Raw genomic sequence first — 115,343 nt, forward strand, 5'->3', positions numbered from 1 at the left:
AAGGCTCAACTGTTTTCGGTTTTTCGGTTTTAACTGGTACAGTTTCTTCCTCCTTTTTAACCGTTTCAACAACTTGAGGTTTTGACTCTTCTTTAGCTGGTTCCTTTTCAACAACCACTTCTTTAGGAGCTTCTACCTTTTTCTCTTCTTCCTTTGGGACCGGTGGAGTTTCATTGGATTTTTTAGAATCTAAATCGATTTTACCAACCTGCTTTGGTCCTGAAAGTGTTTTAGAGGCTTTTATGACTTCTTCTCTCTTGGCTACCTCTTTTTGTTTTTCTTCAAGTTCACGCTCGCGTTGCTCGCGCAACACTTCTTTCTCTTTTAATTTTGCTTCACCAACTTCTTTAGACGCTACTTTTTTGTTAGCATCCGTTTGAAATTCGTTTGAAAGAATTGCGTGTACCTCTTCTGATATTTTAGTATTCGGACTTTTTTCAACATCAACCCCCTTTGATTCTAAAAAATCAACGGCACGGTCAATAGAAATATTGAGTTCGCGTAATACTTTATTTAATCTAATTGTGTCAGCCATAAATTGCCTTTAAAATACTCAAATATATGTTATTCTTCAAATTCTTCTCTAAGAATTCTAATAACGTCTTTAATTGTTTCTTCTTCTAAATCGGTTCTTTTTACTAAATCGTTTACATCTTGCTCTAAAATACTTTTTGCAGTATCTAATCCAGCTTTACTAAACTCTTCAATAATCCACCCTTCTATTTCATCAGAGAACTCCCTTAACTCTACATCTTCTTCTGCTCCTTCTCTAAACACATCTATTTCATAGCCCGTTAATTGGCCTGCCAAACGAATGTTATGACCACCTCTACCAATGGCTTTACTAACTTCCTCTGGTTTTAAAATAACCTCAGCGCGTTTAGTTTCTTCATTTATTTTTATTGAAGTCACTCTTGCAGGGCTTAGCGCTCTTGTTATGTATAATTGTAAATTATTTGTATAATTAATTACATCAATATTTTCGTTCCCTAATTCACGAACAATACCATGAATTCTTGAACCTTTCATACCAACACATGCGCCCACAGGATCGATTCTATCATCATAGGAATCTACAGCCACTTTTGCTTTTTCTCCTGGTATTCTCACTACGTTTTTAATAGTAATTAACCCATCAAAAACTTCAGGTATTTCTTGTTCAAAAAGTTTTTCTAAAAAAGCAGGAGACGTTCTAGACATGATGATGGTTGGTTTTGCACCTTTTAACTCCACACTATCTACAACACCTCTTACATTATCACCTTTTCTGAAGAAATCTGAAGGGATTTGTTTTTCCTTTGGAAGCACAATTTCGTTTCCTTCATCATCCAATAAAATAACAGCTCTGTGACGAATATGATGCACTTCTGCCGTATAAATTTCACCGATTAAATCTTTAAATTGTTTAAAAACAATAGTGTTATCGTGTTCATGAATTTTAGAAATAAGGTTTTGGCGCAATGCTAAAATAGCACGTCTTCCTAAATGGATAAGCTTCACTTCTTCCGACACCTCTTCTCCTACCTCAAAATCTGGCTCAATTTTACGCGCTTCAGATAATGAAATTTCTTGGTTTGGTTCTTCAACCTCGCCATCGGCAACTACAACTCTATTTCTCCAAATTTCCAAATCACCTTTATCAGGGTTTACGATAATATCGAAATTATCGTCATCGCCATATTTCTTTTTTAAGGCACTTCTAAACACATCCTCTAAAATAGCCATTAACGTTACTCTGTCAATTAACTTATCGTCTTTGAATTCTGAAAAAGATTCAATTAACGCGATATTCTCCATAACTCCTATTGAATTAAAATTTAATCATAACTTTTGCTTCTACAATGTCTTCGTAAGCGATATTCGCTTGTTTTTTCACAGTCACTTTACCCTTTCCTACTGGTTTTGGCTCTCTAACTTTCCACTCTAATGTAATATCTGTATCGGTTGCTTTTGTAAGTACCCCTTCTATTTTCTCTGAAGTGGTTCGTACTATTAGCTCCCTTTTTAAATTCTTGTTGTACTGCCTTTTGTTTATTAAAGGCGATGTAGCTCCAGCAGACATGACTTCTAAAGAAAAATCATATTCTTCTCTATCTAGATTATGCTCAATAGCTCTACTAACAAACATACAGTCTTCAACTAAAACGCCATTGTCGCCATCAATTACAATGTTTATATGATTATCTCCTTGTATTGAGAAATCAATTAAAAACAAATCTGGTCGTTCAATTAACGCAGCATCTAATAAATCTTTAACGGTATTTTTAAACATTTTTTTTATGAAAAGAGGGGACTTTCCGTCCCCTCTTTCTTTAATTTTAGCCTTTCAACGGTGCAAATATATAATATTTTATTGATTTCTAAAGTAATATTTCATAAATTTAGGTAATTCTTACTTATGAAATTATGAAAAAAATACTTGTCCCTACCGACTTTTCTACCCAAGCTGAAAACGCTTTAAAGGTAGCCGCACAATTAGCAAAAAAGCATGATTGTGAATTATATTTATTGCATATTCTTGAAGTACCCATACATACTGTTGATGCATTAAGCACATACAACGATTTACCTGAAGCTATGTTTTTTATGAAACTTGCCCATAAAAGATTTGAAGAATTAAAGGCTAAAGATTATTTAAAAGACTTGGTAATACATGAGCATGTGGAATTTCATGAGATTTTTAAAGGCGTTTTTCATGTTTGTAAAAAAAAGCATATCGACTTGGTTATTATGGGGTCTAACGGCGCTAGCGGACTAAAAGAAATGCTGATTGGTAGTAATACAGAAAAAGTGGTACGCACCTCTGAAACTCCTGTACTGGTTATTAAAAACGAACATAAAACATTTAAGACCAAACATTTTGTATTCGCTTCTGACTTTAACGAAGAAAGTATAGAACCATTTAAAAAAGCCATTGTATTTGCCAATATGTTTAGTTCTAAAATGCATTTACTTATGGTGAACACACCCAATCATTTTATCACATCTAGCGATGCCCAAAATAGAATACAAAACTTTATTAAAGACATAAAAATGCCAAATCACACGATTAATATTTACAACGATGTGACTATTGAAACTGGCATTATGAATTTTTCGCAATCTATTGACGCTGATATTATTGGAATGAGCACTCATGGCAGACAAGGTATTTCACATTTCTTTAATGGCAGCATTAGTGAAGATTTAGTAAACCACGCGAAGCGGCCTGTAATTACTTTTAAGATATAACTATTAAGACTCCTTAAAAACAAAAACCCTAACATATCTCAGTTAGGGTTTTTTCAATTTTTGTTGGCTTACTAGGGCTCGAACCTAGACTCTTCTGGACCAAAACCAGACGTGTTGCCAGTTACACCATAAGCCAATGTGTAATTGAGCGTGCAAATTTAGTACAAAGTTTTATTTTTGCAAGCATTTTTTTGAAAAATTATTACGAACACTTAACGTTTACTTAAAAACGTACTCAATACCATATTTATTATTAAATTCGCCTCAGTAAATAAATACAACAATTTTTATGACCGATTTCAATTTTAAAAAATGGAATACCATTTTAGGATGGTTCACTTTTTTAATCGCTCTTATTACTTATAGTTTAACCGTAGAGCCTACCGTAAGTTTTTGGGATGCAGGCGAATACATATTAACTTCAGCTAAATTACAAGTAGGCCACCCACCGGGAGCACCGCTATTTCAAATGCTTGGTGCCTTCTTTTCTATGTTCGCTTTAGAGCCTTCGCAAGTTGGTTTTATGATGAATATGATGAGTGCCATATCTAGTGCTTTCACTATTTTGTTTATGTTTTGGACCATTACTTTGCTGTTAAAAAAGCTAGCTGGGAATAAAAAAGAAATAACAAAAGATAAATATTTAGCCATTTTAGGCAGTGGCGTTGTGGGTAGTTTAGCTTTTACCTTTACCGATTCATTTTGGTTTAACGCTGTTGAAACTGAAGTGTATGCCATGGCTACTTTAATTATGGCGGCTATGTTTTGGCTTGGGTTGCGTTGGGAACAAGATATGCACAAACCTAGAGGAAACCGTTGGCTTATATTAATTGCTTTTATTATTGGGCTTTCGTTTGGGGTACATTTTATGGGCTTATTAACCATTCCTGCTATTGGACTTATTTATTACTTCAAAAATTATAAAACCATTACCATTAAAAATTTCATTATTGCTAATGTGGTTTCGGTAGCTATATTATTGTTCATATTTAAATTGTTAGCGCCTAACATTCTTAAAATATTCAGTGTTTTCGAAATCTTCTTTGTCAACTCTATTGGGCTTCCTTTTAATTCAGGGTCTGTTATTGCCGGCATTTTATTAGTTGCCATCATTTACTATGTATTAAACTATACACATAAAAAAGGCATGGTTCACCTTAACACGGGTATTTTGTGCGTTACCTTTATTATTATTGGATTTTCAACATGGTTGATGCTTCCTATTCGTGCTAATGCCGATGTGGTTATTAATGAAAACAATCCGTCGAGTGCCAGAGAATTACTGGCGTATTATAATTTAGAACAGTATCCTGAAACACACTTGTTTTATGGCCCTCAGTTTACCGACCAATATGCTTATTTAGATGAAAACAATCCGTACGTAGATGATAAACCTAAATACGAAAAAGACGAAGCCAAAGGCAAGTACGTTGTAGTAAACGATTATAAAAAAGCAAAACAAAATTACAACTCCAAACACGCATCCATTCTTCCGCGTATGTGGAGTTCAGAACACGCCGAAAACTACATGATGTTTTCTGGGTTTTTAGATTTTAAGCTAAAACCCGAATATCAAATGGAAAACGAATTGCGTACAGCTATCAACAATTTCAAAAATGATGTTGCTAAAGGCAGTGTAGATTATGAAGATTACAACAACTTCTTAAAGCGCTTTAAAAGCTATATCGATATTGAAAAACCTTCATTGGCTAGCAACATCAAATACATGTTCGAATACCAATTAGGCTATATGTACTGGCGCTATTTTATGTGGAATTTTTCTGGAAGACAAGATGATATTCAAGGAAGGTATGATAACCACGGAAACTGGATAACCGGTATAAAACCATTGGACGAAAAACTTTTAGGGCTTTCGCAGGACAATTTACCAAGTGATGTAAAAAACAATAAAGGCAGAAACACCTATTATTTATTACCTTTTCTTTTAGGGCTTATAGGCTTCTTCTTTTTGTTCAATAAAGACAAAAATCTGTTTTGGGTTCTCTTGGTATTTTTCCTTTTCACAGGAATCGCTATTCAGGTTTACACTAATGTACGCCCTTTTGAACCGCGTGAACGCGATTACTCGGTAGTAGGCTCCTTTTATGTGTTTGCCATTTGGATTGGATTTGGCGTTTATGCCCTGTTTGATGCGCTCAAAAAATACGCTTCACCTAAAATTTTAGCTCCGGCAATTTCTATCATCTGTTTAATATTGGTTCCAGGTATTTTAGCCGCAAACAATTGGGACGACCACGACCGATCAGACAAATACACCGCCAGATCTATGGCAAAAATGTATTTAGATTCTTGTGCCGAAAATGGCATTTTATTCACCATTGGAGATAACGACACCTTTGCACTTTGGTACGCCCAAGAAATTGAAGGCTACAGAACCGATGTACGCGTGGTAAACACCAGCCTATTCCAAACCGACTGGTATATAGACCAAATGAAACGAAAAGCTTATGAAAGCGACCCGATTCCGTCACAACTAACCCACGACCTTTATAAATATGGCACTAACGACTATATTATTATTGAACCTGTTGTAAAAGACACGTTGCCGGTTAAAAAGTTTTTAGACTTTATTGCCAATACTGACCCAAGAACTAAATACAAGCACATATTGGAACAAAAAGGTGTGGATATTTCGCAAGTAGTAAGGCAACAAGATTTAACGGCCAGTTATTTGCCAACGGAAGTTTTAAGAATTCCTGTAAACAAAGAAAATGCTTTAAAATCTGGCATTGTAAAACCTAAAGATGCCGATAAAATTGTTCCTTACATTGATATAAAACTAACGGGAGGCGCTTTATACAAAAACAGGTTGTTGATGCTTGATATTGTTGCCAATAACGAATGGAAGCGTCCTATTTACTTTACTGGAGGAAGCTTTGGAGACGACGATTATATTTGGATGAAAGACTACCTGCAATTAGACGGTATGTGCTATAAGTTAGTACCTATCAAAACACCTGTAGATAGAGCAAACCCATTTGATATGGGACGTGTTGATAGTGATTTGATGTATGAAAAAGTAAAAAAATGGGATTGGGGCAATAGTGGTGGAGACATCTATCACGACCCTGAAACCCGTAAAAACTCTATTACTTATAGAGGCAATTTAGCACGATTAATTGAGCAGTTACTTACTGAGAAAAAATTTAAAAAAGCAGAAGAAATAGCAGATATAGCTATGACCAATATGCCCGTTGAACATTTTGGGTATTACACCCTTTTAGAACCTTACATTAGTGCTTACTATGAAGTTGGCAACAAAGAAAAAGCTCAGAAATTATTTAAAGAGGTGGCTAAAAAATACCAAGAAAATTTAACCTATTACAGCAAATTAAAAACCTCAAATCAGGAGCGTATGTTTGAAGATATTTATACCGACATTGAACGCTATAAAGGCTTGATAAATGTTTTGGTGAAATACGACCCAAAATTTGCAGAAAAAGAAGGAGATGTATTTAACAACCATTTAATGTTATTTAAACATTTTTATGGAGGACAAGGGGAGCAAGATGAAATACCTGATACACCACAAACAGATTTTGACATGCCTATTAACGATAGTAATACAGACTTAACAACGGAGTAAGGCATGACCTTAACACCTGTAAAAACACCATTAGTCGCCAAAAAGATGTTCCCAAACTATGTTTGGGACATCGCAACTGATGATAAAGTTATTTACCTCACTTTTGATGATGGTCCTACGCCCAAAATCACAAACTGGACTTTAAATACTTTAAAAGAGTACAATGCAAAGGCCACTTTTTTTTGTATTGGGAATAATATTGAAAAACACCCAGATATCTTTCAAAACATTTTAGATGATGGACATACTATTGGAAACCACACGCACAACCACATTAAAGGTTGGAAAACAAAGGCTGCAGAGTATCTTGAAAATGTTAATCTATGCGAAACTGTTATCAAAAATCAAATTTCGAGTTCATCAATCATCAATCAAAAATCGTCAATCGTAAATCTATTCCGCCCTCCTTACGGACAAATAACCCCTAAACAAGGAAAAGAACTCATTGCTTTAGATTATAAAATAATTATGTGGGATGTACTTTCTTTTGATTGGGATCAATCAGTATCTAAAGAAACCTGTTTTAACAATGTGATTTCAAAAGCTACAAACGGTAGTATAGTTGTGTTTCACGATAGTTTTAAAGCATCTAAAAACATGACATATTCTTTACCATTGTTATTGGAGTATTTCACCAAAAAGGGCTTTATCTTTGAATCTTTAAAATAACCAAGTAGAAAACAAATACTTTCTACCTTAGGGAAACACTTAACTTGGTTAATAAGGTTGAAGAATCGTTCGTTTGATTTTCTACCCAAACTTCAATATAATCATTCACATTCATAAAAACCGAACCTATTAAAGTGAAGTTGCCAATATCATTATTTACAAATCGTCTTTCAGCAGAAATTGAAGGTTGTTGAACACCGTTTTTGTAAATATAATATGCAAAAACTCTATTACCTCCTGTAGTATGGTCAACAGTACCTGTACAGATGATCTCAAAGTTTCTTGGCTTTGAACCTGTATATGTCAGTCTATTGTTTGCTGCTGTAACCCTAAATAAATTAGATTGGGTAGTAGTTCCTAAAATTTTAGTTGGTGTATTAACCGCTGTAAACGCAGTATTAGTAGCGTTTCCGTTCATATTATAATATCCTGTAGCAACATCATCACTTTCTTTAGGAATTCCAGGGCAATTAACCGACCAGTTTTTATTAAAATTAAACCCTGTAAAAGATCCACTAGTATATTTCTTGATGTATGTAGTACTTGACCCTGCAAAACTAACACCTAACATAACGCCATTAGTTACTGTTGGATTGCTGCTAACATCAATGCCAACAGCAGTTCCATTTACATCACAAAGTCCACTTGCCTTTTCAATGAGTGTGAAGGTTCCCGTATATGTTTCAAAAGTACCTGTGTTATTACCAAACCAGGCCACATTACTTAATAAAAGATTTGTTATGTTATTATAGGTTATGCCTGTAGTGTTTCCTAAAAACTGCACAACACTTAAAAAAACAACTCCAAAACCAGATATAGAACCAATAGAATTACACCCTGAAACAATACAATCCCTGAAAATTAAATTTTGTGTAGTAGCTCCTGTTAAAGAAAAAAGTGTTCCACCTGGTACTGTAAGTGTTAGGTTTTTGATATTCCCCCCTGTTGTACCTGTAAACATAGTACCACCTGATTTCACCAAAATATCTTCATTAGTATCACGCCCTGTTAAATAGGCATTATTCAAATCAATTGGTTGTGCCAATGTAATGGTTCCATTAATTTCATAAAGTGTATTGGAACTTAAAAGATATTTTGTTCCTCCACCTGCCGTAAGTTCTGCACTTAAATCAGCAGCAGATTTTATAAGTTTATAATTATTTCTAATATTGGAATCTAATTTTATCCAAACACTCGATTTGTAAAAATAGAATGCATTTTCGGTAGTATCATAAACGAATAATCCGTTAGCAGGATTAGAAATGGCTATTCTCTGAGCTGTAGTCATTCTTGGAGTTAAAACACCCTGTGTTGTTGAGGTCATGTCCAATATGGCAGAAGCATTGGGAGTAGTGGTTCCAATTCCAACTTGGGCACATAATAGGTTACTAACTAAAATGCCAAGAAATATTAGCAGGGAATTTATTTTCATTGTAAGCAGGGATTTAGGGACTGAGCTATTATTAAAAACAACCTATATAAAGGTATGGAATTTTTATAAACAAGCGTTCATTTCATCAAAAAAATCGATGAAATACACTATTGAAAATAAAAGGTAAGTTACTGATTTGAAGAACTAAACATACTTCTGAATGATACTGATAAGAGTATTGGCGTCTTGCTCACCACTTTGGCGCCATTTCATTTCGCCATCTTTATAAATAATTAATGTTGGCAGTGTTTTTACGCGCAAAGCTTCGGCAAGCTCGTTGTTTTTTTCAACGTCAATTTTAATTACTTTAGCCTTATCTCCAAGTGCCGCAGCCACATCTCTTAAAACGGCATGCATTGCAGTGGACTGGTCATTCCAATCTGTGAAAAATTCTAACAAAACAGGAATTTCTACATCAATTAGTTCCCCAAATTTTGACATACTCTATTGTTTATTAGTCAAATGTACTTATACAAACCTACGCATTTTTTCGAAAATATCAACAAACACAGTGTTTAGAATGTATTATAATAAAAATAAGGAATTACTTTGGATAATAAAAATATAAAAAACTAGGCTGTTGCTGTGCCTTTTTTAAGCTCGATTACCGTTATTTCTGGCCATATACCAACACGCCCAGGAAACGCCAAATAGCCAAAACCTCTATTTACATTTATGTATTGCCCCATTTCTTTATAAATACCTGCCCAATATTTATAGCGCCATTTTACAGGACTCCATTTAAACCAACCCGGTATTTCTATACCAAACTGCATACCGTGGGTGTGACCGCTTAGGGTTAAGTGATATTTATAGTCATCTTTAATTACAACTTTTTCCCAATGTGTTGGGTCGTGGCTCATTAGAATTTTAAAATCGTTCGCGTTTACGTTTTGTGAGGCTTTCTTTAAATCGCCCGTTTGCTTAAAACCACCTGTGCCCCAATTTTCAACACCTACTAAAGCAATGCGCTCACCATTTCTTTCAATAAATCGACTTTCATTTAACAATACATTGAAACCTATTTGCCTTTGAAGTGTTTTTAAATATTCTAAGTTTTCATGTTTGGCTTCTTTTGATTCCCAAGAAATATAATCACCGTAATCATGATTTCCTAATACCGAAAACAACCCGTCTTTAGCTTTTAACTTGTTAAACACATTCATATAGGGCAAAAGTTCATCTGCTTTGTTGTTCACCATATCGCCCGTAAATAATATCACATCACTTTCCTGCTCGTTTATTAAATTTACCGCATAGTTTATCTTTTCAATATCATCAAAACTTCCGGAATGTATATCGCTAATTTGGGTGAGTTTATAACCATCAAACGCGTCTGGCAAATCTTCAAAAGTTAATGTGTATTTAAGCACTTTATAATTGTATTTCCCTTTATAAATGCCATAGATTATGGAAGCCAACGGAATTGCCGCTATGCCCAAAGCTATTTGACTAACAAATTGGCGGCGCGATGCAAAATAATTTCCTTCGGCGGTGTTCCCCTCGGTAAAATAACGATAAATAGCTTGGGGCACCCTAAAAATATCTTCGGCAAACATCCCCAAAAAAAGAATCATTTTAGGCACTAAAATGGCTATAAAAAACCCAAAAGCATAGGCATGAGCATGGGAAAACCCATCTCTTCTATTAAATCCAAAGTAGTTAAACACAAAATTACCAACAACCAAAAAGGAAATTACCCAATATAATATATGTACCCAATTATTTTTTGAAACCGTTTTAAATGCCTGAAAAGCATATAAATCTAAAATCCCATAAATAACTAGAAAAATAATCCAACGAAGCATAATTATAAAATTAGTCCGTAAAGTTACTCATTTCACTTTTTTATTTTCTTAGGAAACTGTTAAACGTTTGATTCATTCTTTTTTATATTCAAGGTTAAAAATTTTATACTTAATAATGATCAATCACACGCCTCGAAACCGTAAATCAAAAATACTTTTCGTAGTTTTGGTTTTCTATCAAAACAAACAATATGTCCGATCAAAAACGTCTTTTTTTAGTTGATGCTTATGCTTTAATTTTCCGTGGGTATTATGCCTTTATAAAAAACCCAAGAATCAATTCAAAAGGCGTTGACACCTCTGCCATTATGGGTTTTATGAACTCGCTTTTAGATGTTATAAAACGTGAACGACCAGACCATTTAGCTGTTTGTTTTGATAAAGGTGGAAGTGCCGATAGGGTTGAAATGTTTGAAGCTTACAAAGCCAATAGAGACGAAACTCCAGAAGCCATAAAAATTGCCATCCCTTACATCCAAGATATTCTTAAAGCAATGCACATTCCTATTATGGTAAAAGAAGGTTTTGAGGCCGATGACGTTATTGGAACGCTTTCTAAACAAGCCGAAAAAGAAGGTTATAAAACCTTTATGGTAACGCCCGATAAAGATTTTGCGCAATTGGTTTCCGAAAATATTTTTATGTACCGTCCCGTTTTTGGCGGTGGTTACGAAACCTGGGGCATTGAAGAAGTTAAGAAAAAATTTGAAGTTGAAGACCCGCTGCAAGTGATTGACTTTTTAGGCATGATGGGCGATTCCAGCGACAATATTCCAGGACTTCCTGGAGTAGGCGAAAAAACAGCTAAGAAACTTTTAGCGGAATACGGCAGTATGGAAAACCTTTTGGCCAATACCCACGAACTAAAAGGTAAAATGAAAGAGAAAATTGAAGGGGCTAAAGAATTAGGGTTGCTTTCCAAAAAATTGGCGACCATCATGCTGGATGTACCCGTAACTTTCCATGCCAAGGATTTTGAATTGGACCAACCCGATTTACCCAAAGTAACCGAGATTTTTCAAGAATTGGAATTTAGACAACTGCTTGCCAATTTTGAAAAAACATTTGCGGTTGAAGCTGCATCTTCTGAAACTACTTCAGCTTCAAACACAACAGAAATAAAAGCAACACCTAAAGAAACAGTTTCGGCAGGCGCAGGACAATTTTCATTGTTTGGTGGCGATATTTCTACTTCTAAAGAAACAGAAACCGTTTCTGAATTCACCCGAAAGACAGCCGAAACAACCTCGCATTTTTACCAAAGTGTCGCCTCTGGTATGGCAACCAAACTGTTTATTAAAAACTTAATGAACCAAAAGTCGGTATGTTTTGATACGGAGACTACCGATATCAATCCACTTACGGCAGAATTGGTTGGTATCGCTTTTTCTTGGGAAGTTGGCAAAGGATTTTATTTACCTTTTCCTGAAAACAAAGATGAAGCACAAGAACTTATTGAACAATTGCGTCCGTTTTTCGAAAATGAAAGCATTCAAAAAATTGGTCAGAATTTAAAATATGATATTAAGGTTTTGGCAAAATACCATGTGGAGGTAAAAGGCAAACTGTTCGATACCATGTTGGCACATTATTTAATTAACCCCGATATGCGCCACAATATGGATGTGTTGGCAGAAACCTATTTGAATTACACACCCATTTCCATTGAAAACTTAATAGGTAAAAAAGGAAAAAACCAGTTATCGATGCGCGATGTTCCTTTAGAAAAACAAACCGAATATGCTGTTGAAGATGCTGATATTACCCTTCAACTAAAAGAACATTTTGAAAAAGAATTGGGCGAAGCCAATACCCAAAAACTGTTTGATGATATTGAAATTCCGTTGCTTCGTGTTTTGGCTGCTATGGAATTGGAAGGCATTAATTTAGATGAAAAGTTCCTAAATTCACTTTCAGAACAACTTGAAAACGACATCAAAGACTTGGAAACCAAAATATACGCCGAAGCTGGTGAAGCGTTCAATATAGCTTCCCCAAAACAACTAGGCGATATTTTGTTCGATAAATTAAAATTGGTGGATAAACCAAAGAAAACCAAAACGGGTCAATACGCCACATCGGAAGATATTTTGAGTTATTTGGCAAAAGACCACGCCATTATTCAGCATATTTTAGATTTTAGAGGTTTATCGAAACTAAAAAGCACTTATGTAGATGCTTTGCCAACCCAGGTAGAACCATCAACTGGCAGAGTGCATACCGATTATATGCAAACTGTTGCCGCCACTGGGCGACTTTCAAGCAACAACCCAAACCTTCAAAATATCCCTATTCGTACCGAACGCGGAAGACAAGTTAGAAAAGCATTCATTCCGCGAAGCGAAGACTATATTTTACTAGCTGCCGATTATTCTCAAATTGAACTGCGTATTATTGCGGCTTTAAGCAAGGAAGAAACCATGATGAACGCTTTTAAAAATGGCGAAGATATTCATGCCTCCACAGCTTCAAAAGTATTTAATGTGCCTATTGAAGAAGTTACGCGCGAACAACGTAGCAATGCAAAAACCGTAAACTTTGGGATTATTTATGGTGTTTCGGCTTTCGGGTTAAGCAATCAAACCGATTTAAGCAGAAGCGAATCCAAAGAATTGATAGATACTTATTACGCAACCTACCCAAAATTACGTAATTACATGAGCGAGTTGGTCGATTTTGCCCGCGATAATGGCTATGTGCAAACCGTTTTGGGTCGTCGTCGATATTTAAACGATATCAATTCCAGAAATGCGGTGGTTCGTGGTGCTGCCGAGCGTAATGCGGTTAACGCACCCATACAGGGTAGTGCTGCCGATATTATTAAAATAGCCATGATTAATATTTACGAGAAGCTTCAAGCAGGTAATTTCAAAACAAAAATGCTGTTGCAGGTGCATGATGAGTTGGTTTTTGATGTGTACAAACCCGAATTGGAAACCATTAAAACCCTGGTAAAAACTGAAATGGAAAACGCCTATAAATTGGACGTACCTTTAGATGTTGAGTTAGGTGTTGGAAATGATTGGTTAGAGGCACACTAATAATTTGAGCAGGATGGTATGAAGTCAGATTCCACAAAAGTTGAGGCATACATAAATACTTTTCCGGAAGACGTACAGGAAAAGCTGAATACCATCAGAAAGATCATTCTGGAGAATGCTCCTGAAGCCATTGAAAGTATTTCGTATGGCATGCCTGCATACAAAACCCATAAAAAACCTTTGGTTTATTTTGCTGGATATGCGAAACACATCGGGTTTTATGCTACTCCAACGGGACATGAAGCTTTTGCCAAAGAATTGAGTGTGTTTAAACAAGGAAAAGGCTCGGTTCAGTTTCCTATGAATGCACCATTGCCTATCGATTTAATTACGAGAATTGTTCAGTTTAGGGTTGAAGAAAATGAAGCTTTATTTAAATAAAGAATGCCATATTTTTAAACTTTAATATTTAAATATTAAACACCCTAATTTTCAACAGAATACTTCTTAAATAAAATTTCCTGTTTACTATTTGGTAATCAATCAGATTATCGTACATTTGCAAACTCTTTTTGAGAGAGAGGAATGTTTAATAAAAAATAATTAATAACGTGGACACATTAAGCTACAAAACCATTTCAGCTAACAAAGCTACTGCAGATAAGCAGTGGGTTTTAGTTGACGCTGAAGGACAGTCTTTGGGCCGTTTAGCTTCAAAAGTTGCAAAACTTTTAAGAGGTAAACACAAGCCTAGCTTCACACCACACGTTGATTGTGGTGATAACGTAATTGTTATCAACTCAGAAAAAATCAACTTAACTGGAAACAAATGGAACGATAAAACGTACATTCGTCACACAGGTTATCCAGGTGGTCAAAGAAGTTTAACTGCTACAGAATTGTTTGGAAAAGATCCAGCACGCGTAGTAGAAAAATCAGTAAAAGGAATGTTACCTAAAAACAAATTAGGTGCAGATTTATTCCGTAATTTAAACGTTGTTGTTGGTTCAGAGCACGCACATGCTGCACAAAAACCAAAAACAATTAACCTAAACGAATTCAAATAATGGACGTAATTCACAAAATTGGCCGTAGAAAAACGGCTGTTGCTCGTGTGTATGTTGCCCCAGGAAATGGGACCATCACGATTAATAAAAAAGACATAGCGGCTTACTTTACTACTGCTACTTTACAGTACAAAGTTAAGCAACCTTTGGTTATGACTAACAATGATAGCAACTTTGATATTACAGTAAACGTATTAGGTGGTGGTATCACTGGTCAAGCAGAAGCTGTTCGTTTAGCAATATCTCGTGCTATGTGCGAAGTAGATGCTGAAAACAGATTAACACTTAAACCAGAAGGTTTATTAACAAGAGATCCAAGAATGGTAGAGCGTAAGAAATTCGGTCAGAAAAAAGCTCGTAAGAAATTCCAGTTCTCTAAACGTTAATACGATTGTTGATTATTATATCAACACAATTAAAAAAATTAACTCAGTTATTGTTGTCCTAGTTATAAAAAACAGGATTTAGTTTAGCATCTAAATGAAGCCTAAAGCTTAAAAAGCCCAAAGGAACATTGCTAATTCAACAGAACGTAAACTATTACAAAATGGCAGTAGAAGTAAAAGAATTACTTGAAGCAGGTGTACACTTCGGTCACCTTACACGTAAGTGGGATCCAAACATGGCTCCTTACGTATATATGGAGCGCAACGGCATCCATATTATAAACCTTTACAAAACAGCGGCTAAAATTGATGAAGCAGGTGAAGCTCTAGCTAAAATTGCAGCATCAGGTCGTAAAATTTTATTCGTTGCAACAAAAAAACAAGCAAAAGATATCGTAGCTGAAAAAGCTGGATCTATCACAATGCCTTACATCACAGAAAGATGGCCAGGTGGTATGTTAACTAACTTTGTTACTATTAGAAAAGCCGTTAAAAAAATGGCTTCTATTGATAGAATGAAGAAAGATGGTACCTTCTTAACACTTTCTAAAAAAGAACGTTTACAAGTAGATCGTTTAAGAGCTAAGTTGGAAAAAAACTTAGGATCTATTGTAGACATGACACGTTTACCAGGTGCATTATTTGTAGTTGATATTAAACGTGAGCATATCGCTATTAAAGAAGCTCAAAAATTAAACATTCCTATTTTTGCAATGGTAGATACCAACTCTGATCCACGTCAAGTTGATTATGTAATACCTGCAAATGATGATGCTTCTAAATCTATCGATAAAGTATTATCTTATGTAACGGCGTCTATTGCTGCTGGTTTAGCAGATAGAAAGGCTGACAAAGATACAGACCAAGATGATGACAACGAAGTAGTAGCACCAACAAAAAAACGTGCTTCTAAAGCAGTTGTTACAGACGAGGAAGAATAATTAACAATTTCACAATACAAATAAGTCGTTTAATTATTTTCTTTACAGGAATATTGAACGACTTTTTTAAATTTTAAAAAAATATGGAATCTACAGTAAAAATTACAGCAGCAGACGTTAATAAATTAAGACAAGCTACTGGTGCGGGAATGATGGATTGTAAAAAAGCCTTAGTGGAAGCTGAAGGCAATTTTGACAAAGCTATTGAGGTTTTACGTAAAAAAGGACAAAAAGTTGCTGCTAACAGAGCTGACCGTGAGTCTTCTGAAGGTGCTGCTATTGCAAAAGTGAATGCTGACAATACAGTAGGTGTTGCCATCGTTTTAGGTTGCGAAACTGACTTTGTTGGTAAAAACGAAAATTTTGTTGCTTTAGCTAACCAATTGGCTGATTTAGCCTTCAACTACGACACTAAAGAAGAGCTTTTAGCTGCTGATTTTGGTGGAATGACAGTTGCAGATAAATTAATTGAGCAAACTGGTGTTATTGGTGAAAAATTAGATATCAATGCTTTTGAAAAATTAGAAGCTCCTTACGTTGGTAGCTACGTTCATATTAACAAAATTGCTGCTTTGGTAGGATTGACTGCTAATGTAAAAAATGCTGAAACTTTAGCTAAAGATGTTGCTATGCAAGTAGCTTCTATGGGAGCAAGCACATTATCTTACAAAGATTTTGACCCTGCTTTCATCGCATCTGAATTAGAAGCTAGAATTGCTGTTATTGAAAAAGACAATGAAGAATTAGCACGTTTAGGTAAAACGCTTAAAAATGTACCACAATACATTTCTATGGCGCAATTAACCCCTGAAGTGTTAGCTCAAGCTGAAGCCGATGCAAAAGCTCAATTGAAAGCTGAAGGAAAACCAGAACAAATTTGGGACAAAATTTTACCAGGTAAAATTGAGCGTTTCATTTCTGATAATACAACTTTAGACCAAGAGCAATGTTTATTAGATCAAAACTTTATTAAAGACGAGAAAATAAACGTTGCAAAATATGTGGCGTCTTATGGCGATGTTGCTGTTGCAGGTTTTAAACGTGTTGCCTTAGGGTAATATTAAACTCCTGTGAAAGCAGGAATCACGATATCAAAACCACTACTTTTCGAAAAGTAGTGGTTTTTTTTATGTGTAATAATGCCTTTAATTACAAGAACACCGTAGGTATCTTGGTTATTTACTTAGCTGATATTTGCGTTAGGGGTTGAAGCGGAAAACCCACAGCTACGCAGAAGCGAGGACTTGTAGCCCTTCGTCTGAGCTCAGGGTAAATTACAAACCCGCCCCTTTAGGGTAACGCCCAAAAATAAAATTTATTAAGGTGTACCATTATTTTGATAAATTGGACTTCGGTAAACACCAAAAATTTATGTAGTTTTGCACAACTTCAGTATAAAAATAATGAAATATAAAAGAATTCTTTTAAAACTATCTGGTGAAGCCCTAATGGGAGACCGCCAATACGGTATAGACCCAGTACGCTTAGCCGAATACGCACAGGATATTAAAACCATTACCGACATAGGTGTTGAAGTTGCCATTGTAATTGGCGGTGGCAATATTTTTAGAGGTGTTGCTGGTGCTAGTAACGGCATGGATCGTGTACAGGGAGACCACATGGGTATGCTAGCAACCGTTATTAATGGTTTAGCGCTACAAAGCGCCTTAGAAGATGCTGGTTTGCCAACTCGTTTGCAATCTGCCGTACATATAAACCAGGTAGCTGAGCCTTTTATTAGACGTAAAGCCATGCGCCACCTAGAAAAAGGACGTGTTGTTATTTTTGGTGGTGGTACTGGAAATCCTTATTTTACTACAGATTCTGCAGCCGTTTTACGTGCTATTGAAATTGAAGCCGATGTTATTTTAAAAGGAACCCGTGTAGATGGTATTTACAATACCGACCCAGAAAAAGACACCAATGCTATTAAATTCAATTTTATATCGTTTGATGATGTGTTGCGAAAAGGCTTGAAGGTAATGGATACTACGGCATTTACATTAAGCCAAGAAAATCAACTTCCTATCATCGTATTCGATATGAATAAAAAAGGAAATTTACTTAAAGTGGTTTCTGGCGAAAAAGTTGGTACCGAAGTAAACCTTTAAATTTGGCGTAATTTTTGAGTAATTGATTGAAAAAAGTTTGATATTATGAACGAAGACATACAATTTATATTAGACACCGCAAAAGAAGCTATGGATAATGCCATAAAGCATTTGGAAAAGCAATTTATTAACATTAGAGCAGGTAAAGCAAGTCCTGCTATGTTGGGAAGCGTTATGGTTAATTATTATGGTGCGCAAACACCAATAACCCAAGTTGCCAATATAAACACACCTGATGGTAGAACGATTACGGTACAACCATGGGAAAAAAACATGCTTCAAGAAATTGAAAAAGGCATTCAAATTGCAAACTTAGGTTTCAACCCAATGAACAATGGCGATACCATTATTATTAATGTACCACCACTAACCGAAGAGCGCAGACGCGATTTAGCAAAACAAGCTAAAGCCGAAGCTGAGGATGCTAAAATTGGAGTTCGATCTGCAAGGAAAGATGCTAATAACGATATTAAAAAATTAGATGAAGTATCTGAAGACCTTAAAAAGAACGCCGAGGTAGATGTGCAACATTTAACCGATAAGTACGTTAAAAAGATTGATGACCTTTTCGATAACAAAGAAAAGGAAATTATGACTGTATAATTTTAAAGCGACTGAAAAGTCGCTTTTTTTTCAAACTTTAGCTTTGCCTTGTACCTATGTTTAAATATTGTATCCTTCTGGTTTTTGCTTTTTTTGTTACAATATCCCAGGCACAGTCAGCTAATGAAACCCATGTAGAAACGATACAAGACTCCGTTAAAAAAAATCTATTTGTAAAAGGTCTTGCCAATGGCTATATACCAACCAAATACTTCAATTTCGATTTAAGATACCTAATAAAGTATAACCAATATGAAGGGGTACGAACAGGTTTAGGCGGTATTACAAATGATACCTTTTCAGAAAAAGTTCGAATAAATAGCTACACTGTTTATGGATTTAGAGACGATATGTTTAAATTTAGCGTTGGCAGCAGTTTTAAATTAAACGAAAAAACCAATACATGGATGACGCTTTCTTATACCGACGATTTACAAGAAACCGGCAGCACTAAATTTTTAACAGACAAACGGATTTTTCAATTTTTTGAACCACGTTTACTCAATATCGATTTGTTTCATAGACATATTACAAAAAGCATTGCATTCGAGCACCGAATATCAAACAACTTAAATGCAGAAACCGAATTTTCAGAAAGCTACATTAAGCCCACCTATAACTACGGTTATGTAACCAAAAACGGCGTATTAAATACGTTCAACTTAAGCATTGCCAAATTTGCGTTGCAATGGAGCCCATTTAAAAGTTTTAAAGTTTCTGAAACTGCAACAAAAGATAACGACTATCCGTTAATTACACTACAATACTCTAAAAGTTTTAACGATGTTCTTAAAAGCGATTTAAGTTTTTCGAAAGTAGATTTTAGGACCATCCACAAAATAGGGAAAAAGGATGGTAACCTTTCTGAAATTACTTTAGTAGGAGGTATTGCCAGTGGCAACATCCCGTTAACCCATCTATACCACGCCTACCCCAATAACATTAGAAAAGAAACCATTATGCAACGCTTTTCGGTGGCTGGTACCAATAGTTTTGAGACCATGTTTTTCAACGAATTTTTTTCTGATAAATTTGCTACTTTTCAATTCAAACATTATCTCAAGCCTTTTTATGTAACTGCACGTTACAAACCGCAAATGGTTTTAATTACACGGTATGCTATTGGCGATACAAAAGAACCGAAAAGACATCAAAATGTTACTTTTGGCTCACTTAAAAAGGGTTATACAGAGTCGGGTTTTGAAATCAACAAATTAATTTTCGGTTTTGGATTAAGCTTTACTTACCGCTATGGTGCCTACCATTTATCAGAGTTTGGTGATAATGTTGCTTTTAAGTTTACATTTAACTTGACTTTATGAGGTAATACCCTCATTTTTTCTACCTTTGCGCAACTTTTATTTAAGGCATGTTAAAACTTTTTACCAAGGATTTTTGGGACGTTATCGCAAGGTTAATTTTACGTAATAAAATTGGTATTCTTGTTAGTATAATTATCATTACCATTTTATTTAGCACGCAATGGAAAAATATGCGTTTTTCCAATACCGAAGCGAACCTTTTACCCGACGACCACGAAGTAAACATTACCTACAGCAACTTTTTGAAAAAATTTGGTGAAGAAGGGAACCTTGTTATTATTGGTGTAAAAGACAGCACGTTGTTAACTGTTGATAAACTAAATGCTTGGAACGAATTAGCGGATGGTTTTAAAAAATATGACGAAGTAGAAACGGTTATCTCTGTTAAAGACCTTCAAAAACTGGTAAAGGATACGCTTCATCAAAATTTCAGCTTGCAACCATTTATTAAAGACTCCATTACTTCCGTTTCTCAAATAAATGAACTTGAAGACGAGCTTTTCAATAAATACCCATTTTACGATAATTTCTTATTCAACAAGAAAACCAAAACCATAAGAACCATTATTTATCTTGACAAAGCCATTGTAAATACTTCGGCCAGAAAAGAATTTATACTTAATGAATTAATACCAAAGATTGAAGATTTTGAGATTGCTACAAATTTAGATGTTCGTGTTTCGGGCATGCCATATATTAGAACTTTAAACGCCCAATTAATAATAGATGAAATTGTTTGGTTTGTTCTAGCTGCTTTATTTGTAACCTCACTTATATTCTTTTTCTTTTTTAGGTCGTTTAGAGCTACTTTAATTTCGCTGGTGGTAGTGTGTATTGGGGTGATGTGGACTCTTGGAATTCTGGGTGCCTTAAACTACGAAATAACGGTTTTAACAGCACTTATACCTCCGTTAATTATTGTTATTGGTATTCCAAACTGCATCTTTTTAATTAATAAATACCAACACGAAGTAAAATTACATGGTAACAAAGTAAAATCGTTACAACGCGTTATTACAAAAATTGGAAATGCCACGTTAATGACCAATGTAACTACTGCTTCTGGTTTTGCAACTTTCATTTTTACCGAAAGTACCCTTTTAAAAGAATTTGGTATTGTAGCTTCATTAAGTATCCTATCCATTTTTATATTATGTTTATTAATCATTCCAATTATCTACACATTTTTACCTTACCCCAAAGATCGCCATTTAGAACACTTGAATAAGCGTTGGATTGGTGGTTTCGTAGATTGGATGGAACGCATGGTAAAACATGAACGTATTGCCATTTATTCAGTAGCCTTGGTGTTATTGATTGTTAGTATCATTGGCATTTATCAAATAAAAATTTCGGGAAGTTTGATTGAAGACATGCCCCAAGATTCGGAGTTTGTTAATGATATCCGTTTTTTTGAAGATGAGTTTAATGGTATCATGCCTTTGGAATTTATGATTGACACCAAGCGCAAACAAGGTGTTATGAAACTTTCTACCCTAAAAAGAATGGATGAATTGCAGGAAACCATTAATGAAACGCCTGAGTTATCGAAACCTATTTCGGTGGTCGATTTGGTTAAGTATTCCAAGCAAGCCTATTACAACGGTAATACCAAATTTTACCAATTACCGACTTCACAAGAAAATAGCTTTATTTTATCGTACGCCAAAAACTCAACATCAAATGTCGATTTGCTTAAGAATTTTGTGGATAGCACAGGGCAATACGCCCGTATCACAACCTTTATGAAAGATATTGGTACCGATAAAATGGAACGTATTGAAGAAAATATTCAAACAGAAATAGATAAACTTTTCCCAAAAGAACGTTATGAAGTAACCATGACCGGGAAAGCTTTGGTGTTCCAAAAAGGCACCACGTATTTGGTTAATAATTTAGCAATTTCTTTGTCGCTTGCCATTCTTTTAATCGCGCTGTTTATGGCGTATATGTTTAGGTCTGCACGTATGATTATTGTTTCACTTATACCAAACTTAATACCGCTTTTAGTAACTGCTGGGTTAATGGGTTATTTGGGTGTACCTATAAAACCTTCAACCATTTTGGTGTTCAGTATAGCTTTTGGTATTTCGGTTGATGATACCATTCACTTTCTCGCTAAATACAGACAAGAATTACAAGCCAATAACTGGAAAATTAAAACATCGGTTTACGGTGCGTTGCGCGAAACTGGGGTAAGTATGTTTTATACATCTATTGTCTTATTCTTTGGTTTTTCTGTATTCACCATCTCAAGTTTTGGTGGCACGGTCGCATTGGGGGCGTTAGTATCTGCCACATTGCTTTTTGCTATGCTATCTAATCTTTTATTACTTCCTTCGTTACTTTTATCTTTAGAACGCAGTATTGCCAATAAGGAAGTTTTGAAAGAACCTACCATAAATATTATTCCAGAGGAAGACGAAATCGATAAAGAAAATTCCAATATTTAGAAGCCAAATTCCAATCTTCAACAACTTTTGGAATTTGGTTTTTAGAATTTGAATTTTCATCTACGAAACCTTTATATTTACATTACTAAATTTTAATGCTTATGAAATTACGTACTATTTCAGAATTACTATCACAAGATTTTGTTAGTTCTGAAGTTGATATAAAAGGATGGGTTAGAACTTTTAGAGCGAACAGGTTCATCGCTTTAAATGATGGTTCTACAATTAATAACATACAATGTGTGGTCGATTTTGAAACCTTCGACGAAGCGCTTTTAAAACGCATTACCACAGGTGCTGCCATACATGTAAAAGGCGATTTGGTTGAAAGTCAAGGTAAGGGGCAAAACGTAGAAATTCAAGTAAAAGAATTGAAAGTGTTAGGCGATTCAGACCCTGAGACTTATCCAATTCAGCCAAAAAAACATTCCTTTGAATTTTTAAGGGAAAACGCCCATTTACGTACGCGAACCAATACGTTTAGTGCAGTGATGCGTTTGCGTTCTGCCTTATCGTTTGCCATTCATAAATACTTTAATGAAAACGGTTTTTACTATGTACACACCCCAATTATTACAGGAAGTGATGCCGAAGGTGCGGGCGAAATGTTTAGGGTTACAAACCTAGATGCTAAAAAACCACCATTGAATGAAGAAGGTCATGTAGATTATTCTAAAGATTTCTTCGGAAAAGAAACCAATTTAACCGTTTCTGGCCAATTGGAAGCTGAAACTTACGCCATGTCTTTAGGAAAAGTTTACACGTTTGGACCTACTTTTAGGGCTGAAAATTCAAACACATCCCGCCATTTAGCTGAATTCTGGATGATTGAACCCGAAGTAGCTTTTATGGATTTGGCTGGTAATATGGATTTAGCCGAAGATTTTATGAAATACGTGCTAAAATACATTCTAAAAAACAACCGTGAAGATTTAGAGTTTTTAGACGCCCGATTAAAAGACGAAGACAAATCAAAACCACAAAACGAGCGCAGCGAGATGGGTTTAATTGAAAAATTAAACTTTGTAACCGATAATAATTTTAAACGCGTAAGCTATACCGAAGCCATTGATATTCTTCGAGACAGCACACCAAACAAGAAAAAGAAATTCAAATATATCATTAAAGATTGGGGTACGGATTTACAAAGTGAACACGAACGCTTTTTAGTTGAAAAACACTTTAAATGCCCTGTTATTTTGTTCGATTATCCTGCAAACATTAAAGCATTTTACATGCGTTTAAATGATGATGGCAAAACCGTTCGCGCCATGGATATTCTATTCCCTGGTATAGGTGAAATTGTTGGTGGCGCCCAACGTGAAGAACGCTTAGAGGTTTTAAAACAAAAAATGGCAGCCATCAATATTCCAGAAGAAGAACTTTGGTGGTATTTAGATTTACGCAAGTTTGGTACGGCAGTACATGCCGGTTTCGGGTTAGGCTTTGAACGTTTGGTCATGTTTGCAACAGGCATGAGCAATATTAGGGACGTTATTCCGTTTCCAAGAACACCTCAAAACGCCGAATTTTAAAAAACATTAGTATCTTGGTAATAAATTAGTGAAAAAATATTTACTATTATTTTAAACCAAATCAAAATATGCTCAAACAACATTTACAATTCAAATTATCGCAAAAATTGTCGCCGCAACAAATTCAATTAATGAAATTGATACAGTTGCCTACGCAAGCTTTTGAGCAACGCTTAAAACAAGAACTAGAGGAAAATCCAGCACTTGAAGGTGGTAACGAAGAAATTGAAAGTGACTTTGATTCGGATTTTGATAATACAAATGATGACTTTGATGAAAGCGAATCAATAGGTAATGATGATATAAATGTTGACGAATATTTAAGTGATGATGAAATTCCAGATTACCGTACCCAAGCTAATAATTACAGTAGTGATGATGAGGAAAAAACGATGCCTTATGCCGCAGGAACTTCGTTTACACAACATTTAATAACTCAGCTAAACACATATAGACTAGATGACGAAGAATACGAAATCGCTGAATTTTTAGTTGGTAGCGTTGATGAAAGCGGGTACATCCGTAGGTCATTATCCGATATTATGGACGATTTAGCATTTACCCAAAGCGTTTATACCACCGAAGAAAATATTGCTAAAGTCCTTAAAATTGTACATCAATTAGACCCCGCGGGTGTTGGTGCCAGAAACTTACAGGAATGTTTAAGCATCCAATTACATAGAAAGGAAAAAACACCAGATACCGAGTTGGCCATAGATATTATTGATAATGCTTTTGAACAGTTTACCAAAAAACACTACGATAAATTAATTCAAAAGTTTGATATAACGGAAATTCAATTAAAGGATGCCATTAACGAAATTGAACACTTAAATCCAAAACCAGGAGGTTCTTATTCGGGAAACAATAGAATTGTAGAGCATGTAGTACCCGATTTTGCCATAAGAATTGTTGATGGTGAATTGGAATTGACGCTTAACGGACGAAATGCACCAGAGTTGCATGTATCTAGAGAATACAATAACATGCTTAAAGGCTATAAAGAATCGAGTGATAAATCGAAATCGCAAAAAGATGCCGTTTTGTTCATTAAACAAAAACTAGATGCCGCCAAATGGTTTATTGAAGCTATTAAACAACGCCAACAAACCCTATTTGTTACCATGAGTGCTATTATGCACTATCAAGAAGAATATTTTTTAACAGGTGATGAGCGCAACCTAAAACCCATGATTTTAAAAGATATCGCCGATGAAATTTCAATGGATGTTTCAACGGTATCTCGGGTTGCAAACAGCAAATATGTTGATACACCTTACGGAACGAAATTGATTAAAGATTTCTTTTCAGAATCAATGAAGAATGACCAAGGTGAAGATGTTTCAACAAGAGAAATAAAAAAAATATTGGAAACCGTTATTGAAGAAGAAGATAAACGAAAGCCACTAACCGATGAAACTTTAGCTGCAATTTTAAAAGAAAAGGGCTATCCTATTGCCAGACGCACCGTGGCAAAATATAGAGAGCAATTGGATATTCCTGTAGCTCGATTACGAAAAAAAATATAATGGATCGTATATTAAAAAGTATTTCGTTTATTTTTCATCCACTACTCATGCCTTTAGCCGGTGTAGGGTTTTATTTTTTGGTATCACCTAGGTTTACTCCTAAAGAAATCGTTTACGCTAAGCTATTATCTTTATCTATTCTCACCATCATTTTACCTGTTTTACTGTACTTTTTATTAAAAACCTTAGGCAGGGTTGAGTCCATGTATTTAAAGACAACCAACGAGCGTATTTTCCCTTTAGCATTAAACTGCATCATAACTCTAATAGTTTTACTACGAATTTTAACCCAAAGTCAATTTATAGAATTATACTTTTTTTTTCTAGGTATTTTAATTTCAACTATGGCATGCTTAATATTAGCTATTTTGAAGTTTAAAGCCAGTATACATATGATTGCTGTTTCAGGACTGTTTATGTTTTTTATTGTTCTAAGCATCCATTTTAGCATCAATATAAATGGAGTTCTTGCTTTAATGAGTATCATAACTGGCGCCGTAGCCACTTCCCGTTTGCACGTAAAAGCACATGACTATAAAGAATTAATCATGGGATTTTTTGTTGGCGTTATCCCTCAGCTAATCTTAGTTAATTACTGGTTAACCTAATACATATAAGCTCCTATAAAATATAAAACATCAACCCTACTTTTAGGATATTTGTATTCATATCATTACCATTTAAAACAGCATTTTTAGAAAAGATAGGATTAAGTCCATAATACAAATGTAAGTTCCAAGTATTATATCCTGCGCTGAGTGTAAGGCCGTATTGAAGTTTATTAAAATCTTCAATATTATGGTATTTAAAAGATCCTCCATCGCCTTTAAATTTCGTGGTGCTATTTACCAAATAACCCAACTTAAATCCAGCATAAATACGCCAAAAGTCATATTCTGTTGGTGTAGATGTGCGCCATCTAAACTCTATAGGAAGTTCTATTAACTGTCTATTAAACTTGTTCTTTGAATATCCACTTCCGTCATCTAAAATTGAATATGACAAATTACCATCACTATCTTTCTTAATAAATAAATTATGGTTAAATGAATTTAATGACACGCCTAAACCAACCCCAATAGCAACATCTCTAGCTTCGTTTAAAGGCATATCTTTTATAATTCCAAAGTGTAAACCACTTGAAAATCCACTTTGCTTTAACCCACTAGGCTTTTTTCCTAAAAGATTGTAGGTAATACCAATATAAAATTGGTCTTCTTTATATAAATGATCCACTGCACTTAAGCTATCTGTTTGCGAATAACAAAACTGTGCACCAAAAAAAATAAACAGTACTTTATATAAAGGTTTCATTCTTAACAGTTATAATTTGGAAATACAAACATACAATGTTTATTAAAATTGTGAAGTTATTAAAATAAAAAGGCGCTTTGAAATTTCAAAGCGCCTTTTTTATAAAATTAAGAATATAGAAATTAGTTGTTTTCAAGTACACTACCTTTTTTGGTAGTATAATTTATTTTAAGCGCATCTACCTTTCGTAATTCCTGCTTAATATCACCAATTAAACCCATGTTAGCATTTTGGTCTACTTTTAAAGCAGTAGTTAAAAACGGCACTAATTCTTCTCTTTTAGAAGCGCGTTCAGCAGCAATAAAAGCAGCTATATCTCTTACGTCAGCAAAATCATCATTAAGTTGAATTCTGGTTTCAGTACCATAATTTCTGTAATTGGCACTTGGTTTACCTGCATAAATGTACATCACCAAATCCTTTTTATCCAGCTTCTCAATCTGATCTGCATATGGTAAATTATTTTCTATTTTTAAAGTGTTCTGTCTCATAACAGTTGCCACCATAAAAAAGAACAATAACATAAATACAATATCTGGCAAAGATGCTGTTGATATTGCCGGCATCTCGCCTCCTTGTTTCTTTTTAAATTTAGCCATAATGAATGTGTTAAATTTTAATTTTGTACTTCTGAAAGTTTTTGAGGGTACTCAACTTTTATTTTCTCAAGTTGCTCCTTCAATAACGTTTTGTTTCCTGGCCAATTCACATCGTTAAGATTTGCTTCCATTTCAACAAAAGATTTACCGTATAGAGCCTGTGCTCTGATATTTCTTAAATCGTTATAAGCTGCAACCAATTCATTTTGAACTGCGATATATGTTTTATATGTCGTCTCACGCTCATTCTTTAGTGAAATAACAGCTTTATCTGGATTATCAGACAGTTCAGGATCTTTCTTTCCTTTGCAATAATCACAACTACCATCACCTCCATTGTCTAAAAACTCAGTAGCTGCCTTTCTTAAATCTTTAAGTTCCATTAACTCATCCTCAACAAGCAACTGATCTTTACCATTTAAAAGTACAGTGAAAATATTTTTTTGCTTGATAATAGGTGGTTCTGTATTATCTTCAATAGGTGGTAACTTTCTGTTTAATCCTGCATCCGTTTCAATAGTTGTAGTTACTAAGAAAAATATCAATAGTAAGAACGCAATGTCGGCCATGGAGCCTGCATTTACTTCTGGTGCTGCTCTTTTTGCCATAATTTATTTATTTAATAGTTTTTTTGCACTAGAAAGGAACGTTGCAACTATTGCAATTACCGCAAGAAAGTAAAAAGCATACAACCCTGCTCCTACGTTCTTAGATACCCCTTCAGTAATGCCTAAACCTTTATCGTTAAATTGCTTCAAGTCTAAATCTGTACCAGACGATATCATATAAGAAATTAAAATAACTGCCAAAAATAAGCCAACAGTTGTTAATGTCTTTTTAATGTTACCTGCAAATATGCCTTTAAGGACATATATAAGTATTAAAGCTATTACAATAAATAGTACTATATAGGTTACTACTAATATATTGTCTATCATGCTATCTGAATCTGTTGTCATTAGCAATAGCGCAAAAACAGCCCCAATAATACCAAGAGCAAAAGCTAAATACTTGAGTATTTTATATAAATTCATGATTATTTGTTTTTAATTATTACTTTTTATTTCTAATTAATAAGTCCATTAATGTAATAGAAGCGTCTTCCATATCATTAACAATACTATCAATCTTAGCAATAATGTAATTATAAAAAACTTGAAGAATCATTGCAACAACAAGTCCAAATACAGTTGTTAAAAGTGCTACTTTAATACCTCCAGCAACAAGTGATGGTTGCATATCTCCAGCAGCCTCAATTTTATCGAATGCTTGAATCATACCAATTACAGTTCCCATGAACCCTAACATCGGCGCTAACGCGATAAATAATGAAATCCAAGATACATTTTTCTCTAATTGCCCCATTTGAACACCTCCGTAAGCTACAACAGCTTTTTCAACAGCGTCTAAACCTTCGTCCGTTCTATCTAAACCTTGGTAATAAATAGAAGCAACAGGCCCTTTTGTGTTTCTGCAAACTTCTTTTGCAGCTTCAATACCTCCAGAAGCTAAAGCGTCTTCAACTTCTTGAGTTAATTTTTTTGTGTTTGTAGTTGAAAGGTTTAAAAAGATAATTCTCTCTATAGCAATTGCTAAACCAAGAATTAAACATAATAACACAATCCCCATAAATCCAGGACCTCCTTCAATAAATCTCTTTTTTAATTCTTGATGAAACCCAAGTTCTTCTGCTTGTGCTGCTTCAGGTTCTTGAGTCATACTTGCTACAGTTGTTGCAACTGTACTCGTGTTAGCATTTGTAGTTGCATTAACAGTTCCAAAAGCCATCATTCCAGAAATGGCAAGGATAGAAAATAATCTTTTCATGTTCTAAATCTTAATTTTATTAGTTAATTAATGTGTTAAAGATATAAAAAAAATACAATAAAAAAATAAAAATAACAGCAGAGAGGAAGGGATTCGAACCCTCGATACCCTTTTGAGGTATACACACTTTCCAGGCGTGCGCCTTCGACCACTCGGCCACCTCTCTGTATTTTGTACTGTACTTATTTATGGGTGGGCAAATAACAAAAAAAACTTCGAACGTTAAAATTTTATAAGTTAATTTTAAAACAATTCCCCTCTTATTGGTGTTTCGTAGGTTTTTTTAAACGCTTCTTTGGGAATATTTTGCCCTAACAAATACATTAGTTTACTTAAGGCAGCTTCGGTGGTTATATCTTTTCCCGAAATAACTCCTATGGTTTTCAATTGGTTACTGGTTTCATAATGCCCCATCATCACACTCCCTCCCGAACATTGCGTCACATTAATTATATGTACGCCTTTATTTATAGTTTCTTTTAAAAGATTGATAAACCATGGTGCATTGGTACAATTTCCTGCTCCGTAAGTTTCTAAAATGACTGCTTTTAGACTTGAAACACTTAAAATATTACGTAAAAATTCCTGAGAAATCCCTGGAAACAATTTAATAAGTACAATGTTGGTGTCTAAATTTTTATGAACTTTTAGTGGTTTTGATTCATCTGGCTTTAGTAAATATTCATAATTCACTTTTAAATGTACTCCCGATTCCGCCAATTCAGGATAATTTAAAGAGGCAAATGCTTTAAAATTTTCGGCATTTATTTTTGTGGTTCTATTTGCTCTGTACAATTTATATTCAAAATATAAACAAACTTCTTTTATTACCGGACATCCATTTTCTTGTAACGATGCCATTTGAATGGAAGTGATTAAATTCTCTTTAGCATCGGTTCTTAAATCGCCAATAGGTAATTGTGAACCTGTAAACACTACGGGTTTTACTAAATTTTCCAACATAAAACTTAATGCCGAAGCGGTGTAGCTCATGGTATCGCTTCCATGAAGCACAACAAAACCATCAAAATTATTGTAATTCGCTTCAATGATTTCAGCAATTTGAACCCAATATTCTGGACTCATATTACTGGAATCGATAGGTTCTTCAAAAGAAACGGTTTCAATATTACAATCGACGAGTTGCAATTCGGGTATTTTATCTAACAGGTTTTTAAAATCGAACGCGCGCAACGCACCTGTTTTAAAATCTTTTATCATACCTATGGTACCACCTGTGTAAATAAGTAATATGTTTGGTTTTGCCATTTGAATTACGATTTATGAATTACGATTCTTTTATTTACAATTTATATTCCAAACACTTCTTTAGAATTTTGAGTCGTTATTTCTGCAATTTCTTCTAAAGATATATTATATATATATGATAGTCTTTCCAATACCTTTATTATATACACACTTTCGTTTCGTTTTCCTCTATACGGTACGGGCGCTAGATAAGGAGCATCGGTTTCTAAAACAATATGTTGTAAGTTTATTTGATTTAAAAACTGATCGATTTTTCCATTTTTAAAGGTAGCAACACCTCCAATTCCCAGCTTCATATTATAGGAAATGGCTTGATGTGCTTGTTCTAAAGTTCCGGTGAAGCAATGAAAAATTCCAAATAAATCGACGCTCTTTTCGGTTTCTAAAACCTCGAATATTTCATCAAATGCTTCCCTGCAATGAATGGCAATGGGCAACTTATACTTTTTTGCCAATTGAATTTGATGTTTGAAGGCTTCTTGTTGTATTCCCAATGTGGATTTATCCCAATACAAATCAATACCAATTTCGCCAACTGCATAAAACCTACGTTTAGCCAGCATGTCTTCAACATGTTTTAGCTCTTCTTTATAATTCTCTTTTACATGGGTGGGATGCAAACCCATCATTAAAAAAATATGCTCAGGAAAATCTTGTTCCAGTTGCAACATTGAGTTAGTATAGGTTGAATCGATGGCTGGAATAAAAAAACGAGATACATTTTGGGATAAAGCACGCTTTATCATTTCATACCTATCCTCATCAAACGCTTCACTATATAAATGGGTGTGGGTATCAGTAATTATCATTTGGTAAAAATAATGAAGTATTTAAAGTATAACATAAATTTGTTGAATTTTCACGAATGCAAAAGACCTCACAGGTTTTTAAAATCTGTGAGGTCTGACATACTTTTTTAGCTTATTGGTCTCGACTGCGCTCGACCAGACTGAATCAATCTAACTTTTTAATAAGTTTTTGGGCTTGTTTATAATCTTCAGCATCTTCTGGAATGGTTTTTAAAATTTCCAAACATTCGTGATATTCTTCTTGTTTCAATTTACTTAACGCTAAATACCAAATGGCTTTATTTTTATATGCCGATTGTCCTTTGGCTATGCCCGTTAAAGTGTTTTCGGCCATTTCAAAATGATTCAATTCTATGTTAGATACAGCTCTGTAAAATTGCAATTCAGCATTGTCTTTATCTGCCACCAACAAACTTTTAAAAGCAGCTTCCGCTTTAGCAAAATCTTTAGCGTTAAAGGCATTTTCGGCCGTTTTTAATAAAGCATCTTGTTCGCCTCTTACGGTTAAACTTATGGAATCGTAGTTTGCATAATCGGCATAAGAAGGATCGGATAAATTATTAAAAAGCACAATGCCAAACAACAAAGCTATACTTGCCGCCATAGCATATTGCCAAGGTTTAAAACGCATTAATTTACTAGGTGATTCCTGCTTTTCAAAATACGTTTTTGAAATGTTTTTTAAATTATTTTGAAATACCGTAGAGGCTTCTTCATTTTCAAATTTATGTTCTAAAAAAGAGGAAAGTTCTTTGTAGGTATTAAAGCTTTCTTTGAATTTTGAATCGGTTTCTAAACGTAATTCAAAAGCATTTATATCTTCTTTAGAAAGGTTTCCTAACAGATAGTTTTCAAATAGTATATAATCTTGATCTTCCATAGCAATTAATTATTAAGTTGGTTAAATTTTGGTGACTCTTGAACCAGCTCAGTTAATTTGCCTATACATAAAGATTTCTTTTTCCGAGCATAGGCGTAAGTTACACCTAAACTTTCCGCTACTTCTTCCATCGATTTAATTTTAAAAGTAGCAGTTAACAGTTCTTTACAAGCTTTTCCCAGTTTTTGAAACATTTCGGTAAATAAGGCTTGTTTTTCGCCAAATACATCTGTTTCAAACGCTAGTTCTTGAGCGTCGTCATCTTTAAATAAAACTTCCTCATTAATTGTTACCTCTTTATTAGAAGATTTTTTTAGTTCATTTAACCATTTGCGTTTGCATAGTAAAAAAAAGTACGCATCAAAAGGGCAAGTGAGCTCTAATTTTTTTTGGCTTGCTTGGTTATATATAGTTATTAAAGTGTCTTGCACCACATCTTGGGCTTCATCGGCACTACCGCTATTCTGCTTTATATAATTAAGCACCTTCGGCACGAACTTATCATAAATAGCTTGTATAATAAAGGAGTTGTTTTTCAACAATCCATCAATATACTTCTGGTCTTCATGTATTTTTTTTTCGCTCATCAACCCTTGTATTTACTGCTAATTTAAAAAAACTTTAAAATAAAAGGGTAACAATTTTTAAATGGTTTTGATATAAGGGTGTAACAACAAAAATGTTAAACAAAATTTTATTAATCCATAAAAATTTAGAAATCATGAAAATTACAAAGAAATTTCACGAACACTTTAACAAATTTAATGACGTGAGTAAAAAATCAATTTTAATTATCGCAACAGTAGCTTTTTCAATATTAAATATAAACGCTACCAATGAAAACAAGACCCTTAACGCTTCAACTGAAGTTGTAACATTTACAAAAGAAAACATTGCTCAAGTATTTGACTGGAAAGTAGAAACAGACAAAGGTATTTATTCCGGAACATCCCTTTCACTTGAAATCGCCAAAGAAATGATTGCTTTATCTAGCTCAGGCGAAATTGTTTTAGGAACTGAAATCCAAAGCTATTTGGTTTTAAAATCTGAAACAAGCAACAGAAACTATTTCTGGGAAGTTGAAACCGAAACAGGTTTTGCTAAAGGTTATGCATCTTCTGAAGATTATGCGAATAAAATGATTGCCTTAGTAGCATCTGGTGACGCTGTTGTATCAAAAATAATCATCAGTCAACCTCAAAAATAAAAAAAATCACCAAAACAGGGTAACAAAATAGTTATCCTGTTTATATGACAATGAATAACAATTAAAACCCAATAATCATGAAAAATTTAAAACACATTTTAGGAACACTTTTAGTAACTGCTTTAGTATTTACAAGCTGTACAAAAAACGACAACGACGATTTAGTAATTCCTGCAACCGCAGAAGAATTCAACGCCATTAAAGACCAAGCTTTGGAAAGCATTACACAAAATTTTCAGTTTAATGCTGAAGATGGTTCTGCAACATTCACATCAGAAAACGGTGTAGAAATAACCATTAATGGTTCTTGTTTAATCAAAAACGGAAACGCTGTAACTGGCGCTGTAGATATCGAATTTGTTGAAATATTTAACAAAGGCACCATGCTTACCACCAACAAACCTACTATGGGAATTTTACCAAATGGCGATAAAGCTCTATTAATTTCTGGTGGTGAGTTTTTTGTAGAAGCTACACAAAATGGCGTTGCTTTAGATACTAGTTGCGACTTTCAATTAATTATCCCTGCGGCTTTAACTGGCGGTACAGATAACGATATGATTTTATGGAATGGTATTATTGATGAAGGTGGAAACCTTGCTTGGGCCGAAAACAAACGCGATGGCGCTAACGGACAAGGTGGCGTGTTTGCCGAAGGTAATAGCTATTACGCTTTTATTGGCGACTTCGGATGGTCTAACGTAGATAGATTTTATAGCGACCCAAGACCAAAAACAACCATTCTTGTAGACGTACCAGAAGGTTACGACAATACCAACTCTGCTGTATATTTATCTTACGATGGAGAAGATTCTGGTTTAGCCAATCTTGATACTTACGATCCTGTTTCAGGTTTATTCAGCGAACATTACGGACAAATTCCTATCGGATTGGAGTGTCACGTTATTTTCATCTCAGAAGATGGTGGTAATTGGAAATATGCTATAAAAGCAGCAACTATTGTAGAAAACGGCATCATCACAATAAACGAAAACGAAACCTCAGTAGTTACCGAAGCACAACTTACAACCATAATCAATGGTTTACCATAAACATCTTTCCATGTTTACAACCTACTTAAAAATCATGGTTTGCCACAATTCTTAACCTACTTTTTTTATCCCAGAGACTTCAGTTTCTGGGATTTTTTAGACCTCACAGGTTTTTAAAAACCTATGAGGTCTTCTAAAATTTAGTATAATGGTATAAAAGAATACATCATGAAAAAGTTTGTTACCATATTCATTATAGTCTGCATAATATTATCAATTATATGTGCCAATGTTTCTGTAATCTTATCAAACTTACTGCCAAAATGAATTAAAACAATTTGATAAATATCTCTTTTCGTATATTTAAAATCTATTTAAACCTTATAAACATGAACAAACGGTTTTATTTTCTATGTTTATTTTTAATTGGCGTTTACAGTTATGCCCAAAAACTAATTGTAAACGATACATTAACGCGCATTGCTACCATTAAAAACACAACCCATGGTAACGAAGTCACATTCACCCCCGAAACACCTGCTTTAAACCAAATAGCAGGCGCACCAAAAGCCTTTTACACCCATTACTGGGAATTTGGCGATGGCCATTACAGCACCCAAGAAAACCCAAAACACACTTATAAAAAACCTGGTGAGTACGAAGTAAAATTATGGGCAACCAATAATTACGATACTGGAAAACCACCAACCACCCGACCTAAAAAAATTGCCATAAGCAACATCACCACCCCTTATAATGACGTAGCTACTATGGATGAAGACTTCATACTAAAACGTAACCGCGAACCCGTTCCAGATGAAGAAATCGTAGTTATACTAAGCTATAAAAACCCAAAAGATTATACTACAAACGGTAAATTGTATCTTTTTTACAATGAACACCAATACAAAGCCAATAATTTCGAGTTAATAGAAACCAGAACCTATAACAGTGAAAAAAACACAAATGCTGAAGGCTTCGCGTTTACCAGAAATATTGATGATGATGGCAACTATTTGGTAAGTTCAAATAATGATTTCATAAACGCTCGAACTTTTGCACAAGATTCTACCGAAAAAACCAATTTGCCATTAACCATTGCAAACTCTAAAGCTTTTTATAAAAATTGGAGCCTTTTAGAATTCGATAATATACAACCTAAGGAAGAACGCAACATCTTTTTCAGTTTAAAAACCACGCCAGAAATGCTTAAAGATACCAGCGCCATCATTTCAGTACGTGGTATTTATGTGCCCGATGCCAATTACGATAATCATAAAGTAAAGGATATGGAAATGGAAATCGTAACCTCGCACGATCCTAATAAAATGTCATCAAACGGCACATTTATGAATTACCGTTTGGTACGTTTTAAAACCTTGAAATACAAAATCAAATTTCAAAATAATGGCGAGGGTCCTGCACGTACCATTCGTTTAGAAACCGATATTCCTGATATGTTGGATAAATCGACCCTAAAGGTTTTAGACATGTACCCCAAGTGCGATATTTGCCCCAAAAAAGAAGTATTGTATAGTTGTTTAGACACCACGTTTACCGATACGCAGGCTATTTTCACTTTTAAAAATATTTATCTTCCGGGTAGCGAACAAAAAAACGTAAAGGAATATGATTCTACAAAAGGGTTTGTAAAATACAGCATCAAATTTGCCAAAGATTTTCACAAACAAAAAACCAAAAGTAGAACCGCCATCATTTTTGATAAAAACGATCCGATTTTCACAAATTACTCAACCACTCGTTTTCTGCCAGGTATTTCAATTGGTGCAAAAGTTGGGGTGAATTCCTTTTCAGATTTAAACAATTCTGAAAGTTACTTTTTTGGCGTTACACTTTCTCCATACAAATCCTATCGTTGGTATTGGCAGGTAGAATTGATGAATAATTTTCATAATTACGATTCCGACACCAATGTAACTACAGAATTTGTACAAGATACCCAAGGTATTAGAACCTTACAACGTACCACAACAAGCAATTCGTTTGAAAATATCGATTGGGACGTTCCTGTTTTATTGCGTTATAATGTAAACAATTATATAGGACTTGGAGCCGGTTTACAAAACACCATTTCATTAAGTGAAAAACAAGAGCAATCGGTTTTAATCGAACAATTTGAAGGTGATACCACAGATGGCCCTGTAATTAGCACTAAAGAAGACACCAATAAGGTATCCAATTCATTTACCAATTTAAGAACAGGGTTACTATTTGAAGCTACAGCAGGTTTTTCTAGAATTGGCCCTAGTTTGGGTGCGCGTTATATTATGAATTTTGAAAAAAATTTTAACTATTGGCAATTTTACGCCATTTGGAAATTCTGAGCCTAAGGTGCTTTTGGCAACACAACCTGCAAGGTTTTAGAAACCTTGTAGGTTTAACAATACACACCAAGATTATTAAAACCTTGCAGTAATGACTAAATTATGAAAATAACCATTTTTATTCTACTTTTTTTTATCTGCGGAATTTCTTTTTCTCAAAATTTAGAAGAAGCTATTTATACCGCTGCTGAAACATTTATTAGTAATAGAAATGATACATCGTTAAAACTATTAACTCAGCAGGAAGTAACTTTTAAAAACCATGTAAAAACGAAAGACGAACAATTGGCACTCGTTTTTTTACAATGCCATAAAGGATATTATTTAGATGAACATTCAAGACTAAAAGAAGCCATTTCCACTTATGAAGATGCTTTAAAACGTTTCAACAACAACGAGCTTTCAAAACTTTCAGATTTTGATATTATTGAAAGTTGCCTAAAACCATTGGGCAATTTATATACCAAAACTGGCGATTACACCAACGCTGTTAGCACCATAAACCAATACATTTTTTTAGCAGAAAAAAGCAAGACCACAAAACACAAAATAAGTGGCGCTATCAATTTAGCTAAATTGTATCAAACCATAAACAAACACGAAACGGTATTAAAAATTATTGAAGACGCCTCGAAGCTTCATAACATAAATAAGAACCAAAAAGAATTGCTTCAAAGTATAAAAAGTAACAGTTTATTAGCTTTAAATAAATTTGACGACGTTGCTTCTTTACATCGTTCTGCCTCGTCTTCAATATTTAAAACTTATAAAAGCCAATACATTGTTGCGCTTCAAAAGAATGATTATGTAACTGCATTAAATGCATTAAAAAAAGCAAAAGAATCTATTTCTGAAGCTGATTTATCTGAAAGAGAATTAGCTAAATTTTATGTTGAAGAAGCTCAATTATACCATTTGCTTAAACAACCAAACAACGCATTAAAAAGTTTACAACGTGCTACAAATACCTTATTACCCAACCTTAAAAAAGCGGGGTTGCCTGATAAAAAAGATTTATACACAGAAAATACCTTTATAGATATTTTTGACCTATTCTCAGTTGTACAAACCCATACAGACACGGCTTTAAAAAGTTATAATTTAAGTTTCTATGTTTCAGAATTATTACAAGAAAACTGGACCTCGCAAGAAGCTAAAATTTTTAACGAAACCACCAACAGAAGCAGAAGCGAACTTTGTATTGATTTGCTTGTAAACAGCTACCAACAAACCAAAAATAAATCGCTTTTGTTTGAGGCTTTTAAATATTCCGAGAACAACAAAGCTTCGGTTTTAAAGGATATGCACAATAAAAAAATGCGTTTGCTACAGTTTCCAAACGACAGTTTGTTAATTAAAGAATTCAAACTTTTAAAAACCCAAGAATACTACACAGGTTTATTGATAAAAGAACAACTTAGCAGCAATAAAGCATCAACAGTAAACAGTTTAAGTGAAAAATTAAGCAGCATCAGCCTTCAGTTAAAATCGCTGAAATTGGCAATTTCAAAAAAATATCCCGAAGACAACCATTCGCTTTCTTTAGAAACACTTCAAAAAAAATTAAAGGAAGACCAAGCGGTTTTAGTTGAATATTTCTTCGGAAAAAACACCTTATATCAATTTGTTATTTCTGAAATAGACATTAAAGTTGAAAGCATTCATTTAACCAACACCGTAAGAAAAAGCATAGTAGATTTTATTCATTTATTTGATGATGCTTCGGTAATTAATAATAACATAAACAGCTATACACATCAAGCGTTCAATGTTTTTGAGTTGTTGAAATTCAACAATATTTCAAACTATAAAAATGTGATTATTATACCCGATGGTTTGCTAAATTTTATCCCGTTTGAAGCTTTGCTTACTGCTAAAACTAGTACAACTTCATTCTCACAAATGCCCTTTGTAGTTAAAAACCATTATGTAGTTTATAATTCTAGTGCAACGTTTTATTTAACCGAACTTAAAAAAACCAATAACAAAAGTTTACTTGGTATTTTCCCTGTGTTTGAAAATACCAATCAAAAGCTTACTTATTCTATAGATGAAGCCGAGGCTATTCAAAAAGAAATGCATTCAAATATTTTGATGAATTCCAAGGCTTCAAAAACCAACTTTCTTAAAAATGCTTCCAAATACAGTATCATACATTTGTCAACCCATGCCAGTAGTGGCGATTTTATAAACCCTGCCAATATTTCGTTTTACGATGATACCATCATTTTAAACGAATTGTACAGTTTAGATTTGAATCCTAATTTGGTTGTTTTAAGTGCCTGCGAAACGGGTATTGGAAAACTTTACAAAGGTGAAGGTGCCATGAGTATGGCTCGTGGTTTTCAGTATGCTGGCGCAGAAAATTTATTATTTAGCTTGTGGCAAATTAATGATTTATCAACCTCACAACTCATGCAATCGTTTTATGAAAACTACAACACTACTGAATCGGCATCTATAGCAAATCATCATTCAAAAGTAGAATACCTCGAAAACGAAACGATTAGCAATATAAAAAAGTCGCCATACTATTGGAGTGCCTTTGTTTATTATGGAACGCTTGAAAAAGCAACACCAGATTATACCATATTTTATATGATTTTTGGCATAGCATTAAGTTTGATTGTGTTACTTTTATTGTTGAAATATAAAAATCATGACAGAAACACTAGAGGAATTTCTTCTTAACAAAGGCTATGTACGTGTTAAGTTACGCCTAACCAAAACTAACCATTTTGAAATAAAAGCAACTTTAAATGGTATTAAAGGACGCTTTATTTTAGATACGGGTGCATCAAACTCGTGTGTAGGTTTTGAGGCTGTGGACAATTTCAATCTAAAAGTTAAAGATTCCAATATTTTGGCGGCTGGTGCTGGAGCGATTAATATGGAAACCAAAATGTCCAATAAAAACAAGGTGAAAATTGGAAAATGGGAAACAAACAAAGTGGTTTTAGTTTTATTTAACCTAACGCATGTAAACACTGCTCTAATAAATCATAAATCAAAACCTGTGGATGGTATTATTGGTGCCGATATTTTAAAAAAATCGAACGCCATTATAGACTATGAGAAGAAATATCTTTACTTAAAACTTTAATATTTATTATATTTACCTTTTCCATTAATAGCACTTTAATTCCCTTAGATGAACACTTCAATTGTAATTGCAGACGACCATCCGCTTATGCTTCGTGGACTGACCGATTTTTTAAATTCAAAAGGCTTTACCATTGTTGGAAGTGCCCAAGATGGCAATACGGCTTACAACCTAATTATAAAGCTAAAACCTGAAATTGCTATTCTAGATATTAGAATGCCACAAAGAACAGGGTTAGAAATAGCTGAAGCTTGTAAAAAAAACAATCTTCCTACTAAAGTAATACTTATCACTTTCGATAAAGAAGAAGAATTATTTGACAAAGCCAAAGAATTTAATGTGTATGGCTATATTTTAAAAGAATTTGCTATTGAAGAAATTGAAACCTGCATTGAAAATGTTATAAACAATACACCCTATTTTAGTGACGAAATCGCTTCATATTTAGACCATAATACGAATAACAAACCTGAGAAGTTAAACCTTTTAACCAAAGCAGAATTAAAAATAGTTAAACTTATTTCCAATAATAAAACAAGTCAAGATATTGCTGAAGAACTTTCAATATCCAATCGTACCGTAGATAAACACCGAAGCAATATTGTATTAAAACTAGGTTTGGACAATAAACCAACATCGCTTTCAATTTGGGCCAATGTTAATAAAGACCATTTATAAAAATACGTAGAAGTGCGTATTTTTTTTGCCATTAATTCAACTTATCTTTACAGTGCTATTAATTAGTTCTTAGGGAGAATTAAAAGAAGGCTTTAAGTGTAATGCTTAAAGCTTTCTGCATTTTATAGAACTTCCCAACTTCAAAATTTGAAAAATACGTAGAAGTGCGTATTTTTTTTCACACAACCAAAACTTATCTTTACACTGCTATTAATTAATTTTAAGGGATAATCAAAATAAATACTCTGCCTTAAAGTGTGCAGAGTTTTTATTATGATGTCGAAAAAAATTAAGGCTATGGAAAAAGACAATAGTTTTCTGGACAAATATTTCATAATAGGGTTAATTACACTAGTTGTTATTGTAATTGCTATAAATATTGTTTATTGTTTAAGTTAGTTTTTTCTTTAAAAAAGAAAAGTGCTAACACGATTTTAATGTGTTAGCACTTTTTTATTTAATTAAAGTCTTTTTAACTAAAGTTCTAAAGCTCTTTTAACATCATTATTCATTAAAAGCTCTGTAGGATTTTCTAGGGCTTCTTTTACAGCTACTAAAAATCCGACACTTTCTTTACCATCAATAATTCTGTGATCGTATGAAAGCGCCACATACATGATAGGGCGAATTTCAACCTTACCATTAACAGCTACAGGACGCTCTACAATGTTATGCATCCCTAAAATACCACTTTGAGGTGGGTTAATAATAGGCGTGGATAACATACTTCCAAAAACACCTCCGTTTGTAATAGTAAATGTTCCTCCAGTCATTTCATCAATAGTAATTTGACCATCTCTAGCACGAAGCGCTAAGCGTTTTACTTCAGATTCAACACCTCTAAAACTTAAATTTTCAGCATTTCTAATTACTGGCACCATCAATCCTTTTGGTCCTGAAACCGCAATACTGATATCATAGAAATCATAGGAAACCATTTCGTTTCCATCAATCATTGAATTTACCGCTGGATACATTTTTAATGCTCTTACTACGGCAAGTGTAAAGAAACTCATGAATCCTAAACCAACGCCGTGTTTGTTTTTAAAGGTATCCTTATACTCGTTACGTAAAGCGAAAATTGGCGACATATCTACTTCATTAAAAGTAGTTAACATAGCCGTTGTATTTTTAGCTTCTACCAAACGCTCTGCTACTTTACGACGTAACATAGACATTTTGCTTCTTGATGCACCACGGCTACCTCCTGTAGGTGTTCCCATTGAAGGTACAGCACTAATAGCATCTTCTTTAGTTACACGTCCATCTTTCCCTGTTCCAGAAATTGAAGAAGCCTCCATACCTTTTTCGGCTAAAATCTTTTTAGCAGCAGGACTTGCTGTTCCTGTAGCATATGTTTTGTTTTCGACTGCGCTAGAACTAACAGCTTCTGGTTTTGGAGCCTCTGCTTTTGGTTCTTCCTCTTTCTTTTCTTGTTTTGGTGCATCTGCACTACCTTCTGGTTTTGCAGCACTTGTATCTATTAAACATACTACAGCACCTACCGCCACAGCATCGCCTTCTTCAGCTTTAAGTGTGATAATTCCACTTGCTTCCGCAGGAAGTTCCAATGTTGCCTTATCACTATCTACCTCAGCGATAGCTTGATCTTTTTCAACATAATCGCCATCTTGAACTAACCAAGTTGCTATTTCAACTTCTTTTATAGACTCGCCTGGTGAAGGCACTTTCATTTCTAAAATCATTCTTTTTATTTTAATGTTTTTACGAGTTTTTCAACTCCAATTTTATGTTATAGGATTTCAAATACTTGGTCAATAACTCTTTGTTGTCTTCTCTTATCTCTTGTGCCAGAACCTGGAGCAGGCACTGAACTATATGGTCTTGACATAACTTCTAGTTTAACAAAATCCAAGCGTTGTGCTACATGGCTCCAAGCACCCATGTTTTTAGGTTCTTCTTGAGCCCAAATATAATTTTTCACATTTGGATACTTAGCTATTATTTGCTTAATTTTCTCTTCATGAAGCGGGAATAACTGCTCTATTCTTACCAAAGCAACACTATTGTTTTCCAATTTCTCGCGTTGCGCCAATAAATCGTAATAGAATTTACCTGTACAGAAAACCAATTTGGTTACTTGCTCTGGGTTTAAAGTATCGTCTATAACTTCTTGGAACTCTCCTGTAGCTAATTCATTTAATGACGATACCGCTTTTGGATGACGCAATAAACTTTTTGGTGTGAATACGATTAATGGTTTTCTAAAATCGCGTTTCATTTGACGACGTAACAAATGGAAAAAGTTTGCAGGCGTTGTACAATCGGCAACAATCATATTATCATCGGCACATAATTGTAAAAAACGCTCCATTCTTGCAGAAGAGTGTTCTGAACCTTGCCCTTCATAACCATGGGGCAACAATACCACAATACCATTTTGAGCTTTCCATTTATCTTCAGCAGCCGATAAATACTGGTCGAAAATAATTTGGGCCCCATTACTAAAATCACCAAACTGTGCTTCCCAAATGGTTAAGGTATTTGGGTTTGCCATGGCATAACCATAATCGAAACCAAGTACACCATATTCAGATAAAAAGGAATTGAAAATATCCATTTTACCTTTATTCTTCGGGTTGGTGTTTAATAAATTAATACGATCTTCTGAAATTTCATCACGTAAAATAGCATGACGGTGGCTAAACGTTCCACGTTCCACATCTTGACCTGAAATACGAATGCTGAAGCCTTCTTCTAATAAACTTCCGTAAGCTAAAGTTTCTGCCATACCCCAATCTAAAGTATCGGTTTCAAAAACCATAGAAGCTCTACCTTCCAAAATTCTTTCTGCTTTACGCACAAACTTAACACCTTCTGGAACTGTTGAAACCACTTTGGCAATACCTTCTAAATCGCTTTTTGGATACGTCGTGTTTTCATTTTGAAGCATCTCTTCAAGTCCTTTACGGCTAAAACCGTTCCAACGCTCAATCATAAACTCTCTTACTTTAGAAGATTTTTCGTCTTTGGATTTTTCGTAAGCTGTTTCCAAAACATTTTTAAATTCCTCGGTAATACCGTCGGTATATGCTTGATCTATTGTTTTTTCAGCAATTAATTTATCTGAATATATTTTAAACGGATTATCGTGTTTCGCTATTTGTTTGTATAATTTTGGTTGTGTAAAACGAGGTTCATCACCTTCATTATGTCCGTATTTTCTATAACCTAATAAATCTATATAAACATCTTTTTTATAACGCATTCTATAAGCTAAAGCCAATTCAACAGCATGAACAACTGCCTCTGCATCATCAGCATTTACGTGCAATACTGGAGACAATGTTACTTTAGCAACATCGGTACAATAAGTACTAGAACGAGCATCTAAATAATTAGTAGTAAACCCTATTTGGTTATTAACTACAATATGAAGTGTTCCTCCGGTTTTGTAACCATTTAGTTGACTCATTTGCGCCACTTCGTATACAATACCTTGACCTGCAATAGCAGCATCTCCATGTATGATTATTGGTAAAATTTTAGAGTCATCACCATTATAATCGGTATCTATTTTAGCACGCGTAATACCTTCGGCAACAGAAGCAACTGTTTCTAAATGCGAAGGATTCGGCACTAAGTTCATTTTGATGGTTTTTCCGTTTTGGTAGGTTTTATCTAAAGTTAAACCTAAGTGGTATTTCACATCGCCATCAAAATCCAATTCTTCAAAATCTTTACCATCAAACTCGCTAAAAAGTTCGTGAACTGGTTTTCTAAATATATTAACCAAAGTGCTTAAGCGACCACGGTGAGCCATTCCTAAAACACACTCTTTAACACCATACTTTTCACTAGAAATATATAATGTGTTACTAAGTGCTGGTATAAGCGATTCGCCACCTTCTAATGAAAATCGTTTTTGCCCAACATATTTGGTCTGTAAAAAATTCTCAAAAGTAACGGCTTGATTTAATTTAGAAAGAATATATTTTTTGGTTTCCTTATCAAAATTAGGCTGGTTGTCGTTAACATTTAACTGACTTTGCCACCAACCAATAACCTCTGGGTTGCGCAAATACATGTATTCAACCCCAATAGAACTGCAGTAAATTTTATTTAAGTGAACTAAAATTTCGCGCAACGTTTGAGCTCCAATACCTAAAACTTCACCAGCATTGAAAACGGTATCTAAATCGTTTGCGCTAAGGCCGAAATTTTCGATAGCCAATGTTGGTTCATAACTTCTACGTTCGCGAACTGGGTTTGTTTTGGTAAACAAATGCCCTCGCATTCTATAGCCATCAATAAGTTTTACTACTTGAAACTCTTTTTGAAGAGATTCTGGCATTTGGGTTGAAACACCTTCAACAATTTCGCCCTGTAATCCATAGTTTTCACTACCAAAGTCGTACCCTTGAAAAAAGGCTCTCCAACTTGGTTCTACTGAATCTGGACTTTGTAAATATTGGTCATATAAATCGGCAAAATACGATGTATGTGCTGCGTTTAAAAAGGAAAATTTATCCATTATATTTTTTAATACACTTAATTTAAGTCAAATTTCAGCAAAAATACAACTTTTAGTAAAATTAGATGTTTCTTTTTTTATATTTATAAACCAATAACAACCGTAATATTAATAAGTTAATTTTTTATGTTAATTTTTTAAATATTTCTATTTATATGAATAGATTTTATTCAATCATTAAAATTACAATACCATTTTTTTTCATTATTCTTAGTGTTTCGCACAATTTAAACGCGCAACAAAACCATGATGATTTTTGGAATTCCGTACGTTTTGGAGGCAGTGTTGGCCTAAGTTTTGGCGATGGCTTTTTTAGTGGCACATTAGCCCCAAGTGCCATTTATGAATTTAACAATCAAGTAGCCTTAGGGCTCGGATTGAATGGCACTTACAATTCGCAAAAAAACTTCTATAAATCTACTATTTTTGGAGGAAGTATCATTAGTTTATTTAGCCCTATTAACGAGATCCAACTGTCTGCCGAATTTGAAGAGCTGAATGTTAACAGAAAATGGGAAGATGATTTAGGAATAGCCGATGAAAACTATTGGTCTCCCGCTTTATTTTTAGGTGCAGGTTATAGAAACGGAAATGTTACTATTGGCATTAGATACGACCTTTTATATGACAAAAACAAAAGTATTTACGCCGATGCTTGGGCACCTTTTGTGAGATTTTATTTTTAATTCTTGTAAGCTTTATTCATTTGAAGTCTGCAAACAACAGATATTTTTTTTCATTTAATGACTTTTGTCATATTTCATACATTTCTTATTTATTAATTTTGATTTCACAAAAAAGATAAATTTATCCTCTTTAAAAACTAACTATAAGATTTTTAGAAATGAAACATTCCCATTTATTATTTGTATTCTCAGTAGCTAGTATGCTATTTTTAGCGTCATGTTTCGATAATAAAGAAACTGTTTACGATAACGCAGCCGATATTCCCGTAAACAGGGAAATGATCGCTGAATTGACATCGCCACCTCATGTACCAACACCTGTGGGTAAACGAAAAGCCAAAAAACTGATTGTGAAAATGGAAATTCTTGAAAAAGAAGGCGAAATGACCGATGGTGTTAAATATGTTTATTGGACTTTTGGTGGTACAGTACCAGGTAGTTTTATAAGAACTCGTGTGGGCGATGAAGTTGAGTTTCATTTACAAAACCATCCAAACAACAAACTTCCGCATAACATTGATTTGCATGCTGTAACTGGCCCAGGTGGTGGTGCCGAATCATCGTTTGTAGCGCCCGGACACGAAAAAACATTTTCATTTAAAACTTTAAACCCTGGTTTATACGTGTACCATTGTGCCACTGCACCAGTAGGAATGCACATTGCCAATGGGATGTACGGACTCATTTTAGTGGAGCCAGAAGGTGGTTTGTCTTTAGTTGACAAAGAATATTACATCATGCAAGGCGACTTTTATACAAAAGGCGCTAACGGAGAGCGTGGTTTACAACCTTTTGATATGCAAAAAGCAGTGGATGAAAAAGCTGATTATGTGGTGTTTAATGGCAAAGTAGGATCATTAACAGGCGATAATGCCATAACTGCTAAAGTTGGAGAAACCGTAAGATTGTTTGTTGGTAATGGTGGTCCAGGATTGGTGTCGTCTTTCCATGTTATTGGTGAAATTTTTGATAAAGTTCACGTCGAAGGTGGCGATTTAATCAATAAAAATGTACAAACTACTTTGATTCCTGCTGGTGGTGCTGCCATGATAGAATTTAAAGTAGATGTACCCGGAACATTCATTTTAGTAGACCACTCTATTTTTAGAGCCTTCAATAAAGGCGCTTTAGGGATGCTAAAAGTAGAGGGCGAAAAAGACAAAAAAATATATTCAGGCGAACTACGTGATGACATTTATTTACCCGAAGGCCCAGGTATCCAATCGATGCCAACAACAGGTGAAATTGTTGCTTCAGAAATTCCTGCAAAATCATTTGAAGAACAAATGGAATTTGGTAAACAAGCCTACATGCAAACCTGTTTTGCTTGTCACCAAGCCGAAGGACAAGGCGTGCCTAATGCATTTCCTCCTCTAGCAAAATCAGATTATTTAAATGCCGATGTTGATAGAGCTATTGGTGTTGTTCTACATGGTTTAACAGGAGAAATTACTGTTAATGGTCAGAAATACAATAGTGTCATGACACGTCAAATGCTATCTCCGGATGAGATTGCAAACGTATTGACTTACGTGTACAACAGTTGGGGTAACTCTAAAAAAGTGATAACAAAAGCTATGGTTGAGAAAGTGAAAAACAGAAAATAAATAAGAGTAAAATGAAAACCAAAGCCTTCAGACTATTCATCGCATTGTTAGTGATTCAGACATTCCTTTTTGCCCAGTCTGAAGGCATGGTTTTCATAAAGGGAAGTCGTTATATACCACTTTATGGGCGCGATTCAACCGTGGTTGAAGTAAAAGATTTTGAAATAGATGTATATCCTATTACAAATGCTGAGTATGAAAATTTTGTTAAAAAATATCCTAAATGGCAAAAATCTAAAGTCATAAAATTATTTGCAGATACCAGTTATTTATCTAATTGGAAAAATGATTTAGAACTTAAAGCTTCTGAAAAACCAAACAGTCCTATTACCTATATTTCTTGGTTTGCCGCTAAAGATTATTGTGAATGCCAAGGTAAACGGTTGCCAACGGTTGACGAGTGGGAATATGTAGCCATGGCAGACGAAACCACGAAAGATGCTCGAAAAAAACCGTCTTATAACAAACAAATTTTAGCTTGGTATGAAGCTCCCAGATTTAATGAAAATACTATTGGAGAACATCAAAAAAATGCTTGGGACGTTCACGATTTACATGGCTTAGTTTGGGAATGGACTTTAGATTTTAATTCCGTTTTAATAACTGGAGAATCTAGAAAAGATGTAGACAAAGACAGTAATTTATTCTGTGGAAGTGCCGCTGTTAATGCCACCGATTTAATGAATTATGCCGCTTTTATGCGGTACGCCATTCGAGGTAGCTTAAAAGCAAAATACTCAATGAAAAACTTAGGTTTTCGCTGTGCCAAAGACATTAATTTAAAGTAAAACCATGCAACATTTAAAATATCTTGTATTTGCATTTATAACCGTTTTAGCATTTCAAAGTTGTAAATCTGATAAAAAATCAAACGATGGAACTATTGAAGTTTATCAGTGTCCTATGCAATGCGAAGGAGATAAAACCTATAATGAAGCGGGAAGTTGTCCTGTTTGTCATATGGATTTAATAGCGGTTGAAACCAGCTATAAATTGGTTAATGACAGTACCATTTCAGAAGAATCCATTTTTAATTTAACATCTCATTGGAATACGGAAGAAGGCAAAACCATTCAGCTAAAAGAGCTTAAAGGGAAAACCTTGGTCATGGTCATGATTTACACATCATGCAAAGCAGCTTGCCCACGTTTAGTGGCCGATATGCGAAATATTGAAGCTCAAATTCCTGCTAAAAAAATAAAAAACATTCAATTTGTTATGGTAAGCATCGACCCAGAAACTGATACTACAGAGAAACTAAAAGCTTTCGCAAAAGAAAATGCTATGGATGGTGACCAATGGATGTTTTTACAGGGTTCGGTAAGTGGTGTTCGCGAATTTGCGAATGTGTTATCAGTAAAATACAAAGAAATTTCACCTATTGATTTTTCCCATTCCAACATCATTTCAGTATTCAATGCACAAGGTGAATTAGTACATCAACAAGAAGGTTTAGGCGTTGATAATAAAGAAACTATTGAAAGTATTATAAAAGTAACCCCTTAAAAAAGAGTGACTATTTCCAGAATTCATCATCAAGCTTATCTATAAAATCAGCTTCTTGGTGAATTTTTTCTATGAATTCCAACTCAGGTTCGGTGGCTATTTTTTGAATTTCCGGAAACAGAACGCGTTCTTCAAACCGAATGTGTTGTTCTAAAACTTCTTCAATTTTACTTAAAGCATTTTTTATATCTTCATCTAAAAACAATTTTTTTAACCGTCTGTGATCTGATAAAGCACGTTTAATCAAGTCATTATCTGCTTTCAAAATAGAAAAAACGTATTGTTCTTCCAATTCAAAATGAGGTATCAAATGGGTTTTAAAAAACCAATCGGCATATACCTTGATACGTTCAGGCTCGATATTTTTGCTAAAGCCAGCTCTAATTTTCCAAGACAATAATAATCCGTGGTGATGTTCTCTACTTAAAGGTTGTAAAGCTTTGTGGCGCTTCAATGGTTTTTGCGACATAATTTTTAGTTTTTAAAATATTTAAAATGAAGCATCCTATACCAAGAGGTAATAAGATGCTACTTAGGAATAGGATGAGATAATAATTGGATATCAACCCTTGTCCGAAATAAAACAAAACACCTTGAATAGCCAGAATTACTTCGGTTAATATAAACCCCAAAACAAAAGAAACTATTCCAAAAGTGAGTAATTTGGTTTGTTCTATTAAATCAGTTTGCAATAAAAATGCAAATAAAAATCCAGAAATAACCCCTAACATGGTTAAATGAATGAAGCCTATTATAAAGTTTCTGTTTTGAAAAACCATATTTGAAACCTCTGGAAATAATGAGGTTGATTGCAAAACAATTTTTAAAACAAGACACAGCAAGGCAAAACCATACATAAGTTTTACAATACTTAATTGGTTCTTTATTAACACTCCAAATACAGGTTTAACAAATTTATAAAAGTAAAATAGTAACCCAATTTGCAGTAAAACACCAAAACCATTAATCCACAACAAAGAATTATGAGGTGCTAACCAATGAACAGGCCATGCAAAAGTGAATACCGTTGAAACAATTAAGAGTTTAAAGAATAGTTGAAACTGTTTTGAGTCCTTAAGCTTTAATTTATGAAATAAAACAGCTATAACGGCTATTAAAAACCAACCATTAAACTGAAAATGTAAAAAGAATTGAATGGCTATTTGATAAAATGCTGAAGCTTGCCCAACAGTTGCAACGGCAGGACCCAAACACCAAACACCTACTGTAGAAAGCAACATAAATACCAACGAAGCTTTTAGCAAATAACTAGTTACAACCGATTCGGTCTTGTGATACTTAAAAGTTAAATATGCAAAATAATAACTGCAAAAAATATGCAAGGTTGAAAACGTAATTGAAACCACTGCATACCCTTGAAACGGAAAGCTAAATAACATACCAAAAACTGAAAATTGTGTAACCCAAAATAGCTTATTATAGACAGGTTTTTTCTCTAGAACAAAATAATGAACAATAAGTGTAAATAACATTAAATACACCCAACCCAACATAGCAATATGGGAATGGGCATGGGTTAAAAATCGATAATCCAAATCCACAGGTTGTACAAAAAAATAACGCAATGCCAACCCTAAAACTGCAGCTATAAAAAAGTTAAGTAAGCATATTAAAACATGTTTTTTAGACATTGGTAAGTTGGTTTTTATAAAAATACCCTAAAAATATAAATTCCAGAAAACGCAAAAGCAATCTTCCGGAATTTATTCACTAAATATTAGAAATTTAAAATTTGCTATTAATTAAATTGTTGTTCTAATTTTATAGCTTCAGGGAATAAAATATTGTTTTCTAAATGAATGTGTAAATGCAAATCTTTTTCAAATTCATTCAACATTGCGAAGGTTACTTTATAAGTATTGCAGGCATCGGCTGGAGGATTGTAATCATTTGTTAATTCAGCTATTTGTCTAAAGCGTTCACCTTCTGTATCATGTTCATGCATCATCATTGCAATAGGGTTTTCAACCGTTCCAAATTGTGGTGACAGGATGGAACCTGCTTCCAATTTTGCTTTCACCATTTTTTTTACAAAAGGGAAAAGAATCAATTCTTCTTTTTTCATATGGCTTGCCAATTCTCCTGCTGATGAACTGAAAAGTTCATTGATTTTAAATAATTCCGGATGACGCTCTCCATGAACTTTACATAATTTATCTAAAAACTGACGTAAAACAGGAATTTTTTCTTCCACATAACGGTGGTGTTTTTTCTCAATATATTCAGCCAATAAATCTAATGGCCAGGACTTATAATCAATAGATTGGTCTGTGTTAGAGTTTAAAACTGTTTCCAATTCTTCTAACACGGTGTTACTGTCAATGTCTTTTTTTTCACAAGCTTCTTCAACAGATCTGTTTCCGTTGCAACAGAAATCTATTTTATATTTTGCAAATACAGCCGCAGTTCTAAAATCGTCTGCAACATACTGTCCAATTTGTTTTTGTGATTCTTTGTGTATTGTTTCCATAATGATTTTTATTTCGGATAAATTTATCCTATTTATATTCAAATTTTTTTATACCTTCAAAAATGAAGCACCAGATTTTATGTTAAGTGCTAATTCTTCTAAACTTGTGTTTTCTAACATGTATTTTAATTCGTCCCTAACACCTTTAAACTTATCGTGCACAGGGCATGGGTGGTTTTCATCACACTTTTCCAAACCTAAACCACAACCGTTGTATATACTATCGCCATCAATAGCTTTTACAATTTGTGCGAGTTTAATATGTTTAATTTCGTTTTTACTAACCTCAAAACCACCATAAGCGCCTTTAACAGATTCTATAACGTTATGTCTTACTAAAGCTTGTAGAATTTTGGCAGTAAAAGCTTGTGGTGAATTAATTTCTTCAGCTATTTCTTTAGGGCTTACGCGCTTTCCTTCATACGAATTTATTGCTATGAAAATGCACGCCTTAATACCATACTCGCAAGCTTTTGAAAACATATTAATTCTAAATTTTATACAAATGTATGAAAATAATTTAACTGGGACAAGTTTATCTTAATTAAGTTATTTGTATTTATTTCTAAACCACACTTTTTGCCATTCGCGTTTTAAAATTAAAAACGAAACATCTTCAGATAGTTTAAGTACATCTTCGCCATTTAAAGCTTTAACTTCCTTTTCTGAAACATCTACAATATAAAGTAGGTTTAAATAATCGGTAAATTTTTCTTGAATGAGCTTATAAACCGTTTCGTGAAGCATCAGTTTTAGGCTTGATGGCAATACATCTTCATGAAAATCCAAATTGATATTTGCCAACAAAAAATCCTTATTAAGTTGAAGTACTAATTTTTGGTACAAGCTTAATTGATTGGCATTTTCAATTAAATCTTCAAAAGTTTTTGGTAATTGCATTATACATTTCTATTCATAAGGTTACTACCAAAGACTTTTAAAACTGTTTTTTTTTCTTCAGAAATTGACATGGTTTCCAAAACACTAAACGCTTTGTTTGTGAAATCTTCAATAGCCTTTTTAGTAGCTTCAGCAGAACCACTTTCTATAAAAATAGCTTTTACCGTTTCTATTTTTTGTTCATTATGATGAAGCGTTTCACTGAATAATTTAGAAAGCTTAGCTTTATTTTCTTCATTTGAAAATTCCAAAGCTTTAATATATAAATAGGTTTTTTTGTTTTCAATAATATCACCACCTACTTGTTTCCCAAAGGTTTTTGGGTCACCAAAGGCATCTAAATAATCGTCTTGCAATTGAAACGCAATACCTAAATTTTTACCAAATTCATAAATATTGTCCTGATCTTGTTCTGACGCGCTCGCAACAATAGCCCCCATTTTCATAGCCGCACCAACCAAAACAGCTGTTTTATATTCAATCATTTTTAAATATTCTGATACGGAAACATCATTGCGAGTCTCAAAATCTACATCGTATTGCTGTCCTTCGCAAACTTCTAAAGCTGTTTTGCTAAAAAGTTTTGCAAGTGCTTGAAAGGTGTTTGGTTCGTACTTCTCGAATAATTGATACGCCATAATTAACATAGCATCACCCGAAAGAATCCCCGTATTGATGTTCCATTTTTCGTGCACTGTTTCTTTACCTCTTCGCAATGGCGCATCGTCCATAATGTCATCATGTACCAACGAGAAATTATGAAATACTTCAATACTTAAAGCCGCATCAAGCGCTTTTGTGTACTCCATATTAAAAATTTCAGCAGTCATTAATGTTAAAACGGGTCGCAAGCGTTTACCACCTAATTGTAAAATATAATTTATGGGGTTATAAAGCGAAACTGGTTCTCGATGTGTTGTGAAGCCATTTAAAAATGAAGTGAATTCGTCTTGGTAAAATTGTACGTCTTGCATGTAACAAAAATAATGTAATTGCGTCAACTAATGCAACTACTTTATTTCCCAATATTAATAAATCGTTAAAACTTTGGAAACTTTTTTTGTTTTTAAAGTTTCCTGTTATACATTTGCAGCTAATTATGAAACATCCATAACTAAAAATTAGATACTTAATTCAATAATTTGTATGGATGTAACATGTGACAGATGAAAAAATGGATAGGACCACATGAAAGAAGATATTTTAAAAACAGCAGCCGATTTATTCTTAAACTACGGGTTTAAGAGTGTGACGATGGACGATATTGCCAATGCACTTGGCATGTCAAAAAAAACGATTTATCAATATTTTGAGAACAAAAACATACTGGTAGAAGAAACAACATTGTTTATGTTTCAATTGATTTCAAAAGGTATTGAAGAAATAAAGGCCCAAGAAAACAACCCTATTGAGGAAGTTTATGAAATAAAACAATTTTTAATGAAGCACCTTAAAGATGAAAAATCATCACCTCAGTATCAGCTTCAAAAATATTACCCAAAAATATGTGACTCGCTAAAATCTAAACAATCTTGTGTTATGGAAGATTGCGTTACCAGCAACTTACAACGCGGTATAGATTTAGGTTTATATAGAGACACCATAAACGTTGAGTTTGTATCTAAAATATATTTTAACTGCATAATGGCCTTAAAAGACAAAGAGCTTTTTCCGTTAAACAATTTTTCGATGCAAAGCCTTATGAATAATTATTTAGAATACCATTTAAGAGGTATTTGCACCCAGAAAGGTTTGGAACATTTAACCCAATATTTAAACAACAATCAATCATAAAAACATGAAACAAAAACTAATTTTACTACTTAGTTTAGTACTTTCAACAGCTATGTTTTCACAAGAAAACACACAAAGCTTTACATTGCAGGAAGCCATAAACTATGCTTTGCAAAATAACAGAACAGCTAAAAATGCATCGCGCGATATTGAAGCTGCTAAAAAGCAAAAATGGGAAACTATTGCTACCGGTTTGCCACAAATTGATGGTAATATCGATTATCAAGATTTTATAAAACAGCAAGTTCAACTTTTTCCAAGCGATTTTAGTAACCCAAACGCACCTTACGTTCCAGTAAATTTTGGTTTAAAACAAAATGTAAATGCATCTGCAACTTTAAGCCAATTAATATTTGACGGCTCTTACATTGTTGGGTTACAATCGGCAAAAGTGTTCTTAGAAATATCTAAAAACGCAAAGATTAAAACCGATTTGGAAGTTAGAAAAGCCGTTATTAATAGTTACGGGAATGTACTATTAGCTGAAGAAAGTGTTAATATCTTGCAAAAAAACAAAATAGTTTTAGAAAAAAATCTAAATGAACTTACCAAAATATATGAAAATGGTTTAGGGGAAGAGGAAAGTTTGGAGCAATTAAAAATAACGCTATCGGGTGTTGAAAGCACATTAAATAATACCATTCGTTTAAGAAAGGTAACATACCAAATGCTAAATATGACTTTAGGATTGGATATCGACAACACAACCATTTTGTCTGATAATCTAGAAACCCTAACAGTTAGAAACCTTGATCTAGACTTAATAAACACATCATTTTCTATTGAAAACACAATAGATTACCAAATAGCTGAAAATAATAAAACCGCAAAAGCCTTATTGGTAAAACTAGAGAAAAGCAGGGCGTTACCAACCCTTAGAGCCTTTTTAACAGAAGGCTACGTTTCTTATAGTAATGATTTTGACTTTATTAATAAAGACCAAAAATACTATAACTATGGGCTTTTTGGGGTAAATTTAAAAATACCCATTTTAGGATCGGGTCTTAAAAGTGCAAGAACACAACGTGCTAAAATTGATTTGGAAAAGTCAATAGACGATTTAACCGAAACAGAACAACGCTTAAAACTCCAAATTTCAGCTGCAAAAAGCGATTACCAATTTGCAGTAGAAGATTACAATAATAAAAAGCAAAACTTAAATCTTGCCGAACGTATTGAACAAAAAAACCAAACCAAATTTTTTGAAGGTATTGCTTCCAGTTTCGATTTAAGACAAGCACAAACCCAATTATACACGGCTCAACAAGAATTTTTACAAGCTATGTTGGACGTTATCAATAAAAAAGCAGAATTAGAAACCTTGTTAAATACTACTAACTAAAATATTCGTTATGAAAAAAATTATAATTTTCGTTACTATTTTAAGCATAGCATATAGTTGTGCTAATAAAGAAGCATCCAAAGTAAGCGTAGATTCGGTAATCGAAAGTGGCGACCTTACCAAAATGAAAGCTAAAAGATCCGAAGTATTGATGTCTTACGACAGTATTTCAAAGTTGCTTTCAAAATTAGAGCATGCCATTTCCAAAATCGATACAACTAAAAAACATACTCTAGTTACTGTCTATAAAGTGGCAGACACAACCTTTAAAAATTACATTTCCATTCAAGGCAATGTAAACACCTCTGAAAATATCTTGATCTATCCTGAATATCAAGGCGTATTATCTCAGGTATATGTAAAACAAGGACAAAAAGTATCTAAAGGACAAACTTTGGCAAGAATTAACGATGGTGGTTTATCTAGCCAATTAGCACAACTAGAAGCACAATCCCAATTGGCAAAAACAACTTACGACCGTCAAGAACGTTTATGGCAACAAAAAATAGGAAGCGAAATTCAATACCTTCAAGCCAAAACCTCTATGGAATCTTCACAAAGTGCTGTTAAACAACTTCGTGCACAACTTTCTAAAACTATCATAACAGCTCCGTTTTCTGGTGTTATAGACGATATTATTACCGAACAAGGTCAGGTAGTCGTTCCTGGCATGCAAGCCATAATGCGCTTGGTTAACCTCAACAACATGCATGTTAACGCCTCTATTCCAGAAAACTATATAAAAAGTGTTGTAAAAGGATCTTCAGTGAATGTTACTTTTCCGGCTCTTGGAAAAACAGTAGAAGGCAAAGTAAAAACCGTAAGTAGTTTTATCAATCCAAGTAATAGAACTTTTGAGATTGAAGTAGATGTGCCCAATGCCGATAAAACCATTAAACCTAACCTAATGGCAAACTTGGAAATTAACAACTACAGCAAGGAAAATGCGTTGGTTATTCCTTCCGATTGTATTCAAGAAAACGCTAAAGGTGAAAAACATGTGTTTTTAATAGATGAAACTGCCACCAATGCAAAAGTAGTTCAAACCAAAATAGAAACTGGCAATACACAAGGCGGCTTAATTGAAGTTTTAAGCGGTTTAGAAAAAGATACAAAAATTGTAAAAGACGGTGCGCTAACACTTAAAGATGGCGAAACTGTAACCATAAAAACCACCAACCAATAAGTTATGGAAGCAAAAAAGTATAAATATTTTGGACTATCTAACTGGTCCATAACCAACCCAATGACAGTCTTTGTTATCATAGCTATTGTACTGTTGGGCGGACTCCTGTCCTATTTAAGTTTACCACGAGAATCCTTTCCAGAAGTTATCGAATCTAAAATCTATATTAGTTCGATATTCCCTGGAAATGCTGCAGAAGATGTTGAAAAGCTCATCACAAAACCTTTGGAAGAAGAAATTGATGATATCACTGGTGTTACTAAAATTACTTCAACCTCGTTACAGGATTATTCCATCATTACCGTTGAGTTTGAAGAATCCATTACCACCGAAGAGGCTAAAGTAAAAATTAAAGATAAAATTGATGCTGTAAAAGCAGAACAAGACTGGCCTACCCTAGATGGTGGTGCCAAAGTAGAACCCAATGCTTTCGACCTCAACATTTCAGAAATGATGCCAATTGCCCAATTAAACCTTACGGGCGATTACACCTCTGAACAGTTAAAAAAATACGCTGAAGATTTACAAGATAAACTAGAAGCCTATCCAGAAATTAAGGAAGCAACCCTTTTAGGTGTTCAGGATAAAGAGGTTGAAGTTGCGGTTGATGTTTTTAAAATGACTGCCTCCGAAGTAAGTTTCAACCAAATTATTGGCGCTATTCAAAATGAAAACGTCACTATTTCAGGAGGTAATGTTATTGAAAATGGCTTACGCAGAAACATACGTGTTATTGGTGAAATAGACAATCCGCAACAGCTACAAAATATTGTTGTAAAAGAAGACAATGGCTCCGTTTACCTTCGTGATATTGCCACCATCAATTTTAGACAAAAAGATGCTTCAACTTACGCCAGAGAATACGGTCAACCTGTAGTTATGCTCAGCATCAAGAAAAAAAGTGGTGAGAATATGATTGATGCCATGCACAAAATTAAAGCGCATTTACCCATAGCGCAATCTACATATCTACCAGACGATTTAAAAATTTCCATAACTAGCGATGAGTCTTCAAGAACCGAAGATCAAGTGGCAGAACTTGAAAACTCTATCATTTTTGGAGTACTATTGGTAGTTGGTGTTTTAATGTTCTTTTTAGGGTTTAGAAATGCATTATTCGTAGGGATCGCTATTCCATTATCCATACTATTGTCATTTTTAATATTACCAATCGTTGGAGATTTTATTGGTATCAATATTACGCTTAACACCATGGTGTTATTTGCCACAGTTATGGGATTGGGTATGTTAGTAGACAACGGTATTGTGGTTGTAGAAAATGTTTACAGACTTATGGATGAAGGTGTGCCACGACTTGAAGCTGCAAAACGAGGCGTTGGCGAAATTGCATGGCCTATTATAGCTTCAACAGCTACCACATTAGCGGCCTTTTTACCACTTGGTTTTTGGCCAGGAATTATGGGTAAATTCATGATATATTTCCCCTTAACACTTTCAACCGTACTCTTTTCGTCCTTGTTTATTGCTTTAGTAATCAACTCAATGTTAACCTCAAGATTCATGAAGGTAACCGAAGAAGAAATGTCTAAAAAAGACCTTATAAAAATAAGTATAGTACTACTGGCTTTTGGAGTTCTATTAATTATTTCAGGCCTTTTAAACACTCACATTATTTTCCAAATTTTAGGGCCCATCACCTTAATTACTTCTTTAGTAATGTGTTTCATTGGATGGAAAAACAGGAGTAAAACTGCTTTGCTAAAACGTGGTTTAGGCTTATTTGCTGTCGCCTTGTTATTTACCATTCTAGGTTTTATTGGTGGCCCTAAAGCCTTAACTGGTTTCGGAAACCTGTTTGTGTTTATTGCCGCATCATTATGGTTTTTTAAATATCTATTGATTCCCGCTTCAAAGCGTTTCCAATTTAATACCTTACCAAAAATTGAACGCAAGTATCAAAACTTTTTAGAAAGCGCATTAAAAGGAAGTAACGCCTACCGCTTTGTATTCGGCACATTTGGTTTATTAATTATATCATTCATTGTGTTTGGAATGTTCACACCTAACACATTATTTTTCCCCGAAAACCAACCTAACCAAGCCATTGTTTACATTGAATATCCCGAAGGAACTGATATTGAAAAAACCAATGCTCTAACTAAAATTGTGGAACAACAGGTGTTCGATGTCTTGGATAAATATCAATATCAAAAAGACGGAAAACCTTATGATTTCATGGCCGAAACCATTATTTCTCAAGTTGGTGAAGGCGCAGGAAATCCGCAAACCGATGGTGCTTCTCAAAACGAAATGCCTAATAAAGGCAAGGTTACAGTATTGTTCAGAGAGTTTAAACATCGTTATGATGAAAACGGCAATAAAGTAAGTAGTTCCGATGTTTTAACCGAAATACGCGAAGCCGTTCAAGGGCACCCTGGGGTTAGTATTATTGCTGAAAAAGATGCCAATGGTCCACCAGTAGGTTACCCTATTAACATTGAATTAAAAGGCGATGATTACAATGAACTGTTGGATGAAGCTCAAAAAATCCAGACTTTTATAAGCGAACAAGGAATCCCAGGTATAGAAGACCTTAACTTAGATGTTAACCAAAACAAACCTGAAATGGAGGTTATTGTAAACCGCGAAAAAGCAGGAGAATTAGGTGTATCTACTGCTCAAGTTGGGCAGGCACTACGTTCAGCCATTTATGGTTTTGATGCTTCAACATACAAAGAAGGTGAAGACGATTACGACATTTTTGTAAGGTTTGATGGAGACAGTCGTTACAATGAAAGTGCGCTTTTCAATCAGAACATAACCTTTAGAGATAATACAGGTACATTAAAGAAAATTCCGTTGGCAACCTTAGTAGAAACCAAAAACATTGCAACCTTCAGTTCAATAAAACGCAAAGATTTAAAACGTGTTATTAGCATTTACTCAAATGTTTTAGAAGGCTTTAACCCAACCGAAATTGTTCAGAAGATACAAGCCTCAATGGTAAACTATAAATTACCTAGTAATATTACTTATCAGTTTACGGGCGAACAGGAAGAAATGGCTAAAAACATGGCGTTTCTTTCTAAAGCCTTGCTTATTGCTATGGCACTTATTTTATTAATTATTGTAGCACAATTTAATTCGGTTTCCAAACCTTTTATCATATTTATTGCTATTGTACTGAGTTTTATTGGTGTATTGTTTGGATTGGTTATTTTCCAAATGGACTTTGTGGTGATGATGACCATGATGGGTATTATTTCTTTGGCTGGAATTGTAGTAAATAATGCAATAGTACTTATAGACTATACCCAGTTATTGATAGATAGAAAAAAAGAAGAATTAGGAATACCTGAAGACATGTATTTAACGCGTGAACAGTATCGTGAAGCCATTATTGCTGCAGGGACTAACCGTTTAAGACCCGTTTTACTTACAGCTATAACAACCGTTTTAGGATTAATTCCGTTAGCAGTTGGTCTTAACCTAAACTTCTTTACGTTGTTTACCGAGTTTGACCCACAAATGTACATTGGTGGTGATAACAACATTTTTTGGAAGCCAATGTCCTGGACTATCATCTTTGGGCTAACCTTTGCTACCTTCTTAACTTTGGTTATTGTTCCTACACTATTCTATTTGTTAAATCGAGCAAAAATTAGATTTCACGAAAGCAAAATACAAAAAAACCTTCCGTAGACTAATGATTAAGTAATTACAGAAAGTCATCTAAAAAACTTTTTTAGGCGACTTTCTTTTTATAACCAGATTAAAAAATAGTAATGATAAATTCATACTCTACAGTATTTGATTAAATTTGCACTTCAATTTTCAACTATGTATAGAAGTCATAATTGTGGCGAACTAAATACGTCATTTATAAATAAAGAAGTTACACTTGCAGGATGGGTTCAAAAATCTAGAGATAAAGGATTTATTGTTTGGGTAGATTTACGCGACCGTTACGGTATTACGCAACTTGTTTTTGATGCAGAGCGTACTTCAAAAGCTATGTTAGAACAGGCTCAAAACTTAGGGCGCGAATTTGTTATTCAAGTAAAAGGAACGGTTATAGAACGAGCTTCCAAAAACCCGAACATGCCAACAGGCGATATTGAAATTTTGGTTTCAGAATTAAACATTTTAAACGAAGCCTTGTTGCCACCGTTCACTATTGAAGACAAAACCGATGGTGGCGAAGAATTACGTATGAAGTATCGCTATTTAGATATTCGTCGTAACCCCGTAAAAAACAGCTTGATTTTTAGACATAAAGTAACTCAAGAAGTTAGAAACTACCTTTCAAAAGAAGGTTTTATTGAAGTTGAAACGCCTTATTTAATAAAATCGACTCCTGAAGGTGCGCGCGATTTCGTAGTGCCTTCACGCATGAATGCTGGTCAGTTTTATGCACTTCCGCAATCGCCTCAAACGTTCAAACAACTCTTGATGGTTGGCGGCATGGATAAATATTTCCAAATTGTAAAGTGTTTTAGAGATGAAGATTTACGTGCTGATAGACAACCAGAATTCACACAAATAGATTGTGAAATGGCGTTTATTGAGCAAGAAGATATTTTAAATGCGTTTGAAGGATTAACGCGCCACTTACTAAAAGAAGTGAACGGTGTTGTAGTTGAAAAATTCCCAAGAATGCTATACGACGATGCGATGCGCTTATACGGAAACGACAAACCAGATATTCGTTTTGGCATGCAATTTGGCGAACTTAACGATGTGGCGCAGCACAAAGATTTTGGCGTTTTCAATAGTGCTGAATTGGTAGTTGGTATTGCTGTTCCGGGTGGAAACGCTTATACCAGAAAAGAAATAGACCAATTGATTGATTGGGTAAAACGCCCACAAATTGGTGCCTTAGGCATGGTGTATGTACGTTGTAATGACGATGGCACCTACAAATCATCCGTAGATAAATTTTATGATGAAGCCGATTTAGTTAAATGGGCAGAAGTAACTGGTGCCAAAGCTGGCGATTTAATTTGTGTGCTTTCGGGTAATACAAATAAAGTGCGCTCCCAATTAAGCGCCTTACGCATGGAATTAGCAGAACGCCTAGGACTTAGAAATCCTAAAGAATTTGCACCGCTTTGGGTGATGGATTTCCCACTTTTAGAATGGGACGAAGAAACCGAGCGTTACCATGCCATGCACCATCCATTTACATCACCTAAACCAGGACAGTTAGAACTTCTAAAAACAAACCCAGGTGAAGTAAAAGCCAATGCTTACGATTTGGTATTGAACGGAAACGAAATTGGTGGCGGTTCTATAAGAATCCACGATAAAGAAACCCAATCCCTTATGTTCGATTATTTAGGCTTTACCCCAGAAGAAGCTAAAGCACAATTTGGCTTTTTAATGGACGCTTTTCAATATGGTGCACCACCACATGGTGGGTTGGCTTTTGGATTGGATAGATTGGTAGCCATTTTGGGTGGACAGGAAACCATTCGCGACTTTATCGCATTCCCAAAAAACAATGCAGGTCGTGATGTGATGATTGATGCACCAGCACCAATTGACGATGCGCAATTAACGGAGTTAAGCCTAAAACTTAATTTAAAACAATAAAAAAGAATCCTGCAAAATGCAGGATTTTTTAGTAGATTTAAACATGCCGAAACAAACCATTTTAAAACAAGTACTCATTTGGAGAGCCAAACACATTTCTCACAGACAATTTGTATACTTTTTAAGTATTGTTATTGGTTTCACCTCGGGTGTTGGTGCGGTTATCCTAAAAAACTTAACCCACTTTTTCCAACACTTGCTAGAAGGGAATTTAATTAAATACTACCATCACGCCTTCTACTTTTTGTTTCCAATTATCGGATTAACCATTGTATATTTCATTATAAAATACGTCATTAGAAACAAGGTAAGCCATGGTATTCCTTCTACCCTTTTTGCTATTTCCAAACGAAAAGGGGTTATGAAACAATACCAAATGTTTGGTTCTATTTTAACGGCACCTCTTACGGTTGGTTTTGGTGGTTCGGTAGGGTTGGAAGGCCCTACGGTAGCTACAGGAGCCGCCATTGGCTCTAACATTTCCAGAATGTTCCACATGAACCAAACCACTCGGAATTTACTCATTGGTTGTGCCGCTGCTGGTGCCATGAGTTCAATTTTCAAAGCCCCAATTGCTGCTATTATTTTTGCTATTGAAGTTTTTAGTTTAGACTTAACAATCGCCTCCATGCTACCCCTTTTGTTAGCTTCACTTTCAGCGATTTTAACTTCTTATTTTTTCTTTGGAGACGATATTTTATTGCCCTTTAAAATTGAAGATAAGTTTGTACTTGCCGATGCGCCTTTCTATATGATTTTGGGTGTTTTTGCAGCTATAACTTCCATTTACTTCGCTCAAGTTTACGATAAGTTTCATACGTTTTTTGATAAAATAAATTCACCTATCAAACGCTTACTCATTGGTGGTCTTCTATTAGGCGTTTTAGTTTATTTTATTCCACCACTTTATGGTGAAGGTTTTGATGTTATAAATAATCTTATTGCTGGAAATCCTGAAAAAGCCTTAGAAAACAACGTATTCCAAATGGATTTAACTAACATTTGGACTATTGTTTTACTACTAGCAGGCTTAGTGTTTTTTAAAATTATAGCCAGCGCACTTACTTTTGGTGCTGGTGGCGTGGGTGGTATTTTTGCACCTACGCTTTTTATGGGCAGTATCATGGGAAACTGCATTGCTAAAATAATCAATAACTGTGGTTTGTTTAACACGCCTGTTTCCGAAAGCAATTTTACCCTAGTAGGAATGGCCGGTTTGCTCGCTGGTGTTTTACATGCGCCCCTAACTGCTATTTTCTTAATTGCCGAACTTACCAGTGGCTACGAACTTTTCATTCCGCTAATGCTTACAGCTACCATTTCATTTGGTATTACCAAATACTTTAGTTCGCACTCGGTTTATAATATGGAATTGGGCAGAAAAGGCGAACTCATTACCCACGATAAAGACCACGCGGTGTTAACCCTCATGGAAATAGACAAGGTTATTGAAAACAACTTTATAACCATAACCCCAAAAATGACTTTAGGTGATATGGTACATCAAGCGGTTGTAAAATCGAACCGAAATATTTTTCCCGTTGTTAATGAAAAGAACAACGCATTACTAGGCGTTATTTTATTGGATGATTTACGCCCCGTCATGTTCGATCAAACATTATATAACGATATTGTTGCAACCGACATTATGCAACCTGCACCCGAAATAATAGATCTTGAAAAAGATAAAATGACCGATATTATGAGAAAGTTTCAAGATAGTAGTGCTTGGAATTTACCCGTGGTAAAAAACCACGAATATGTTGGTTTTATATCCAAATCCAAATTACTTACCGCTTATAGAAGACAATTAATTAATTTTACAAAATAAACGCTCAGGCTCTATAATCATTCAATCTCATCACATGAAATACCTCATCCTCTTTTTATTTCTAGCGGCTTTCGGAAGTATTTTAACCGGGTATTTTTTGGAATCCGAACACTCCCAAAAACTCATTGGCTTTGGTGTTTCCGGACTCTTCCTAATAGTTTTTCCTCTATTTTCATATTACCGTTGGAAAGATAAAAACGTAAAAGATTACATGCTTACCAAAGAGAATCTAGATAAAATGCGAGAGCGCGAAGGCGATACTAGAAAATAATTTTTTTAGGCATTCCTTTGTAAGAAGTTTGCAGTCGCAGTCTCGGTTTACAGTTCTCTGTCAGGTTGAGCGCAGTCGAAACCTCATAAACCATCTATCTTAAAACCTAACAATCTAATTCAAATTACGCTTCTGAATAAAAAACCGCTTCAAAAGTTCTGAAGCTTCTGCTTCCAAAACACCACCTTGTATCGTGGTTTTAGGATGTAACTTGGTGTTCAAATTAATACAGCCACGTTCCAAATCTCTAGCGCCATACACAATTTTTGAAATCTGGCTCCAATACAAAGCACCAGCACACATTTGGCAAGGTTCTAAGGTTACATAAAGTGTGCAATCTTTTAAATATTTACCTCCTAAAAAATTAGATGCTGCGGTAATGGCTTGCATTTCAGCATGCGCCGTCACATCGGTTAACAGTTCCGTTAAATTATGTCCGCGTGCAATTACTCTATTATCAATAACGATAACAGCACCCACAGGAATTTCGCCTTTTTCAAAAGCCATTTCTGCTTCTTGAAGCGCTTTTTTCATAAAATAGGTGTCGTCGAAAGGTTGTATCATAAAAGCAAAAATACAAATTCAATTTGTTTAAAATTCTTTCGGCAAGAAATTTGATGACACTTTTTAAATCTTTCCATTATGAAAAAATATTATGCTATTTCAATCCCCAAGCCATGTCATGAAGATTGGAACGCTATGTCTCCAAAGGAAAAAGGCAAATTCTGTAGCTCTTGTTCTAAAACAGTCATCGATTTCACTAAAATGAATACTAATGAAATTCAAGATTTTATTCATGAAAACAAAAACAATCGTATTTGCGGACATTTCAAACAAACCCAATTAGATAGCATTAATTTACATATTCCATCACAAATTTTAACGCAACAACAAAACTTTCATAAAATGTTTTTACTGGTTTTGTTAATTGTTATGGGAACAAGTTTAATGAGTTGTACCAACAAAAATGGTGATAAGCAAAAAATTGATAGTATTGAAGTTATTGATACTATAAACAACAATACAATTGATATACTAGGAGGAATATCGGAAATAACACAAGAAGATTCATTACAAAAAAACACCTGTACAACTAAATCTACAAATGCTAAAGCAAATCCAATAATTGAACCAACTGGAATTGTTGAAGCAAAAAACACTTCCAAAGTTAAAATTACTGAATCGCCAGAAATAGAAGGTGAAATTGTGATTGGAATTATTGTAAATGAAACACAACCTGAATTTAAGGACACTCCAGAAAACCTATCTAAACAGGAAAAAAGAGATTACTTCAAGAAAGAAATATCAAGAATTGTTTCTGAAAATTTTAATACTTCCGTTTGTTTAGATGTAAAAGGAAGACAACTAATTCGAACTCGATTTAAAATTGATAAAAACGGAGATATTAAGGAAATTAAAGTAAGAGCACCTCATATTAAACTTGAAGAAGAAGCCATTCGAGTTATTAAACTTTTACCTCAATTTATTCCAGCAAAACAAGGAAACAAACCTGTAGAAATGGTTTATACCTTACCTTTCATTTTTCAAGTAGAAGAATAATAAAATATGTACTTTTGCTTCGTGCAAAAAAGTCTTTTAAATACTATTAATTCCCCAAAAGAACTTCGTCTTTTAAACCAAAAAGACTTACCGCAACTTGCCCAAGAATTACGTGACTTTATCATCAACATTGTCGCCACCAAAGAAGGCCATTTAGGTGCTAGTTTGGGGGTGGTAGAACTAACTATTGCCCTGCATTATGTGTTTAATACTCCCGAAGACCAACTTATTTGGGATGTTGGCCATCAAGCCTACGGTCATAAAATTTTAACGGGCAGAAAAGATTTGTTCCATACCAACCGACAAATGGGCGGTATTAGCGGTTTCCCAAAACGCGATGAAAGTGAGTACGATGCCTTTGGTGTTGGGCACGCTTCTACCTCTATTTCGGCGGCATTGGGTATGGCTATTGCTTCCCAACTAAAAGGCGATTTAGAAAAACAACATATCGCAGTCATTGGCGATGCCAGTATTGCTGGTGGTATGGCGTTTGAAGGGTTGAATCATGCCGGTGTTACCAATGCCAATGTATTGATTATTTTAAATGACAACGCCATTGGTATCGACCCCAGTGTTGGCGCTTTAAAACAATATTTAACCAACGTAAAAAAAGGCATCCACCGAAAAAACAACATCATTAAAGCCTTGAATATTGATTATTCGGGACCTATTGATGGGCATGATATTAATAAAATCATTTCAGAGTTAAAACGTCTAAAAACGGTAAAAGGTCCTAAGTTTTTACACATTATTACCACCAAAGGCAAAGGTTTAAAACAAGCCGAACAAGACCAAGTAAAGTACCACGCCCCTGGAAAATTTGATGCCACTACAGGCGATCTTATTTCCAAAGCACCTTCAAATTTTACCAAATACCAAGATGTTTTTGGACACACCATTGTGGAACTTGCCAAACAAAACAAAAACATTGTGGGCATTACCCCTGCCATGCCAACAGGAAGCTCGTTAAAATACATGATGGAAACCATGCCGCATCGCGCTTTTGATGTGGGTATTGCCGAACAACATGCCGTTACCCTTGCCGCAGGTATGGCAACCCAAGGCTTGGTGCCATTTTGCAATATTTACTCCACGTTTTTACAACGCGCTTACGACCAAATCATACACGATGTGGCTTTACAAAAACTACCCGTTATTTTTTGTTTGGACCGCGCCGGTTTGGTGGGAGAAGATGGCGCCACCCATCACGGGGTTTTTGATATATCGTATTTAAGATGCATACCCAACCTCATCATATTTGCACCACGTAACGAGGTGGAACTGCGCAACATCATGTACACCGCGCAATTGGGCTTGCAGCAACCCATGGCCATTCGTTATCCACGAGGCACGGGCATAACGGTTGATTGGAAACAACCTTTTGAAACCATAGCCATAGGAAAAGGCATTCAGCTAAAAGCGGGAAATAACCTTGCTGTTTTGAGCATTGGCACCATTGCCAAAAATGTTACCGAAGCTATTTTAGATTTAGAAGTGTCGCATTACGATATGCGTTTTGTAAAACCTTTAGATGACACCTTACTTCATTGCATCTTTAAAAAACACCAAACCATTGTAACGGTTGAAGACAATAGCATTAAAGGTGGTTTTGGAAGTGCTATTTTAGAATTTGCCGCTACCCACAACTATAAAAACACCATTAAAGTTTTAGGAATTCCTGATACTTTTATGGAGCATGGCAGTGTTACCGAACTACAAAAAAGTATTGGGTTGGGTGTTGAGGGTTTGAACAAATGTTTCAGTAAATTCTAATTATTAAGGTTTTAGGAAGTAATTAATAGTGTACTAAATTCAATTCTTCGAGACGAATTGCCATAGCTTCGATAGAAACACCAAATCTTTTTGAAAGAGATTCAAAACGTTTATTTTCAAAAAATTCTGCTGAAGCTAATTTTCTAGATAAATCTCTTAAGGTTTTGCATTCTCTCTTTAAATCTACAAGGCTCTTCCCACCAAAATTAAATGCAGAAGTTTCGTTTAACTGAAAAACTTCAGATGAAAATTTTTCTTCAAATTCTTTTTTTATCAATCTTGATGGCATTAAGAAGTATGAAGCAAATTTATCGGCTTCTTTTTCAACCTTACTAAAAGCAACTCTTTTATCAGGACTATCAGTTGGAATATCCCTATGCAATATGGATTGCTTGTGAAGAATAGCATGACCTAATTCATGAGCAGCCGTAAACCTCTGTACCTGATCAGGAAATTTATCAGAAACCAAAACAAGTTTATTTGGTTGATCAATCACACCTGCCACTTCTACAATTCCATCTTCCTCAATAGGTACGGCATAACGATCGGAAGAAAGGTAATCATAGCCTAAAGCTTTCTTAAAAATCACTTCTGGATTCAAAATATCTAAATAACTTTCGGGAATATTCTTTTTCCATATCAGATGCTTATTCTTCCAAAGAAGATTTTGAAGTTCTCGAGCACATTGTTCAATGTCTAAACTTTTATTAATTTTATACTTTGTAAAAATTTTATTTATACCATCAAAAAGAGGAATCTTTTTCTTAAATTCATCATTAAGGATTTCTATTTTGGAACCAGCTATCTTATTCAGTCTTTTATATTCCAATTCCAAAGTATTAACTTTTGAAACAATTGATTTTGAGTATTCATATTCATCACTATTAAAAGACAGAACGTTAAGTCTAATTATTGAAATGCAACCTGCTATTGCTAAAACAGAACCACTTAAGCTAACTTGAGAATCCCCACGAGCTGCTTTAAATCCATTATCAAAAACGAAGGCTGCAATTTCAGCTACTTCTTTACATAGCGATGCTATTTGAAGAGGAATTGCAATAGAAACTTTCAATTCTTCAAGAGCTTGCCTTCGAAGTTGGTTCTTAATTATTCCATCTTTTTCATTATCCCTTGCTTTTCTAAGATTTATAGTCTTATCAAACTGTTCAGAATCAAATTGGAACTTATCAGCCAGTTCAGGATAAATACGGTTTTCTATTTGCTCTTGAAAATCTAAAAGTTCGAAAATACAATGTGAATATAAATGCTTCCTTTTCTCATCTGCACATAAACTAATAACTGTAGAAATCAGTTTAGCAGAAACCATTCCTTGGAAGGCTGCAGCACTGCCAGAACCTGGTTTATGATTTCCTGCACCAAATTTCTCCATTAAATCATTAACTGTTCTCTCTAATAAATTCAAACTCATAAAGTAAAATTTTAATAAAAGTACGATTTTAGCACGAAAGACAGACTTATAAACGAAATAAAAACTGACAAAAAATACTTAACGGTTTCAAAAACGCATGAAACCTAGCAAAGAAACCCTGCGTTAGCGATTGAAGCGGTATCCTTTTTAAAACCTGATTACTAAAAGTTTGTTTGAACTAAAATTTAATAGATAGCTTCGTCCCGCGTCCTCGCCATGACGTTTTAAAAAGATTTAGCTGAAAGCGCGACCCTTCGGGTAACGCCTAAAATATAAATTCTTAAGTTAGAGATTGCTTTGTTTTACTCGCAATGACGTACTAAAAACTAATCCCTTTTATTTTTTTATATTCCAATATGGCTTTGCTGTCTGACAGTAACGAGATGTGGTAACACACGCTTGAAAGTCTGTTGTATAAACTGGCATCGTTTGCTTTTATGGTTTTTGGCAGGCCTTTTAAAATAAGTTTGTCGTAGTTGGATGCAATGCCTTCAAAACTATTGTTAACGGCGTTGGTATAGGTGTTTAATAGCGTGTTGATAACGCCGTAACCTGCAATTTCTTTGTCTATGACTTCGGTGGACTGGTAAATGTTTTCGACACTTATTTTAATGATGTCCTTTATTTGTGCATCGTATTTGCTTTTATCTAGCAAGGCACAATCGAAATGGCCACTTAAAATGGCTTCTTCGTGGGTCATGAAAATATCGACCGCCTCGTTAATAAGGCTGCCTATGGCCAAGGCACGCAAATAGCCTATGCGGTCTTCTTTGGTGGAAAGTGCATAATAATTTTCGGGCTTGATGTTGTGGCGTATTATTTTAGACAGATACTCTAAAGCAAATTCTTCTTGAATGAGGCCTAGGTTGATGCCATCTTCAAAATCGATGATGGTGTAGCAAATATCATCGGCCGCTTCTACTAAAAAAGCGAGGGGATGGCGAGCGTAACTTAGGTGTTTATCGCTGCGTTTTAATAAACCCAGTTCGTTGGCAATATCTTCATACGCTTCTTTTTCACTTTGGAAAAACCCGTATTTTTTATCGGCTATATGGTTGGTTGGTTTTTTGGGCAACGATTCTTTTGGGTATTTGGTGAAGGCCCCTAAGGTGGCGTAACTTAAACGTAAACCGCCAATGCGCCCTGCCCTACTTTCGGTTAAAATTTTAAAACCGTTGGCATTGCCTTCAAAATCGCATAAATCTTGGTATTCTTTTTCGGTTAATTGGCTTTTATATTGGCTGCCTGCCCCGGTTTTAAAAAATTCGCCAATGGCTTTTTCTCCGGAATGCCCAAAAGGCGGATTTCCAATATCGTGTGCCAAAGCTGCTGCTGCTACAATAGCACCAAAATCGTTGGCTTGATACCCGTGTACATTTTGTAAATGCGGGTGTTTTTCCAGCAATTTTTTACCTACCAAACGCCCCAAAGAACGCCCCACAACACTTACTTCCAAACTGTGGGTTAAGCGGGTGTGAACAAAATCGGTTTTCGATAAGGGAATCACCTGGGTTTTATCCTGTAAACTTCTAAATTCTGATGAAAAAATAACACGATCGTAATCTACTTCAAAGCCCAAACGGGTTTCGTCCTGTTCTTTTCGTATGCGTTTATTGGTGTCGCCAAAGCGTTTTAAAGATAATAATTGTTCCCAGTTCATTGTGAAATTTTATGCTTGGGCAAGATAATAAAGAATTTCTTTAAACGTAGCATATTCTTTTATAAGGAAAATTAAATGCCTCATTCTTGTACTAAATAAATGTTCTATGCCACAGTGAGCTTGTCGAAGTGGCGCTTTATGTCTTCGACAAGCTCAGACTGACATTTTAGAATTAATTGGCTAACGTTCTACTTAAAGTAAAATGTTTTCAAAAAAAACCTGGTAACATTAAGGTAACATTTTAATAGCTGTTGTTTAATGTTAAGGTAACATACCATTTAAGCGGAATCGCTTTTTTTGCAGTGTATTTATAATAACACTTATGAAACATTTAATTTACATCGCTATTCTTCTTTTCACCACTTTATCCTTTGGGCAAAACACAGGTTTAATAGTTGGTAAAGTATTAGATAATGAAGTGAATGACGCGCCATTAGTGTTGGCAAATGTTTCGGTAAAAGGAACTTCTATAAATTTAAACACCGATTTAACGGGTGTGTTTGTTATTGAAAACCTAGAAGCTGGCGATTATACCTTAGCATGTAGTTTTGCTGGTTATGACACCAAAGAAATTAAGGTGCATGTAGATGCCCTACAACCTGCTGAAGTAAAGGTATCTTTGGCTGCAAGTACGGTTTCATTCAGTGAATTAGCACTTCTTACTGCGGTTGCCCAAAAAGATGATAAATCGACTGCTGCTTTAAATTAAATACAGCGATTATTTTTTAAACCTCCTTCATTTAACCCGTTAGGTGTCATTATTTAAAAAGTCAATTTTATACTAATTGTCACATTCAGCGCTGTCGAAATGTTTCTGAAATAAAGTCTTCGACAATCAGACAGACATTTAAATTCCAAGTGGTTTATTAGTTTCAAATAAAAACGGATTTCATTTAAAATATATCTATCCCAAAGAAGGATGGATTTTTTGTTTTATACCTGTTCCTGATTTTAGGTAAACATCTCCCTTATTTATACAAACCCAATGTTAAATTAACGTTTAGGAATCAACGATTAGATAACATTAACATAACCCTTTTGTTACGGTTGTTTAACCTATTCGTAACATCCTATTCATTTTGTGTTTCGTTCTTTGCACCAGATAAAAACTAAAAAAAAATGAAAAAATTAACCCTATTGTTTCTGCTATTTATAGCAACAATTTCATATGGTCAAAACACTGGTTCTGTGGTTGGTAAACTAACCGATAAAGAATACAATGATGAACCTCTAGCTTTCGCTAACGTATTAATAAAAGGAACCACTAAAGGAACCACTTCAGATATTGATGGTTTATACAAGATTGAAAATTTAGAAGCGGGTTCTTATACCGTAATATTTAGTTTTGTTGGTTACGAAACACAAGAAATACCTGTAACCATTGTAGCAAACAAAGTAACGGAAGTAAATGTCCCTATGGGAGCAAGTGCAGCATCGTTATCGGAAGTTGTTATTACAACTACTACCAAAAGAGAAAGCGAAACCGCTTTATTATTAGAACAAAAGAAAGCGGTTGCTTTTAAAGCATCTATTGGTGCCGACGAACTTTCCAGAAAAGGTGTAAGCGATGTATCTGCCGCTGTAACTAAAGTAAGTGGTATTTCTAAACAAGAAGGTTCTGGAAGTATTTTTGTAAGAGGTTTAGGAGACAGATATAACATTACAACATTAAATGGTTTACCATTACCTTCTAATAACCCTTCAAACAAAAATATAGTTTTAGATATTTTTACTACTGATATTGTGGAATATGTAGGTATTAGTAAAACCTTTGAATCTCAAAATTATGCAGATTTTGGTGGTGCCAATATTGATATTGTTTCAAAAAAATTCTCTGGATCTCCATATGTAACTTTAGGTTTAGGTATGGGTGCTAACACAAATGTTTTAAAAGTAGATGATTTCTATTTACAAGATGGTCCATCTTATTTCGGATTTGATTCTGGTAAAGAACCAGCTTTTGGTCTTAATCCAGATAATTACGAAACAAGCTGGGACAGAGAAAAAAGTAAAAACACTTTAAATAACAACTACTCATTATCTGGTGGTAAAAAATTTAAATTTGGAGAAACAACTTCATTAAGCACATTCCTTACTGCGTCATTTGATGCCGATAACAAATATATTGAAGGTTACGACAGAGGAAATATTACTGCACAAGGAACTATAAACTCCGACTTTTACAAAAAATCATATAGACACAATACCAATACGACTGTAATGGGTACTGCAGATTTAAAAATAAACAACAGTAACTCCATTTTATTTACATCTTTATTTTTAAACTCTAGCTCACAAGATTACAGTGAATACGAAGGAACGAATCAAAATTTTGATGGTGGTGCTCCAGGAGCTGGTGATATTTCCGGTTTTATTAAACGTGGTACATTCGACCAAACACAGTTATATGTTAATCAGTTATTAGGAAAACATGACATTACAGACCAATTAACTGCTAATTGGGCCATTGGATATAGTTATTTAAATAACGTCATTCCAGATCGTATGCAAAATACATTTGTACCTTCTCGTGATGGTTCTTCTAACTATACATTCTTTACAGATTCAAGTATACATAACCACCGTTATTACCAAGATTTGGAAGAAGGTGAAATGTCGGCAAACGTATCGTTATCGTATAATTTCAATAAAGATGCAGACGAAAACTACAAAGGGAAAGTTACTTTAGGATATTCTGGAAAATTAAAAGATATTAATTTTAATTCTCAACAATATGCCTTTTTCCCTGTAGCTAACAAAATTAACTTTTCAAAAGATGGCATTCATGATGTAGATACTTATTTATCTAGTCCGTTTTTTGATTTATCATCTGGTGACAGATCTGGTAACATCCCACAATATTACACAGGGAATTTAAATGTACATTCTGCATTTGCCAATGTACAATACAATTTAACTGAAAAGTTATCTGTTATAGTAGGAGCCAGATTAGAACAATTAGACCAATATGTTTATTTTGAAACATCGTTAGTGCCAGACGGCGATGAGTCGAGCTATTCTCCAATAAACTTCTTACCAAGTTTAACTGCAAAATATACTTTAAATGATAAACAAAATTTAAAATTTGCAGCAAGTAAAACCTATACTTTACCTCAATTTAAAGAAAAAGTAAAATTACTTTTCCAAGAAGTAACTCAAGATTACGAAGGGAATCCAAACTTATATGCTTCAACTAACTACAATGTCGATTTAGGTTGGGAGTATTTCCCAAGTAACAGCGAGTTGGTTTCTGTAACAACTTTTGGTAAATTAATTCAAAATCCTATTAACGAAATGTTTACCAACTCATCTTCTGGTAACATTACTTATGCCAACACTGGTGAAAAAGCTATTGCTGTTGGTGTTGAAGTTGAATTAAGAAAAAACATCTTCGAAATAGAAAAAGATAACGATTTAAAAGATAGATTATCTTTCGGAATTAACGGTTCATACATTTACCATAATCAAGATTTAGATAAAACAAAAGTATTTGACGAAAATGGTTTTGGTGCCAACTTTACATTTGAAGAAGCTAAACTTGCAGGTGCTTCAGATATCTTAGCCAATGCCGACATATCGTTCTTAACTCAATTTTCTGAAAACAAAGACATCACTGCTACATTATCATATGCTTATTTCTCTGATAAATTAGCTGTATTAGGAACTCAAAATAAAGGTAACATGGTAGATAAAGCCATTAACAATTTAGACTTTATTTTAAAATCTAACTTAAACAAAAGCTTACAATTAGGAGTTGCTTTTAAAAACATTTTAAACCCGGTTTACAAACGTATGCTTGAGCAAAGCAAGGTGCCAGGAAGCACTACTGATGATGTATTAGTAAGTTCTTTTAAAGCAGGATCAAACCTTAGTTTGTCTTTAAAATATACATTCTAAAAAAAGAATTTTATATACGTATTTCAAAAGGTGATTGATTAATTCAATCACCTTTTTTTTTACTTTAAGAGATGTAAAATTAATGTTAACCAATTCTAAAAATAACCCGTAATACTTAACAAGAAACTAATACACGGTTAACAGTATAAAAACAGTATCTGCCTTTCTTTGCAGGAGAAAAATAAAACAAAAATTTCTAAATAAAACTTAACAAAATGAAAAAATCAATTTTAGCAATCGCAGCAGTAGCAACACTAGCATTTACAAGTTGTACAAGCGATGGTGGTCCAAGAAAATCAAAAAGTTCTTTTGAATTAAAAGTAGATGATTTAAAAGGAGATATTACAGATGGTACTGTAACTTTAGATCCTTCTCAAACTTATACTTTAAGCGGAAAATTATTAGTAAAATCTGGAGCCACTTTAACTATTCCTGCAGGAACAGTTATTAAATCTTCGGTTACAGCTCCAAAAGAATCTATGGCGATTGTTGTTGAAAGAGGTGCTACAATTAATATTAACGGTGAAGCTAACAATCCAGTAATCATGACATCTGGACAAACAAATCCAAAAGAAAGTGATTGGGGTGGTTTAGTTATTTGTGGTGATGCTAAAGTGAATACGGGTGATAACGGTACTTCTGAAGTTGGTGATTCCCCTTATGGTGGAAACAATAACGATGATTCATCAGGAAAAATCAATTTCTTAAGAATTGAATATACAGGATCTAAATTCTCTCCAACAAAAGAATACAATGGTGTTTCTTTCTTTGGTGTTGGTAGAAAAACAGAAGTTTCAAATATTTATGCATACGAAAGTGGAGATGATGGTATCGAATTTTTTGGTGGTGCTGTAAATGCTTCTAATTTAGTAATTGAAAACGCTTATGATGACTCATTAGATTTTGCTGATGGTTACCAAGGAACTATTACCAATGTTTATATTGTTGGTGTAACAAAAGCAGGAATTGAAGGTTCAAACAATGGCGATAACGATGTTGCAAGTCCACTAACCGATGCTAAATTGGTAAATGTTTCTATCGTTAAAGGTACCGATGCTAAGTTTACTGCTTCAGAGCAAGCTATCAACTTTAAAGAAGGTGGTGGAAAACAAACGTATACTAACTTATTTGTTTCTGGTATCGATACATTTGCTAAATTAGATACAGGTTCAGGCGCCACTGCAAGAATTGCTGCTGGAGATTTTAAAGTAAATGGTAAGACCTTTGTAAGTACAAGTAATTTAACTACTAATTATGTTACAACTGAAACTGGTGCTGGTAACGGAGCAACTTTACCTACTTGGGCTACTAAAATTTCGAAAAACAACTAATTTTCTTAGTAAAGAAAATATATAAAACTAAAAAAGCATCCCAAATTGGAATGCTTTTTGTTTTTAGTTTAGTTTAAAAAAAAATTACTTTATTGAATTTCAGATTCTTTTAAATTGGCTATAGCGTTATTGCTATAATCTACTTCTTTTACGGTTTCATTAGTATAATAAAACCATTTGCCGACTTTTTTACCATTATCATAATTTCCAGAAACAATTTTTTTGCCTGCTGTATCAAAACTTAACCACTCTCCTTGTAATTTACCATCTGCCGTGTAAGTTCCAGTTTGACTTACAACGCCATTGTCATGATAATAAACAACTTCAATTAAATTAGTGTCTTTGTTAAGTTTTAAATCTCTCTTTTGTTGTCCAAAAGAAACCACAGTAATTAAAAAGGCAAAAAACAAAATAAATTTCTTCATAATTATGGGGGTTTTAACATTATATTTCAAAGATAGTTATTAATTAACTTTTAAACAACACTTACGTAACATTAAATTAACATTAGAATCACAAACAATTGAACTACAATCACATACCAATGTTAAATTTAACATTGCAATATTAATAATTAGTTAATATTAATATTACAATTAGCTAAAATTAAAGGTTGATATTCGCATTGTCTTAAGACATAACAATTAGTTTTTCATATAATCTATTAGTTTTTGTCGACTACATTATCATGATTTCTAATGAGCTGCCTTTGGCCGAGGCAGCTTTTTTGTTGTTTTAAATTTAATTTTCAGGAAACATTTAGTTAACATTGGTTTTGGTTCTTTGCAGCGACAAAAACTAAGAAATTATAATGAAGATTAAATTTTCAATAGTTGCATTATTCATTTATGCAACTACTTCGCTAAACGCACAAGAAATTAAAGGCTCTAAATTTGGAAAAGGGCTATTTAACATTGTAGGACAAGATAGTTCTTGGACTATGAAAGTAGGCTTAAGATTTCAAATATTATCTGAAGCTGGCTGGGATATCCAAGACGGTAATCTTATCAACCCCAATTCTGATTTTTCCATAAGAAGATCTCGTTTAAAATTTGAAGGGTTTGCTTATAGCCCAAAACTAGAGTATAAATTGGAATTAGGATTATCTAACAATGATATTTCTGGAGCTTCCGTTTACACAAGTAATGCACCCAGATATATACTAGATGCGGTAGTAAAATGGAATTTTTATAAGAATTTCACATTATGGGCTGGACAAACTAAATTACCAGGAAACAGAGAACGTGTTATATCATCAGGAAATATGCAATTTGTAGACCGCTCGTTACTTAATAGCCGTTTTAACATTGATCGTGATATGGGCATTCAATTGCACCATCATTTTAATTTAAGCAAATCCTTTGTTGTAAAAGAAATAGTAGCAATATCGCAAGGTGAAGGAAGGAACATTACCACTGGTAATATTGGTGGGCATCAATATACAACCAGATTAGAACTTTTACCTTTTGGCGAATTTGCTGGCGAAGGCGACTATTCTGGTAGTGATTTAAAAAGAGAGACAACACCAAAACTTTCTTTGGCAGCTTCTTACGATTATAATAATAATGCCGTAAAAACACGCAGCAATCAAGGTTCCTATATGGTTATTGATGATGGCGATGGCTTATTTGAAACAAACATCAACACCCTTTTTATAGACGCTATGTTTAAATACAATGGATTTTCTTTTATGGGCGAATATGCTAAAAGAGATGCTAAAGATCCGTATGCAAAAAACAGCGATGGGTCTTTAACAGGTTCCGAAGTACAGGTTGGTAACGGTTTAAATCTGCAAGCGGGATACCTTTTTAAATCTAACTGGGAAGTTTCTGGGCGTTATACAAATATTGAGCTAGATAAAACCATTACTGGAAAAGGCGCTGAAAACCAATACACCTTAGGTGTTTCTAAATACATTGTAGGGCATAAACTAAAAGTGCAATCAGACATTAGCTACTTAGATGTTGCAAATAGTACCAACCAATTATTGTACAGATTACAATTTGATATTCATTTCTAATAAAACATAACAATTACGTAACTTAGCTTTCTGAAATACATAAGATATTTGCAAACTTATTTTTATTTATAATTATGGATAATATTTACTTATTAATGATAGTTGCCCTAGCGGTATTAGCCATTGCAGATTTAGTGGTGGGTGTTAGTAACGATGCCGTTAACTTTTTAAATTCAGCAATTGGATCTAAGGCCATTCCTTTTAAAACGATCATGATAGTAGCCAGTGTTGGTGTTGCTGTTGGAGCCGTATTTTCTAGTGGTATGATGGAAGTTGCTAGAAAAGGCATTTTCAACCCTCATGAATTCATGTTCAACGAAATCATGATTATTTTCATGGCAGTTATGATAACGGATATCCTGTTATTGGACTTCTTTAATACTGTTGGGATGCCAACTTCTACAACTGTTTCCATAGTTTTCGAATTACTGGGAGCTTCGGTAGCCATGGCGCTTATTAAAATAGGCCATAGCGGTGGTACTTTTGAGGATGTTGTTAATTATATAAACACCTCAAAGGCTAGTGAAATAATATTTGGTATTCTCTTATCGGTCGTCGTCGCATTTTCTGTTGGTGCCGCTGTACAGTGGGTAACCAGACTCCTGCTGTCTTATAATTTTCAGAAAAAAGCAAATTGGGTTGGTGCTTTATTTGGCGGTATTGCCATTACGTCAATCACCTATTTTATTTTCATGAAAGGTATTGGAGGTACTGCATATGCAAAACAAAGTTTTGATATTATTGGAGGTGCAACCATTAAAGAGTTTTTAGAAAACCAAGTGCTATTTATTGTTATTTGTAGCCTTGTTTTTTGGTCTTTACTTTCTTATGCTATCATTTCATTTCTAAAAACAAATATCTATAAACTTATTATTATTATAGGAACCTTCGCTTTGGCTTTAGCTTTCTCCGGAAACGATTTAGTTAATTTTATTGGTGTACCTATAGCTGGATGGCAATCTTACACCGCGTGGACTGTATCTGGCATTGCTCCAGAAGCATTTAGTATGGGCTTTCTAGCCGATAAAGTTCCTACACCAACCTTTTTATTGGTTATAGCAGGTTTTGTTATGGTAGCTACTTTGTGGCTATCTAAAAAAGCTAAATCGGTTACCGAAACCGAAATCAACCTATCAAGAGAAGGAGATGGTAAAGAACGTTTCCAACCTAACTTTTTATCTCGTGGTTTTGTAAGATTAGCTGTTGGAGCTTCAGAAATGTCATCATATATCTTACCAAAAACTTGGCAAGCTAAAATTGACAAACAGTTTGAAAAGCCTGTAATTAACTTAGCCAAATCTAAAACACATGAGTTACCTGCTTTTGATATGGTACGTGCTGCCGTAAACCTAATGGTAGCTGCCATCCTTATATCGTTAGCAACCTCAATGAAATTGCCTTTATCAACTACCTATGTAACATTTATGGTAGCTATGGGTTCCTCTTTGGCTGATAGAGCTTGGGGTGCAGAAAGTGCTGTTTATAGAGTTGCAGGGGTATTAAATGTCATTGGTGGTTGGTTTTTTACTGCCATTATAGCCTTTGTTGCTGCTGCCATTATAGCCTATTTGTTAAACTGGAATGTTGCCGCAATGGTACCTGTTCTACTTTTAGTTGCTATTTTACTATTAGTTAGAAACTATATAGCGCACAGAGAAAAATCAAAAGAAGCAAAAGCTGAAGATAGTTTAACTAAAGCTGAAAGTAGTTCCATTCAAGGTGTTATACACGAAAGTGCCAACAACATTGCAAGTGTTGTAAAGCGCGGTAATAAAATATACACCAATGCCATTAATGGATTGGCAAAACAAGATTTAACGCTACTGAAAAAGAACAAAAAACAAATCGTGAAATTATCTAGTGAAGTGGATGAATTGCGTGATAATATTTTCTATTTCATTAAAAATTTAGATGAATCGAGTCTTGCTGCAAGTAACTTTTACATTCACGTATTAGGATACCTTCAAGACATGATCCAATCTTTAGAATACATTACTAAAGTTAGCCACAAACACGTTCAAAACAATCATAAAAAACTTAAATTCAATCAAATTAAAGAATTAAAAGAAGTTGATGAACGTTTTGAAACCTTCTTCAATAACACTCAAAAAGCTTTTGATTCTAGATCTTTTGAAGAAATTGGTATTATTTTAGGAAGAAAACAAGAGATTTTAGGTTTGGTAACTTCAAAAATCCAAAAACAAGTGGAACGTACCCGTACTGAAGAATCGAGCCCTAAAAACACAACCTTATATTTTAGTTTATTGTTGGAGACTAAAGATTTGCTCAATGCTTCTATGAATCTTTTAGAAGAATATTACAACGCCCACGATAGTTCTGTGAAACCTGCAACTCCTGTGCAGGCGCCTTCAAAAACAGCAAAACCTGCTAAAATTGTAGAACCTAAAAAACCTGAGGCTGATTCGCCATCAAGTGAAACACCAGACGCTTCAGAACCTAAACAATAAACCTCATAAAGGTTAAATACAAAGCCATCTAAAACCTAGATGGCTTTGTTGTTTCTATAATTTATTTACTTTTGTATAAATTTAAAAAATATACAATGATTACAGCAAATGAGTATTTTGATAGTAATGTAAAATCTTTAGGCTACACAACAGCTTCCGGAAATTCTACTTTAGGCGTTATGAACCCTGGCGAGTATGAATTCGGAACTTCTAAACACGAAACCATGCGTGTTATTGAAGGTGAAATGACTGTTAAGTTACCTGGAAGCACCGAGTGGGTTACTTATAAAGCTGGTGAAGCTTACGAAATAGATGCCAACAAAAAATTTCAAGTTAAAGTATCTACACAAACATCATATTTATGTCAATATAAATAATAGTATTGATCTTATAAAAAACCAAAAAGCACCTCCATCGAGGTGCTTTTTTATAACACTTAACTTAAAATTTCTTTCGAATACTAAAAGTTTAAATTTGGGGCAAAATTATTAAGACCCACACATTAAGCAATCGTCTCCTTCTGCGGCTTTAGCTTGGGCTATTAAAGCTTTCATTTCCTCGGCCGTCATAGGCTCAACCTCAGAGGCTTTCTGTTGTTTTGCAAATGTAGCGGCGTTCTTTTCTGCTATATGTTTTTTCTGTTCTTGTTGTACAGCTACATTGTTAACCTCAACTGCTTCCGCTACTGGTTCCTCCATTTTCGTGGTTTGTAAAGTAAACTTGATAGCATCTACAGCACTCTTAGTACGTAAATAGTACATACCTGTTTTTAAGCCACTTTTCCAAGCATAAAAGTGCATGGAGGTTAATTTAGCCATGGTTGCGCCTTCCATAAATAGGTTAAGCGATTGTGACTGATCGATAAAGTATCCACGTTGGCGACTCATATCAATAATGTCTTTCATACTTAATTCCCATACGGTTTTGTAAAGCTCCTTAATATCTTGTGGAATAATGTCGATACCTTGTACAGAACCATTGGCTCTCATGATTTCTTGTTTCAAATTATCGTTCCATAAACCTAAGTCTACTAAATCTTCCAGCAAATGTTTATTAACTATAATAAACTCACCAGATAATACACGACGTGTGTAAATGTTTGATGTATATGGCTCAAAACACTCGTTATTACCAAGAATTTGAGATGTGGAAGCTGTTGGCATTGGCGCTACTAAAAGCGAGTTACGAACACCGTGTTTTAACACTTGTTTACGTAATTTATCCCATTCCCACATGCCACTTAATTCTTCATCTTTCAAGTTCCAAAGGTTGTGTTGGAACAGCCCTTTACTTATTGGAGAACCTTCATAGGTTTGGTATGGACCATCAGCCTTAGCTTCTTCCATACTAGCGGTAACTGCAGCGAAATAAAGCGTTTCAAAAATATCTTGGTTTAATTTTTTAGCTTCATCACTTGTAAAAGGCATACGTAATTGAATGAACGTATCTGCCAACCCTTGTACACCCAATCCAATAGGACGATGACGCATATTTGAGTTTTCAGCTTCAATTACAGGATAGTAATTTCTATCAATAACACGGTTTAAGTTTTTGGTTACGCGTTTTGTGATACGGAACAATTCTTTATGGTCGAACTCACCATTTTTAACAAACATTGGTAACGCAATAGAAGCTAAATTACATACAGCAACCTCATCTGGCGATGTGTATTCTAATATTTCTGTACATAAATTAGAAGAGCGAATGGTTCCTAAATTTTGTTGGTTCGATTTACGGTTAGCCGCATCTTTATACAACATATAAGGCGTACCGGTTTCAATTTGAGATTCTAATATTTTCTCCCAAAGTTCGCGGGCTTTTATGGTTTTTCTACCTTTATTTTCACTTTCGTATTTTAAATACAGAGTTTCAAATGCTTCACTATGCACCTCATCTAAACCTGGGCATTCATTAGGGCACATTAGGGTCCATTTTCCATCTTCCTCAACACGTTTCATGAATAAATCTGAAATCCACATCGCATAAAATAAATCGCGTGCACGCATTTCTTCTTTACCATGGTTCTTCTTTAAATCCAAGAAATCCATAATATCGGCATGCCATGTTTCAATGTACATAGCGAAACTTCCTTTACGTTTTCCGCCACCTTGGTCTACATAACGTGCGGTATCGTTAAAGACTTTAAGCATGGGTACAATACCATTGCTTGTTCCGTTGGTGCCTGCAATATAACTTCCTGTAGCTCGAATGTTATGGATTGCCAAACCAATACCACCTGCAGATTGCGATATTTTGGCTGTTTGTTTTAAGGTATCGTAAATACCATCAATACTATCATCTTTCATGGTTAACAAGAAACAAGATGACATTTGTGGTTTTGGGGTCCCAGAATTGAAAAGGGTTGGTGTAGCGTGTGTAAAATATTTTTTAGACATCAACTCATAGGTTTCGATAACCGAATCCATATCATTTAAATGAATACCAACGGCAACACGCATTAACATGTGCTGCGGACGCTCCGCTATTTTACCATCCAATTTTAATAAGTATGAACGCTCTAAGGTTTTAAACCCAAAATAATCATAACCAAAATCGCGGTTATAGATAATGTTTGAGTCTAAAACATCTTTGTTTTTCATAATAACCTCATAAACATCATCAGCTAAAAGTGGTGCATTTTTGCCTGTTCTTGGGTTTACGTAGGTGTAAAGGTCGTGCATAACCTCACTAAACGTCTTCTTCGTGTTTTTATGTAAGTTAGAAACAGAAATTCTAGCCGCCAGTTTTGCATAATCTGGATGCGTGGTTGTCATGGTTGCAGCAATCTCAGCAGCTAAATTATCAAGTTCACTAGTGGTTACACCATCGTATAAGCCTTCAATTACACGCATTGTTACTTTTAATGGGTCTACCAATTCGTTTAACCCGTAACATAATTTACGCACCCTTGCGGTGATTTTGTCGAACATCACTTGTTCTTTTCTGCCGTCTCTTTTTACTACATACATATTTTACACTGTTTTTAAGTTCTTCTGATACACCTTCAGAAAAACGGTTAGTTGATTATTCCAAGCATTAAACTAATTGCTAATTAGTTTAATGCTTAGTTAGTTTAGTTGGATTAATAAAATTTGTTTATTTTCTCATTTAACTGAAACGAGTTCAGTGAAAGTGCATGAGAATAACACTTTTATAAATTACAGAAAACTTTCCTTTTGGTTGATTTTAATGATTAAAAATCGGCATCAAAAGTAAATTTATCTTTGTCTTCTTCTTTGTTAAGAACACCTGCTTTTTGGTATTCAGACACACGTTTTTCAAAGAAATTGGTTTTTCCTTGTAACGAAATCATATCCATAAAATCGAATGGATTGGCGGTATTGTATTCTTTATCGCAACCTAGTTCAAACAACAATCTATCGGTTACAAACTCCAAATATTGCGACATTAATTTGGCATTCATACCAATTAAACTAGCTGGTAATGATTCGGTTATAAATTCACGCTCAATATCCAAGGCTTCAACCAAAATCTCTCTAATTCTGGCTTTTGGCACTTTGTTTACTAAATGTTTGTTGTGCAAGTGTACTGCAAAGTCGCAATGCACACCTTCATCACGAGAGATTAACTCGTTTGAGAATGTTAATCCTGGCATTAAACCTCTTTTCTTTAACCAAAAAATAGAACAAAATGCCCCAGAAAAGAAAATACCTTCTACCGCTGCAAAAGCAATTAAACGCTCTGCAAAACTTGGAGACTCAATCCATTTTAAGGCCCAATCCGCTTTTTTCTTAATAGCTGGAAAGTTCTCTAAAGCATTAAATAATAAGTCTTTTTCTTTTTCGTCTTTAACGTAAGTGTCAATTAAAAGCGAGTAGGTTTCACTGTGGATGTTTTCCATCATAATTTGAAATCCATAAAAGAATTTCGCTTCACTATATTGCACTTCGCTTACAAAATTTTCAGCTAAATTTTCATTTACTATACCATCACTCGCTGCAAAAAACGCTAAAATGTGCTTGATGAAATAACGCTCATCATCATTTAATTTGTTTTTCCAGTCTGTAAGATCTTGATGTAAATCTATTTCTTCTGCAGTCCAAAAACTTGCCTCCGATTTTTTATACCATTCCCAAATATCATGATGTTCAATTGGAAAAATAACAAAACGATTTTTGTTTTCTTGAAGAATGGGTTCTATTTGTTGAGACATTTTTTTAGTTTTTATTTTTAAAGATTAGACGAAAACCGGTTACGATTTTGGGAGTAACAAAGATTGAAAAATGATGTTAAAAATGAAAGGTTTAGTTATAAACAATGTCAAGAAGTTTTTAACAATTAAAGAATGACGAAACAAAATGAAGTTTACAAATTAAAACACCTAAAACCCTAATTTATAGTTGTTTAGTTTTTTTTAAAAATCAAAAAGTTTACAAGAAAAAATAAGAATTTTAATTTTAAACCCCTTATTTTAAAGGTGTTTTAGAGGTATTTTTGAGTTATTAAAACTTATTAGCAACCTTTTCCAATTCGGCATACCAATCTTCTCCAAATTTTCTAATCAAGGCTTCTTTTACAAATTTGTAAACAGGAATCTGAAGTTCTTTTCCTAAAGTGCAGGCATCGTCACAAATTTGCCATTTATGGTAATTTACTGCCGAAAATTCTGTGTAATCTTGTACCCGAACCGGATATAAATGACATGAAACAGGCTTTTTCCAAGAAATTTCACCTTGGTTATAAGCTTCTTCAATAGCGCACAAGGCCACTTTTTTTTCATCAAAGATAACATAAGCGCAATCGGCACCATTAATTAACGGTGTTTCTAGTTCGCCTTCTTCCGAGGTTACATATACACCTTGTGATTCGATGGCTTCAATCCCTTCTTTTCTTAAAAAAGGCTTCACTTTAGGGTATATTTCTTTCAAAATATCAGCTTCCTCTTTCTCTAAAGGAGCGCCGGCATCACCATCAATACAACAAGCGCCTTTACATGCAGACAGATTGCACATAAAATCCTTTTCTATAATATCTTCTGAGATGATGGTTTTACCTAATTGGAACATAGCCTTGTTTATCTAATGAAGGGCAAAAATAACTAAACTTTAGCGTTTAATACCCTAAATATTGCATACAATCCTATACTTTTGCAACAAATTATAAAAAGCATCCCTATGCAACTCAATTTTAAAGAAATATTTACCGCTTTTATGGTATTGTTTGCCGTGGTTGATATTGTTGGAAATATTCCTATTATAATTGATTTACGGAAAAAAGTAGGTCATATTAATAGTAGAAAAGCTTCTATTATTTCGGGTGTTATTATGATATCGTTCCTGTTTTTGGGAAAAAGCATTTTAACGCTTATTGGCATTGATGTAAACTCGTTTGCAGTAGCAGGTGCCTTTATTTTGTTTTTTATTGCTTTAGAAATGATTTTGGGCATCACACTTTATAAACATGAAGAATACACTTCAGATACCGCTTCGGTATTTCCATTGGCATTTCCACTAATTGCAGGTCCCGGTAGCTTAACAACGCTTCTGTCATTAAGGGCTGAATTTAAAACTGAAAACATTATAGTTGCCATTATTTTGAACGTTATTGTTATTTTTATTGTTTTAAAAACCTCTAAAACTATCGAACGTTTTTTAGGAGCAAACGGCATTAGTATTGTTAGAAAAGTTTTTGGTGTGGTATTGCTTGCCATTGCCGTTAAGCTGTTTGCACATAACATTAAAGCTTTATTTGAAATTATTTAATTTTTAAAAAATGAAAATCGCAACCATTGTAATTAGCGTATTGGCCCTAGCTCTTATTATCTTCAACGCTACTCAAATAAATTTTGATGCGCCTTTTGAAGGCGAAAGTATGATAGCCCTAATAACTATTTTAGCTGCACTTTGCGCCATAGTAATGATGCAAATCTTAAGAGTTTCTAAACGTATTGAGGAAAAAGTAAAAGGTCGCCGCTAATGTTTGATGCTTTGATAATAGGTGGCGGTGCCGCAGGTTTACAATGCGCCTTAATATTAGGTTCTGCACAGAACAAACCTTTTGCTGCAAACAAACGTGTTGGTATTATTGTACACCAAAAAACATCGCATTTACAAACTGCTTTATTTAACAATGTGCTTGGTTTAGCACCTGGAACTACTGGTGCGTCTATTTTAGGTAGTGGCAAAACACAGTTAAAAACTTTATATCCAGATATTGAACAAATTGAAAACGAAAAAGTTTTAGAACTTTCTAGAACCGAAGGTATTTTTAATATTAAAACCAACAAACATTCTTATAAAGCCAAAATTGTAGTTATTGCGGTAGGCTACACCAATTTAATGACGATTGATGGTTTAGAACCATACATTGAACCACACCCTAGAGCTGCTATTGAAAAAGACCGTATTTGGTTGAAAAACACTGACCATTTAGTTGAAGAAAACCTGTATGTTACTGGTTCTTTAGCCGGTTGGCGCAGTCAGTTTGCTATTTGTGCTGGAAGTGGCGCCCAAGTAGCTACCGATATTTTAACACTTTGGAATGGAGGAAAGCACGTAAAGGTGCATGATAAGATTTAGTTTTTGCTATTTTTTACCTTGGCTCAACTCAACCACTTCTTCAATCATAATATCACTTTTGTTCAGAACTTCTTCAAAAGCACCTGTTCCATAAAGTTGGTCTGCCAAAGTAGCTTTTAAATATTGTTTTACTTCTTCATGATATGCTACGAAGGTTAGTTTAGATTCGGTTCTTTTATTTAAATATTCCTGAAAATCGTAAACCATTTTTTCTGGCACTTCAAACACATCAATAAAATCTTGTCTGGAAATATCTCCATAAATCTTTCTATTTTTTTCTAAAGTTTCAAAAATGAAATAACCTATAAACCCACGACGTTGTAAAAACGTTAGCGTTTCGTTTTGCATACTATTATCTATAGGGACAAATACATCTGGTATAATACCGCCGCCGCCATATACGGTTTTACCCTTGGGTGTTTTGAATTTTAAAGAATCGGCCACTTGAATTTTTTCTGGATCTAGTAATTCGCCACTATCCATTCTAGTAAAATATTCATCATAATAATCTTTATTACCCTTATTGTATGGGCGCTGAATGGAACGACCTGTTGGCGTATAATATCTTGATACGGTTAAACGCACTACACTACCATCGCCCAAATCCATTTCGCGTTGCACCAAACCTTTACCATATGAACGACGCCCAATTATGGTGCCTTTATCATTATCTTGCAATGCACCTGCAACAATTTCACTTGCTGAAGCTGAATTTTCGTTTATAAGCACATATAGTTTTCCGTTTTCAAAATCACCTTTATCGGTAGCGAAGCTTTTTTCTATGCTTCCTCGTTTGTTTTTGGTAAATAAAATGAGTTTATCATCTTCTAAAAATTCATCTACAATTTGTTCGGCAATTCCTAAAAAACCACCTGGGTTATCGCGTAAATCGAGCACGATTTCGGTAGCTCCTAAGCCTAAAAGTTTATCTAAACCAACCTTAAATTCTTTATAAGTAGTTTCGGCAAAACGGTTTATTTTAATGTAACCCAACTTGCTGGTAAGCATATAAACTGCATCGACACTTTTTATTGGAATATGAGAACGTTTTACTGTAAAATTCAACAGTTTGGACTGGCCTTTTCTAAACACTTTTAAGTTGACTTTACTATTTAACGGTCCTTTAAGTTTGTTTACCAATTGGCCATCGTTAAGCCTGTTCCCGAAAAGGGTATCACCATCGGCCATAATAATACGATCGCCACCTTTTATACCTGCCTTGTCACTTGGTCCATCTTCAATGGCCCTTATAACAGCAATAGAATCTCGATACGGATAAAAACTAATGCCAATACCCACAAAATCGCCTTTCATGTTTTCGGCAACGCTTTGCATATCTTCTTTAGGAATATAAACGGAATGCGGGTCCAGGTTTTCTAAAATGCCGTTTACGGTTACGTCTACAATACTGTCGGTATTTATATCGTCTACATAATCATATTCTATATAATCGATAAGTCTGTTAAGCTTATCTTTTTTACTGTTTTTAGAAAATAATTTATCGGGAGTGTCGCTAAAATCTAATTTACCGCCAATAAAAATGCCTGCTGCTACAGCAACACCTATTATTAATGGCAAATATTTTTTTTTGTATGGCATTAGGCTTCTACGTCTTCAATTTGTTTTAACTCAATTCCTGCTTTTTTTAAGAACTTTAGTCCAGAATCATCTTTATAAGCTTGATGATAAACCACTTTTACAATACCTGCTTGATGGATTAGCTTGCTGCACTCTTTGCATGGCGACATGGTAATATACAGGGTAGCTCCTTTACAGGATTGGGTTGAGGCTGCTACTTTTAAAATAGCATTGGCTTCGGCGTGCAGCACGTACCATTTAGTGTAACCTTCATCATCTTCACAAAAGTTCTCAAAGCCTGATGGTGTACCATTGTACCCATCGGATATTATCATTCGGTCTTTTACTATGAGCGCACCTACTTGCCTGCGTTTGCAATACGATAGTTTCCCCCATTCTTGTGCAATTCTTAAGTAGGCTTTATCGTATTTTAGCTGTTTTTTTTCTGGCATTAATTTTTATAATTGTGGCGCTAAGATAATTAACGCAAATTACTATAACGAATATACTTGGTTCGTATTTTAATTACAACGCAAGTTCGTTAAAGTTTTACGAAAATTTGTATTGCAATGGGATGTTTTTGTTTGAAATTGCCCGTGTGCGTTAGGGATTGAAGTAAGCTACCGTGTAGCGCGTAAAGCTCGACCTAGTTCCTGAACTTGTTTCAGGATAAAGGTAACGCCCTAATTATTTTTACATCCCTACCAAAAACTCACTATGAAGTATCATAGGAATGACCAAGCCGACTACGATGGCGGATATTACCATGATCCAATCGCGTTTGTTGAACCTGAAGATGGTTTGCATGATGTAACCTAAAAGCAGGACCACAAATACGATGATTATTTGCGCCAACTCAATACCTAAGGCAAATTCGAATAGCAATATTAGTTTGTTGTCGGAATCTGAAAGTAGCATTTTAAATTCGCGAGCAAACCCTAAACCGTGTATTAAACCAAAGAATAAGGTCGATAGAAATAATATGCCTATTTTTTCTTTTTGCGCGCCTTTGCCCGATGTAAATACATTGAAAAGCGCGACCACCAATATGGTAATTGGTATCAAAAATTCTACCATTTGTGCTTTTACGCTTATAATCCCATAGGCTGCTAAAATAAGCGACAATGTATGCCCGAGCGTGAAAATGGAAACTAATAATAACACGCGTTTCCAATCTTTAAACATGTAAGGAACGGTTAAAACGATAAGAAATAACACGTGGTCGTAGGCATTTATATCAAGTACGTGGTTGATACCATATTGTACGTTAAACCAAAAATTTTCGAACATAATACTATTAGGATTTAGGGAAAACCAAATATACAATTATTTAGATTTGTTTAACGCAGAGCTATAATTTTTATTGAGTTGCATAAGCATCTCTTGGGTAATGTTTTCTAGATTAAAAAGGTGTTTCCATTTCCAATCTTGTCTAGCATAGGAATCGTTTATGCTTTTGGGCCAACTGTTTGCTATATCTTGCCTATAATCTGGCGCATACGTTATTTTAAATTCTGGTATATGCTTTTTTATAGATTCGGCTATTTGTTTTGGGGTGAAACTTATGGCTGCCAAATTGTAAGACGATCTTATTTTAACGTTCTCTTTGCTTGCCATCATAACATCTACGGTTGCTTTAATGGCATCGTCCATATACATCATAGGAAGTTCAGTGCCTTCTTTTAAAAAGCAATTGTAGGATTTGTTTTTTATGGCTTCATGATATATCTCTACAGCATAATCGGTAGTACCGCCACCAGGTAATGTTTTCCAACTTATAATACCTGGATAACGCAAACTTCGCACATCTACTCCGTATTTATTATGATAATATTCACACCAGCGTTCGCCCACTTGCTTTGTTATACCATAAACAGTAGATGGCTCCATAATAGTATATTGAGGCGTGTATTCTTTAGGTGTTGTAGATCCAAAAACCGCTATACTTGATGGCCAAAATACTTTTTTAATAAATTTTGCACGCGCTAGGTTTAACACATGAAAAAGCGATTCCATATTTAAATCCCAAGCTTTCATAGGGTATTTTTCACCTGTGGCACTTAACATGGCTGCCATTAAGTAAACGGTGTCGATTTTATATTTTTCTACACATACTTTGATGCTTGCATAGTTTTGTGCATCAACAATTTCGAAAATTCCAGAATTAACAATATCTAAATTACTGTAACTAATATCGCTTGCTATAACATTTGAATCGCCATACAACTCTCTTAGTTTAAACGTTAATTCAGACCCTATTTGACCACAAGCTCCAATTATTAGTATTTTAGACTTCATTTAAAAACAATATTTATATTGATTTGTCAAAAATAATAAGTTTTTATTGATAATTTTTCATTAAATATTTAAAATATTGTTAATATGATTTATCAGTATGCAATCAAAAAAGAAACGAATGGTATATATTTGTGTTTTGTTTTACACCTTTACCAATGAATATTAAAGTTTTAAGTGTTTTATCCCTTTTAGTTATGGTTTTTTCTTGTAAAAAAAATCAAGAGACTGTTGAGCCTACCACCATTAAACCGAATGATAGTTTGGAGATTAAAGCCAAGGACATTTCAAAAATTAAATACACCGATTACATTTTAGACACCAGAGTTGAGGAAAAAATAACTCATTGGAATTATTACAAAGAACTACACGAGGTTGTAAACAATGTAAAAAAAGCCGATTTAACTTATTTTAAAAACAACGACAAAGAAATTAGGGAACTACTTATCAACTTAAAACAGTCTATACCACTGGAAGTAAATAGTGCTTCCGTTATGGCGAGAATTACGGCTTTAGAAACAAAACTTTTAAAATTAGAGAGTCTTTCAAATTTAGATACCACTTCCAAAACCGAATTACTTACTACCATTAAAGAGTTTTTGGTAGCATTTTCTAATTTCAATTTACAAATGAACAAGAAAATAGAAAACGATAATATTATTATTGAAAAACCTTAAAAAATAAAAAAGCGACAAACACTACATAATGTTTGCCGCCTTTTGGGTATTTAGTTTAGTTAGTTTTTAGGTTGAGCAGCTTGAGCTTGCATGACTTGTTTTTGTCTTAACAATTCATTTTTAGTTAGCTGAATTAAATTGAAATTTGGTGATGTTTTTAATGTTGCATCTAAAATATCAACAGCGGCATCAATATTTGCTTTTTTATCTTTATTGTATGTAGACAATGCATTTAAATACATAAAAGCCGATTTTAATGGCACTTCATAAGGCGTTTGTGTTTCGTAAAACGCTTTTTTCATATCGTCTTTAGCATTTGCCAAACCGTAAGTAATATGTTTATCGGCCTCTGCTATTTTTTGTGTTTGCAAACAAAGTTCAGCCAATTCGTAAGCAATTAATGCGTTTGGATTTCTTTTAAACATCTCTTCAAACTGCCCAATTGCAAGTTCTGGTTGTTTTACAGCTTTTAATGATATGGCTTTTACTTCAATAGCAATATCCGAATCGTCAACCAATCTTTCATAACCTATTGTATTTAAAGCTTGCATGTATTTATCTTCACTCATATAAATATAAGCTAAGGTATCCATTCTTGCCGGCGAAGGCGCTAAAACATTCAAATGCGTCATAGCGTTTATAATCCCTTGCACATCTCCTTGCTTTTTCATTTGCTTGTAATAAGCTTCATAATGCTTTAATAAATCAGAGTTACTTTGTGCACTCACTGCAAAACCGGTAACCAATAATGCCAATACAAATAATCTTTTCATTGATAAAATTAATTTTAAAGCGCTAAAACTATAAAAAATTAACATTTAAACTATTAAAAACGCATCAATTATTTTAGTTTTTTTCAATAAACAACTAATTACAATACATAACCACATAAAACTAATTCTTATTTTAAAATGAAAAATTGCATTATTAGGAAAGTTTAAAAAAAATAAGTACATTAGGTTTATTAAATATAAAATTATGGGAATTAAAAGTTTTTTAGCCTCAAGAAAAAATCAGCAAAAGACCACTACAGACATGCCGCTTAAGGTAAGTGATTATATGTCTACAAACCTGATAACATTTAAATCTGAGGAGCTTATAGAAAATGTTATTGATTCTTTAATTAAGAATAGAATTTCTGGTGGACCGGTTGTAAACGACAGACATGAGCTTGTTGGCATTATATCTGAAGGCGATTGTATTAAACAAATAAGTGAAAGTAGATACCATAATTTACCAATGGAAAATAACACTGTTGAAAAATGCATGGTAAAAAATGTTGAAACCATAGACGGAAACATGAATATTTTTGATGCTGCCAATAAGTTTTTGGAATCTAAACGCAGACGTTTCCCTATTGTAGAAAACGGAAAACTAGTGGGTCAAATTAGTCAGAAAGACATACTGAAAGCTGCTATTGCTTTAAAAGGACATACTTGGTAATAAAGTTAGCTTTCTCTTTTTACCAAGGCATAATATTCATCTTCCAAGGGTAAATAGCCTTGATCGTAAACAAAATAATAAACCGTACCAGCTTTTGTAGTATAGGTGCTTGTAAAAAAATTAAAATCAAAACCATGCTGAATAAGCTTTGTTCGCGTGGTTTTTGTTTTTTGTTCGGGGTTTAAAGTTTCTAAAATGCGCCAGTTTTTCCTAAGCCTATTGTTTATATTTCTAATTAGGTTTTTAGAATCTTTATTTATGGTGTTGTTATAGGCATTTCTACAATAATCGCTACAAAATTTTTTGTCGCTTCTTCCAAGTAGTTTTTCACCACATTCCAAACAAACTTTGTTCATTTAATTTGTATTTTATTTAAAAGTATAAAATTCCATTATATTGTACAAATAAAACGATTTAAACGACTACAAATAATTACAAACGAACACAAACGTTTACTAACCGATTATAATTTTTAAACCATCGGATCTTTGCCTTGTCGAAACATAAGAACTCGATAGTATTAACTGTTTAACGATTAAAAATTAAAATTATGAACACACTTAGAAACAAAGTACAGTTGATTGGTAACTTAGGAAACGATCCGGAAATCATCAATTTAGAATCTGGTAAAACATTAGCAAAATTTGCTATTGCAACAAACGAAAGCTACACCAATACCAAAGGTGAAAAAATTACAGATACGCAATGGCACAATGTTGTAGCTTGGGGAAAAACAGCACAAATAGTTGAAAAATATGTAACCAAAGGCAAAGAAGTTGCAATTGAAGGCAAACTTACTTCCCGCAGTTATGACGATAAAGATGGTAATAAACGCTATATTACCGAGGTCGTATGTAGTGAATTATTGTTACTTGGCAATTAATAAAATTATATAGAAAGGATCATTACTCAATGATCCTTTCTATATTTTATCGATTAAATACACTTTTAATCGCTATAAAGCATATATTTATATTTAAAAAGGTAATAAAAGTAAAAGTTTTATTTAATTTTGATTCTATCAATTCTCTCAAAATGAAACACGTATTACTTTTCCTGTATTTTATTAGCTCTTTTTTATACTCCCAAAAAATCACTTTTGATCCACAAAAAAGTAATAATGAATTATACAAATTTGCCGAATTTTCAAATGTTGGTAATTTAAACCTTGATATAAAAGACATAATAAACGATTCTAAATTAGAATATTCCCATTTAGATTCCGATAATCATAGCGTCGGTTTTACTTCAGATAATTATTGGGTTCGTTTCAAAATAAAAAACAGCTCTGAAAACAGTAAGGTATATTATTTAGAAACTGCAAGACCTATAACAGATGTTGCCAATTTATACCAAATAAACAATAACAACATACAAGCGTTTAAAAGTGGAGACCAAATTGCTTTTAAAGACAAACAAGTTAGCCATAGGTCTACCGTTTTTAAGTTAACCTTACCGCCACAAGAAACGCAACAGGTATATATACACCTAAAAAGTGATGGAGAAACCATAAACTTACCATTGAATCTTTATTCGGAATACGAGTTTTTATTAATGAACTATAAACAGCAGCTATTTTTAGGTTTGTTTTATGGTTTACTTTTTTTAGCCGGCATTATATATTTGTTTTTCTATTCTAGTTTAAAGGAAAAAGCGTTCTTTTATTACGGCTTATATGTATTTTCAATCGCCTTTATGCAAGCTGCTTTAGATGGTTTTATACACGAATTTATACTTCCTAATGCAGGATTTATTAATAGCAGAGCTGTATTAATTACAGCGCTACTTTCAAATTTATTTTTATTAAAGTACTGTGAACACTTTTTAAGGGTAAACCAAACTTTAAAAAATTTAAACAAAGGTTTTACTATTATTTATGGCATCATAGTGGTGCTTTTCTTAATGGTTATTATAAGTCCTGCGACACTAAAATTAGCATACCCTTTAAGTAACTTAAACGGTCTTTTTAGTTTGCTTTTAATTTTAGTAACCATATTTACAATGCGCCATAAAAGCATTAAAATTGACCCTTATTTCTCTTTTGGTATTTTGTTTTTAGTTATCGGGTTGTTAGGCTTTGTTATGAATAATTTGAGTTTACTACCTAATAATTTCTTAACACTTAACAGTGCCAAATTCGGTTCTGGTTTTGAGGTTATTTTCCTTTCGTTATCTATGACCAATCTTATTAGGCAATTACGATTGGAAAAGGAAAGATCGCAACTAGATGCTCTAAAGAAATCAGAAGAAATAAGCCAGTTAAAAACCTACTTCATGTCTAATATGAGTCATGAATTAAGGACCCCTATTAATGCCATTATGGGCATTGCAGAACATGAATTGGCAACACAAAAAAATAACGAAAATAGAAAACCGTATGAGATTATAAAAAATGCATCTTTAAGTTTACTAAGTAACGTTAACGATATTATAGACTTTGAAAAAATTGAAAATAACGAGCTTCAATTATTTTCCGATAATTTTAATCCTTCTATAAAATTAAATCAAATAAGTAACAATTGGAAAGCAGAAGCTCAAAGAAAAGGATTAGAATACACGTTTGAAATGGATCCTGAAATTCCGTCAACCATATATACAGATGCCGAACGCTTTGTTCAAATTATAAATAATATCTTGTCAAATGCTATAAAATATACCGAAACAGGAGGTGTATTATTCAAACTTAGTTGTTTAAAGCAGCCTAATGATTTGTACCGTTTTTCTTTTCAAATATCTGATACAGGAGTAGGTATTCCGCCCGAAGCAAGAGAAATTATTTTTGACAGTTTCAGCCAGATGAAACTCGATCATAAAAGACAATTTGGAGGCATTGGTTTAGGACTTACCATAGTTAAGCACATTGTTAAATTATTTGGAGGCACCATAAAAATTGAAAGTGAACTTAATAAAGGTACCGATGTTTTTATCGATTTAATAGTAAAAAGTATTGTAAAAGAACGTATTGTTGTAACATCTGAAACCAATAATGATAAGCCATTACATATCCTTATTGTTGAGGACAACAAGCTAAACCAAATGGTTATGCGAAAAATATTAAGTAGTCTTCCTAAAGTGAGTTTTGCTGTTGCAAATAATGGTCAAGAAGCCATTGATGCTTTAAAAAAGGATATATATGATATTGTTTTGATGGATTTACAAATGCCCATTATGGATGGCTACGAAGCGACTCGTATTATAAGAAGTGGCGAATTAGGCAGCTCAATAAACAGCATCCCTATTATTGCCGTTACGGCAGATGCGATGCAGGAAACCAAAAAACGTGTTTTAGATTTAGGGATGAACGACTACATGACCAAACCTGTTGACAGAGACCTTTTATCCAAAAAAATATATGCTTGTAGTTTTGATAGAAATAGTAAGGATGATAAAAATAAGAAGGATGATAAAAATTTAAAAATCGCCTAATCTTTTACATTATCAATATTGTAATAGCCCCCTTTGTTTTCAGTTCTATTTAAAGATTGTTTTACAATTAAATGCGATACATTAATCATATTTCTCAACTCACAAAGAGATGTTGATATTTTAGATTCTTTATAAAGCTCTTCAACTTCATTATGAATTAAATCTAAATGCTTTATTGCTCTTTTTAATCGTTTATTACTTCTTACAATACCTACATAATCGCGCATTAAAGCCTGCATTTGTTTCAAATTGTGCTTTACTAAAATGTGCTCTTTTGGAATGGTTGTACCCTCATCGTTCCAATCTGGGATTATAACTTCAACTGGTTTATAATCATTTTCACTATGGTGTTTAAAAATATTATGAGCATACACCAAAGCCTCTAATAACGAATTGGAAGCAAGCCTATTAGCCCCATGCAAGCCTGTGCGTGAACATTCACCACACGCAAACAAATTGGCAATGCTTGTTCTTCCTTTTATATCAACATCTATTCCACCACATAAATAATGAGACGCAGGTACCACGGGAATCCAATCGGTATCAATTTTAATATGATGTTCTAAACACTTATTATAAATGTTGGGAAAATGATTTTTAAAAGCATCCATATCTAAATGGGTACAATCTAAATATACATGCGGATCTCCAGATTTTTTAAGTTCGCTATCAATACTTTGCGACACAATATCTCTGGAAGCTAGTTCTGCACGATCATCATAATCTAACATAAAACGATGTCCCGACTTGTTTCGTAAATACGCCCCAAAACCTCTTACTGCCTCAGAAATTAAAAAAGATGATTCGCCTTTAGCTTCATATAAAGCTGTTGGATGAAATTGCACAAACTCCATATCCTTAATTTCTGCCTTAGCCCTATAGGCCATAGCTACACCATCGCCTGTTGCAATTATAGGGTTGGTAGTATGCCCATAAACGCATCCTATACCTCCAGAGGCTAAGAGTGTACTATTTGCTTTAATCGTAAAAATCTTATCTGTTTTTTGGTCGAACACATAAGCTCCGTAACAAGATAATTTTTCGGATGTATCGTTAGCAATATGATGATTGGTAACCAAATCAATCGCAAAATGATGAGGCAAAATACTAATGTTTGGCAATTGGTGTGCACGCTTAAGTAATGCACGCTCAATCTCATAACCTGTGATATCTTTATGGTGTATTATTCTATATTCAGAATGCCCTCCTTCTTTTCCTAAATCTAATTCGCCACTGGCATCCAAATCAAAATTGGCACCCCAAAGCATGAGTTCTTCCAACCGCTTAGGACCTTCTTCAATAACCATTTTAACCACTTCCTCATCACATAAGCCATCGCCTGCAATAAGCGTATCTTCAATGTGTTTATTAAAAGAATCCTTTTCAGCATCTAAAACAACCGCAACACCACCTTGTGCATACTTGGTATTCGATTCGTCTTCATTAGCTTTGGTTACAATAACGACGCTTCTGTTGGGGAATTTTTCAGCTATTTTAACCGAAAAAGTTAACCCAGCAATTCCTGAACCAATGACTAAATAGTTTGCTTCAATCATTTTTATTTAGATAATTCTAACATGCGTTCTATAGGCAATAACGCACGCACTCTTATATCTTCCGGCACTTCTATTTGAGGTGTTTCGTTAAGTAAACAATCGTATAATTTTTGTAGTGTATTCATTTTCATAAAATGACATTCGCTGCAAGCACAGGTATTATCTTCAACTGCTGGTGCAGGAATTAATTCTGTGTTAGGCATTTCCAACTGCATTTTATGTAAAATACCTGCTTCGGTAGCTACAATAAATTTTTCTTCTGGGTGTGCTTTTACAAAATTTATCATTCCAGAAGTAGAGCCAATATAGGTTGCTGTATCTAAAATATGCTCTTCCGATTCTGGATGAGCAATAATTTTATGCTCTGGATATTTTTTATGAAGTTCAATTAATTTATCAATAGAAAAAGCTTCGTGCACAATACAACTTCCATCCCAAAGTAGTAAATCCCTTCCCGTTTGTTTTGCTACGTAATGCCCTAAGTTTTTATCGGGCGCAAATATAATAGGAGTCTCTTTTGGCACCGATTCTACAATTTTTATGGCGTTTGATGAGGTACAAACAATATCACTTAATGCTTTAATTTCTGCTGAACAGTTTACATAAGTAATCACCACATGGTCTGGATGGGCTTTTGTGAATTTCTCAAAAGTATCTGGCGGACAAGAATCGGCCAAGGAACACCCTGCCTTTAAATCAGGCAAAACCACCATTTTGGTTGGGTTTAATATTTTAGCAGTTTCTGCCATAAAATGAACACCTGCAAATACAATAATATCAGCATCAGTTTCAGCGGCTTTTTGCGATAACTGTAAACTATCACCAACATAATCGGCAATATCTTGTATTTCTGCAACTTGATAATAATGCGCAAGTATTACTGCATTTTTCTCTTCTTTTAAACGCTTTATTTCTTTTACTAAGTCCATGTAATTCTATTAATCTTCAACATTTTACACGAGAAAAGGCTCCCATGTAATTTCAAATATTATACAAATATCTTAATTAAAATTGTATTGAACTGAGATTAACCAAAAAAATGAATCAAAATTAAGAACAAACGAATCTATAATCAATTCTTTGAAATACTTTCAAACAAAAGCCTTATAAATAAATTAATTTCTAAAAACTGAGGTTATAAAGATTCATATTAAATCGCTATTTTTTTAATTATTCACAATAAGAATTCGGTAAATAACAAAAATTGATAAATCTTTAGAAATTCCATGTTCATTTATTAAAGCTTCCTTACTTTTATGCTTAATTTTCAATAGAACTCCTTATGTCTGTAGAGCCTAAATTAACACGATTCAAACAAAATGTACTGTCTAAATACCAAATATACAACAGTATATTTATGACATTGCCTTTTGATGCAATAACAAAAACAGGAGCGCTGCTTCCTTTATTTCATGAAACCTGCGAAAAAGGTTTTAAAAATGGTGATGATCCAACAACTATTGTTGACACCTTTTTTAAGAAATACCAAGGAAGACGTACTAAAGAAAGCCAAATAAATCTGCTTTTTAGATTTATTCAATATATAGAGCGCCAAGTGGTTTTATTTGATGCAGTTGAAGACGCCGCTTTCCCTATTGTAAACAACATGGAAGGCATTGGTACTTTAAGAAACCTTAAAGAATCGGCTGTTTCTAGCAACAATTTGGAAGCCTTACAAAACTACCTTGAAGAATTTAAGGTACGTATTGTATTAACGGCACATCCAACACAATTTTACCCTGGATCGGTACTTGGAATAATTACCGATTTAACCGAAGCTATTAAGAAAAACAATCTGTCTGAAATTAACAACTTGTTTGCCCAATTAGGAAAAACGCCTTTCTTTAAACGAGAAAAACCAACTCCGTACGACGAAGCAAAAAGTTTAATATGGTATTTGGAAAATGTTTTCTATCAATCTTTTGGAGAAATTTACAATTACATCCAACAAAATATTTATGATGATGGTAAAAAACATAACGAAATCATCAACATTGGTTTTTGGCCAGGTGGCGACCGCGATGGAAACCCGTTTGTAAAACCAGATACGACGATTCGTGTAGCTAAAAAACTAAAACAAGCTATCTTGAAAAAGTATTATGCCGACTTAAAAAACTTAAGACGTAAACTTACTTTTAGAGGTGTTGAAGAACGCGTAATTCGCTTGGAAACCATTCTTTACAACTATAGCATCAACTTAAATTACCCTGAAGCTATTACATCAAAAGAATTGCTAAAAGAATTATTGGATATTAGAAGCGTTATAGAAAAAGAACACCAATCGCTTTACGTTTCTGAAATTAATAGTTTAATAAACAGAATCCACTTGTTCGGGTACAACTTTGCAACTTTAGATATTAGACAAGACAGCCGCATTCACCATTCGGTATTTACAACGGTTATCGACCATTTAATTAGCTTAGGAAACACATCATTCCCTAAAAATTATCACGATTTATCGGAAGCAGAACAAATTAAAATTTTATCGGAAGTTAAAGATATCTCTGTGGATATTAATGTGTTTGAAGACGAAATGGTTTTTAATACTTTAAAAACCATTGAAGCCATTAAAGAAATACAACAGACTAACGGAGAGCGTGGTGCTAATAGATATATTATTAGTAATAACCAAACAGCTTTAAATATGATGCAACTTTTTGCGATGCTTAAAATTGTAGCCTTTAAAGATGAATTAACTGTTGATGTTGTACCGCTTTTTGAAACCATTACCGATTTAGAAAATGCGCCCGCTGTTATGGAGCAGCTATATACGAACCCAGCATACATGGCACATTTAAAAAGCCGTGGAAACAAACAAACCATCATGCTAGGTTTCTCTGACGGGACAAAAGATGGTGGGTATTTAATGGCAAACTGGGGTATTTATACCGCTAAAGAACTACTTACCGAAATGTCTAGAAAATACGGTATAACTGCCATATTTTTTGATGGACGTGGTGGACCACCAGCACGTGGAGGTGGAAAAACACATCAATTTTATGCTTCGTTAGGACCAAAAATTGAAGATAAAGAAGTTCAACTTACTATTCAAGGGCAAACTATTAGCTCTAATTTTGGGACTTTAGATTCGTCTCAATACAACTTAGAACAATTGATAAGTTCTGGTATGTTTAACCGATTAGGAAAAGAAAAACACGAACTGTCTGATGAAGATAGAACGGTAATGAACGATTTGGCCGAAACTAGCTACCAAGCATATAAAGATTTTAAAAGTCACCCAATGTTCATCCCATATTTGGAACGCATGAGTACTTTAAAATACTATGCAAAAACCAATATTGGCAGTAGACCTTCAAAAAGAGGGACTTCGGACAAATTGGTGTTTTCAGATTTAAGAGCGATTCCTTTTGTGGGATCGTGGAGCCAGTTGAAACAAAATGTTCCTGGGTTTTTTGGTGTAGGAACTGCATTGAAAAAATATGAAGAAAAAGGTGAATTCCATAAAGTAGAAGCACTTTACAAGAATTCTAAATTCTTTAAAACATTGCTTGAGAACAGCATGATGAGTTTAACGAAATCCTTTTTCGATTTAACCAAATACATGTCTAAAGACGAAGAGTTTGGAGCCTTTTGGAATATTATTTACGCCGAATACATCTCAACCAAAACCTTACTGTTAAAACTTACAGGTTACGAGCAATTAATGGAAAATGAGCCTTCTGGAAGAGCATCCATTGAGGTTAGGGAATCTATTGTTTTGCCTTTGTTAACCATACAACAGTATGCGCTTAAAAAGATTCAAGAGCTAGAAAAAGAAGATGTTAAAGACGTTGAGCAAATAAAGATTTTTGAAAAGATAGTAACACGTTCTCTTTTTGGAAATATTAATGCAAGTAGAAATTCGGCTTAATTTTAATAGCTAAACATAGAATTTTAAATAAACAAAAGGCTGTCTAAAAATTTAGACAGCCTTTTGCTTTACCTAGCTTTAAGCTAATTAAAATGGAAACTTAGTTTAAAGTGTCTCCACCTTTTTCTCCTGTTCTAATTCTATAAGATTCTTCTATATTAGATACAAATATTTTACCATCGCCCACATTTCCGGTAGCTGCAGATTTAAGAATTGCTTGTATGGTAGCTTCTTCAAAACCATCATTAACTACTATAGATAAATGTCTGCGTTGAATATCGCTTGTACTATAAGAAATTCCCCTGTACACATGTCCTTCTTTTTCGTTTCCTATTCCTGTAACATCCCAATAAGAAAAAAAGTTCACACCAACTTCCTGTAATGCATCTTTAACTAGTGTAAATCTAGACTTTCTAATAATTGCTTCAATTTTTTTCATCTGTTAATATTTATTGTTATTAGTGGTCAGATGCAATGCCCCCAACTATCATATAGGTTGGATTTGTAATTTTTGTTAGTGGGCATTTCATAATCACTCTTTTAAAAAGTTTAATCAAAGTTAAATAAATATTGATAATATTTTTAAAGTGTTGAAAATATTATGCAATAAAAAAGAGGTACTCTGCAAAAGCAGAATACCTCTTTTTCCTTTTAATATAGTATACTTATAGATTAATGCTCATTCAATCTGAAGTCTGGATAAGCATCCATTCCGTGTTCGTGTGCATCCAATCCTTCTAATTCTTCTTTTTCAGAAACGCGTATTCCCATTGTTTTCTTAAGCGCATAAATGATTATAAAAGCTGTTACCAAGCAGAAAACTGCATAACAAGCAACACCTATTAACTGCGTTAAGAAACTGTGCTCTGGGTTTGTTGAAAATATACCAACTGCTAAAGTTCCCCAAATACCACATACAAGGTGAACAGCAATAGCACCAACAGGATCGTCTAGTTTTAGTTTGTTATCTATAAAACTTACCGCTAAAACAATTAAAGCACCAGCAACAGCACCTATAATGATAGCACTTGTTGGACTAACAACATCGGCTCCAGCTGTAATACCCACTAAACCGCCTAATATACCATTTAAGAACATGGTTAAATCTAAGTTTTTATACATAGCAGTGGATACTAACATAGCAACCACCCCACCAGCCGAAGCAGCCAAACAAGTAGTTACTAAAGTTACTGATGTTAATGCTGGATCTGCAGAAAGCACAGAACCTCCATTAAATCCGAACCATCCTAACCATAAGATTAAAACACCAGCTGTAGCTAAAGGAATATTGTGCCCAGGAATTGCTTGCGCTTTACCTTCTTTAAATTTACCAATACGAGGGCCTAATAAACAAACAGCAACAACAGCTGCCCATCCACCTACAGAGTGTACTAAAGTAGAACCTGCAAAGTCATAGAAACCCATTGCATCTAAAAATCCACCGCCCCATTTCCAAGATCCTGCAATTGGGTAAACCAACCCTACATATATTACTGTAAAAATCATGAATGGTACAATTTTAACACGCTCTGCAACGGCTCCTGAAACAATAGTAGCAGCAGTAGCAGCAAACATTCCTTGGAATAAGAAATCTGTCCAATATGTATAACCTTCATTATATGTTAAATCCAAAGCACCTTCAGCTGTTAATGGTGAATCTAAACCAAAACCAGCAAAACCAAAAAAGCCATTAAACTCTCCTGGATACATTAAATTGAAACCTATTAAGCAGTATAATAATAAGCCTATAGTAATTATAAAAATATTTTTAAATAAAATATTTATAGTGTTTTTTTGTCTTGTTAATCCTATTTCCAATAAAGAAAATCCAAGGTGCATAAAAAACACTAGTGCTGTACAGATCATCATCCATACGTTATTTGTAGTAAGTAATTCCATAATATTATTCAGTTTAGATGTTTATTATTTTAAAGTATCCCCGCCTTTTTCTCCTGTTCTTATTCGGTAACATTCTTTGACATCAGATACAAAGATTTTACCATCTCCCACTTCGCCAGTTCCTGCCGAACGAAGAATTGCCTGTATAGTGATTTCTTCAAAATCATCATTTACAACAATTGCTATATGTCTACGCTGGATATCACTTGTACTATATGACACACCACGATATACATGCCCCTCTTTTTCGTTTCCAATACCAGTAACATCCCAGTAAGAGAAAAAATTGACTCCAACTTCATGCAACGCTTCTTTAACCACACGATATTTGGATTTTCTAATAATTGCTTCGATTTTTTTCATAATATTAAAATTTGAAATTTGAAAACCCAAAAGTAAAAAATAAATTTAAAAAGGGGTATAATATAGGGGTATAGGTTTTAAGAAATAACAAAATAACAAAATGACCCCTAAAATTTTAGGGATACTTTTTCAAATAAAGCTTTTTTTGTTAAATATGATACCGTAAATATTTGTTTCAATCCAAAATCAGCACAAGCTCCATACATTCTAATAGGAATTCTAACAACTAAAAAAGCCTTATTAAAATTAATAAGGCTTTTTTAAATTTATTATTTGTAAAATAGTTATTCTATTTCTCTTTGTCTCTTACCAGGGTAAGCTAATGAACCATGCTCAGAAATATCTAAACCAGCTATTTCTTCAGCTTCAGACACTCTTAAACCTATAGTCTTTTTCAAAATAAGCAAGAAGATGTATGACAATCCTATAGACCAAACAGCATAAGCTAAAACTCCAATAGCTTGAGCACCTAATTGAGCAGCACCTCCACCATTAAACAAACCAATACCAGTATCACCATCAACACCCCAAAGACCTATTACTAAAGTTCCCCAAGCACCAGCTACACCATGTACAGAAATTGCACCTACAGCATCATCCACTTTTAAAGTTTTTTCAACAAATCCAATAGAGAATACTACAAGTAAACCACCTATTAAACCAGCTAATATAGCGCCGCCTTCTGTCATATTACCACAACCAGCAGTAATACTTACTAGACCAGCAAGTGAACCGTTTAAAGTCATTCCTAAATTTGGTTTTCCATTTTTAAACCAAGTAAATAATAACGCTGCAATAGCACCTGCTGAAGCAGCTAAATTGGTTACAAGCACTACTTGAGAAGCTGCTGTAGCATCATCGCCACCCCAAGCTAATTGAGAACCACCGTTAAAACCAAACCATCCTAACCAAAGGATAAATACACCCAAAGTAGCGTACATTTGGTTATGACCGTGCATTTCAATAGGTTTACCGTTTAAGAATTTTCCAATTCTTGGTCCAACCATCCAAGCAGCAACCAATGCCGCCCATCCACCTACAGAGTGCACAATGGAAGACCCAGCAAAATCGATAAATTCAGCAGGCATAATACCATCGGTATTATTCAACCAGCCACCATTCCATTCCCATCCACCAGCTATTGGGTAAATAAGCGCAGTCATGATAATACTGAAAATAGCATATGTTGTATATTTAGTTCTTCCTGCGATAGCTCCAGAAACTATAGTGGCTGCAGTAGCAGCAAATACAGTTTGGAAGAATAAATCGGCAGCGCCTTGAGAGAAAGTAAAACCTCCCCAGTGCAAGAAACCTCCTGAAGCATCAGCTCCATACATTAAAGAATACCCAACAAACCAGAAAGCCAAAGAGCCAACTGCGATGTCTAAGAAATTTTTCATAGCGATGTTTACCGCATTTTTTGAATCGGTCATTCCAGATTCAACTAAGAAAAATCCAGCTTGCATGAAGAACACTAAGATACCAGAAATAAGCATCCAAAGCATTCCCATATCACCTTTCACTGATTCTGCTAGAGCTTCCACAGCTGAGGCATCCTGAAACATTAGGGTTATGTTTAATAAAGACATAATAATTAAGTTTTAAGGGTTAGTATAAGAAAACAAAGCAATTAAGTAGTTAATTAAGCAATTGCTTTGTTTCCCCTAAATTTGATTGGTTGTTTTTTTCTTTTCTTAGAAAGAATAGATAGCAGCTAAAGTAAATGCAGCTAAGTTATCTGAAGCAGCTCCATCATTATCTAAATAAGGCATAGCATTACTCCAAGAATCTAATCTTATCTCAGGCTTGATAATCAAGTTTTCCAAAGCGTAACTCCCTGTTAAGGTAAGCCCTAAAACGCTTGGCAAATCATCACCATCTTCAACATGGAATCCAAAAAGCTCACCTCTTAAACCTAAACTAAATGAATCAGAAGTAGCTAACTGTGGATATAATGCCGCTCCATAAAATCCAGAACCATCGTTATCTTGATAAGCAGCATTGATACCTAAGAAGAAAGAATCAGTTACATCAAAACCACCTGTATAATCTATTTCGAATCCAAGAACCTCTTTATCGTCGTAATATAGATTTAAAAATTGACCAGCATATCCTAATTGAGCACCTAATGCATACCCACCTGTCATGTTGTTGTTAACATCTGTTGGATTCATAAATGCCAGCATTAAGCTAAAATCTTCAGATAAAGCAAAGTCAGCTTTTAAACCAACCATTGAAAAAGGTCCGCTTGAAAACAAATAAGATGTACTGTAGTTAAAATTAGCGACTGGAGAAATCACCTCATAACCAAGGTAAGTGTTCCAACGACCCATTGTTAGTTTGGTGCTTTCTGACACATTCCAGTAAGCATATAATTGATTGATATATAAGTCAGGGCCATCACCAGCTGCTTGGGTACCTTTAGTCCCAAAAGCCAAATCTGCTACTGCTCCTGTTTTTTCTCCTTCATAAGATGCTATAATATTTGCCATACCTAAAGCAAAACCAGTTTGATCTGCAAACGATGTTCCAAAAGGAATATAATTATTATCTGGAGACGTTAGATATGTTTGATAATAAGCATCAACACTACCACTAATTGTAAGCGCTGGTTTACTTTCTTCTTGTGCAAATAAAACCGTTGCCGTAAAAAGCATTGAAAGGGTAAGTAATTTTTTCATAATGTTTAAATTTTAAGTTATTAATCTTGGTTATGTTCCTTAAGAATGCCGTAAAACTATATTAAAAAATCTTAACCCCCTCAAAAAATAGGGGTTCGATTAAAATTTTTATGAATATTTCATTTTTAACCCTATTTTTTGGTGGGTAATATGTAATTTTTTATTTTTTTTGATTATTTGCTAAACCACAGATTTGAATTATTGTCAGTATTTTCTAATTTTTAATGATTTTATTATTATGATTACGGGTAATTGTTGCCATTAATTAAGTTATCCTTATTTATACTATAATAATAGGTGTTGAATATTTATTAAAAAATGACTTTATTATTAACATATAATTATTTTTAGTTAAACTTCACTTCTAAAATCGAAATAATGAATTGCCCTCTATTGTTATTCAAAAACAAGGTCATATCTTAGCACTTCAACTCAAGTTTTTAAACCAATAATTGCTGATTATGCTGAAGAAACAAGGAATGTATTTGCCTGAATTTGAACACGAAAACTGTGGTGCAGGTTTTATTTGTAATCTTAAAGGAGAGAAAACAAATCAAATTATCCACGATGCGTTAGAAATTCTAGTAAAGTTAGAGCACCGTGGTGGTGTAAGTGCTGATGGAAAAACTGGTGATGGCGCCGGTTTGTTAATTGATATTCCTCACGATTATTTCAAACGTGTATGTAATTTTGCCATTCCTGCGCAAAGAGAATACGCGGTAGGTATGGTATTTTTGCCTAAAGTACCTAACCAATATCAATACTGTAAAAACACCTTTGAAAAGGAAATAAAAGCTCAAGGGCTTACTATATTAGGATGGAGACAAGTACCTGTAGATTCATCGCAGCTAGGAGAAATAGCTGCTGCTTCAGAGCCTAACATAGAGCAAATATTTATAGGTAAAACAAATGATATTACCGAAGCTGTTTTTAAAGCCAAATTGTACGCTGCTCGTAAAATCACCGAACATACTATTAGAGAGTCTAAAATATCTGAAAGCGGTTATTTTTACTTGCCAAGTTTATCTACTACAACCCTTATCTACAAAGGCATCATCATGCCTGAAGATATTGGGCCGTATTATACCGATTTACAACAAATAGATTTGGTAACCCGTTTAGCACTGGTTCACCAACGTTTCTCTACCAACACGATGCCTACTTGGGAACTGGCACAACCGTTCCGTTTTATGTGTCAGAATGGCGAGATCAACACGCTGCGTGGTAACGTAAGTAGAATGCGTGTGCGTGAAGAAATCATGAAAAGCGAGGTTTTCGGTCCGCAAATAGAAAAATTATTCCCAATTATATTACCAGGAAAATCAGATTCTGCATCTATGGATATGGTGGTTGAACTGCTAACGCATACCGACAGATCATTACCAGAAATTATGATGATGATGATTCCTGAAGCTTGGGAAAAACATAAAACCATGTCTGAAGAGCGTAAAGCTTTTTACGAATACAATGCATGTATTATGGAAGCTTGGGATGGCCCTGCTTCTGTACCGTTTACAGATGGTGATTATATTGGAGCTTTATTGGATAGAAACGGATTAAGACCTTCTAGATATACCATTACAAAAAGCGGTAAATTAATCATGGCATCAGAAATTGGTGTTGTTGATATTGCTCCTGAAGACGTGGAAAGACATGGTAGATTGGAGCCAGGAAAAATGTTCTTGGTAGACATGAACGAAGGACGTATTATTGAAGATGAAGAAATTAAAAGTAAAATTGTTTCTGAAAGACCTTACAAAGAATGGTTAAGCAAGACACGTTTACACTTAAAAGACGTTCCTTATACTAATGAAACTTGCCCAATAGAAACCATTGATATCAAAACACGTCAACGTTTATTCAATTATACGTTTGAAGATATTCAGGAAGTTATCACTCCTATGGCAGTTTCAGGTAAAGAGGCTTTAGGTTCCATGGGTATAGATACACCCTTGGCAGTATTGTCTGATAGACCACAACTTATATCAAACTATTTCAAACAACTGTTTGCGCAAGTTACCAATCCGCCTTTAGATGGTATTCGTGAAGAAATTGTTACCGATATTGCCTTAAACTTAGGAAAAGACAGAAACATTTTCAGCATTACTGAAAGACAATGTAGAAAACTAAGAATTCAAAATCCAGTTATTTCTAACGCCGATTTAGAAAAAATTAGAAGCATTTCCATAGAAGCGTTTAAAGCTGAAACCATTCATATTTTATATCCAAAAGAACAAGGACTTAATGGTCTTGAAGATGCTTTAGAAGATATGATAACTCAAGTTTCTAAAGCTATCGATAGAGGTGTAAACATCATCATTCTTTCTGATAGAGGTGTTAATAAAGATTTTGCACCAATTCCTGCGCTTTTAGCTTGTTCTTATGTAAACCACCAAATGAACCGTTTACGTAAGCGTTCTTATTTCGATATCATTATCGAATCTGCTGAACCACGTGAGCCGCATCATTTTGCTACTTTATTTGGTTATGGTGCTAGTGCCATCAACCCGTATATGGTAAACGAAATCATCCGTTCACAAGTAAAAGAAGGTTTCATTACAGGTATGGACGAAGATAAAGCGGTTAACAACTTTAACAAAGCTATCGGGTCTGGTATCTTAAAAATTATGAATAAAATTGGAATCTCTACACTTCATTCGTACAGAGGTTCTCAAATTTTCGAAATAGTAGGTTTCAATTCTGCTTTTGTAGAAAAATATTTCCCATATACCGCTTCAAGAATTGAAGGTATTGGTTTATATGAAATTGAAAAAGAAATTAATGAACGTTACAAATATGCATATCCAAACAATTTAATTGACAAACGTTTGGGCTTAAATATTGGTGGCGATTACAGATGGAGACGTAATGGAGAACGCCATATGTTCAACCCAACTACCGTTTCTAAATTACAACAAGCTGTTCGATTAAGCGACCAAGCTAGTTATGATGTCTATGCAAAGGCCATAAACGAGCAGTCTGAAAATTTAATGACCATTCGTGGTTTATTTGAATTTGATAAACTAGATCCAATTCCATTGGAAGAAGTAGAACCTTGGACAGAAATCGTGAAACGTTTCAAAACGGGAGCCATGTCTTACGGATCTATTTCTAGAGAAGCCCACGAAAACTTAGCCATTGCCATGAACCGTATTGGAGGAAAATCCAATTCTGGTGAAGGTGGTGAAGATAGAAAACGTTTCCATCCAGATTTAAATGGCGATAGCCGTAACTCTGCTATCAAGCAAGTTGCTTCGGGGCGTTTTGGTGTAACTTCTCATTATTTAACCAATGCGAAGGAGATTCAAATTAAAATGGCTCAGGGAGCTAAACCTGGTGAAGGTGGCCAATTACCTGGTGAAAAAGTATTACCATGGATTGCTGCGGCACGTAACTCAACCCCATTTGTTGGATTGATTTCACCACCACCTCATCACGATATATATTCAATTGAAGATTTAGCACAATTAATTTTCGACTTGAAAAATGCAAATCGAGAAGCTAGAATTAATGTTAAATTAGTATCTGAAGTTGGTGTCGGTACCATTGCTGCCGGTGTAGCAAAGGCCAAAGCCGATGTGGTATTAATTGCTGGTTACGATGGTGGTACAGGAGCTTCTCCATTAACATCATTGAAACACGCAGGTTTACCTTGGGAACTTGGTTTGGCAGAAGCACAACAAACATTGGTTTTAAACAACCTAAGAAGTAGAATAGTTGTAGAATGTGATGGCCAATTAAAAACAGGTCGTGATGTTGCTATCGCTGCATTATTAGGTGCTGAAGAATTTGGTTTTGCAACTGCACCTTTAGTAGCTTCAGGATGTATCATGATGCGTAAGTGTCACTTAAATACATGTCCTGTTGGTATCGCAACCCAAGATAAAGAATTGCGTAAAAACTTTAAAGGTACACCAGAACACGTTATTAACTTCTTCTTCTATATCGCTGAAGAATTAAGAGGTATTATGGCGCAATTAGGGTTTAGAACGCTAGCTGAAATGGTTGGACAAACTCATAAAATTAACGCTAACAAAGCTATTAACCACTATAAAGCTAAAGGGCTGGACTTATCTGCTATTCTGCACCGTCCGGAAGCTTATAAATTAATGACTGTTAAGAATACCGAAAAACAAGATCATAATTTAGATGAAGTTCTTGATTTTACCATATTAAAAGATTCTCACAGAGCTTTATATAGAAAAGAAAAAATGACTTTAGCTTATCCAATTCACAATACAGATCGTACCGTTGGAGCTATCGTTAGTAACGAAATTTCTAAAATTTACGGTCATTTAGGTTTGCCAGAAGACACCCTCAATATAAACTTTACAGGTTCTGCTGGACAAAGTTTTGGAGCTTTTGGCGCCAATGGTTTAACGTTCACTTTAGAAGGAAACACAAACGATTATTTAGGAAAAGGATTATCCGGTGCTAAATTAATTGTGAAAAAACCTGTTAAAGCTGATTTTATCGCAGAAAACAACATCATTATTGGTAACGTTTGTTTATTCGGCGCTATTCAAGGTGAAGCTTATATAAACGGAATTGCTGGCGAGCGTTTTGCCGTTAGAAACTCTGGTGCTATTACCGTTGTAGAAGGTGTTGGAGATCACGGTTGTGAGTATATGACTGGTGGTAAAGTAGTTGTTCTTGGTAAAACAGGAAGAAACTTTGCTGCAGGTATGAGTGGTGGTATTGCTTATGTGTACGACCCTGAAAATAAATTCACAAACGGATTGTGTAATACCGAATCTATAGAATTTGAAGAGGTTTTAAATGAAGATGCCCAAGATTTAAAAGCATTAATTGAAAAACACGTTCTATATACAAATAGTAACCGAGGTAAAGAATTATTAGCAAACTGGGAAACTAGCTTGAAAAACTTCGTAAAAGTAATGCCTACCGAATACAAACGTGCATTAAAACGTTTAGAGACTGAAGAACAAATGGTAGAAGAACTAACAATAGCATAATGTCATGGGAAAAGTAACAGGATTTAAAGAATTTGAAAGACAAGATGAAAGTAATGCGCCCGTACAAGAGCGTGTAAAGCACTATAAAGAATTTACCATCCCTTTAAGTGATGAGGAAATCACTAAACAAGGGTCGCGTTGTATGGATTGTGGTATTCCTTTTTGCCACAGTGGATGTCCATTAGGGAATTTAATCCCTGATTTTAACCATATGGTTCACCAAGGTGAATGGCAAAAAGCTTCATGGTTATTACATGCTACCAATAATTTCCCTGAATTTACAGGACGTTTATGTCCTGCACCATGCGAAAAATCATGTGTATTAGGTATTATTGAAGATCCCGTTTCTATAGAAAATATAGAAAAACAAATTGTAGAGCGTGCCTTTAAAGAAGGTTGGATAAAACCGCAGCCTCCAAAAACAAGAACTGGCAAAACCATAGCTGTTGTAGGTTCTGGTCCTGCCGGATTAGCAGCAGCCCAACAATTAAACAGAGCCGGACATACTGTAACTGTTTTTGAAAGAGATGATGAAGTTGGAGGTTTGCTTCGTTACGGAATTCCTAATTTCAAAATGGAAAAAGGCATTATAGACCGTAGAATTGCTATTTTAGAAGCGGAAGGTATTACGTTTAAAACCAATGTGAACGTTGGTGTAAACTATGATGTTGAAGAATTAAAGAAATTTGATGCCGTAGTACTTTGTGGCGGAGCTACCGAAAGAAGAGGTTTACCAACTCCTGGTGCCGATGCCGATGGTGTGGTACAAGCTATGGATTTCTTAACCCAACAAACCAAAGTGTTATTTGGTAAAGAAGTTAAAGACCAAGTTTTAGCAACCGATAAACACGTTATAGTAATTGGTGGTGGTGATACAGGTTCCGATTGTGTTGGAACATCTAACCGCCATGGTGCAAAATCAGTAGTGAATTTTGAAATCATGCCAAAACCTCCAGGACACCGTTCACCTACTACACCTTGGCCTTTTTGGCCATTACAGTTAAAAACATCATCTTCACATGAAGAAGGTGTTGAACGTAACTGGTTAATAAACACCAAAGAATTTATAAAAGATGCTAACGGTAAATTAACAGCTTTAAAAACTGTAAATGTGGAGTGGAAAATGGTTCCGGGTGAGCGTCCTCAACTAATAGAAGTTGCAGGTACTGAAAAAACTTGGCCATGCGATTTAGCTTTATTGGCTCTTGGTTTTACAGGTCCAGAAAGCACTATAGCAGATAAATTAGGCATTGAAAAAGATGTCCGATCTAACTACAAAGCAGAATATGGCAAATACCAAACCAATATCCCAAATATATTTGCCGCTGGCGATATGCGTCGCGGTCAATCTCTAATTGTTTGGGCAATTTCTGAAGGTCGTGAAGCAGCACGTCAAGTAGATATTTATTTAATGGGTAAATCAGATTTACCAACTAAAAATGAAGCTGGCGATTTGGTAGCATTATAAAACAAAAAAAGAAGATATTAAAAAATCCCTTTATATTAAGTTATTAAAGGGATTTTTTTATTATGTAGTCAAACATTTAGCTTAAAAACTAAAAAAAACATAAAACCTTAAGATTCTAACTCATTTTAAAATTTATTTAACATAATAAAAAGTGTTAAATATTATATTTGCGATTATTAATTTTTTTAGATGTACAAAAACACAATAGCAGTATTCTTCACAATATTATTTATGGCACTTATAGTAGCGCCTACGGTAATTGTTGCTTTAGATGATTCTATTGATACTTCTATTTTTTATTCAATAGCTGAGGAAGAAGAGAATTGTAAATCTAAAAATTTAGTTTCTCCATTTTCATTACAAAACAATGATGTTTTGGCCGGTTTCAAATTAAAAACACATCAGTTTTTTAGTTACCGCTTTAAAAATTACCCAAAACCGCATCTCAATTTAATTTCACCGCCTCCAGAGCAAATCATATTATAATTTCAGTTTTTTTCTGACTTTAGAAAAAGTCAATTAATCACGTTTAATAACTCTTGGTTTTTCAATCTAGAGTAAAATAATATTGTAATATGTTTAAAACTATTAAAAGCGACTTGCCTGCAAGTCTCGTTGTATTTTTTGTTGCTTTACCCTTATGTTTGGGTATCGCTTTAGCTAGTGGTGCGCCTTTATTTTCGGGTTTAATCGCTGGTATTATTGGAGGAATTGTTGTTGGAGGATTAAGTGGTTCCAATGTTGGTGTTAGTGGACCTGCAGCTGGTTTAGCCGCTATAGTTTTAACTGCCATTGGTACTTTGGGCGGTTATGAGAATTTTTTGGTTGCCGTTGTGTTAGGTGGTGCCATTCAATTACTTTTTGGTGTTTTAAAAGCTGGAGTTATTGGGTACTACTTTCCTTCTTCGGTTATTAAAGGAATGCTTACAGGTATAGGAATCATCATCATATTGAAGCAAATTCCTCATTTTTTTGGTTATGATGCTGAACCGGAAGGTGCCGATAGCTTTATAGAAGCTTCAGGCGAAAACACATTTTCTGCCATTTTTAATATTGTAGAAAATATCACTTTAGGTTCTATGGTTATTGGATTTATTGGCTTAGGGATTATTCTTTTTTGGGATTTAATTCTATCTAAAAAAGCTAAGTTCTTTAAAGTTATACAAGGTCCTTTAGTTGCTGTTGTTTTAGGAATTATATATGTTGTAGTTACAAGTGACAACCAAACTTTGTCTATTTTGCCAAAGCATTTAGTTAGCGTACCTATTCCAGAAGATGCTACATCATTTTTGAATCAGTTTAGCTTCCCAAATTTTGCAGCTATCACCAATTCTGAAGTATGGGTAATAGCCTTTACTATAGCTTTGGTAGCCAGTTTAGAAACTTTATTATGTGTGGAAGCAACAGATAAATTAGACCCACATAAAAATGTAACCCCTACCAACAGAGAATTATTAGCCCAAGGAACTGGAAACATTATTTCTGGTTTAATAGGGGGCTTACCTATAACTCAAGTAATTGTTAGAAGTTCAGCCAATATTCAATCTGGAGGACAATCAAAATTATCTGCTATCATACATGGATTCTTGCTGTTAATTTCAGTAATTGTAATTCCTAAGTTATTAAACATGATTCCATTATCTGTTTTAGCTGCCATTTTATTGGTGGTAGGTTATAAACTAGCCAAACCAAAGCTATTTAAAACCATGTACCAATTAGGTTGGAAACAATGGTTGCCTTTTATTACAACAGTATTGGGTATTGTATTCACAGACTTGTTAGTTGGTATAGGTTTAGGACTAATGGTTGGCGTTGTAGTTATCTTACTTAAAAGCTACCAAAACTCACATTTCCTTCATATTGAAGACAAAAGCAATGGTAAACATAAAATAAAAATGACGCTTGCTGAAGAAGTAACATTTTTTAACAAAGGAGCTATTCTTAAAGAGCTGGACAGTTTGCCAAGAGATACGTATTTAGAGCTAGACCTTATTAAAACCCGATATTTAGATTACGATATTATAGAAATCCTTGAGGATTTCCTTCATAAAGCAAGTGAAAGAAATATCG

The 115,343-nt window shown here is 34.2% G+C and carries 96 protein-coding genes and 2 tRNA genes (2 of these 98 cut by a window edge); 53 read left to right on the plus strand and 45 right to left on the minus strand.

Features of this window, described 5'->3' with window-relative positions; all coding sequences use genetic code 11:
* The 3 genes in view from infB to rimP are tightly spaced (at most 29 nt apart) and all read right to left on the minus strand, a layout consistent with a single transcriptional unit that may run on beyond the window.
* Positions 1-535: the beginning of a translation initiation factor IF-2 gene (infB, locus tag ACGK9U_RS00240; protein WP_394464338.1), read on the minus strand. The gene continues 2,258 nt to the left of window position 1, outside the view; the window shows 535 of its 2,793 coding nt (coding positions 1-535); the start codon lies at positions 533-535; its stop codon lies beyond the left edge, outside the window.
* A gap of 29 nt (positions 536-564) precedes the next feature.
* Complete coding sequence (gene nusA / locus ACGK9U_RS00245; protein WP_117174726.1) at positions 565-1,797, minus strand: transcription termination factor NusA; 1,233 nt, start codon at positions 1,795-1,797, stop codon at positions 565-567.
* 13 nt (positions 1,798-1,810) lie between these two features.
* Positions 1,811-2,272, minus strand: a complete 462-nt coding sequence (gene rimP, locus ACGK9U_RS00250; RefSeq protein WP_394464339.1) for a ribosome assembly cofactor RimP — start codon at positions 2,270-2,272, stop codon at positions 1,811-1,813.
* Between the two features lie 134 nt (positions 2,273-2,406).
* Here rimP and ACGK9U_RS00255 point away from each other — a divergent pair, with 134 nt between their 5' ends.
* Positions 2,407-3,231: a universal stress protein gene (locus ACGK9U_RS00255; protein ID WP_394464340.1), complete on the plus strand. Its 825-nt coding sequence runs from the start codon at positions 2,407-2,409 to the stop codon at positions 3,229-3,231.
* Between the two features lie 63 nt (positions 3,232-3,294).
* Here ACGK9U_RS00255 and ACGK9U_RS00260 read toward each other — a convergent pair.
* Positions 3,295-3,367: transfer RNA gene (locus ACGK9U_RS00260), tRNA-Gln, on the minus strand.
* A 153-nt stretch (positions 3,368-3,520) separates the two neighbouring features.
* Here ACGK9U_RS00260 and ACGK9U_RS00265 point away from each other — a divergent pair.
* Together ACGK9U_RS00265 and ACGK9U_RS00270 are read left to right on the plus strand one after the other, a co-directional pair.
* Entirely contained in the window at positions 3,521-6,838 is a 3,318-nt protein-coding gene (locus ACGK9U_RS00265; protein ID WP_394464341.1) for a protein O-mannosyl-transferase family, read from the plus strand.
* Between the two features lie 3 nt (positions 6,839-6,841).
* Complete coding sequence (locus ACGK9U_RS00270; RefSeq protein WP_394464342.1) at positions 6,842-7,507, plus strand: polysaccharide deacetylase family protein; 666 nt, start codon at positions 6,842-6,844, stop codon at positions 7,505-7,507.
* 22 nt (positions 7,508-7,529) lie between these two features.
* On the opposite strand, the gene ACGK9U_RS00275 is transcribed toward ACGK9U_RS00270, so the two are convergent.
* The 3 genes from ACGK9U_RS00275 to ACGK9U_RS00285 form a co-directional block, all read right to left on the minus strand.
* Positions 7,530-8,939, minus strand: a complete 1,410-nt coding sequence (locus ACGK9U_RS00275) for a hypothetical protein (protein ID WP_394464343.1) — start codon at positions 8,937-8,939, stop codon at positions 7,530-7,532.
* 144 nt (positions 8,940-9,083) lie between these two features.
* Positions 9,084-9,380, minus strand: a complete 297-nt coding sequence (locus ACGK9U_RS00280; protein WP_394464344.1) for a thioredoxin family protein — start codon at positions 9,378-9,380, stop codon at positions 9,084-9,086.
* Positions 9,381-9,511: 131 nt separating this feature from the next.
* A complete protein-coding gene (locus ACGK9U_RS00285) occupies positions 9,512-10,747 on the minus strand; it encodes a metallophosphoesterase (RefSeq protein WP_394464345.1) in 1,236 nt (411 codons plus the stop codon).
* A 191-nt stretch (positions 10,748-10,938) separates the two neighbouring features.
* Between ACGK9U_RS00285 and polA the strand changes: the two genes are divergently transcribed.
* The 13 genes from polA to ACGK9U_RS00350 all read left to right on the plus strand — a co-directional run bounded on the left by polA (position 10,939) and on the right by ACGK9U_RS00350 (position 26,283).
* On the plus strand, positions 10,939-13,788 hold the full coding sequence (gene polA, locus ACGK9U_RS00290; RefSeq protein ID WP_394464346.1) for a DNA polymerase I: 2,850 nt from the start codon (positions 10,939-10,941) through the stop codon (positions 13,786-13,788).
* An 18-nt stretch (positions 13,789-13,806) separates the two neighbouring features.
* Positions 13,807-14,169 carry an iron chaperone gene (locus ACGK9U_RS00295; RefSeq protein WP_394464347.1) on the plus strand — a complete coding sequence of 121 codons (363 nt, stop codon included), beginning with the start codon at positions 13,807-13,809 and terminating at the stop codon, positions 14,167-14,169.
* Between the two features lie 170 nt (positions 14,170-14,339).
* Positions 14,340-14,795 carry a 50S ribosomal protein L13 gene (rplM, locus tag ACGK9U_RS00300; RefSeq protein ID WP_394464348.1) on the plus strand — a complete coding sequence of 152 codons (456 nt, stop codon included), beginning with the start codon at positions 14,340-14,342 and terminating at the stop codon, positions 14,793-14,795.
* Positions 14,795-15,181: a 30S ribosomal protein S9 gene (rpsI, locus tag ACGK9U_RS00305; RefSeq protein ID WP_394464349.1), complete on the plus strand. Its 387-nt coding sequence runs from the start codon at positions 14,795-14,797 to the stop codon at positions 15,179-15,181. The genes rplM and rpsI overlap by 1 nt, the downstream gene beginning before the upstream one ends.
* A gap of 161 nt (positions 15,182-15,342) precedes the next feature.
* Positions 15,343-16,122: a 30S ribosomal protein S2 gene (rpsB, locus tag ACGK9U_RS00310; RefSeq protein ID WP_209655600.1), complete on the plus strand. Its 780-nt coding sequence runs from the start codon at positions 15,343-15,345 to the stop codon at positions 16,120-16,122.
* Between the two features lie 83 nt (positions 16,123-16,205).
* On the plus strand, positions 16,206-17,180 hold the full coding sequence (gene tsf, locus ACGK9U_RS00315) for a translation elongation factor Ts (protein ID WP_394464350.1): 975 nt from the start codon (positions 16,206-16,208) through the stop codon (positions 17,178-17,180).
* Between the two features lie 345 nt (positions 17,181-17,525).
* The gene (gene pyrH, locus ACGK9U_RS00320) at positions 17,526-18,233 is read left to right on the plus strand and encodes a UMP kinase (protein WP_394464351.1); all 708 of its coding nucleotides are present in this window, start codon (positions 17,526-17,528) and stop codon (positions 18,231-18,233) included.
* Between the two features lie 45 nt (positions 18,234-18,278).
* Positions 18,279-18,836, plus strand: a complete 558-nt coding sequence (frr, locus tag ACGK9U_RS00325) for a ribosome recycling factor (protein ID WP_394464352.1) — start codon at positions 18,279-18,281, stop codon at positions 18,834-18,836.
* Positions 18,837-18,892: 56 nt separating this feature from the next.
* Positions 18,893-20,158 (plus strand): hypothetical protein, encoded by a 1,266-nt coding sequence (locus ACGK9U_RS00330; protein ID WP_394464353.1) that lies wholly within the window; start codon positions 18,893-18,895, stop codon positions 20,156-20,158.
* Between the two features lie 47 nt (positions 20,159-20,205).
* Positions 20,206-22,611 (plus strand): RND family transporter, encoded by a 2,406-nt coding sequence (locus ACGK9U_RS00335; RefSeq protein ID WP_394464354.1) that lies wholly within the window; start codon positions 20,206-20,208, stop codon positions 22,609-22,611.
* 101 nt (positions 22,612-22,712) lie between these two features.
* A complete protein-coding gene (asnS, locus tag ACGK9U_RS00340; protein ID WP_394464355.1) occupies positions 22,713-24,146 on the plus strand; it encodes an asparagine--tRNA ligase in 1,434 nt (477 codons plus the stop codon).
* Between the two features lie 68 nt (positions 24,147-24,214).
* On the plus strand, positions 24,215-25,675 hold the full coding sequence (gene rpoN / locus ACGK9U_RS00345; RefSeq protein ID WP_394464356.1) for an RNA polymerase factor sigma-54: 1,461 nt from the start codon (positions 24,215-24,217) through the stop codon (positions 25,673-25,675).
* Complete coding sequence (locus ACGK9U_RS00350) at positions 25,675-26,283, plus strand: hypothetical protein (RefSeq protein WP_394464357.1); 609 nt, start codon at positions 25,675-25,677, stop codon at positions 26,281-26,283. The genes rpoN and ACGK9U_RS00350 overlap by 1 nt, the downstream gene beginning before the upstream one ends.
* 13 nt (positions 26,284-26,296) lie before the next feature.
* On the opposite strand, the gene ACGK9U_RS00355 is transcribed toward ACGK9U_RS00350, so the two are convergent.
* From ACGK9U_RS00355 to ACGK9U_RS00400, 10 genes are all read right to left on the minus strand, one after another.
* Positions 26,297-26,989 carry a porin family protein gene (locus ACGK9U_RS00355; protein WP_394464358.1) on the minus strand — a complete coding sequence of 231 codons (693 nt, stop codon included), beginning with the start codon at positions 26,987-26,989 and terminating at the stop codon, positions 26,297-26,299.
* Between the two features lie 122 nt (positions 26,990-27,111).
* On the minus strand, positions 27,112-27,588 hold the full coding sequence (locus ACGK9U_RS00360) for an ExbD/TolR family protein (protein WP_394464359.1): 477 nt from the start codon (positions 27,586-27,588) through the stop codon (positions 27,112-27,114).
* A gap of 17 nt (positions 27,589-27,605) precedes the next feature.
* Positions 27,606-28,196, minus strand: coding sequence for an ExbD/TolR family protein (locus ACGK9U_RS00365; protein ID WP_394464360.1), 591 nt, complete (start codon positions 28,194-28,196; stop codon positions 27,606-27,608).
* Between the two features lie 3 nt (positions 28,197-28,199).
* On the minus strand, positions 28,200-28,622 hold the full coding sequence (locus ACGK9U_RS00370) for a hypothetical protein (protein ID WP_394464361.1): 423 nt from the start codon (positions 28,620-28,622) through the stop codon (positions 28,200-28,202).
* A 19-nt stretch (positions 28,623-28,641) separates the two neighbouring features.
* The gene (locus ACGK9U_RS00375) at positions 28,642-29,415 is read right to left on the minus strand and encodes a MotA/TolQ/ExbB proton channel family protein (RefSeq protein ID WP_394464362.1); all 774 of its coding nucleotides are present in this window, start codon (positions 29,413-29,415) and stop codon (positions 28,642-28,644) included.
* Positions 29,416-29,493: 78 nt separating this feature from the next.
* Positions 29,494-29,581: transfer RNA gene (locus ACGK9U_RS00380), tRNA-Ser, on the minus strand.
* Between the two features lie 77 nt (positions 29,582-29,658).
* The gene (locus ACGK9U_RS00385) at positions 29,659-30,684 is read right to left on the minus strand and encodes an asparaginase (RefSeq protein ID WP_394464363.1); all 1,026 of its coding nucleotides are present in this window, start codon (positions 30,682-30,684) and stop codon (positions 29,659-29,661) included.
* A 41-nt stretch (positions 30,685-30,725) separates the two neighbouring features.
* Positions 30,726-31,493, minus strand: coding sequence for a TatD family hydrolase (locus ACGK9U_RS00390; RefSeq protein WP_394464364.1), 768 nt, complete (start codon positions 31,491-31,493; stop codon positions 30,726-30,728).
* Between the two features lie 145 nt (positions 31,494-31,638).
* A complete protein-coding gene (locus ACGK9U_RS00395; protein WP_394464365.1) occupies positions 31,639-32,373 on the minus strand; it encodes a tol-pal system YbgF family protein in 735 nt (244 codons plus the stop codon).
* Between the two features lie 5 nt (positions 32,374-32,378).
* The gene (locus ACGK9U_RS00400; protein WP_394464366.1) at positions 32,379-32,960 is read right to left on the minus strand and encodes an RNA polymerase sigma factor; all 582 of its coding nucleotides are present in this window, start codon (positions 32,958-32,960) and stop codon (positions 32,379-32,381) included.
* Between the two features lie 134 nt (positions 32,961-33,094).
* Here ACGK9U_RS00400 and ACGK9U_RS00405 point away from each other — a divergent pair, with 134 nt between their 5' ends.
* The 6 genes from ACGK9U_RS00405 (at position 33,095) to ACGK9U_RS00430 (ending at position 40,698) form a co-directional block, all read left to right on the plus strand.
* Entirely contained in the window at positions 33,095-33,580 is a 486-nt protein-coding gene (locus tag ACGK9U_RS00405) for a hypothetical protein (protein ID WP_394464367.1), read from the plus strand.
* A gap of 77 nt (positions 33,581-33,657) precedes the next feature.
* Positions 33,658-34,632 (plus strand): hypothetical protein, encoded by a 975-nt coding sequence (locus ACGK9U_RS00410; RefSeq protein ID WP_394464369.1) that lies wholly within the window; start codon positions 33,658-33,660, stop codon positions 34,630-34,632.
* 329 nt (positions 34,633-34,961) lie between these two features.
* Positions 34,962-36,917: a PKD domain-containing protein gene (locus ACGK9U_RS00415; RefSeq protein ID WP_394464370.1), complete on the plus strand. Its 1,956-nt coding sequence runs from the start codon at positions 34,962-34,964 to the stop codon at positions 36,915-36,917.
* A gap of 102 nt (positions 36,918-37,019) precedes the next feature.
* Positions 37,020-39,608, plus strand: coding sequence for a CHAT domain-containing protein (locus tag ACGK9U_RS00420; protein ID WP_394464371.1), 2,589 nt, complete (start codon positions 37,020-37,022; stop codon positions 39,606-39,608).
* Positions 39,577-40,020 (plus strand): TIGR02281 family clan AA aspartic protease, encoded by a 444-nt coding sequence (locus ACGK9U_RS00425; protein ID WP_394464372.1) that lies wholly within the window; start codon positions 39,577-39,579, stop codon positions 40,018-40,020. Before ACGK9U_RS00420 ends, ACGK9U_RS00425 begins: the two co-directional genes overlap by 32 nt.
* Positions 40,021-40,068: 48 nt before the next feature.
* Positions 40,069-40,698, plus strand: a complete 630-nt coding sequence (locus ACGK9U_RS00430) for a response regulator (protein ID WP_394464374.1) — start codon at positions 40,069-40,071, stop codon at positions 40,696-40,698.
* Between the two features lie 476 nt (positions 40,699-41,174).
* On the opposite strand, the gene odhB is transcribed toward ACGK9U_RS00430, so the two are convergent.
* Positions 41,175-42,404: a 2-oxoglutarate dehydrogenase complex dihydrolipoyllysine-residue succinyltransferase gene (gene odhB / locus ACGK9U_RS00435; RefSeq protein WP_394464375.1), complete on the minus strand. Its 1,230-nt coding sequence runs from the start codon at positions 42,402-42,404 to the stop codon at positions 41,175-41,177.
* Positions 42,405-42,451: 47 nt separating this feature from the next.
* Positions 42,452-45,193 (minus strand): 2-oxoglutarate dehydrogenase E1 component, encoded by a 2,742-nt coding sequence (locus ACGK9U_RS00440; RefSeq protein WP_394464376.1) that lies wholly within the window; start codon positions 45,191-45,193, stop codon positions 42,452-42,454.
* A gap of 155 nt (positions 45,194-45,348) precedes the next feature.
* Here ACGK9U_RS00440 and ACGK9U_RS00445 point away from each other — a divergent pair, with 155 nt between their 5' ends.
* From ACGK9U_RS00445 to ACGK9U_RS00460, 4 genes are all read left to right on the plus strand, one after another.
* The gene (locus ACGK9U_RS00445; protein ID WP_394464377.1) at positions 45,349-45,879 is read left to right on the plus strand and encodes an alpha-ketoglutarate decarboxylase; all 531 of its coding nucleotides are present in this window, start codon (positions 45,349-45,351) and stop codon (positions 45,877-45,879) included.
* A gap of 158 nt (positions 45,880-46,037) precedes the next feature.
* Complete coding sequence (nirK, locus tag ACGK9U_RS00450) at positions 46,038-47,486, plus strand: copper-containing nitrite reductase (RefSeq protein WP_394464378.1); 1,449 nt, start codon at positions 46,038-46,040, stop codon at positions 47,484-47,486.
* Positions 47,487-47,497: 11 nt separating this feature from the next.
* On the plus strand, positions 47,498-48,274 hold the full coding sequence (locus tag ACGK9U_RS00455) for a formylglycine-generating enzyme family protein (protein ID WP_394464379.1): 777 nt from the start codon (positions 47,498-47,500) through the stop codon (positions 48,272-48,274).
* Between the two features lie 4 nt (positions 48,275-48,278).
* Complete coding sequence (locus ACGK9U_RS00460; RefSeq protein ID WP_394464380.1) at positions 48,279-48,992, plus strand: SCO family protein; 714 nt, start codon at positions 48,279-48,281, stop codon at positions 48,990-48,992.
* A gap of 10 nt (positions 48,993-49,002) precedes the next feature.
* Here the strand turns inward: ACGK9U_RS00460 and ACGK9U_RS00465 are convergent, their stop codons facing one another.
* The 6 genes from ACGK9U_RS00465 to ACGK9U_RS00490 form a co-directional block, all read right to left on the minus strand.
* Complete coding sequence (locus ACGK9U_RS00465) at positions 49,003-49,461, minus strand: hemerythrin domain-containing protein (RefSeq protein ID WP_394464381.1); 459 nt, start codon at positions 49,459-49,461, stop codon at positions 49,003-49,005.
* Positions 49,412-50,644 carry a hypothetical protein gene (locus tag ACGK9U_RS00470; RefSeq protein WP_394464382.1) on the minus strand — a complete coding sequence of 411 codons (1,233 nt, stop codon included), beginning with the start codon at positions 50,642-50,644 and terminating at the stop codon, positions 49,412-49,414. Before ACGK9U_RS00470 ends, ACGK9U_RS00465 begins: the two co-directional genes overlap by 50 nt.
* 107 nt (positions 50,645-50,751) lie before the next feature.
* Positions 50,752-51,483, minus strand: a complete 732-nt coding sequence (ric, locus tag ACGK9U_RS00475; RefSeq protein ID WP_394464383.1) for an iron-sulfur cluster repair di-iron protein — start codon at positions 51,481-51,483, stop codon at positions 50,752-50,754.
* Between the two features lie 48 nt (positions 51,484-51,531).
* Positions 51,532-51,966 (minus strand): RrF2 family transcriptional regulator, encoded by a 435-nt coding sequence (locus ACGK9U_RS00480; RefSeq protein WP_394464384.1) that lies wholly within the window; start codon positions 51,964-51,966, stop codon positions 51,532-51,534.
* A 66-nt stretch (positions 51,967-52,032) separates the two neighbouring features.
* Positions 52,033-52,383 (minus strand): hypothetical protein, encoded by a 351-nt coding sequence (locus ACGK9U_RS00485; RefSeq protein ID WP_394464385.1) that lies wholly within the window; start codon positions 52,381-52,383, stop codon positions 52,033-52,035.
* On the minus strand, positions 52,383-53,357 hold the full coding sequence (locus ACGK9U_RS00490; protein WP_394464386.1) for a polyprenyl synthetase family protein: 975 nt from the start codon (positions 53,355-53,357) through the stop codon (positions 52,383-52,385). Before ACGK9U_RS00490 ends, ACGK9U_RS00485 begins: the two co-directional genes overlap by 1 nt.
* Before the next feature lie 214 nt (positions 53,358-53,571).
* Here ACGK9U_RS00490 and ACGK9U_RS00495 point away from each other — a divergent pair, with 214 nt between their 5' ends.
* From ACGK9U_RS00495 to ACGK9U_RS00525, 7 genes are all read left to right on the plus strand, one after another.
* Positions 53,572-54,177, plus strand: a complete 606-nt coding sequence (locus tag ACGK9U_RS00495) for a TetR/AcrR family transcriptional regulator (RefSeq protein WP_394464387.1) — start codon at positions 53,572-53,574, stop codon at positions 54,175-54,177.
* 4 nt (positions 54,178-54,181) lie between these two features.
* A complete protein-coding gene (locus ACGK9U_RS00500; protein ID WP_394464388.1) occupies positions 54,182-55,519 on the plus strand; it encodes a TolC family protein in 1,338 nt (445 codons plus the stop codon).
* Between the two features lie 10 nt (positions 55,520-55,529).
* Positions 55,530-56,705 (plus strand): efflux RND transporter periplasmic adaptor subunit, encoded by a 1,176-nt coding sequence (locus ACGK9U_RS00505; protein ID WP_394464389.1) that lies wholly within the window; start codon positions 55,530-55,532, stop codon positions 56,703-56,705.
* Between the two features lie 3 nt (positions 56,706-56,708).
* On the plus strand, positions 56,709-60,368 hold the full coding sequence (locus tag ACGK9U_RS00510) for an efflux RND transporter permease subunit (RefSeq protein WP_394464390.1): 3,660 nt from the start codon (positions 56,709-56,711) through the stop codon (positions 60,366-60,368).
* A 138-nt stretch (positions 60,369-60,506) separates the two neighbouring features.
* The gene (aspS, locus tag ACGK9U_RS00515) at positions 60,507-62,261 is read left to right on the plus strand and encodes an aspartate--tRNA ligase (RefSeq protein WP_394464391.1); all 1,755 of its coding nucleotides are present in this window, start codon (positions 60,507-60,509) and stop codon (positions 62,259-62,261) included.
* Positions 62,262-62,277: 16 nt separating this feature from the next.
* Positions 62,278-64,092 carry a chloride channel protein gene (locus tag ACGK9U_RS00520; protein ID WP_394464392.1) on the plus strand — a complete coding sequence of 605 codons (1,815 nt, stop codon included), beginning with the start codon at positions 62,278-62,280 and terminating at the stop codon, positions 64,090-64,092.
* Positions 64,093-64,126: 34 nt separating this feature from the next.
* Complete coding sequence (locus ACGK9U_RS00525) at positions 64,127-64,363, plus strand: hypothetical protein (RefSeq protein WP_394464393.1); 237 nt, start codon at positions 64,127-64,129, stop codon at positions 64,361-64,363.
* Positions 64,364-64,477: 114 nt separating this feature from the next.
* Here the strand turns inward: ACGK9U_RS00525 and ACGK9U_RS00530 are convergent, their stop codons facing one another.
* Positions 64,478-64,927 (minus strand): nucleoside deaminase, encoded by a 450-nt coding sequence (locus ACGK9U_RS00530; protein ID WP_394464394.1) that lies wholly within the window; start codon positions 64,925-64,927, stop codon positions 64,478-64,480.
* Positions 64,928-65,005: 78 nt separating this feature from the next.
* Here ACGK9U_RS00530 and ACGK9U_RS00535 point away from each other — a divergent pair, with 78 nt between their 5' ends.
* A complete protein-coding gene (locus ACGK9U_RS00535; protein ID WP_394464395.1) occupies positions 65,006-65,923 on the plus strand; it encodes an energy transducer TonB in 918 nt (305 codons plus the stop codon).
* A 21-nt stretch (positions 65,924-65,944) separates the two neighbouring features.
* The gene (gene dxs, locus ACGK9U_RS00540; protein WP_394464396.1) at positions 65,945-67,696 is read left to right on the plus strand and encodes a 1-deoxy-D-xylulose-5-phosphate synthase; all 1,752 of its coding nucleotides are present in this window, start codon (positions 65,945-65,947) and stop codon (positions 67,694-67,696) included.
* A 22-nt stretch (positions 67,697-67,718) separates the two neighbouring features.
* Here dxs and ACGK9U_RS00545 read toward each other — a convergent pair whose 3' ends face one another.
* Positions 67,719-69,125 (minus strand): cyclodeaminase/cyclohydrolase family protein, encoded by a 1,407-nt coding sequence (locus tag ACGK9U_RS00545; RefSeq protein ID WP_394464397.1) that lies wholly within the window; start codon positions 69,123-69,125, stop codon positions 67,719-67,721.
* A gap of 319 nt (positions 69,126-69,444) precedes the next feature.
* Entirely contained in the window at positions 69,445-70,785 is a 1,341-nt protein-coding gene (dgt, locus tag ACGK9U_RS00550) for a dGTP triphosphohydrolase (RefSeq protein WP_394464398.1), read from the minus strand.
* 322 nt (positions 70,786-71,107) lie between these two features.
* Here dgt and ACGK9U_RS00555 point away from each other — a divergent pair, with 322 nt between their 5' ends.
* The 3 genes from ACGK9U_RS00555 to ACGK9U_RS00565 all read left to right on the plus strand — a co-directional run bounded on the left by ACGK9U_RS00555 (position 71,108) and on the right by ACGK9U_RS00565 (position 76,013).
* Positions 71,108-71,494 (plus strand): carboxypeptidase-like regulatory domain-containing protein, encoded by a 387-nt coding sequence (locus ACGK9U_RS00555; protein ID WP_394464399.1) that lies wholly within the window; start codon positions 71,108-71,110, stop codon positions 71,492-71,494.
* A gap of 410 nt (positions 71,495-71,904) precedes the next feature.
* On the plus strand, positions 71,905-74,682 hold the full coding sequence (locus ACGK9U_RS00560; RefSeq protein WP_394464400.1) for a TonB-dependent receptor domain-containing protein: 2,778 nt from the start codon (positions 71,905-71,907) through the stop codon (positions 74,680-74,682).
* A gap of 215 nt (positions 74,683-74,897) precedes the next feature.
* Positions 74,898-76,013 (plus strand): hypothetical protein, encoded by a 1,116-nt coding sequence (locus tag ACGK9U_RS00565; protein ID WP_394464401.1) that lies wholly within the window; start codon positions 74,898-74,900, stop codon positions 76,011-76,013.
* 89 nt (positions 76,014-76,102) lie between these two features.
* Here ACGK9U_RS00565 and ACGK9U_RS00570 read toward each other — a convergent pair whose 3' ends face one another.
* Positions 76,103-76,438: a toxin-antitoxin system YwqK family antitoxin gene (locus ACGK9U_RS00570; RefSeq protein ID WP_394464403.1), complete on the minus strand. Its 336-nt coding sequence runs from the start codon at positions 76,436-76,438 to the stop codon at positions 76,103-76,105.
* A gap of 386 nt (positions 76,439-76,824) precedes the next feature.
* On the opposite strand from ACGK9U_RS00570, the gene ACGK9U_RS00575 reads away from it, so the two are divergent.
* The 3 genes from ACGK9U_RS00575 to ACGK9U_RS00585 all read left to right on the plus strand — a co-directional run bounded on the left by ACGK9U_RS00575 (position 76,825) and on the right by ACGK9U_RS00585 (position 80,878).
* Complete coding sequence (locus ACGK9U_RS00575) at positions 76,825-78,033, plus strand: porin (RefSeq protein ID WP_394464404.1); 1,209 nt, start codon at positions 76,825-76,827, stop codon at positions 78,031-78,033.
* Between the two features lie 74 nt (positions 78,034-78,107).
* Positions 78,108-80,501, plus strand: coding sequence for an inorganic phosphate transporter (locus ACGK9U_RS00580; protein ID WP_394464405.1), 2,394 nt, complete (start codon positions 78,108-78,110; stop codon positions 80,499-80,501).
* Positions 80,502-80,596: 95 nt separating this feature from the next.
* Positions 80,597-80,878 carry a pyrimidine/purine nucleoside phosphorylase gene (locus ACGK9U_RS00585; protein WP_394464406.1) on the plus strand — a complete coding sequence of 94 codons (282 nt, stop codon included), beginning with the start codon at positions 80,597-80,599 and terminating at the stop codon, positions 80,876-80,878.
* A 111-nt stretch (positions 80,879-80,989) separates the two neighbouring features.
* On the opposite strand, the gene ACGK9U_RS00590 is transcribed toward ACGK9U_RS00585, so the two are convergent.
* The 3 genes from ACGK9U_RS00590 to ACGK9U_RS00600 form a co-directional block, all read right to left on the minus strand.
* Positions 80,990-83,470: a ribonucleoside-diphosphate reductase subunit alpha gene (locus ACGK9U_RS00590; RefSeq protein WP_394464407.1), complete on the minus strand. Its 2,481-nt coding sequence runs from the start codon at positions 83,468-83,470 to the stop codon at positions 80,990-80,992.
* Positions 83,471-83,694: 224 nt separating this feature from the next.
* Positions 83,695-84,675, minus strand: coding sequence for a ribonucleotide-diphosphate reductase subunit beta (locus ACGK9U_RS00595; RefSeq protein WP_394464408.1), 981 nt, complete (start codon positions 84,673-84,675; stop codon positions 83,695-83,697).
* A gap of 289 nt (positions 84,676-84,964) precedes the next feature.
* Complete coding sequence (locus ACGK9U_RS00600) at positions 84,965-85,528, minus strand: DUF3109 family protein (protein WP_394464409.1); 564 nt, start codon at positions 85,526-85,528, stop codon at positions 84,965-84,967.
* 108 nt (positions 85,529-85,636) lie between these two features.
* Here ACGK9U_RS00600 and ACGK9U_RS00605 point away from each other — a divergent pair, with 108 nt between their 5' ends.
* From ACGK9U_RS00605 to ACGK9U_RS00615, 3 genes are read left to right on the plus strand one after another with little or no spacing between them, the layout of a single operon-like run.
* Positions 85,637-86,224: a MarC family protein gene (locus tag ACGK9U_RS00605; protein WP_394464410.1), complete on the plus strand. Its 588-nt coding sequence runs from the start codon at positions 85,637-85,639 to the stop codon at positions 86,222-86,224.
* 10 nt (positions 86,225-86,234) lie between these two features.
* A complete protein-coding gene (locus tag ACGK9U_RS00610) occupies positions 86,235-86,438 on the plus strand; it encodes a hypothetical protein (RefSeq protein ID WP_394464411.1) in 204 nt (67 codons plus the stop codon).
* Positions 86,438-87,040, plus strand: coding sequence for an FAD-dependent oxidoreductase (locus tag ACGK9U_RS00615; RefSeq protein ID WP_394464412.1), 603 nt, complete (start codon positions 86,438-86,440; stop codon positions 87,038-87,040). Before ACGK9U_RS00610 ends, ACGK9U_RS00615 begins: the two co-directional genes overlap by 1 nt.
* A 6-nt stretch (positions 87,041-87,046) precedes the next feature.
* On the opposite strand, the gene ACGK9U_RS00620 is transcribed toward ACGK9U_RS00615, so the two are convergent.
* The 4 genes from ACGK9U_RS00620 to ACGK9U_RS00635 all read right to left on the minus strand — a co-directional run bounded on the left by ACGK9U_RS00620 (position 87,047) and on the right by ACGK9U_RS00635 (position 90,916).
* A complete protein-coding gene (locus tag ACGK9U_RS00620; RefSeq protein ID WP_394464413.1) occupies positions 87,047-88,639 on the minus strand; it encodes a S41 family peptidase in 1,593 nt (530 codons plus the stop codon).
* The gene (locus tag ACGK9U_RS00625; RefSeq protein WP_394464414.1) at positions 88,639-89,070 is read right to left on the minus strand and encodes a deoxycytidylate deaminase; all 432 of its coding nucleotides are present in this window, start codon (positions 89,068-89,070) and stop codon (positions 88,639-88,641) included. The genes ACGK9U_RS00620 and ACGK9U_RS00625 overlap by 1 nt, the downstream gene beginning before the upstream one ends.
* A gap of 241 nt (positions 89,071-89,311) precedes the next feature.
* Positions 89,312-89,908, minus strand: a complete 597-nt coding sequence (locus tag ACGK9U_RS00630; protein ID WP_394464415.1) for a HupE/UreJ family protein — start codon at positions 89,906-89,908, stop codon at positions 89,312-89,314.
* Between the two features lie 36 nt (positions 89,909-89,944).
* Positions 89,945-90,916 carry an NAD-dependent epimerase/dehydratase family protein gene (locus ACGK9U_RS00635; protein WP_394464416.1) on the minus strand — a complete coding sequence of 324 codons (972 nt, stop codon included), beginning with the start codon at positions 90,914-90,916 and terminating at the stop codon, positions 89,945-89,947.
* 155 nt (positions 90,917-91,071) lie between these two features.
* Here ACGK9U_RS00635 and ACGK9U_RS00640 point away from each other — a divergent pair, with 155 nt between their 5' ends.
* Positions 91,072-91,590 (plus strand): hypothetical protein, encoded by a 519-nt coding sequence (locus ACGK9U_RS00640; protein ID WP_394464417.1) that lies wholly within the window; start codon positions 91,072-91,074, stop codon positions 91,588-91,590.
* A gap of 59 nt (positions 91,591-91,649) precedes the next feature.
* Here ACGK9U_RS00640 and ACGK9U_RS00645 read toward each other — a convergent pair whose 3' ends face one another.
* Positions 91,650-92,363, minus strand: coding sequence for a hypothetical protein (locus tag ACGK9U_RS00645; protein ID WP_394464418.1), 714 nt, complete (start codon positions 92,361-92,363; stop codon positions 91,650-91,652).
* A gap of 205 nt (positions 92,364-92,568) precedes the next feature.
* Here ACGK9U_RS00645 and ACGK9U_RS00650 point away from each other — a divergent pair, with 205 nt between their 5' ends.
* Positions 92,569-93,033, plus strand: coding sequence for a CBS domain-containing protein (locus ACGK9U_RS00650; protein ID WP_394464419.1), 465 nt, complete (start codon positions 92,569-92,571; stop codon positions 93,031-93,033).
* A 5-nt stretch (positions 93,034-93,038) separates the two neighbouring features.
* Here ACGK9U_RS00650 and ACGK9U_RS00655 read toward each other — a convergent pair whose 3' ends face one another.
* Positions 93,039-93,389: a hypothetical protein gene (locus ACGK9U_RS00655; protein ID WP_394464420.1), complete on the minus strand. Its 351-nt coding sequence runs from the start codon at positions 93,387-93,389 to the stop codon at positions 93,039-93,041.
* A gap of 194 nt (positions 93,390-93,583) precedes the next feature.
* On the opposite strand from ACGK9U_RS00655, the gene ACGK9U_RS00660 reads away from it, so the two are divergent.
* Complete coding sequence (locus ACGK9U_RS00660; RefSeq protein ID WP_394464422.1) at positions 93,584-93,916, plus strand: single-stranded DNA-binding protein; 333 nt, start codon at positions 93,584-93,586, stop codon at positions 93,914-93,916.
* 152 nt (positions 93,917-94,068) lie between these two features.
* The gene (locus ACGK9U_RS00665) at positions 94,069-96,459 is read left to right on the plus strand and encodes a 7TM diverse intracellular signaling domain-containing protein (RefSeq protein WP_394464423.1); all 2,391 of its coding nucleotides are present in this window, start codon (positions 94,069-94,071) and stop codon (positions 96,457-96,459) included.
* On the opposite strand, the gene nadB is transcribed toward ACGK9U_RS00665, so the two are convergent.
* Both nadB and nadA read right to left on the minus strand, forming a co-directional pair.
* Positions 96,456-98,015 carry an L-aspartate oxidase gene (gene nadB / locus ACGK9U_RS00670; protein WP_394464424.1) on the minus strand — a complete coding sequence of 520 codons (1,560 nt, stop codon included), beginning with the start codon at positions 98,013-98,015 and terminating at the stop codon, positions 96,456-96,458. The genes ACGK9U_RS00665 and nadB overlap by 4 nt on opposite strands.
* Positions 98,016-98,017: 2 nt before the next feature.
* A complete protein-coding gene (gene nadA / locus ACGK9U_RS00675; RefSeq protein ID WP_394464425.1) occupies positions 98,018-98,944 on the minus strand; it encodes a quinolinate synthase NadA in 927 nt (308 codons plus the stop codon).
* Between the two features lie 353 nt (positions 98,945-99,297).
* Here nadA and ACGK9U_RS00680 point away from each other — a divergent pair, with 353 nt between their 5' ends.
* Positions 99,298-101,886, plus strand: coding sequence for a phosphoenolpyruvate carboxylase (locus ACGK9U_RS00680; protein ID WP_394464426.1), 2,589 nt, complete (start codon positions 99,298-99,300; stop codon positions 101,884-101,886).
* A gap of 100 nt (positions 101,887-101,986) precedes the next feature.
* Here the strand turns inward: ACGK9U_RS00680 and ACGK9U_RS00685 are convergent, their stop codons facing one another.
* The 5 genes from ACGK9U_RS00685 to ACGK9U_RS00705 form a co-directional block, all read right to left on the minus strand.
* Complete coding sequence (locus ACGK9U_RS00685; RefSeq protein ID WP_394464427.1) at positions 101,987-102,325, minus strand: P-II family nitrogen regulator; 339 nt, start codon at positions 102,323-102,325, stop codon at positions 101,987-101,989.
* Positions 102,326-102,558: 233 nt separating this feature from the next.
* Positions 102,559-103,785 (minus strand): ammonium transporter, encoded by a 1,227-nt coding sequence (locus ACGK9U_RS00690; RefSeq protein ID WP_394464428.1) that lies wholly within the window; start codon positions 103,783-103,785, stop codon positions 102,559-102,561.
* Between the two features lie 24 nt (positions 103,786-103,809).
* Positions 103,810-104,148 carry a P-II family nitrogen regulator gene (locus ACGK9U_RS00695; protein WP_394464429.1) on the minus strand — a complete coding sequence of 113 codons (339 nt, stop codon included), beginning with the start codon at positions 104,146-104,148 and terminating at the stop codon, positions 103,810-103,812.
* Between the two features lie 284 nt (positions 104,149-104,432).
* Positions 104,433-105,737: an ammonium transporter gene (locus ACGK9U_RS00700; protein WP_394464430.1), complete on the minus strand. Its 1,305-nt coding sequence runs from the start codon at positions 105,735-105,737 to the stop codon at positions 104,433-104,435.
* 105 nt (positions 105,738-105,842) lie between these two features.
* Positions 105,843-106,829: an outer membrane beta-barrel protein gene (locus ACGK9U_RS00705; protein ID WP_394464431.1), complete on the minus strand. Its 987-nt coding sequence runs from the start codon at positions 106,827-106,829 to the stop codon at positions 105,843-105,845.
* A 461-nt stretch (positions 106,830-107,290) separates the two neighbouring features.
* Between ACGK9U_RS00705 and gltB the strand changes: the two genes are divergently transcribed.
* From gltB to ACGK9U_RS00725, 4 genes are all read left to right on the plus strand, one after another.
* Positions 107,291-111,805 carry a glutamate synthase large subunit gene (gene gltB, locus ACGK9U_RS00710; protein ID WP_394464432.1) on the plus strand — a complete coding sequence of 1,505 codons (4,515 nt, stop codon included), beginning with the start codon at positions 107,291-107,293 and terminating at the stop codon, positions 111,803-111,805.
* A gap of 4 nt (positions 111,806-111,809) precedes the next feature.
* Positions 111,810-113,273, plus strand: coding sequence for a glutamate synthase subunit beta (locus ACGK9U_RS00715; protein ID WP_394464433.1), 1,464 nt, complete (start codon positions 111,810-111,812; stop codon positions 113,271-113,273).
* Between the two features lie 189 nt (positions 113,274-113,462).
* On the plus strand, positions 113,463-113,759 hold the full coding sequence (locus tag ACGK9U_RS00720; protein WP_394464434.1) for a hypothetical protein: 297 nt from the start codon (positions 113,463-113,465) through the stop codon (positions 113,757-113,759).
* An 89-nt stretch (positions 113,760-113,848) separates the two neighbouring features.
* Positions 113,849-115,343, plus strand: partial view of a SulP family inorganic anion transporter gene (locus ACGK9U_RS00725; protein WP_394464435.1) — the 5' portion only. It continues 98 nt past the right edge of the window; 1,495 of the gene's 1,593 nt are visible here — the first part of the coding sequence; it begins with the start codon at positions 113,849-113,851; its stop codon lies beyond the right edge, outside the window.

The sequence above is a fragment of the Mariniflexile sp. HNIBRBA6329 genome (assembly GCF_043558645.1).
In the GTDB taxonomy this organism is placed as follows: domain Bacteria; phylum Bacteroidota; class Bacteroidia; order Flavobacteriales; family Flavobacteriaceae; genus Mariniflexile.

What these genes read in the sequence shown, in the direction of transcription:
- ACGK9U_RS00535 (WP_394464395.1), top strand. Translation starts at nt 65,006, where the DNA reads ATGAAAAAATATTATGCTATTTCAATCCCCAAGCCATGTCATGAAGAT.
- ACGK9U_RS00615 (WP_394464412.1), top strand. Translation starts at nt 86,438, where the DNA reads ATGTTTGATGCTTTGATAATAGGTGGCGGTGCCGCAGGTTTACAATGC.
- ACGK9U_RS00660 (WP_394464422.1), top strand. Translation starts at nt 93,584, where the DNA reads ATGAACACACTTAGAAACAAAGTACAGTTGATTGGTAACTTAGGAAAC.
- rimP (WP_394464339.1), bottom strand. Translation starts at nt 2,272, where the DNA reads ATGTTTAAAAATACCGTTAAAGATTTATTAGATGCTGCGTTAATTGAA.
- ACGK9U_RS00425 (WP_394464372.1), top strand. Translation starts at nt 39,577, where the DNA reads ATGACAGAAACACTAGAGGAATTTCTTCTTAACAAAGGCTATGTACGT.
- nirK (WP_394464378.1), top strand. Translation starts at nt 46,038, where the DNA reads ATGAAACATTCCCATTTATTATTTGTATTCTCAGTAGCTAGTATGCTA.
- ACGK9U_RS00700 (WP_394464430.1), bottom strand. Translation starts at nt 105,737, where the DNA reads ATGTCTTTATTAAACATAACCCTAATGTTTCAGGATGCCTCAGCTGTG.
- aspS (WP_394464391.1), top strand. Translation starts at nt 60,507, where the DNA reads ATGTATAGAAGTCATAATTGTGGCGAACTAAATACGTCATTTATAAAT.
- ACGK9U_RS00410 (WP_394464369.1), top strand. Translation starts at nt 33,658, where the DNA reads ATGAAAAATTTAAAACACATTTTAGGAACACTTTTAGTAACTGCTTTA.
- ACGK9U_RS00630 (WP_394464415.1), bottom strand. Translation starts at nt 89,908, where the DNA reads ATGTTCGAAAATTTTTGGTTTAACGTACAATATGGTATCAACCACGTA.
- polA (WP_394464346.1), top strand. Translation starts at nt 10,939, where the DNA reads ATGTCCGATCAAAAACGTCTTTTTTTAGTTGATGCTTATGCTTTAATT.
- ACGK9U_RS00520 (WP_394464392.1), top strand. Translation starts at nt 62,278, where the DNA reads ATGCAGGATTTTTTAGTAGATTTAAACATGCCGAAACAAACCATTTTA.
- ACGK9U_RS00690 (WP_394464428.1), bottom strand. Translation starts at nt 103,785, where the DNA reads ATGGAATTACTTACTACAAATAACGTATGGATGATGATCTGTACAGCA.
- ACGK9U_RS00295 (WP_394464347.1), top strand. Translation starts at nt 13,807, where the DNA reads ATGAAGTCAGATTCCACAAAAGTTGAGGCATACATAAATACTTTTCCG.
- ACGK9U_RS00600 (WP_394464409.1), bottom strand. Translation starts at nt 85,528, where the DNA reads ATGTTCCAATTAGGTAAAACCATCATCTCAGAAGATATTATAGAAAAG.
- ACGK9U_RS00470 (WP_394464382.1), bottom strand. Translation starts at nt 50,644, where the DNA reads ATGTCTAAAAAACATGTTTTAATATGCTTACTTAACTTTTTTATAGCT.
- ACGK9U_RS00665 (WP_394464423.1), top strand. Translation starts at nt 94,069, where the DNA reads ATGAAACACGTATTACTTTTCCTGTATTTTATTAGCTCTTTTTTATAC.
- ACGK9U_RS00485 (WP_394464385.1), bottom strand. Translation starts at nt 52,383, where the DNA reads ATGCAATTACCAAAAACTTTTGAAGATTTAATTGAAAATGCCAATCAA.
- ACGK9U_RS00510 (WP_394464390.1), top strand. Translation starts at nt 56,709, where the DNA reads ATGGAAGCAAAAAAGTATAAATATTTTGGACTATCTAACTGGTCCATA.
- ACGK9U_RS00430 (WP_394464374.1), top strand. Translation starts at nt 40,069, where the DNA reads ATGAACACTTCAATTGTAATTGCAGACGACCATCCGCTTATGCTTCGT.
- ACGK9U_RS00635 (WP_394464416.1), bottom strand. Translation starts at nt 90,916, where the DNA reads ATGAAGTCTAAAATACTAATAATTGGAGCTTGTGGTCAAATAGGGTCT.
- ACGK9U_RS00390 (WP_394464364.1), bottom strand. Translation starts at nt 31,493, where the DNA reads ATGATAATTACTGATACCCACACCCATTTATATAGTGAAGCGTTTGAT.
- ACGK9U_RS00680 (WP_394464426.1), top strand. Translation starts at nt 99,298, where the DNA reads ATGTCTGTAGAGCCTAAATTAACACGATTCAAACAAAATGTACTGTCT.
- pyrH (WP_394464351.1), top strand. Translation starts at nt 17,526, where the DNA reads ATGAAATATAAAAGAATTCTTTTAAAACTATCTGGTGAAGCCCTAATG.
- ACGK9U_RS00720 (WP_394464434.1), top strand. Translation starts at nt 113,463, where the DNA reads ATGTACAAAAACACAATAGCAGTATTCTTCACAATATTATTTATGGCA.
- odhB (WP_394464375.1), bottom strand. Translation starts at nt 42,404, where the DNA reads ATGATTTTAGAAATGAAAGTGCCTTCACCAGGCGAGTCTATAAAAGAA.
- ACGK9U_RS00495 (WP_394464387.1), top strand. Translation starts at nt 53,572, where the DNA reads ATGAAAGAAGATATTTTAAAAACAGCAGCCGATTTATTCTTAAACTAC.
- ACGK9U_RS00555 (WP_394464399.1), top strand. Translation starts at nt 71,108, where the DNA reads ATGAAACATTTAATTTACATCGCTATTCTTCTTTTCACCACTTTATCC.
- ACGK9U_RS00650 (WP_394464419.1), top strand. Translation starts at nt 92,569, where the DNA reads ATGGGAATTAAAAGTTTTTTAGCCTCAAGAAAAAATCAGCAAAAGACC.
- ACGK9U_RS00530 (WP_394464394.1), bottom strand. Translation starts at nt 64,927, where the DNA reads ATGATACAACCTTTCGACGACACCTATTTTATGAAAAAAGCGCTTCAA.
- ACGK9U_RS00255 (WP_394464340.1), top strand. Translation starts at nt 2,407, where the DNA reads ATGAAAAAAATACTTGTCCCTACCGACTTTTCTACCCAAGCTGAAAAC.
- ACGK9U_RS00365 (WP_394464360.1), bottom strand. Translation starts at nt 28,196, where the DNA reads ATGGCAAAAAGAGCAGCACCAGAAGTAAATGCAGGCTCCATGGCCGAC.
- rpsB (WP_209655600.1), top strand. Translation starts at nt 15,343, where the DNA reads ATGGCAGTAGAAGTAAAAGAATTACTTGAAGCAGGTGTACACTTCGGT.
- nadA (WP_394464425.1), bottom strand. Translation starts at nt 98,944, where the DNA reads ATGGACTTAGTAAAAGAAATAAAGCGTTTAAAAGAAGAGAAAAATGCA.
- ACGK9U_RS00460 (WP_394464380.1), top strand. Translation starts at nt 48,279, where the DNA reads ATGCAACATTTAAAATATCTTGTATTTGCATTTATAACCGTTTTAGCA.
- ACGK9U_RS00525 (WP_394464393.1), top strand. Translation starts at nt 64,127, where the DNA reads ATGAAATACCTCATCCTCTTTTTATTTCTAGCGGCTTTCGGAAGTATT.
- ACGK9U_RS00275 (WP_394464343.1), bottom strand. Translation starts at nt 8,939, where the DNA reads ATGAAAATAAATTCCCTGCTAATATTTCTTGGCATTTTAGTTAGTAAC.
- ACGK9U_RS00270 (WP_394464342.1), top strand. Translation starts at nt 6,842, where the DNA reads ATGACCTTAACACCTGTAAAAACACCATTAGTCGCCAAAAAGATGTTC.
- ACGK9U_RS00605 (WP_394464410.1), top strand. Translation starts at nt 85,637, where the DNA reads ATGCAACTCAATTTTAAAGAAATATTTACCGCTTTTATGGTATTGTTT.
- ACGK9U_RS00575 (WP_394464404.1), top strand. Translation starts at nt 76,825, where the DNA reads ATGAAGATTAAATTTTCAATAGTTGCATTATTCATTTATGCAACTACT.
- nadB (WP_394464424.1), bottom strand. Translation starts at nt 98,015, where the DNA reads ATGATTGAAGCAAACTATTTAGTCATTGGTTCAGGAATTGCTGGGTTA.
- ACGK9U_RS00695 (WP_394464429.1), bottom strand. Translation starts at nt 104,148, where the DNA reads ATGAAAAAAATCGAAGCAATTATTAGAAAATCCAAATATCGTGTGGTT.
- ACGK9U_RS00505 (WP_394464389.1), top strand. Translation starts at nt 55,530, where the DNA reads ATGAAAAAAATTATAATTTTCGTTACTATTTTAAGCATAGCATATAGT.
- ACGK9U_RS00375 (WP_394464362.1), bottom strand. Translation starts at nt 29,415, where the DNA reads ATGAAAAGATTATTTTCTATCCTTGCCATTTCTGGAATGATGGCTTTT.
- ACGK9U_RS00465 (WP_394464381.1), bottom strand. Translation starts at nt 49,461, where the DNA reads ATGTCGCAAAAACCATTGAAGCGCCACAAAGCTTTACAACCTTTAAGT.
- ACGK9U_RS00280 (WP_394464344.1), bottom strand. Translation starts at nt 9,380, where the DNA reads ATGTCAAAATTTGGGGAACTAATTGATGTAGAAATTCCTGTTTTGTTA.
- ACGK9U_RS00385 (WP_394464363.1), bottom strand. Translation starts at nt 30,684, where the DNA reads ATGGCAAAACCAAACATATTACTTATTTACACAGGTGGTACCATAGGT.
- ric (WP_394464383.1), bottom strand. Translation starts at nt 51,483, where the DNA reads ATGGAAACAATACACAAAGAATCACAAAAACAAATTGGACAGTATGTT.
- ACGK9U_RS00355 (WP_394464358.1), bottom strand. Translation starts at nt 26,989, where the DNA reads ATGAAACCTTTATATAAAGTACTGTTTATTTTTTTTGGTGCACAGTTT.
- dgt (WP_394464398.1), bottom strand. Translation starts at nt 70,785, where the DNA reads ATGAACTGGGAACAATTATTATCTTTAAAACGCTTTGGCGACACCAAT.
- ACGK9U_RS00395 (WP_394464365.1), bottom strand. Translation starts at nt 32,373, where the DNA reads ATGGAAGATCAAGATTATATACTATTTGAAAACTATCTGTTAGGAAAC.
- ACGK9U_RS00570 (WP_394464403.1), bottom strand. Translation starts at nt 76,438, where the DNA reads ATGAAGAAATTTATTTTGTTTTTTGCCTTTTTAATTACTGTGGTTTCT.
- tsf (WP_394464350.1), top strand. Translation starts at nt 16,206, where the DNA reads ATGGAATCTACAGTAAAAATTACAGCAGCAGACGTTAATAAATTAAGA.
- asnS (WP_394464355.1), top strand. Translation starts at nt 22,713, where the DNA reads ATGAAATTACGTACTATTTCAGAATTACTATCACAAGATTTTGTTAGT.
- frr (WP_394464352.1), top strand. Translation starts at nt 18,279, where the DNA reads ATGAACGAAGACATACAATTTATATTAGACACCGCAAAAGAAGCTATG.
- ACGK9U_RS00370 (WP_394464361.1), bottom strand. Translation starts at nt 28,622, where the DNA reads ATGAATTTATATAAAATACTCAAGTATTTAGCTTTTGCTCTTGGTATT.
- rpsI (WP_394464349.1), top strand. Translation starts at nt 14,795, where the DNA reads ATGGACGTAATTCACAAAATTGGCCGTAGAAAAACGGCTGTTGCTCGT.
- ACGK9U_RS00360 (WP_394464359.1), bottom strand. Translation starts at nt 27,588, where the DNA reads ATGGCTAAATTTAAAAAGAAACAAGGAGGCGAGATGCCGGCAATATCA.
- gltB (WP_394464432.1), top strand. Translation starts at nt 107,291, where the DNA reads ATGCTGAAGAAACAAGGAATGTATTTGCCTGAATTTGAACACGAAAAC.
- ACGK9U_RS00405 (WP_394464367.1), top strand. Translation starts at nt 33,095, where the DNA reads ATGAAAATTACAAAGAAATTTCACGAACACTTTAACAAATTTAATGAC.
- ACGK9U_RS00560 (WP_394464400.1), top strand. Translation starts at nt 71,905, where the DNA reads ATGAAAAAATTAACCCTATTGTTTCTGCTATTTATAGCAACAATTTCA.
- rpoN (WP_394464356.1), top strand. Translation starts at nt 24,215, where the DNA reads ATGCTCAAACAACATTTACAATTCAAATTATCGCAAAAATTGTCGCCG.
- ACGK9U_RS00655 (WP_394464420.1), bottom strand. Translation starts at nt 93,389, where the DNA reads ATGAACAAAGTTTGTTTGGAATGTGGTGAAAAACTACTTGGAAGAAGC.
- ACGK9U_RS00685 (WP_394464427.1), bottom strand. Translation starts at nt 102,325, where the DNA reads ATGAAAAAAATTGAAGCAATTATTAGAAAGTCTAGATTTACACTAGTT.
- ACGK9U_RS00590 (WP_394464407.1), bottom strand. Translation starts at nt 83,470, where the DNA reads ATGTATGTAGTAAAAAGAGACGGCAGAAAAGAACAAGTGATGTTCGAC.
- ACGK9U_RS00420 (WP_394464371.1), top strand. Translation starts at nt 37,020, where the DNA reads ATGAAAATAACCATTTTTATTCTACTTTTTTTTATCTGCGGAATTTCT.
- ACGK9U_RS00585 (WP_394464406.1), top strand. Translation starts at nt 80,597, where the DNA reads ATGATTACAGCAAATGAGTATTTTGATAGTAATGTAAAATCTTTAGGC.
- ACGK9U_RS00330 (WP_394464353.1), top strand. Translation starts at nt 18,893, where the DNA reads ATGTTTAAATATTGTATCCTTCTGGTTTTTGCTTTTTTTGTTACAATA.
- ACGK9U_RS00625 (WP_394464414.1), bottom strand. Translation starts at nt 89,070, where the DNA reads ATGCCAGAAAAAAAACAGCTAAAATACGATAAAGCCTACTTAAGAATT.
- ACGK9U_RS00400 (WP_394464366.1), bottom strand. Translation starts at nt 32,960, where the DNA reads ATGAGCGAAAAAAAAATACATGAAGACCAGAAGTATATTGATGGATTG.
- ACGK9U_RS00500 (WP_394464388.1), top strand. Translation starts at nt 54,182, where the DNA reads ATGAAACAAAAACTAATTTTACTACTTAGTTTAGTACTTTCAACAGCT.
- ACGK9U_RS00350 (WP_394464357.1), top strand. Translation starts at nt 25,675, where the DNA reads ATGGATCGTATATTAAAAAGTATTTCGTTTATTTTTCATCCACTACTC.
- ACGK9U_RS00455 (WP_394464379.1), top strand. Translation starts at nt 47,498, where the DNA reads ATGAAAACCAAAGCCTTCAGACTATTCATCGCATTGTTAGTGATTCAG.
- ACGK9U_RS00480 (WP_394464384.1), bottom strand. Translation starts at nt 51,966, where the DNA reads ATGTTTTCAAAAGCTTGCGAGTATGGTATTAAGGCGTGCATTTTCATA.
- ACGK9U_RS00610 (WP_394464411.1), top strand. Translation starts at nt 86,235, where the DNA reads ATGAAAATCGCAACCATTGTAATTAGCGTATTGGCCCTAGCTCTTATT.
- ACGK9U_RS00640 (WP_394464417.1), top strand. Translation starts at nt 91,072, where the DNA reads ATGAATATTAAAGTTTTAAGTGTTTTATCCCTTTTAGTTATGGTTTTT.
- ACGK9U_RS00715 (WP_394464433.1), top strand. Translation starts at nt 111,810, where the DNA reads ATGGGAAAAGTAACAGGATTTAAAGAATTTGAAAGACAAGATGAAAGT.
- ACGK9U_RS00335 (WP_394464354.1), top strand. Translation starts at nt 20,206, where the DNA reads ATGTTAAAACTTTTTACCAAGGATTTTTGGGACGTTATCGCAAGGTTA.
- ACGK9U_RS00285 (WP_394464345.1), bottom strand. Translation starts at nt 10,747, where the DNA reads ATGCTTCGTTGGATTATTTTTCTAGTTATTTATGGGATTTTAGATTTA.
- ACGK9U_RS00705 (WP_394464431.1), bottom strand. Translation starts at nt 106,829, where the DNA reads ATGAAAAAATTACTTACCCTTTCAATGCTTTTTACGGCAACGGTTTTA.
- ACGK9U_RS00415 (WP_394464370.1), top strand. Translation starts at nt 34,962, where the DNA reads ATGAACAAACGGTTTTATTTTCTATGTTTATTTTTAATTGGCGTTTAC.
- ACGK9U_RS00580 (WP_394464405.1), top strand. Translation starts at nt 78,108, where the DNA reads ATGGATAATATTTACTTATTAATGATAGTTGCCCTAGCGGTATTAGCC.
- ACGK9U_RS00490 (WP_394464386.1), bottom strand. Translation starts at nt 53,357, where the DNA reads ATGCAAGACGTACAATTTTACCAAGACGAATTCACTTCATTTTTAAAT.
- ACGK9U_RS00545 (WP_394464397.1), bottom strand. Translation starts at nt 69,125, where the DNA reads ATGAGTTTGAATTTATTAGAGAGAACAGTTAATGATTTAATGGAGAAA.
- ACGK9U_RS00445 (WP_394464377.1), top strand. Translation starts at nt 45,349, where the DNA reads ATGAATAGATTTTATTCAATCATTAAAATTACAATACCATTTTTTTTC.
- ACGK9U_RS00565 (WP_394464401.1), top strand. Translation starts at nt 74,898, where the DNA reads ATGAAAAAATCAATTTTAGCAATCGCAGCAGTAGCAACACTAGCATTT.
- ACGK9U_RS00645 (WP_394464418.1), bottom strand. Translation starts at nt 92,363, where the DNA reads ATGAAAAGATTATTTGTATTGGCATTATTGGTTACCGGTTTTGCAGTG.
- nusA (WP_117174726.1), bottom strand. Translation starts at nt 1,797, where the DNA reads ATGGAGAATATCGCGTTAATTGAATCTTTTTCAGAATTCAAAGACGAT.
- ACGK9U_RS00265 (WP_394464341.1), top strand. Translation starts at nt 3,521, where the DNA reads ATGACCGATTTCAATTTTAAAAAATGGAATACCATTTTAGGATGGTTC.
- ACGK9U_RS00620 (WP_394464413.1), bottom strand. Translation starts at nt 88,639, where the DNA reads ATGCCATACAAAAAAAAATATTTGCCATTAATAATAGGTGTTGCTGTA.
- ACGK9U_RS00440 (WP_394464376.1), bottom strand. Translation starts at nt 45,193, where the DNA reads ATGGATAAATTTTCCTTTTTAAACGCAGCACATACATCGTATTTTGCC.
- ACGK9U_RS00595 (WP_394464408.1), bottom strand. Translation starts at nt 84,675, where the DNA reads ATGTCTCAACAAATAGAACCCATTCTTCAAGAAAACAAAAATCGTTTT.